Raw genomic sequence first — 112,488 nt, forward strand, 5'->3', positions numbered from 1 at the left:
CAACCGCATCATCACCAATCTGGGCGTGCTCGACGTGGTGCCCGGCGGCCTTGCCATCGTCGAATGCGCCACCGGCGTCACCGAAGCCGACCTGCGCGCAGCCACCGAGGCCACCATCGTCAACTGACAACCCGCCGCAACCCACTCCACACTCCCCCATTTTCTGCCTGAAAATATCCTCGGGGGGTCCGGGGGGCAGACAGCCCCCCGGCTCCGACAAATACAAGCGCGAAAGCAAACACATGCCCGCAGCCCCCGCCGACAGCGCGCTTTACCGCAGCCTTTTTGGCGATGACGCCACGGCGCGGCTGTTCTCTGACGCGGCAGAAATCCGTGCCATGCTGCTGGTCGAGGGGGCGCTGGCCCGGGTGCAGGGCGCGCTGGGGCTGATACCCGCCGATGCGGCGGCTTTCATCGACCGCGCCAGCCGCGAGGTCATGATCGACCCGGCCGGGCTGGCGGCGGAGACCCGCAGCAACGGCGTGCCGGTTCCAGCGCTGGTCGATGCCTTCCGAAAGGCGATGGAGGCCCCGGCCCATGCGCAATACCTGCATTGGGGCGCGACCAGCCAGGACATCATGGATACTGGGCTGACCCTGCGGCTGAAGCAGGTGATTACTATGTGGGATCAGCGGCTTGGTGATCTGCTGGCAAACTTGGGCAACCTGGCGCGGGCCCATGCCGACCTGCCGATGGCGGCGCGGACCTATGGGCAGGTGGCCACGCCGACCAGTTTCGGCGCGGTGGTGGCGGGCTGGGGGCAACCCTTGATCCGGCACCGGGCGCGGCTGGCGGCGCTTGCGCCGCAAATCCTGATCGTGTCGCTGGGCGGGGCGGCGGGCACGCTGGCGGCTATGGGGCCGCAGGGGCCGCAGGTGCGGGCGGATCTGGCCCGGGCGCTGAACCTGGGCGATCCGGGGCAAAGCTGGCATGCCGAGCGTGACGGGATGGCGGGGTTTGCCGGCTGGATGGCGGGTGTGACCGCCACGCTGGGCAAGATGGCGGAGGATCTGATCCTGCTTGCGCAATCGGGCATCGGCGAGGTGGCGCTGGCGGGTGCCGGGGCCTCGTCCACCATGCCGCAAAAGCAGAATCCGGTGGCCCCCTCGGTGCTGGTGGCGCTGGCGCGGCAGTCGGCGGGGTTGGCCGCGATCATGCAGGGGGCCGCGCTGCACCGGCAGAACCGCGATGGCGCGGCCTGGTTCACCGAATGGCTGACCCTGCCACAGATGTGCATCTCGACCGGGGCGGCGCTGGCGCTGGCGGTTGATCTGGTGCCGCGCATCGTGCCGCAGCCTGCGCGGATGCTGGCCGGCGTGGAAGATGGCCTTGGCCTGATCCATGCCGAGGCGCTGAGCTTTGCATTGGCCGGGCATATGCCGCGCCCCGAGGCGCAGGCCGCCGTCAAGGCCTTGTGCCGCGAGGCGATGGCCACCGGCCAGCCCCTGCCCGCATTGGCCGGGCGTGATTTCCCGGGCCAGGACTGGGGGGCTATCCTGTCGGCCGAAGCACAATTGGGCGAGGCCCCGGCGCAGGCGCGGACCTTTGCGGCGGTGGCGCTGGGGGATTGACCGGCGCGCGTTCCGCCGCCAAGCCTTGCGTCCGCGAGCCACAGGAGTTTCCGATGACCGCCTATGTTTTTCCACCGCCTGCGCCACCCAGCGCGCCAGTTGCCGGGGCGGATACAAGGTTTCCGCTGCGCCGCGTCTATTGCATCGGGCGCAACTATGCAGCCCATGCCATTGAAATGGGCCATGATCCTGACCGCGAGCCGCCGTTCTTCTTTCAGAAAAACCCCGACAATCTGGATTTCAGCGGCGGTTTCCCCTACCCCGCCGAAACTGCCGATGTGCATCATGAGGTGGAACTGGCGGTCGCCCTTGGCGCGGGAGGCCGCAACATTTCCGAGACTGACGCGTTGGCCCATGTCTGGGGTTACGCCGTGGCGCTGGACATGACGCGGCGCGATCTGCAGGCTGCGGCCAAGGCGGCGGGCCGCCCCTGGGAAATCGGCAAGGCGTTTGAACATTCGGCCCCGATGGGGCAGCTGCATCCGGTGACGGCAGTCGGCCATCCGGCACAGGGGGCCATCCGCCTGACGGTGAATGGTGTCATCCGGCAAAGCGGCGACCTGAACCAGATGATCTGGAAACTGCCGGAAATCATTGCCCATCTGTCGCGTTTTTTCGTGCTTGCGGCGGGTGACGTGATCTTGACCGGGACGCCTTCGGGGGTGGGGCCGGTGCAGCGCGGCGATGTGATGGAGGCTGCGATTGACGGCCTGGCCCCGTTGACAGTCACCGTGGTGTGACGCGGCTCGGCTTTACATCCCGGCAAAGGCAGGCCTCTATGCCGCCACAACACAGCGGAACGGAGCAAGCATGAGTGACGCGGCAATCGGCCTGATCGGCCTTGGCACCATGGGGGCGATGCTGGCCCTGAACATCGCCGAAAAGGGCTTCCCCATCGCGGTCTGGAACCGCACCACCGCCGTGACGCGGCAATTTGCAGCCGGTGCGGGCGATCTGGCCGCACGCATCACGCCCACCGAAAGCCTTGAGGCCTTGGTGGCCGCCATCACCCCGCCGCGCGCGATCATCCTGATGGTGCCAGCAGGGCCCGCGGTGGACGAGCAGATTGCCGCGCTGCGCCCGCTGCTGGGCCCGGATGACATGATCATCGACGCGGGCAATGCGAATTTCCACGACACAAACCGCCGTGCGGCGGATGCGGCTGCCGCGGGCGTGCCGTTCCTCGGCATCGGCGTGTCGGGTGGCGAAGAAGGCGCGCGGCACGGGCCGTCGATCATGGGCGGCGGGCCGATAGCGGCCTGGGACCGGGTGGCCCCGATCCTGACCGCGATTGCGGCGAAACATGAAGGCGAGGCCTGCGCCACCTGGATGGGCGAGGCCGGTGCGGGGCATTTCGTCAAGGCGGTGCACAACGGCATCGAATATGCCGACATGCAGATGATCGCCGAGATCTACGGCGTGATGCGCGACGGCATGGGCATGGATGCCGCAGCCATCGGCGAGGTGTTCCGGGGCTGGAACGCGGGTGTGCTGAAATCCTACCTGATCGAGATTTCCGCCGCCGTTTCCGTCGCAACCGACCCGGTGACAGGCAGCCCGATGCTGGATGTGATCCTTGACCGCGCGGGCCAGAAGGGCACCGGGAGCTGGACGGTGATCGAGGCGCAGCATCTGGGGGCCGCCATTCCGGCCATCGAGGCGGCGGTCATGGCGCGCAACCTTTCGGCCCGGCTGGAGGAACGGCTGGCGGGCGAGGCGGTGTTCGGCGCAGCCCCGCGCGCCCTGCCCGGGTCACTGTCGCTGGATGTGCTGGAACAGGCGCTGATTGCCGGAAAGATCCTGTGCTATGCGCAGGGTTTCGCGCTGATTTCCGCCGCATCGGCCAGTTTCGGCTGGGCTTTGCCCTTGCCCGCGATTGCCCGGGTGTGGCGCGAGGGTTGTATCATCCGGTCCGCCATGCTGGACGACATGGCCAATGCGCTGACCGACGCGCCCGACCGCAACCTTATGCTGGCGCCGTTCTTTGCCGAGAAGCTGGCATCGGCCCAGACCGGCCTGCGCGACACGGTGGCCGAATGCGCGCGGGCCGGTCTGCCGGTGCCTGCGCTGGCCTCGGGCCTTGCGTGGTTCGACATGATGCGCACGGGGCGTTCCACCGCCAACATGATCCAGGCGCAGCGCGATTTCTTTGGCGCGCACGGGTTTGAACGCGTGGATGGCGGCGCGGGCAAACACGGCCCCTGGGGCGCGCATGGCTGAACCGCTGGCGCGGTCTCAGCCGCTCTGGTTAGCGCCCAGCAATTCATTCAGCGTCAGCGCCATCACCTTGGCGCTGTCCAGCATGTCCTGCACGCCCACCCATTCATCCGGCTGGTGCGCCAGATGCAGCAGGCCCGGGCCATAGGCGATGCAGTTTTTCAGCTTGCCGATCCGGTCGATGTGTTTCTGGTCGTAGGTGCCGGGTGACACCACATAATCGGCCTGCCGCGCCAGCACCTTCTCAATCGCCGCCGCCACCGTGCGCACAACCGGGGCGTCACGGTCGGTCATCACCGGATGCACCTCGAACAGATCGCGGATCTCATAGCGGAAGGTCGGGCGCGTGGCCTTGACCCGTTCCATCAGCGCGGTCAATTCGGCCTTTACCGCCGCCAGATCCTCCTCGATCAGAAAGCGCCGGTCCAGGATGATGCGGCAGCGGTCAGCCACGCAGGGCGCGGGCAGGCCGGTATAGCCGGGCTCGGGCTCTGGCTCGCCCCCGTGGATAGAATTGATGTTCAGGGTGGATTGCCGCGCGCCTTCGGGCGTCACCGGCATGGCGGATTGCCGGCCCGCCAGCAGCGGGTAAAGCGTGGTCTCGATCTCTGCCAGCACTGCGCCCATGTGCCGGATGGCAGAATCACCAAGGAAGGGCATCGAGCCATGTGCAATGCGGCCCAACGTTTCCACCTCGGCCCACCAGACACCGCGATGACCTAGGCAGATGCGGTCCTTGTGCAAGGGTTCGGGGATGATGGCATGGGTGACATGGGCGAAATGGCCCTGTTCCGCCAGATAGGCCACGCCGCCATAACCGCCCGATTCCTCGTCCGCCGTGGCAGAAATCTCGATGCTGCCGCGGTAATCCGGGCAGGTGGCGATGAAGGCCTCGGCCGCGATGATGCTGGCGGCCAGCCCGCCCTTCATGTCGCAGGAACCCCGGCCATAGATGCGGTCGCCGTCCAGTTCGCCGCCAAAGGGGTCGCGCGTCCAGCCATGGCCAACCTCGACCACGTCATGATGGCTGTTGAAATGCACACAGTCGCCGGGGGCAGAGCCGTAGTGCCGCGCCACAAGGTTCCAGCGCGGATGCGCGTCGCTGTCGCCGGGGGCCCCATGGGCGCGGATCAGGTCCACCGCGAAGCCAGCCGCCACCAGTCGCGCCGCCAGATAATCGCAAATCTGGCGATAATTCAGCCCCGGCGGGTTCAGCGTGGGAATGCGGATCAAGCCCTGCGCCAACCCGATCAGGTCGGCGCGGCGCGCATCAACGGCGGTGCAAAGCATCTGGTCATCCATGGCGACATGGTGCCGGGCGGGCAACGGCAGGGCAAGCCGGATTTGGGATGTCCGGTTTTCTGATGACGCCGGGGATGTAATTTGCCATTACTTTACCCAGATCACTGCAATGACATTCCACCGGAGGGCATGATGGCCGATTTTGACGCACAGATCCGCGAAAGCCAGGATCAGGTGGCCCGCGCACAGGCAAAGATTTCCGACATCACCGGCCGCATAGAGACGGCCCGCGCCAAGCTGGACGCAGGCGAGGTGGCGATAGACATCGAAAATGCCACGCTGGACGATGTGCACAAGCACACCGATCTGATGAACGCCAACATCGCCGAACTCATCATGGGGCTGGATGATGTGACGGCGGGATTCTCGAAAGATTTCGACGAGATGCGCTCGAAGACCGGGATGGAAAGCTTCATCGGCATCTTTTCGGCGGGCAAGTCGGAATCGATGCGGCAGGAACGGCTGCGCACCGCCAGCATCGACGACAAGTTGCAGGATCTGATCGCCAAATCCGACGTGATCGTGAAACTGCTGCAAGGCCAGCTTGACCTGCTGAACACCCAGAAAGCCAAGGTCGAGGCCAACCTGACCGGCACGCTGGACGAACGCGAGGCCACCGTTGCGGCGCTGGAGGCTGTGCGCGGTGAAATTCTGGCGATGGACCCCAAGATCATCGAGCTTGAGGGCAAGATCTCGGTCGAGCAGGATGCTGCGGCGCGCACCCGGCTGGAAACCGAACTGGCTGGCATGAACACCCGCTACAACGCGCTGGTGCAGGACGAACAGGTGAAACTGGCCAAATCGCAGACGCTGGAACGCTATATCGAAAAGGGCAAGACCTGGGTCGACAGCCTGCAAAATCAGGCGGCCACCCAGATGGTGCTGATCAACAAGTTGCAGACGGATACCAAGCAGCGGGTGGTGCTGTATGATGCGCTGACCAGCAGCCTGAAAACCGCCCAGCAGCAGGATGTGGCCCACCGCATCAACGAGATCGGCGTGAAGACGGACCAGGAGGCGCAGGCGGCCATGGCAGCCATCGGTTCCGCCACCAATGACCGGATGGCCGACATGCTGGAAAGCCACGAGGATCACATGGTTTTCGCCCGCAAGGTGCTGGAACAAAAGGCCAAGGCGGATGAGCGTTTCGCCCGCCGCTTTGCCGCGATTGTCGAAAAGCATGACAAGAACCTGTATGGCGATCCGTAAGTGACGACGACGAGCCTCACCGACGACCACGCCCAGCTTTACGATACCGCCGTGGCGCGGCGCTATTTCGCCAAGTTCGACCGGATCACCGGCCATCTGGCCCGCGTGGCGGCTGATCTGGAAAGCGAGGGCCGCCTGAGCCGGGTCGAAGCGCGGATGCTGGGGCAGTATCTGGCGGCGTTGGCGGCCAGCTTTCGCGCGCTCAGCCACAAATACCTGATGACCGGGCGGGTGGAAGGCCCCCTGCCCGGGCGGCTGACCTTTGACCGACACGAGTCGGGCTTTCCGGTGGCGCAGGAACTGATGGTCATGGCCAATGACGCGCAGCAGGCGGCCAAACATCTGTCCGGCATGGCCTCGGCGGCGGATCTGAAAGACCGCATGGTGCGGCAGATCGTAGGCGACATGACCATCCCCACCAAGCTGCAATTCGCCCTGTCACAACGGCTGTATTACGAGGCGCTGGCGGCGGGCGGTCTGTTCTGGGCGCGCAATGACCCCGACGCGCAATGGTTGGCCGAGGCGGATGGCCGCCGCCGCTATCTGGTGCACTGGGCCGTCTATGACAGCCAGGTGAACCTGCCCGTGGTCTATCTGATGGAGCTGGAGGATTCCGGCCGCAAGCCCCTGCCCACCGATGACCGCCGCTGGCCGGGCGTGCAGGCGCATCTGATGGCGCAATCGCTTGGCGGGCTGAAATTGCTGACCATCGCCACCGGCTTTGACACCGATTTTGCCGACTTGCACCCCAAACGCCTGCGCCGCATCCACCTTGGCCCGATGTATTCGCACAGCTTTACCCTGCAATCGGGCCCGATTTCCGACGTGCTGGCCGATGCGCGGGCCGAGGCGGGCATGGATTGGGCACTGGTGTGGACGATCGAGGATCTGGTGGCGGACCGGGTGGAACAGGTGAAGGAAGGCTGGTTCGGCACGGTAGAGCGGCAGATCTTCGCGCTAGACCCCTTTGCCGGGCGGGGGGCCGACACCGGTGCCAGCAAGACCGAACGCATGATCATCCTGCCCGAACGCCCGTTTCAGGTGCTGGCGGAAAAGAACCCGCCCGGCTTTGCCGATGTGCGCAAATTCGTGGTGGGCGGCGGCGGGCGCGTCATAAGTTACAGATAGGGGGCGGGGATGACCACACGCGACACGATGGAACTGCGCGAAGACAGTATCCGCACCCATTACGCGGCGGCCCTGGCCCTGTTGACCGGGTTCGACCACGCGCCCCGGCTGGGCAAGGCTGCGGCCCCGAGCGCCGAAGTCTCGGCGGGGCTTGGCACCCGCCGCGCCTTCCGGTCCACCACGCCCGGCCTTGTCACCCGCCCCACGGCCCGGCCCGGCGGCGTCCGGCTGGTGGAACGGGTGGAGGGCGCGGGCGACGGGTTGATCTCGCCCGTGCAGGCGCAGGTGCTGCATGCCCTGCGCCGCGCCGTGGCGATTGCGCTGGCGATGGGCGAGGGCCTTGCCGACCAGACCGGCCTTGTGGAGTTGAAGAAAGCCAATCTCGAGGCGCGGCTGGCCGATGCCAAACGCGCCGAATTCACCGAACTGCTGGCGGCCGAGGCGCTGGTGGTGCTGCATGTCTTTGCCAATGCCACCGCCTTTTTGCTTGCCCCCCACCTGGGCGAGGTGACGGTAGAGGTGGGCACGGTGGACGAGGTGCTGACCGACAATGCCGCCCTTGGCCTGCAAGGCGCGCTGTGGGAACTGGATCAGGACATCGGCCTTCTGGCGACGGACGAGACGCGGCTGGTGGCCACGGTCGCGGGCTTTGCCGAGGCGCTGATGGCCAAGGTGGCGGCACGCGCCGCGACCGCCCCGCGCCTTGCCGCCTTCGCCGATGCCAGCTGGCGGGTCGAGGCGGACGGCCTGACCCTGGCCGGTTTCACCCCGGCGTTGAAGGCCAAGGGCACCACCCTGACCATGGCCTTCAAGAAACCGCAGGAGGTGATCGGCAACCACATCGCCAAATATCAGGCGCTGCGTCTGGCGAAAATGCTGATGGCCTATGATTTTACCCGGCGGCTGAACCCCTTTGCCGAAATGGGTGGCTTCATCTTCACCTTTATGGGCGATGGCAAACCGGGCACGGGCAAGACCACGCTGATACAGATGATGGCGGGGCTGTTGAACGATTACTGTCAGGTGGCGGGCTTTCCCTTCCGCTATCAGAATTTCTCGATCGACCAGATCGACAGCTATCAGGGCAAATCCGGGCAGAACGCGCAGGCCTTCATCCAGAACGTGCTGGACCCGGCGGTGATCGGCTTTGGCACCATAGACGACATTGATCAGGTGGCGGGCAAGCGCGGCGACCGGCAATCCTCGGCGGGCCAGCAAGAGGTGACGGCGGTGTTCATGCAGGCCTTTGCCGGGGCCAATACCGTGGTGCGGGGCAATTGCACCTTTGGCATGTTTTCGAACTACCCCGAGAATGTGGACGATGCCCTGCGCCAGCGCGCCGGTGCGCGGTTTCTGGTGGACGGGCCGATCTCGCGCGAGGATTACATCGACATTCTGGCGCTTCTGCTGGGCAAGAACCACGCAATCCCCTTGGGCGACCACGATCTTTTCGCCGCGCAGGAAATCCGCCGCGCCGTGGCCGCCAGCTTTGCATCGCACGGGCGGCCCAAGGAAGACGGCCTGATCCGCGTCTGGGATCAGGTGGCCCGCGACCTCGGCCCGCTGGATACCATCGCCAAGCTGGGCACCTATCTGAAGGCGATCCAGGCTGCGGATGAGCGGTTTACCGGCCGCGCGATCAAGAACATCACCGACGCGGTGAAGGTGCGGGCGATGGATTTCGAACTGCCCGATGAATGGATGGCTGAGCCCGACCTGTTCCTGTTCAAACCCTATGACGAGAAACTCGCCATGATCCGCGGGCTGGCGCAGCCGATCACCGTGGAGATGGTGGTGCAGGAAATCAACCGCTACGCGGACAGCGAGTTCCGCTATGCCGACAAGTCGGACGAGGTGGCGATCGAGGGGCTGGTGCGGGACATGGGGCGGATGGAGGAAGCGCGGCGGCGGTATGGGGAGGGGCGGGGGTGAGTGAAACGCTTGCCAACTTGACAAATACAATCACAGCGATTGCTGCCATTGGTGGCGTTGTGGTCGCTTGTCGGGGCTTGCGGACTTGGAAACACCAAATCCTTTGGCAGCAAGGCAGGGGGTTGGCAGTCTCACTGGTAATTTCAGCAAATAAAATCAGGCTCAAGGCCTTAACTGTCCAAAGCGAGTTTGCCTTTCATTATGACGAAGCGCGGCCTCTGCAAGAAAGCCAGTTCAACAAATTGGCTACCGATGTGCGAGCGTTTGTAGCTGATTTGGATAGTCTTGTTGATGAACTGGAAGGATTGTCGGTCGAGGCAAAGCTTATGTGGGACGTTTCATTCGACGAAGTGATTTCGGTTTTCAGAGATAGTGCCCACTCAATAAGGGGATATGTCTTTGGGGGTATAGGTTCCATTAGTCCAATCACGGATAGCTTTCAAAGAGATCAAGCAAGAGGCACGATGAACATGTTTCGTGATGATATTTATGGTCAGTCGAGCATATTTAAAAATATGAAAGGCGCAATTGAGAGTATCGAGCACATCATCAAAGAAAAGTTGCCGAGGTAGCTGATGAAACGCCTCATCACCGCCGGCCTCATGTTCGGCAACCTCATCGAAATCTCCTCCCCCGCCCTTGTCGAGCGTTACAACCGCGCGCTGAAGCATCTGACGGGCAAGACCACCGCCCTTTCCGATTTCCACATCGACATTTCCGGCTATTCCCCGGAGATCGGTGATGAATTCGGCGATGACCATTACCTGAACCCCAACGGCTGCAACCGCCAATTCATCCTGCTGACCACCGCGCAGAAAACCGCGCCGCTGCTCAATATCAAATTCTCCACCTCGCGCGGTATCCTCAGGCAATTCATCGAGGCCAACGAGGCGCAGTTGTTTGCCCTGACGGCCCGCGATGCCGTGGCGGGGGAACTGGCCAATTCGGTCTATGAGGTGTCCACCCCCGCGCGGCTGTTCGACATCCGCAAGATCACCATCGAGGCCGATACCATCGGCAGCCACGTCCGCGATGCCAGAAAGCTGGGCAGCCTGATCGACCGTTTCCGCAATGAACCCGACGGTTGGCGCGACGATCTGCTGATTGCCGACATGATCGGGCTGGCCAAGAAAACCGGCGACATCACCCGCGTGCCAATCGCCCTGCCGGTGATGAACTTCGAACAGGCGAATTTCTGGACCTCGCATTTCGGCGGGTTCTACATCTTCCGCGATGTGGCCTTTCCCGGCGTCATCACCACCTTGCCCAAGGCGGGGCTTGGTGCATTGCCGGTGTCGCCGCTGATGGACCTGCGGCAGCGCAACGAGATTGCCGACTGGCTGGCCCGCAACAATCTGGTGGAGCCCGTGGTGCAGGCGCGCGGGCTGGATGCGGGCGCGCTGTTGCGGCAGAAGATGGATTTCATTCTGGTCGATGCCGCCGATGCGCTGAACCTTGAACTGGGGCAGGCCACCCGCGCCGACCTGCGCAAGATCGCGCAGCGGCTGGGCTCGGCCCTGCCGCAGGAGTTTCTGGGGCTGGCGGCGCTGCTGCGCTGGGTCGAGGGCGGGGGCGAATGGCCGCGCATCACATCGGAACATCCGGCCTATTTCTACACCCTGCGCGCCCGCGGCCACCGTGACCGCGATCTGGTGAACATGCTGCTGGCCGAACTGGCCCCGCTGGACGTGCGACAGATGTATATCGTGCACAAGGAACTGTTCTACGCCACCTATGCCACATGGTCCGACCGCAAGCGCGGCTATGTGGCCGATTTTCTGGAACGCGAATACAAGGTAGACAAGGCGGGTGCCCGCGCCACGCTGTTCGGGCCGGAACCGGGAATGGATGACGCCGCCCCGCCGCCAGACACGGTGGCGCCGGTGGGGCCATGGGGCAGCATCCGCAGGGGGGCACGATGATATTGGGGTTCTTGCGCCTGATGCTGTTCGGCTTTGTGGGGCTGACGGTTCTGTATCTGCTGCTGTCGGTCTATTCCCGGTCAGTCCGCCGCGAATGGCTGGAGAAACGGTTCGACGCGGGGGGTGTGCCCGGCGACCGCGATACCTATATCCGTGACGGGATGCGGGCCTATGAACGGGGCCTGCGCAAGAAACTGCTCTGGCTGGTTTACATCATCCCCGCCGTGGTCTTTACCGTGGTGTTCTGGTCACTGAATTTCTCGTGAGGGCGCGATGCGTTATGTGAAATGGGGTCTGATCACCCTTGCGGTGCTGCTGGTCGGCAGCTTTCTGCACTATACCCTGCCGCAGCATGACATCGTGCGCATCGTGGGGGCCAACACGCAGCGGATGGATCTGGGCGAGAATGCGTGGTTCTTTGCAGCACCCGATGCGGGAACGGCGGTATCCACCGGCGGCAACCGCGATGTGAAATTCATCGAGACCATCCGCCAGAACGGCCGCCCGATGGTTTACCGCAACGAGGATACAAGCTGGGGCTGGCCGCCCTATTTCAAGGTGAACAGCTTTGACATCCAGGCGCAGGCCGCCGACCTGACCTCGACCGAGGCGGCGCCGCGCTGGGTTGTCATAACGCATTACGGCTGGCGCAACCAGTTGTTCACGATTTTCCCGAATGCGGTGCGGCTGCGTGCGGTTGAGAGCCCGGATGTCACGATCATCCCGTGGTTCAACATTTTCTTCTTTGTGTTCTGGGGCTTCATCCTGCTGCTGATGCGCCGGATGTGGTTGCAGTTCCGCGAACGCACCATCGACCCGGCGCTGGAGGATGTGGGCGACGCATGGGATGTGGTGGATGCCCGCGCCGATGCGGCAGGCGCGCGGGCGCGTGGCACCTGGGGGCGGTTCACCGGCTGGCTGGGCACCTGGCGCGGCAAGCCCCGGCGCTAGCACGTATTGCCGATGGCGAGGCGGGGGTTTCACACCCCCGCACCCCCGTGGGATACTTGTGTCTGGAAAGAGGGCAAGAACCCGGGTTTCAGGTTCAGGCCGCGTCAAATCCATCCAGCGGCATGGCCTGCACCTGCCGCAGCAATGCGATGAAGCCCGCCACCTGATGCGCCGCCGTGGCCCGGCCCTTTTCGGCGGTGCCAGCCGCCGCATTGCCCACCACGCCTGCCGGGTTCAGGTCTGACGCGATCCAGCCATAGCTGACCGGCCCAATGGGGGAAATCGGCGCAGTCTCGGCGGATGAGGCGAAGTTCCGAGCGGCCGTCATGTCCACTGTCTCGGGCCGGAAATGCAGCATCAGCGACGTTTCCATGTCACCGCCATGGATGCCAAAAGCCATTTCATGCGGCGTGTGAAGCCCCTCGGGCACACCAAAGCTGGTCCATTGGCATTTCACCGCCAGCATGCCCGCCCGCACCCGCAATTCGCGCGACAGGATCGAACACAGGTCCAGATTGCCGCCATGGCTGTTCACGATCACGATCTTGCGCAGACCCGCGCGGGCAACCGACAGGCCGATTTCCACCCAGGCCGCCAGTGCGGTTTCCGCGGCCAAAGTCAGCGTGCCGGGGGCCCAGAGGTGTTCGTTCGATTTGCCCACCGCCTGCACCGGCAGGATGCGGATATCCAGATCTTCCGGGCAATCGGCGCGCAGCCGCGCCAACATGCCCTCGGCGATCAGCGTATCGGTGCCCAACGGCAGATGCGGGCCGTGCTGCTCGATGGCCGCGGTGGGCAGGATGGCAATGGTGCGCATGGGATCAAGGCCCGCAAATTCGTTGGCGCGGTAATCGGCCCAGTCAAACCGCCTCATCCGGCCCCCCGCAGCAGGTGATCCATCTTGGCCGCCACCCGTTCCAGATGGCGACGGCGGCTGGCATCGGTGGAACTGTCCATCAGGTAATGCGCGGCAAACGCCACTCGCCTGCCGCGCGGCAGCAAAAACCCCACACCCCGCAGCAGGGTGCGCCTGCCCGGGGCCCCGACCAAAGCGGTCAGCCACCAGCTTGCGCCGCAGGTGGTGAATACGCCCAGCCGTTTGATGTGGTGCAGGCCGGGGCGGATCACCCTGCTGGTCGCATCCGGCATCAGAAAGGCCACATCGGGCAGCAACACCCGGTCCAGCCAGCCTTTCAGCATGGCAGGCAGGCCATACCACCAGGTCGGATAGACAAAGATCAGCGTGTCGCACCAGGCGATGTCAGCCACATCCTGCGCCACCGGGGCCTGATTGGCGGGGCAATCGAGATAGCCCGCAAGTTCCGCATCGGTCAGCACCGGGGAAAAGCCGCGCGCGTAAAGGTCGGACAACCGGGTTTCGGCCCCGGCCGCCGCCAGTTTCGCCAGCACCACGTCGCGCACGGCGGCATTGAAACTGCCCGGCCGTGGGTGACAATAGACAATCAGCGCGCGGATCATGCGGCGCACCTTTTGCTGGCGGCGCTGGCCTTCGGGGCGAATATTCTTGCCAGGATGACACCAGGGGCCATGGCACCCTTTGCCCCTTCCTTCTGGCGCAAGTATCCCCGGGGGGTGAATGGCCGCAAAGCGGACCGAGGGGGGCAGACACCCCGCCCTTCCTTGCCGCCGCTCATCCCGCCACCTGCATGCGCGCATAGGCATAGACGCCTGCGAAATCGAAATCCGGATCATCCCAGGCGATCATCTTGCCGGGGTTCAACAGGCCCTTGGGATCGGCCTCGCGCTTGAAGGCCAATTGCCGGTCATCGACCGTCTGCCGCCCGCCTTCCTCCAACGTATAGCGGTGCGGGTTGAAGATCATGCAGCCCAGTTCCTCATGGATCTTCACGATCTCGTCCAGCCGCGCCTCGGTGGTGAAGCGCACGAGGCTGAGGCCCGCGAACATGGTCTGGCCGCCTTCCTGCATCACCTCCAGATGCTGCATGACTTCACCCGGGGGAAAGGCGGCGCGCACCGCCTCGACCCGCGCCAGATGGTCGGGGGCGGCGTAGCGCACTTGCAGATAGGTGATCTGCGCGTCCACCTTCAGCGCGCGCAGGGTTGTGTGGTTCCAACCGTATTCGAACACCGGGCCGGGTTCGCGCTGCCAGTCGGGCCAGTCGGTGCGCCAGATGATGCGGGCATCCGGGCGGCGGGCGGTGAACGTCAGAAACCCGTCCATCGCATGCGGGGCGATCATCAGCGCCAGCAGGTGCTGGCCGGGCTGCATGTAGGGGGCGACGCGCTGGAAATAGTCTTGCGCGATAGGGGCTTCGAACACGGTGATCAGCTTTTTCAGGATGCCCGGTTCATTGCCCAGATCGGCGGCGAATTGCGCCGCCTCGCGGAAGGTCTGGGTTGTCACGAACAGTTCCACCCAGTCATAGGCCGGGGCCAGCGGCATTTCGATCTCGGTGATGATGCCGTTTGTGCCATAGGCGTGGCTGACGCGGTGCAACTCCTCGCCGGTGAATTCCAGCACGCGCGGTTCGGCCTCCATCGTGACCACGCGCAGGCGGATGATGTTGCCCAGGTCGCGCAACGCGCCCCAGGTGCACGAACCCACACCGCCCGAGCCGCCGGCGATGAAACCGCCGATGGTGGCCGTGGCCCAAGTGCTGGAAAACATGCGGATTTCCTGGCCGGAATGCGCCTTGCAAGCCGCGTCCAGATCCTTCAGCAGGCAGCCGGGCTGCACGATAACCCGGCCGGGATGCACCCCGACCACCGCCGCCATGTTCTTCATGTGCAATATGCAGCCGCCCACCAGCGGCATGGCCTGCCCGTAATTGCCGGTGCCCGCGCCGCGCGTGGTGACAGGCACATCATGGGCATAGCAGGCGCGCAGAACCTCGATCACCTCGGCCTCATTCCGGGGGGCCACCACGAAATCGGCGGTGATATGGTCAAGGCGGGCTTTCAGCACCGGCGAATACCAGAAGAAATCGCGCGACTTGGCCCGCACCGACACCGGGTTTTCATCCAGTTCCAGATGCGACAGGGCGGCCTTGGCAGCGGCGATGTTCATGGGTTCTCCATCAGTGGGTCAAGGTCGGCATAGTCGGGCAAGACACGGGCAATCTGCCGCCCGGCGCGGATCACGATCCGGTCGGCTTGCGGGCGGGCAAAAAGCTCGGTCCAGCTGCGCGCCTTGCAGATCACCAGATCGGCGGGGGCACCGGGGGTGAGTGAGGGTGCGGAAAACCCACAGGCGCGGGCGGGGTTGGAAAGGAAGGCCTGCACCCAGTCGCTGCCCGAGTGATCCAGATGCCCGATGCGGGTCGCCTCGCGCATCACCTCGATCATGTCCATGTCGCCGTAAGCATAGAACGGATCGCGGGTGTTGTCGGATGCGAAAGAGACGTTGATGCCGCGCGCCTTCATTTCATGCACCAGCGTGATGCCGCGCCAGCGCGGGGTGCGGCCCGCCCGCCGGTCTTGCAGGTAAAGGTTGCACAGCGGCAGGCTGACCACATGCAGGCCCGCCCTTGCCACAATGTCCAGCGTGTGCAGCGCGGTGGCTTCCGCCATCACCGCCACCGAACAGCAGTGGCCCACCACCACCGGGGCGGAAAAACCGGTCTCCAGCACCGCTTCGGCGATCAGGCGCAGCGTGTTGGATCCCGCGTCGCCGGTTTCGTCCACATGGAAATCGGCACTCAGGCCAAGGCTGGCGGCCAGCCGCAGGAAGGCGCGGATGCGCTCGGCGATGTCGGGCAGCGGATATGTCACCATGCCCAGCACGCCACCATGCGCCGCCACAATATCCGCCGTCTGCCGGAACGGACCATCGGTCGAGAAATCTTCGGCCCCGATCAGGCAGGCGGCTTGCAGGGTGATGCGCCCTGCCCATTCCGCCCGCATGTCGGCAAAGACCGCAAAGCTGATGGCATCCTGCGGCGGGATAGCGTCCAGATGCGTGCGGATGGCGCCTGTGCCGTGGGCATAGGCCGCTTGCAGCGAAAACTGCATGCGGGCGCGCACATCATCCGCAGTCCATCGGGCGGCACGGTCTGCGCCCGCCGCCGTCAGCGCGCCCATGAAGGTGCCGTCGGGGTTCGGGCTGCGCGGCCAGATATGGCCCTTGTCCAGATGGGTATGCATGTCGATGAAGGCGGGAAAGACCATCGCGCCCTTCATGTCCACTGCCGGGGCGTCGCCCGTGCCGATCAGCCCGGCGTCCAGCGTCAGGCTGCTGCGCATCAGGTCGCCCGGCTGGCCCAACAGGCAGGCGGGCACAGTCACATTCTCCAGCCGCAGGGGGCGCACGTCGGGCAGCGTCATGAAATCCATCAGGTTTCCCGTTTCAAGGCGCTCTCGTGCCATTTGCGCAGCAGCATGTGCGACAAGAATGACAGGCCCGCAAAGATCACCACCCCGGTCAGCGCGATCAACAGCAGCGCGGCAAACATGCGCGGGATGTTCAGCCGGTATCCGGCCTCAAGAATGCGGAACGCAAGGCCCGATCCGATGCCCCCCGTCCCCGCCACATATTCCGCCACCACCGCGCCAATCAGAGACAGGCCCCCTGCAATGCGCAGCCCCCCCAGAAAATACGGCAACGCCGAAGGCAGTTGCAGATAGCGCAGCCGTTGCCAGCGCGTTGCACGGTAGATGCGCATCAGGTCGGTCAGGTTGTGGTCGGCCGATTTCAGCCCCAGCGTGGTGTTGGCCAGAATGGGAAAGAACGCCACGATCCAGGCGCACAGCAACAGCCCCGCCAGCCGGTTGTCGACATAGATGAAGATCAGCGGCGCGATGCTGACCACAGGCGTCACCTGCAAGATCACCGCATAGGGGTAGAACGACATCTCCGCCCAGCGGCTTTGCGTGAACAGCACCGCAAGCCCCACCCCGCCGATCACTGCCACGGCCAGCGCCATCAGCGTGATCTGCAACGTCACCAGCAGCGCGTCGAACAGGATGGCCCAATCCTTGACCAGCGTTTGCAGCACCAGACCGGGGCCGGGCAGGATGTAGTGCGGAATGTCATTCCAGACCACCACCCGGTCCCATGCCAGCACCCCCAGCGCCAGCACCAGCACCGGCAGCAGCCATTTCGCCACGCCCTCGATGCGCTTCATGCGGGCGCGGCGGGCCTCTTCTGCGTCAAACAGCGCGTCGGGGGCGGGCGGGATATGCCGGTCGGCCAAAGTCATGCGGCCACGCCTATCGCTTCGACCAAAGCGTCGGATGCGTCACGGCACAGCGCCGCATATTCGGGCGAGGTGCGAAAGATCATGTCGCGCGGATAGGGCGCGGGCACGGCCAGTTCGCGGATCACCCGGCCCGGGCGCGCGGCCATCACCACCACCCGGTCCGACAGGAACACCGATTCAAACACCGAATGGGTCACGAAGATCACCGTGCAGCCGATCTTGGCCTTCAGCGCCAGAAGATCATTGTTCAGCTTTTGCCGCGTGATCTCGTCAAGTGCTGCAAAGGGTTCGTCCATCAGGATCAGCCGGGGGTTCGTGACCAGCGCGCGGGCAATGGACACGCGCATTTTCATGCCGCCCGACAATTCGCGCGGATAGGCGTTGTGGAAATTCTCCAGCCCCACAAGTGCCAGTGCCCCGGCGATCCGGTCACGGACCGAGGCAAAGCTTTGCCCCCGCAGGCGGAATGGCAGCCAGACATTCTGCGCCACCGTGGCCCAAGGCATCAGCGTGGGTTCCTGAAACACCACGCCCAGATCACCCGCCTGCACCGCGCCGTTCCACACGATCCGCCCCGCAGTGGGCGGCATCAGACCCGAAATCAGCCGCAGCGCGGTGGATTTGCCGCAGCCCGACGGCCCCAGCAGCGAGATGAAATCACCCTCATGCACCGCGAGGTTCATCTTGCGCAACGCCACGACCGCGCCGTTGAACGACTTGTCCACGCCCTGCATCTCCAGCACCAGCGGGCGCTGGCCGGGGGGCAGGATGGGGCGGGGGTCGGTCATCGGTGTTCTTTCGCAACTGGGCCGGGATCGCAGGATGGCCGGGGCGCGTGGCCCCGCGCCTTCCCTGTCAGGGTTTCAGATCCAGCCCCACACCTTTGCCGACAAAGGCGGTGGTGTAGGATGCCTTGTAGTCGATGGCCCCGTCAATCACCCCCGCCTCGACCATCTTGTCAAAGAAATCCTGCACCTTGGCATCGGTGATCACGCCGATACCCATGGTTTCGGCATCGCCCGAATCCACGATGCCCGCCTCCAGCATCTTCTTGATGCCGAAGTCGATCTGCTCATCGGTCATGTCGGGGTTGTCGGCCTTGATCATCGCATTGGCGGCAGAGTTGTCGCCGTAGAGATAGTTATACCAGCCCTTGATCGACCCTTCGACGAAACATGTCACCTGTTCGGGCTTGGTCGCCACGGTATCGGCCATCGTCTCGATCAGGGTGGAATAGGTGGAATAGCCCGCATCGGCGATCAGCCAGACATCGGGCACAAAGCCGCCTTCCTTTTCCACCATCAGCGGTTCGGACGACAGATACCCTTGCATCCCCGAGTTTTCATCGGCGATGAACGGCGCCGCGTTGAACGTATAGGGCTGGCGCTGCTCCTCGGTGAATCCATAGGCCTTGATCATCCACTGGTAAAAGCTGGCATAGCCCGCGTCGCCGATCAGCAGGGTGGGCAGGTTCTTCAGATCCTCAAACGACTGCGCCTTGCCCGGATGCGACAGGATCACCTGCGGTTCCTTCTGGAAACTGGCCCCGACGACCACCACCGGAATGCCCTCGGCCACGGCGCTGAAGGCCTCCAGCAGGTTGCCGCCCATGTTGTAGTCGATCCTGCCCGCCAGCATCAGCGCACGGTTGTTCACCTGCGGTCCGCCGGTCTGGATCGTCACATCCAGGCCGCAGGCGGCATAGGTGCCGTCGGCGACCGCCTGATAAAACCCGCCATGTTCAGCCTGCGCCAGCCAGTTCGTGCCAAACACGACCGGCACGTTCTGGGCAAAGACGGGGCTGGCAAGGGTGGTGGCGGCAAGGGCGAAGGTGGCAACGTGGCAGAGCAGGGCCTTGGGCAGCGGCATGGGGGGAACCTCCGGGTGGGAATGTTGATTCTTGTTGCCTCAAGCCTAGGACAGGGCCGCGGCGCGACGAGGGTCAGGCAGGGCAAAGCTGTGAAAATAGCGGCATCCGGGGCGCTATCCCGTGCAGAACCGCCCGGAACTGCCCGATTATTGGGCGACGGCCCTTGCCTTGTTCCGCGATGCTGACCAGCCTGCACCAGATGTCACAGGATGCCCCGATGCGAATCCTTGCCCCCGCCCATATCCGCCCACCCTTCGCCCGCTATGCCCATGGGGTCGAGGTGCCGCCCGGCGCGCGTCTGGTCGTCACTTCGGGGCAGTTGGGCATCGCAGCGGATGATACGGTGCCAGAGGGCGCCGCTGCGCAGGCCGCGCTGTGCTTTGCCAATTGCGCGGCGATCCTGGCCGAGGCGGGGATGGGGCCGGCAGATGTGATCCGCATCAACGCCTTTGTCACCGACCGCAGCCATATGGCGGCCTATATGGCCGCGCGGGATCGGTGGCTTTCCGGTGTCACGCGCCTGCCGGCTTCAACGCTGGTGATCGTATCCGGCTTTACCCGGGCAGAGTTTCTGGTGGAAGTCGAGGTGACGGCGGCTGCGGTCTGATACAAAAAAACCTGCGGCAATATTGATTTAGCCAGACATCTTGTAAGAAATCCGCCAGATGTTTGACCGAACCCGGCCCCTTTGCCACGCGTCAATAGCCCGTCATCTCCAGATACCCCCGCCCAGCATGTGTGCCGCTGATGGTGATCGGGCCTTCCCAATAGGGCACCAGCGTATCCATCCAGGCCTGTTCGTTCAGCGGCGTAGTGGTCACATCCAGCCCCATGGCGGGCAGTTCCACCCGCCATACCACCGGCACGTCGCGCCCGGCCACAGGCACCTCGCGCAGCGGCGTCACCCTCAGCGCGCCCGGTGGCATGGGGCGTGGCGTGCCATCGGCGGCGATCCATGTGGCGCTGGTATACCCCTCGCCCGTATCACGCAGGCGAAAGCCCATCAGCCGCGCGCCATCGTCGAACATCAGGCTGAACCAATCCCACCCGGTCTGATCCGCCGCCAGCGGCTGTGACGACCATTCCCTGTCCAGCCAGGCCTTGCCCGTGACCGGGATCACCCGGCCCTGATCGGTGATGCTGCCCGTCACCTGATAGAACGGCTGCGAATAGTAGTAACTCGCCTGTCCCGCCGCCGATTTCACCGAATAGCCCTGATCACCCTGCGCCACCAAGGGCCCGGTCGCCTGCAAGGCCAGATCATAGGCGAAATCCGTGCCCGAGGCCGTCACCTGGATGGCATCCAGCGCATCGGCACCACCTGCCGCGCGGCTGACCATCTGCCAGTTGTCAATCCATGCCTCAAACGGTGCGGCTACCACGCCCGCCTGCCCGATGCCGCCGCGCCCCAGGCGTTCGGCAACATGATGCGCGTCGGGCGTGGTAAGCGCCGCATGGCCAAGCCACAGTTGCGGGCTTTCCCAGCCGGTGCCCGCCTCGGGCGCCAGGGCCGAGCGGAACAGCGTCCATTGCGCGCCATAGTCGGTGCCATCCGGGCCGGTCAGCGTGGCGGTCAGATACCACCATTCGATGCGGTATTCAGGATGCGCACCGTGGTCTTGCGGAAAGGCAAGGGGCTGGCCGGGCTGCGGCACGGCAAACCCCTGGGCATCGGCTCCAAGGCCCGCAAAGCCCTGCGCCCCCGCAGGCGCGGCCAACAGCACAGCCGCCAGAAATGCCTTAACGTTCATGGGCAAACACCCGCAGCAGATCACCGGGCGACAGAAGCGCCAGACGGCGCACCGGCACTGCCGCCGCCACCCCCGCTGCCAGCAGGGCCAGCCCCCCCAGACGCAGCCAGTCACCCGGAAACACATACATCGGCAGCCGCCAGCCAAAGGCCGCCACATTCACCACCGCCAGCAGCACCCAGGCCAGCGCCAGCCCCAGCGGCAGCGCCGCCAGCATCACCACCGCCGCCAGCAGCAGCGTGCGCAGCAGGTCCAGCCCCGCCAGCCGCGCCTTGGTCAGCCCCATTGCCCATACCGGGGCCAGCTGCGGCAGGCGCATGGCCGACAGCGTCATCAGGCTGGCAAACATCGCCAGCCCCGCAACCCCCAGCGTCAATACGTTCAGTGCCGCCGTCACGGCAAAGGTCCGCTCGAAAATCTGCAGCGAAAACGCCTTTATCGCCGCCTGATCGGCCAGATTTTCCGGCGGCAGGTCAAAGGCCGCGCGCATTTCTTCCGCCAGCGCCGCCGCCCTGTCGGGGGCCACGCGGATCGCATAGCGCAGGCGCGGTGTTGCGGGAAACAGCGCCAGCAGCCGGTCGGTGGACAGGATCACCTGCGCCACCGGGTTGCCATAGTCGGAATAGACCCCCGCCACCGGCAGCGCCCCCCCGCCCGGCAGGGCCACGGCATCACCGAGGCCCAGCCCCTCGCGACGCGCCAGTTGCTCGTTCACCAGCAGCGCCTGCCCTGACGCCATCCGGTCCCACACATCCGGCGCAGCTTGCAGCAGGGGCCAGTTGTCGCGGTAGGTGGCATGATCGGCCATGCCATAGATCTCGGCAGGCTGGCCGCGAATGTCAGCCTCGGCGTTGAAGATCGGCAGCACGGCATCGGCGCGCGTTTCAAGCCAGACCAGCATCTGCGCGGCCTCGTCCTCGGTCCGCGCGGTCAGGTAAAGCTCCGACGCCAGCCGCTGATCCAGCCATCCGGTAAAGGTCAGCCGAAAGCTGGACACCATCGTGCCCACCCCCACATTCGCCGCCAGCGCCAGCAAAAGCGCCATCAGGCTCAACGACAGGCCGGGCAGTTGCTGGCGGGTATCGGCCCAGAACCATTGCGCCAGCACCCCCCGGGCCATCCGCTGCCCCAGCGCCATCAGCCCTGACAGTGCCGCAGGCAGCAGCAGCGCCGCGCCCAGCAACAGCCCCGCCAGCGCGCCAAAACCCGCCCACAGGCCCTGCCCCGCGCCGATAAGCCCGCCTGCCCCCGCCAGCAGCCCCAGCGCCACCCCGGTCTGCCAGCGCAGCGCGCGTTCTGACGCACGCGCCCAGGCGCGCGGCTGCGCCGGGGCCAAGAGCGGCAGATGCCAGACGCGCCACAGGCTTTGCGCGGCAGAAACCAGCGTGCCCGCCACCGCAATGCCCAAGCCCGTCGCCCACCAGCCCGGCCGCAGGGCCAGCGTGCCCGGCACCTCGGCGCCGTAAAGTCCGCTCAGCGTGGCGGCCACATCGGGCAGCAGCGCCGCCGCCACCCCATAGCCCATGGCCACCCCCGCCACACCGGCCACCAGCGCCAGCAACAGCAGTTCGGCCAGCAAAAGCCCGGTCAGCATCGCCGCCGACAGCCCCAGCGCGCGCAGGGTGCGGAACACCGGGCGGCGCTGTTCAAACGCAAGGCCAATGGCCGAATGCACGATGAACAACCCTACGGCAAAGGCCAGAAACCCGAAGGCCGTCAGGTTCAAATGGAAACTGTCGGTCAGCCGGGCCAGATCGGATGCGCCCTCGGGTTGGCGCAGGGTCAGGCCCGGGGGCAGATCGCGCAACGGCGCATCGGGCCAGACCAGCATATGTGAAATCTCGCCCGGCCGGTCCAGCAGCCGCTGCGCCTGCCCGATGTCCACCAGCGCCGTGCCGGGTGGCAGGCTGTCGGCCACGCGCAAAGGCGGCAGACCGGCCTCGGCAAGCCCTGCGGCTGTTTCAGCGGACACATACATCACCCCCGGCGCGGTGATGAAAGGCAGCAGCCCGTCGCCCTGCCCGAATTCCACTTGCTGCGCGGCGGGCGGCAGGGTCAGCGGGTCAATGCCGATCAGCCGAAGGCTGCTGCCCGGCACCGCCAGCCGCCCCTCCAGCACCGGTGAGATCAGCCAGCCCGCGCGCCGCAGCGCCACATAGGCATCTTGCGCCACAGGCCCGTCGCCCACGATGCGCGCCAGCCCGTCCTGCCCCAGCACCGAAGCCGCGCGGTCATAACTTGCCCGCGCCTCGGCGTTGATCGCCTGCACGCCCGACCACAGCGCCGTGGCCAGCGACAGGCCCAGCAGCAGCATCGCCAGTTGCATCGGCCTGCGCCACCAGTGCGACAGCAGCGCGGAAAGGCCCGCCGCGATCATCCTGCGACCCGCCCGTGGCTCAGATGCAGCCTTGCATCCAGACGCGCCGCCAGCCGCGCCGAGTGCGTGACCATCAGCAGCCCCGCCCCGGTCTGCGCCACCAGCCGCAGCAAAAGCGCCATCACCGCATCGCCCGTCGCCTCGTCCAGGTTGCCCGTGGGTTCATCCGCCAGCACCAGACGGGGTTTTGCCGCCAGCGTGCGCCCGATCGCCACGCGCTGTTGCTGGCCGCCCGACAATTGCTCGGGGTAGCGGGCCAGCAGCCCCTCCAGCCCCAGCGCCCCTGCAAGTTCCGCCATCCAAGCCGCATCAAACCGACCCGCAAGCCGCGCCTGAAAGGCAAGGTTCGCCGCCACATCCAGCGAAGGGATCAGGTTGAACTGCTGAAACACCAGCCCCACCGTGCCCCGCCGCAGCGCCGCGCGCGCCGCATCACCCGCTTGCGCAATATCCTGCTCGGCCAGCAAGATCTGTCCCGCATCAACCGAATCCAGCCCCGCCACCAGATGCAACAATGTGCTTTTGCCCGACCCGGATTCGCCCGTCAGCGCCAGGGAGCGCCCGGCGTCCAGCACCATGTCGATGCCATGCAGCACCTTCAGCGGCCCCTCGGACGTGGGGTAGGATTTTTCAACGCCGGTCAGGGTCAGCAGCATGGGCACCTCTTTGACCCGATAGCTAGCACGCGGGGCCACGGGTGAAAGCCCCTGCGGCCCCCTGCCCCATTACACGCCGATATTGTCGATCAGCCGCACGCCATCCAGTTCCGCCGCCGCCAGCAGGCGCGCGGGCTGGTCCAGCCGCTCCAGCGGCTCCAGCAGGGCGGCGCTGCGCAATTCGATGTAATCGACCGCCGAAAAGCCCGCCGCCAGCACCTCGACCACCGCGCCCTGCAAGGCCGCAGCCACCGGCACCCCGCCACGCAAAGCCTCGGCCGCGCACTGCATCGCCGCGTGCAGCGCGGGGGCCTGCGCCCGCGCCACCGATGACAGCCGCACATTGCGCGAGCTCATCGCCAGACCGTCAGCCTCGCGGACCGTTTCGCAGCCCATGATCTCGATGGGGATGTTCAGATCACGCACCAGACGGCGCACCACCTGCAATTGCTGCCAGTCTTTCTCGCCAAAATAGGCGCGGTCAGCCTCTGTCATGCCGAAAAGCTTGGCCACCACCGTGGCCACCCCGTCAAAATGCCCGGGCCTGTGCGCGCCCTCCAGCGGGGCCGACACGCCCGAAACGCTGACCGTGCTGGCAAAACCGGGCGGATACACCTCGTCCGGCGGCGGGGCAAAGATCACATCCACCGCCACAGTGGCCAGCAAGGCCGCGTCAGCAGCCTCGGTGCGCGGATATTTCGCCAGATCGCCGGGGTTGTTGAACTGTTTGGGGTTCACGAAAATCGTCACGATCACCCGGTCGCAGCCCGATTTGGCCGCACGGGCAAGGCTCAGATGCCCGGCATGCAGCGCGCCCATCGTGGGCACCACGCCGATGGTCTGGCCCCCCGCGCGCCATGACCGCACCACCGTGCGCAGATCGGCGAGTGAGCGCAGGATGACCGGAGTCACTTTGCCGCCTTGGGCAGCGTATCGGGAAACACATGCTCCGGCCCCGGAAAGCGGCGGGCGCGCACATCGGCGGCATAGGCGGCAATCGCCTGATCCGCGGCGTGGCCCAACTCGCCATAGCGTTTCACGAATTTGGGTCGGAAATCGGTGAACAGGCCCAGCATGTCATCGACCACCAGTATCTGCCCGTCACAATCCACCGAGGCCCCGATGCCGATGGTGGGAATGGCGATGTCAGCGGTGATGCGCCGCGCCAGACCGTCGGGCACCTTTTCCAGCACCACCGAGAATGCGCCCGCTGCCGCCACCGCCTGCGCATCCAGCGCCACGCGGGCCGCATCCGCATCACGCCCCTGCACCTTGTAGCCGCCAAGCGTGTTCACCGCCTGCGGGGTCAGCCCCACATGGGCCATCACCGGCACGCCGCGCGCCACCAGAAAGGCGATGGTTTCGGCCATGTGCTGCCCGCCTTCCAGCTTTACCGCCGCGGCCCCGGTTTCACCCAGCACGCGCGATGCGTTGCGAAAGGCCTGCGCCGGGCTTTCCTCATAGCTGCCGAAGGGCATGTCGATGACCAGCATCGCCTTTGAAATGCCCCGCGCCACCGCGCGCCCGTGCAAAATCATCATCTCCAGCGTCACGCCAAGGGTGGATGGCAAGCCATGCAGCACCATGCCCAGACTGTCGCCCACCAGTGCGATGTCGCAATGCGCATCGACCAGACGGGCCACGGGTGTGGTATAGGCGGTCAGGCAGACCAGCGGCTCGCCCCCCTTGCGCGCCAGTATGTCGGCGGGCAGCACGGGGCGGACGGGGGTGTTGGCGCTCATCGCTCTTGCTCTCCCTCAAGAGGGTCGGATGGGGCGCTGTATATCCGCCGGGGCAATGCTGCACCAGCAGAAATGCCGGATGGGGCCGGGCTGGCACCACAGACTCATTGACCGCATGCCCCTTGCGCGAAACAAAGACCCATCAACTTTTTCAGCAGGACCAGCCCGATGACCCTGATCGCCCGCCTGAACCGCGACGACATTAGTCCGGAAACCGAACGCCCCGACCCTGCCAAGGTCGTGCATGGCGACCCGGAGCACACCACCTGGAATCTGGAGGATCGTGACGGGCTTTATTGCGGCATGTGGCAATCCACGCCGGGCGCGTGGCGGGTGGATTATGCCGAATGGGAATATGTCTATATCCATTCCGGCCATTCGGTGCTGACCGCCGAGGACGGCACCCAGACCGTGCTGCGCGCCGGTGACAGCTATGTCATCCGCCCCGGCTACAAGGGCGTATGGGAGGTGATCGAGACGACGCTGAAGGATTACGTCATCCTCTAGCGCGCTTTGCCTTGCCCCGCCCTGCTGGCTTTGCGCCAAGGGCGGGGAAAAGACTGTGGGGCGCCTGCGCGGCTGTCACCCCTTGGCGGGCACGGCATAGCCATTGGCGTCATCCACCATCGGGCCTTCCAGCGCGATGGATTCGGCCTTGGTCCGCACCTTGACCTGCGCGCCCATCGGCACGCGGCTGTAAAGGTCGATGGCATCCTGGTTGAACAGCCGGATGCAGCCCGCGATGGTGGCCTTGCCCACCGCCGACAGTTCCTGCGTGCCGTGGATGCGGTAAAAGGTGTCGCGCCCGCCCTGATACAGATACAGCGCCCGTGCGCCCATCGGGTTGGGCGGCCCGCCCGGCAGGCCCTTGGCATAGGGGCCGTATTCCTTGGGGTTGGTGCGCAGCATGTTGGCGGTGGGCGTCCAGCTGGGCCATTCCGCCTTGCGCCGGATCGTGGCGGAACCGGCAAAGTTTCGCCCCTCGGTGCCAACGGCCACGCCATAGCGATAGGCCAGTTGCGGCCCGGTCACGAGGTAAAGGTAACGCGCATAGGGGTCGATCACGATGGTGCCCACAGGCTCTGGCCCGGTATAGGCCACCTGCACCCTGCGGTTGCGTTCCGTCAGATAACCCGTCGGAACTGCGGCCATGGCAAAACCGCCATCGGTGGCGGCGGCATAGCGCCGGGCCACCTCGGGCGACAGGTTCGAGCCCGCCACACATCCCGCCAGAACCACACCACAGGCCATCATCACAATGACCCGCTTCAATTTGCTGCCAAGCCTCATCCCGCCACCCCATTTTGCTGTGGCGTTCCGCAGGGCCGCGAAACGCCTTGCAAAAAGACTAACAGAAATCAGCCCGCTGCGGCAACATCCAGCTCGGCAGGCAGAACGACCGGGGCAGGACCGGGCGTAATCATGCCGAATTCATTGTCATGGAACGGCCCCTCAATGGCCAGCGACTCTTCCTGGCTGCGCACCTTCACCTGCGTGCCCAGCGCCACGCGGTTGTAAAGGTCGATGGCATCCTGATTGAACAGCCGGATGCAGCCTGCCGATGTGGCCCGCCCGATCGAGGAATTCTCGATGGTGCCGTGGATGCGGAAATAGGTATCGCGGCTGCCACGATACAGATACAGCGCCCGCGCGCCCAGCGGGTTCGACAACCCGCCCGGAAGACCACCGGCATATTCTGCGTAAAGTTCCGGCTGGGTGCGGATCATGTTGGCGGTGGGCGTCCAGCCCGGCCATTCCGCCTTGCGCCCGATGGTGCCGCTGCCGCGGAAGGCCAGCCCCTCGCGCCCCACGGCAATGGCGTAGCGCATGGCACGGCCACCCTCCATCACATAGTAAAGCCGCCGGGCAAAGGTATCGACAACAATGGTGCCGGGTGCATCGGGGCCGAAATAATCAACCTCGGTGCGCGGCGTGTTGCCTTGCAGGAACTGCATCTCCACCGGCGCGATATAGAACTCGCCATCCTGAAAACCCGGGTAGTCCGGGTGGACCGGTGGCAATTCGGGTTCGGGTGGCGGGGCCGCACAAGCCGCCAGAAACAGCAGGGCAATCACGGCGGCAAAACGGCTGAGACTCAGAGGCACGGCAGAACCCACGCTTATGTTCGATTCCTGCAACAAGCGCCCGCATCCCCCCCGAGGTCAAGCCTTTCTGCCCTTTTCAGAACAGAAAACCCCCGGGGCGTGGCACCCGGGGGTCAGGTTCCGCAACGGAACTTTTGCTAAGGCGCAGCTCTGTTTCGCTTACTGCATCGCGCCGATGGACCAGAACAGGGTTTCGCCCGAGCTGTCATCCACACCGTCATTGTCGGTCACGACCCAGCCGGTGCCGGCCGCATCGATGGCAAAGCCTTCGATCTTGTCCATGGCATAACCATTCAGCACCATCAGGTCGGGCAGGAAGTCACGCACCAGTTCCTTGGTCACGACCGGCAGCGCACCGCCCAGTTCGGCGGGCACCATCTGGCTTGCGGCCACACGATACAGTTTCTTGTTGACGGCCTTGTCGGCAATCTGGTTGTCACGCTCGACGATATAGACCCAGTCACCGTGCAGGGTGATTTCCGACAGGCCCATCCAGGCGCCTTCAGCCGGGGCGTCCAGCGGGTAATGCACGGCACCCCAGGTTTCTTCGGCGGTGTTGTAGGCAAGCAGTTTCACCATGCCCTTGGGATCGTCTTTCCACTCGCGCTGCACGGCCATCCACAGCCAGTCACCGGCCACAGTGATGCCTTCGAAGCCAAAGCGGATCTCGTTGGCCAGCAGGTCGGCGGGCAGGGCGATTTCCTGCTTGATCTCGCCCTTGTCGTTCACGTGGTAGATCGCATGCGGGATCAGCCGGTCGCTGCGCCCTTCGGAGGCCAGCCAGAACCCGCCCTCGCCGTCCAGCGCGATGCCTTCGATGTCCAGCTTCTGTGCGGCGTCGCCGCCGCGCGTCACGGTCATCGCTGCGGTGATCTTGGCCGGGGTCTGCGTGGCGTCGATGGTGTAGATGGTCGGCGCGGCACCCAGCACCGAGTCGTTCACGGCGTAAAGCTTGCCCGCCTCGGTCGCATCAGCCACCATGCCCGACAGCGCCACCCAGCCGATCAGCGGGTCAGAGCCTTCGGAGGTGATCATCGGATAGGCCACCGGCGCTTCGGCATATTCGTAGATCATGACATGGGCCGGGGCCAGACCGTCTTCGCGCAGGTCAACCTCGTTGGCCGAGGCCAGCAGGTTGCGCTCGGGAATGGCCACCATGCCTTCGGGCGACACGCCCGAGGGAAGCAGCTGCTTCAGCACCGGGTTCGCCGGGTCGGTCATGTCATAGACGCCGATGATCGAGCCACGCTCCGACGCGACGAAGGCCATCGGCACGCCGCCGAATGTGGCGGTTTCGACCGATTCCAGTTCCACGCCTTTGGTGTGCGAGCGGTGATCGGGGTAGTGGCCAATCGCGGCAATGGCGCGTTCCAGCGAGTTGCCCGAATCCCAGACAAGCGTGCCATCCTTGTGGAAGATCGACCAGGTGCGCGTGCCGCCGTTCCAGTCGCCTTCGTTGGTCATGGCGAAATGGTCGTTGTCCAGCCAGTCGATGCCATCGGGTTCACGCGGCACGGCGTCTTTGCTGCTGGTGAAATCCAGTTTGCCGTCGCGCTTGGTGTCGATGCCGTCCAGCGCCACTTCGCCCGCGTTGAAATGGCTGGCCACTGCACCATCAGCGCCGATCACAACGATATGGTTGTTTTCCTGCATCGTGACGACAATTTCGCCCGCTGCGTTGATGGCCACATATTCCGGTTCCGGATCTTCGGGAACGATGGTCGCAAGGCCGGTCATGTCGATCTTCAGCAGGTTGGCGCAATCCACCGCACCATCAACGACGGGCAGTTTCACCACATAGCCTGCGGGCATCTGGGGCGGACCGCCGTCACCCAGTTCCTCGTCACGCTCGTTTTCCACGGCAATGGCCAGGAACGACCCATCGGGTGCCTTGGCAACCGAATCCGGCTGGCCGCCAATGTCGCATTCCGCCACAATCGCCTTGGTGGCCATGTCGATGCTGACAACCTTGCCCGACGGCGCGGTGTAGCTTTCCGAGGTGTTCACGCCGGTAAAGATCATGCCGCCGATGATCTGCGCGGTGGTCGGCTCGCCGCCCACTTCGATGTTGCCCAGCGCCTTCGGGGCGCGCGGGTCGGTGATGTCGATCAGGCCGATCACGCCCAGCGGGCTGTCGGTATAGACCAGCGTCATGCCATCTTCCGACGCCGCGATGATCTCGGCGGAAGTGGCCCGCGCGCGGTCTTCGCCTTCGGCCATGTTGGTGGGCGTGGCAAAGCTTGCGATGCGGTTGAAGGTCATGTCGGCCATGGCGGGCATGGCCGCTCCCAGGGCCAGAACCGAAGTAAGACCGGCGAGCTTGACGGAGGCGCGTGTAACGGCCATGGACTCATTCCTTTTGCTGTCAATGTTGGTTGCGAGGTTTGGAGGCTGCCCGTGACAGACAGGTGATGCATTTGCGACTGTTTTGCGAAAGCCCCGGCCGCGTTCCGGCGGGCAGACCGCGCGGCAGCCCCAAATCAAGAAATGTCCGCGTAGCCGGAACCGGCACGCGACTGGCGCGTTGCAATGTCAGGCGGTCGAGGATTGCCGGCCAAGCGGGCCTTCGCCCGCATCATGGCAAGAGCTTAGGTGGAGACGATCTTGGAAATCACAGTCGCGGCGATCATTGTCATTCTTCTGGTGGGTGCCGTTGCGGGCTGGCTTGCGGGCCTGATCGTCAAGGGCTTCGGCTTTGGCCTGTTGGGCAACATCGTGGTGGGTATCGTTGGTGCGTTTCTGGCCGGGCTTATCCTGCCCGCCATCGGCATCAGCATCGGCGGCGGCATCGTGGGGTCGATCATCCATGCCACCATCGGCGCCGTGATCCTGCTGCTGCTGATCCGTGTGATCAAGCGCGCCTGAGCCAACGGCAGCCTCAAGACGACCGGGACAACCGGGCCAAGAAAAAAGGCGCGCCGTCGTGGCGCGCCTTTCTCATGCCGACCCGGGCCCATGTCACCCCGGGCCCATGTCACCCCTGGCCCATGTCACCCCGGGTTGTCGTCAGCCCACCACGTTGAATTCCGGCCCATAGGGATAGCCGGTGATGTTCTCGGCCCCGTCCTCGGTGATGACCAGGATGTCATGCTCGCGGTAGCCCCCGGCCCCCGGCTGCCCCTCGGGGATGGTCAGCATCGGCTCCATCGAGATCACCATGCCCGGTTCCAGCACCGTCTCGATATCCTCACGCAGTTCCAGCCCCGCCTCGCGCCCGTAGTAGTGGCTGAGGATGCCGAAGGAATGGCCATAGCCGAAGGTGCGATATTGCAGCAGGCCCTGCGATTCCAGATGCGCGTTGATCTGGGCCGTCACCCCGGCGCAGGACACGCCGGGTTTCAGCAGGCTCATGCCATATTCATGCGCCGCCACATTCGCCTGCCAATAGCCAAGGCTGGCCGCATCCACCTCGGCCGCGAACATCGTGCGCTCCAGCGCCGTGTAATACCCCGAGATCATGGGAAAACAGTTCAGGCTCAGGATATCGCCGCGCAGCAGGTTGCGCGCCGTCACCGGGTTGTGCGCCCCGTCGGTGTTCAGGCCCGACTGAAACCAGACCCAGGTATCGCGGTATTCGGCATCGGGAAAACGCCTGGCAATCTCCATCTCCATCGCGTCACGGCCTGCCATGGCAATGTCGATCTCGCGCGCGCCCAGCTTCACCGCAGCGCGAATGGCATGACCGCCCGCATCGGCCACCTCGGCCCCCGCACGGATCAGCGCAATCTCGGCATCCGATTTCGTCATGCGCTGCTGCATGGTGGCGGGGGCGATATCCATGCCCCGCTTGACCTTCAGGAACGCGTTCAGCTTTTCCGCCTGCACCATGGTCAGGTGGTCAGCCTCCACCCCCACTGCCTTGCCCGTGCCGGTCACGGATGCCACCACCCGCCAGAAATTGTCGCGCTGCCAGTCGGTGTAGGTGATGTTGTCGCCATGGCTGCGCCGCCACGGCTGGCCCGCATCAATGCCCGCGCTGACAGTGACACAATCGGTTGCCGTCACCACCAGCGCATAGGGCCGCCCGAAAGAGCAATAGAGGAACCCGGAATAATAGGCGACATTGTGCATGGATGTCAGCACGATGGCATCAAGGCCGTGCAATTCCAGAATGTCGCGCAGCCCCTCCAGCCGGGTCGCGTATTCTTCGTCGGCAAAGGGCAGCGCGGCCTTGGCGCCGTTGTGAAAGCGGTAATGTTCGGGGCGGTTCGTCATGGCAGACCTCAAATAGGCGGGTCTCATGCCCGAGACCCCGCAAGATCCCGGCGTGCAGGACGACAGTGGCTTGCACCACAGGCATGCGGGGCACGAGCCCCCTGCAACGACGCCATCGTCACCGCCCACGCTTCTTTTCCACCGAATCCTGCAAGGCTGCAAGCCCCGGCACATCTTGAAACGGCGGTTGCAACCGGCCTGCGGCCCGGCGGCTGCGGCCGATGTGCCGCAGGGGGTGATCGAGGATTATGGCGGCTGTCCTGCCGGTCGCAATGCTATCTGGTGCGGATGACGCCCGATGATCGGGCCGCCGTCACCCTTTGCCTGCGCAGCCAGCCGCCCCTGCCCGGCACGGGGCAATGCCGCCGGGTGGCAGGCATCACATGCTTGCCGCCACGCCAAACCCATCGGGAATGGTGTCGCGGCCGTCCAGCGCCAGATCGGCCATCACCTCGCCCACCTTGGGGGCCATGCCGAAACCGATCTTGAACCCGCCATTGGCGATGAAGTGCCCCGGCCGCCCCGGCCATGGCCCCAGCATCGGCGCGCGGCTGTTGGCGCGAGGGCGCAGCCCGGCCCAGCGTTCGACCACCGCAGCCCCCGCCAGAACCGGGCAGGCCGCAACGGCCCGCGCCAGCAGCGCGTCAAGCTCGGCATCGGTGGCGGCAGGTTCGTCCCACACCCGTTCACTGGTTGATCCCACCGCCACGGTGCCATCCCCATGCGGCACGATGTGCAGCCCGTCCACAAACAGTTGCGGCAGGTCCGCCGCGTCATGACGCAGCGCCAGCGCCTGCCCCTTCACCGCGCCGCCAACCACGCGCCCCGTCGCCGCCGACAGCGCCGCCAGACCTGCCACGCCGGTGGCCCAGACCACCGGCCCAGCCTCGGGTGCTTCACCAGAAATTACCTCGCCGCCGCGCGCACGGATCGCCGCCACCAGTGCCGCACAGCCCATGCGCGGATGCACCCGCGCCGTCAGCGTGTCGTGCACCACCCAGCCCGAGGGGCTGTGCGGCACCCACCCGTCCGCAGCCCGCTCCACCCGCCATTCCGCGCGGCCCTGCCACAGCGCCGCTGCGCCTTCGGCCCGCACCTGCGCCGCCTCCACCGCCCGCGCATCGGCCAGCGGCTGCAGCCGCCCGGTGCGCGCATAACCCGCAGGCAGGCCCGATGCCGTCTCGACGCCCGCCCACCAGCCTTCGGCCATCAACAGGCTTTCCAGTTGAAACGCCTTCTTCGGGTTCCAGTTTTCCGGCACATGCGGGGCCAGCGCCCCCACGATCCCGCCCGAGGCCCCCGCACCCACATGCGCAGCCTCGATCACCCGCACACGCGCGCCGCGCAAAGCGCAGGCCCAGGCCACCGAAAGGCCGAAAATCCCCGCCCCCCGCACCGTCAGATCCGGCATTGCCATTGCCCGCGCCCTTGCCCATTGTCGCCCCGAAACCCAAGGCCCAACCCGAGGCTTACGCGAAATGCCCGACCCCGGCCAGCCCGCCCCCCCTGCCCCCTTATCAGCCGTTCTTCAGCCCGCCGATCTGGATTGGCGCGATGGCGTCATTCCCGTCTCCACCCGGTTCGACGACCCCTATTTCTCGATAGCCAACGGGCTGGAGGAAACCCGCCACGTCTTCCTGCTTGGCAACGGCCTGCCCGCGCGTTTCCGCCCCGGTTTCCACATCGCCGAACTGGGGTTCGGCACCGGGCTGAACATGCTGGCGGCCCTGCTGGCGTGGCGGGCCGCGGGCATTCCCGGCCCACTGCGCTACACCTCGTTCGAGGCCTATCCGATGACCGCGCCCGACATCGCCCGCGCCCTGCAGGCCTTCCCCGAGGCCAGTGCCATCGCGGCCCCCTTCCTTGCGCAATGGGCGCAGGGCAACACGACCCTCACCTTCGACGGGATCGACGCGGAAATCATCACCGGTGACGCCCGCGCCACCCTGCCCGCCTGGGGCGGCAAGGCCGATGCCTGGTTCCTTGACGGCTTTTCCCCCGCCAAGAACCCCGAACTGTGGTCCGACACGCTGATGCAGGCGGTTGCCGCCCATACCGCGCCGCAGGGCACTTTCGCCACCTATACCGCCGCCGGCCATGTCCGCCGGGCCTTGCAGGCGGCGGGCTTTCAGGTAGAGCGTAGGCCCGGCCATGGCAGCAAACGCCACATGACGGCCGGATGGATCGCCTGAGATGCCGATACAGAACAACCGCCTCGGCATCGCGCTGATGATCGCCACCGTGCTGGCCTATACCGTGCAGGATGGTTTCACCCGCCACCTTGCGGGCGAATACAATGTGCTGATGGTGGTGATGATCCGCTACTGGTTCTTCGCCGCCTTCGTGCTGCTGCTGGCCTCGCGCCGGCCCGAGGGGTTCCGCGCCGCCGTCACCACGCGCCGCCCGCTGCTGCACCTGTCGCGTTCGCTGCTGCACACGGGCGAGATCTGCGTGATCGTCGCCAGTTTCACCCTGATCGGGCTGATCAACACGCATGCGGTTTTCGCCGTCTGCCCGCTGATCATCGCCGCCCTGTCCGGCCCCGTGCTGCGCGAAAAGGTGGGGCTGGCCCGCTGGATCGCCATTGCCGTGGGCTTTGCGGGGATCATGGTGATCCTGCAACCGGGGTCCGATCTCTTCAACCTGCTGTCGATCCTGCCGCTGGCCTCTGCCGCCATGTTCGCGCTTTACAGCCTGCTGACCCGGCTGGCCACGCAGGCGGAACCCGGCTTCATCGCGTTCTTCTGGTCGGGCATCCTCGGCGCCGTGCTGATGACGCTGGCCGGGGCGTGGTTCTGGGAACCGATGACGGCGCAGGACTGGGGCTGGACGGCGCTGAACGGCGGCCTTGCCATCCTGTCGAACTGGCTGATGATCCGCTGCTATGCCGTGGCCGAGGCAAGTGCCGTGCAGCCCTTCGCCTATCTGCAACTGGTGTTCATCGCCATCATGGGCACGCTGGTGTTCGATGAAACGCTGACCACGGCCACCGTCATCGGTGCGGCGATCGTCACAGGGGCGGGGCTGTTCACCCTGCTGGCCACCCGCCGCAAACCCGCAGAGATCGCGGTATGACCGAACAGAACACCCGCCTCGGCATCGGGCTGATGGTTGTCACCACGCTGATCTTCGCCTTGCAGGATGGCATCTCGCGCCATCTGGCGGGCGAATACAACGTGATGATGGTGGTGATGATCCGCTACTGGTTCTTCGCCGCCTTTGTCATCGCCATCGCCGCGCGCACGGCGGGCGGGCTCCGCGCCGCCGTGAAGTCGCGCTTTCCCTGGCTGCAAACCGCGCGCGGCCTGCTGCTGGCGTTTGAGGTCTGCGTGATGGTGCTGGGTTTCGTGAACCTGGGGCTGGTGGAAAGCCACGCCGTGTTCACCTGCTATCCGCTGCTGGTCGCGGCCCTCTCCGGCCCTGTGCTGGGCGAAAAGGTGGGCTGGCGGCGCTGGACGGCCATCGGCATCGGCTTTGTCGGCGTGCTGATCATCCTGCAACCGGGGGTCAAGGTGTTCTCGCCCTGGGCGCTGGTGCCGCTGCTGGCGGCTTTCATGTTCGCGCTTTACGGCCTTCTGACCCGCTATGTCGCGCGCGGCGATGCCGCCGCTGTCAGCTTCTTCTGGACCGGCACGGTGGGCGCGGTCGCCATGACCGCCACCGGCCTGTGGTTCTGGGAACCGATGACGGCCCCCGACTGGGGCTGGATGGCGGCACTGTGCTGCACCGCCTGTCTTGGCCACTGGTGCCTGATCCGGTCGTATGAGGTGGCCGAGGCCAGCGCCGTGCAACCCTTCGCCTACCTGCAACTGGTCTTTGCCAGCGCGCTTGGCATCACCGTGTTCGGCGAGGCGCTGGAAACCAATGTAGCTATCGGCGCAGGCGTGGTGGTCTGCGCGGGCCTGTTCACGCTGTGGCGGCAGAGGGTCAAGGCGAAGGGCTGAAATACCCCTTCCCCCACATTTTCTGTCTGCAAATATCCCGGGGTCCGGGGCAGAGCCCCGGTGGCCTTCCAAGAGCGCCAGCATCGGCGTGGTGACGCCCCGCCTAGCCCTTCAATTCATCCGTGATGCGCACCGGCCCGGCCCGGCCCGCCAGTTTCGCGCGGTAGATCACCAGCGATTCCGCCACCCGCATCACATAGGTGCGGGTTTCGGCAAAGGGGATGGTTTCCACCCAGTCCACCACATCGACATCGGCCCGGCGCGGGTCGCCGAATTCGGTGATCCAGTTGCGCGGCCGCCCCGGCCCGGCGTTGTAGCCCGAGGCCACCAGCGCGATCGACGGGCCGAATTCCTCGACCAGCTGCGCCAGATAGGCTGTGCCCATCCGCACGTTATAGCCGGGGTCCGAGGTCAGCTTGCTGGCCACATAATCGGTGCCCACCCGTGTCGCCATCATCTGCGCGGTGCCCGGCATCACCTGCATCAGCCCGCGCGCACCGGCGGGGCTGACCACCACGGGGTTGAACTCGCTTTCCCGCCGCGCGATGGCCAGTGCCAATGCGCGCGTGACCGGAAGGCCATCCTCGGGCACCAGACCCGTGACCGGGAAATAGGCGCGCGGCAGGATCACCCCGCGTTCCGCCCCCTGCTTGCCCAAGAGCACAGCCACATGCGGCTCGTCCATGGCCAGCACCAGATCGGCCAGCTGGTCCAGCTCCGGCCCGGTCAGCCCCTCGGCCAGATGCAGGATGAACCGTTTCGCCTGATCCGCATCGCCCGCCCGCAGCAGCAGCCGCGCCGCTGCCAGCACCGAGGAATTGGCAAAGCCGGCGGTGCGCCAGTCTGCGGGCCGCTCTTCTGACAACAGCCGGATATCAAGGGTCTGCCCCAGCTTTTCCGCCGCCAGCAGGCCGTAATAGGCCGTCTGGTGCATTGCCGCCTCTTCATAGGCGGCGCGGGCGGCATCTGGCTTGGCCATCGCCTCCAGTGCGCGGCCCTCCCAGTAGAACGCGCGCGACAGGCTGATCGCCGTGCCGACCCCCGTGGCCAGATAGCGGAAATGCGCCAGCGCGGTTTCGGGCTGGTTTAGATGGCGCAGGGCGATGAAACCCGACAGGAACTCCAGATCGGCAAAATCGCCACCCGATGTCACCCAATGCCGCGAGGCCACCTTGTAGGCCAGTTCGGCCTGCCCCCGCTCCAGCAGCCAGCGGGTCACGCGGGCGCGGCGCGGGGCCCATTCGCCCGGGTCGCCCAAGGCGGCCGGATTGGTGCTGCGCTCCAGTATCAGGGCCGCCGCATCCTCCATCCGGCCCTTGCGCACGCGCCAGACGAACCGCTCATAGGCCAGCCCCGGATCACCGGCCAGCGCGGGGGGCACGGCGGCGACCAGCGCATCGACCCCGTTGCTTTCTGCCCGCAGCGCCATGCGCGCGGCGGCCAGCGCCTGCCAGCCCGGGCTGACGCGCGCCAGCATGCGCCGCGCCTCGGCCTCGCGGCCTTCGCCGTCCCACAGCAGATGGTCCAGCCGCGCCTCGTGCATGCGCGCCAGCGCCTGCGGCTGAAAGGCCAGCAGGCGCGCCTCATCCTCGGCGGTGAAGGGCAGGGCAAGCCAGGCGCGCTGCGCCTCGGTCCGGGCATCGGCATCTCGCCCTGCAGCGGCCAGCGCCTGCACCAGCGCGATCGAGCCTTCGGCTGTCGCCGGGTGGCGCCTGCCGAAATAGCCGATGATCCGCGCGGGGGTGTTCGACCGCGCCACCGCCTCTTCGCCCCTCTGGCGCAGCAGGGGCAGGCCCGGCCAGTCGCCACGGCGCGCAAGAAACGCCTCATACTCCCCCAGCAGCCCCTGCCCCGCGCGCAGCCGGTGCCATTCCACGATGTCACGGCCCAGTGGCCCGGCACCGGCGGCGGCGGCCTGCGCCCCTTGCCAGTCGCGCGCCGCAACCCGGGCCAGCGCGCTGCGCAGCGCGGCGGTTTCATCGGCGCGGGCGGGCACGACAGGGGCCAACAGCAGCAGCGCAACCGCCAGAACGGTTGTCAGCCGCATTAGGCGCAGGCAGGTGCGGTGCAGGGTCTGGATCACATTTTGCATAGCCCGATTCTGCCCCAGCCTACGCCGCACCGCAACACACAAGCGCGCCAGCCGGCGGAAAGGCCGCATCCGGCGGCGCAGGCGGCAGCGATGCTTGGCAAGCCCCGCAGGGGGCGCTAGGAAGGCCTCTGTTTGCAACAGGGCGACTCAGCGCCCAGAGCCATGGAGAAGCGTGTCATGATCAAAGGGTCCATTCCCGCCCTCGTGACGCCGTTCAAGGACGGCGCACTGGATCTGGACACGCTGAAGAAGCTGGTCGAATGGCATGTGGCCGAAGGATCGGCGGGGCTGGTACCGGTGGGAACCACGGGCGAAAGCCCGACCCTGAGCCATGAAGAGCATGAGACGGTGATCGAGGAGGTGGTGAAAGCCGCTGCAGGCCGCATTCCGGTGATCGCCGGGGCCGGTTCGAACAACACCGCCGAGGGTATCCGCCTGATCCGCCACGCCGAAGCCGTGGGTGCCGATGCGGCGCTGGTGGTGACGCCCTATTATAACAAGCCCACACAGGCGGGGCTGATTGCACATTACACCGCGCTGCATGATTGCTGCAACCTGCCGATCATCATCTACAACATCCCGGGCCGTTCGGTGGTGGACATGTCACCCGAGACCATGGGCCAGTTGGCGAAACTGCCGCGCATCGTGGGGGTGAAGGACGCCACCGGCAAGATCGAGCGGGTCAGCCAGCAGCGCCATACCTGCGGGCCGGATTTCATCCAGCTGTCGGGCGAGGATGCCACGGCGCTGGGGTTCAACGCGCATGGCGGCACGGGCTGCATTTCCGTCACCGCCAATGTGGCCCCGCGCCTGTGCGCCGCGTTCCAGAACGCCACGCTTGCGGGCGACTATGCGCTGGCGCTGGAGTATCAGGACCGGCTGATGCCGCTGCACGAGGCGATCTTCATCGAGCCGGGGCTGGCGGGGGCGAAATACGGCCTGTCGCAACTGGGCCTGTGTTCGCCCGAAGTGCGCCTGCCGCTGGTCGGCCTGACCGACGGCACCAAGGCACGCATCGACGCGGCCATGCGCCATGCCGGCCTGGTGAACTGAACGCCCAAAGCCCGCACGGGCCTTTTCGCTGCAACATCATCGGAAAGGCCCGATATCCGGGAAAGGCGGCACATGGACAATCTGCGCGGTAGCCTTTTCATGGTGGCGGCGATGCTGGGCTTCGCCATCGAGGACATGCTGCTGAAGCGTGTCGCAGGGTCCGGCATGCCGGTGGGGCAGATCCTCATCATCTTTGGCGCGGGCGGGATGCTGCTGTTCATGGCGCTGACCCGCGCACAGGGGCAGCGCATCTGGCACCCGGCGGTGGTGCAGCCCCGGATGCTGCTGAAAGCGGCGTTCGAGGTGATGGGGCGGCTGTTCTACACCCTCGCGCTGGCCTTTACTGCGCTGTCCAGCGCCAGCGCGATCCTGCAAGCCACACCGCTGGTCGTGGTGGCCGGGGCCGCGCTGATATTCGGCGAAAAGGTGGGCTGGCGGCGCTGGTCGGCGATCCTGATCGGGCTGCTGGGGGTGCTGGTGATCCTGCGTCCGGGGCTGGAGGGGTTTACCATGGCATCGCTGCTGGCGGTGGCCGGGCTGATCGGCTTTGCGGGCCGCGATCTGGCGACGCGGGCCGCGCCCAAGGTGCTGAGCAATTTCCAGTTGGGCATCTACGGCTTTGCCGCGATGGTGCCGACCGGGGCCGGGTTGCTGCTGTGGCAGGGCGGTGCGGTGGCGGTTGACATGGCGCGGGGCGGGCAACTGGCGGCGGCCACGGTCATCGGAGTAGCCGCCTATTGGGCGCTGACCGTGGCGATGCGCACGGGCGAGGTCAGCGTGGTCACGCCGTTCCGCTATACCCGGCTGGTGTTCGCGCTGATCCTGGGCGCGGTGGTATTCGCCGAACGCCCCGATGCGATGACGCTGCTGGGCTCGGCCATCGTGGTGGCGGCGGGCATCTATACCCTCTTGCGGTCACGCCGCGCCGCCCGCCTCTGACACTGGACTTTGCCCGCCCCCACCCTTATCTGACACCGATCATGGTTGAAAAATCCGATCCCAATTCGAAACTCATCGCCGAAAACCGCCGCGCGCGCTTCGATTACCACATCGAGGATGACATTGAGGCCGGCATCATGCTGTTCGGGTCCGAGGTGAAATCGCTGCGCATCGGCGGGTCGAACATCGCCGAAAGCTATGCAAGCGTCGAGGGTGGCGAATTGTGGCTGATCAACGGCTATGTCGCCCCCTATACCCGCGCCAAGACCTTTCCGCATGAGGAACGCCGCCGCCGCAAGCTGCTGGTCAGCCGCAAGGAACTGTCGCGCCTCTGGAACGCCACCGCGCGCGAGGGCATGACCATCGTGCCGCTGAAGATGTATTTCAACGACCGTGGCATCGTGAAGATCAAGCTGGGCATCGCCAAGGGCAAGAACAAGGCCGACAAGCGCGAGACCGAGGCCAAGCGCGACTGGAACCGCGAAAAGGGCCGCCTTCTGAAGCAGAACGCGCAATAATCTTTCGGCTGTGATGGCCGCGACGCCCTGCGGTCTTGCCTGTAACGCGGCGCGCGATTAAGCCGAAGCAAACGCCGCGAGGAGCCGGGCCATGACCTCCGCATTCACCGACGATCCGAAAACGCTGGTCTCGACCGGCTGGCTGGCCGCGCATCTGCGCGACCCCGATCTGCGGGTGCTGGATGCCTCGTGGTATCTGCCCGCCGCCGGGCGCGATGCAAAGGCCGAATATGCCACGGCACATATCCCCGGCGCGCGGTTCTTCGACATCGACGAGATTTCCGATCACCGTTCCACCCTGCCCCACATGGCCCCGCCGCCCGAAAAATTCATCAGCCGGATGCGGGCGATGGGCGTGGGCGACGGGCATCAGGTGGTGGTGTATGACGGGTCGGGGCTTTTTTCCGCAGCCCGGGTGTGGTGGACCTTCCGGCTGATGGGCAAGCTGGATGTGGCCGTGCTGGACGGCGGTTTTCCGAAATGGCAGGCCGAGGGGCATCCGGTGGAGGATATGCCCCCCGTGCTGCGCGACCGCCACATCACCGTGCAGCGCCTGGCCGGGCTGGTGAAGGACGTGACGCAGGTGGCCCATGCCAGCAAGCTGGGCGAGGCCGAAATCATCGACGCCCGCCCTGCGGCCCGGTTCAGGGGCGAGGCGCCCGAACCCCGCGCGGGCCTGCGGTCCGGCCATATTCCGGGCGCGAGGAACGTGCCCTATGCCAGCCTGCTGCATGCCGACGGCACGATGAAGGCACCCGACGCGCTGCGCGCCGTATTTATTGAGGCCGGCGTGGATCTGGCGAAACCGGCCATCACCACCTGCGGGTCGGGCGTGTCGGCGGCGATCCTGTCGCTGGCGCTGGAGCGTATCGGCCACCGCAACCATGCGCTTTATGACGGGTCATGGGCCGAATGGGGCATGTATGACGATCTGAAGGTTGCAAAAGGATAAGACGATGCTGACCGAGCTCAAGGCGCAACCCGCCGACAAGATCCTGCAACTGATCCAGATGTTCAAGGATGACCCCCGCCCGGTGAAAATCGACCTGGGCGTGGGCGTCTACAAGGATGCCACCGGCCTGACCCCGGTGATGCGGGCGGTGAAGGCGGCGGAAAAGACGCTGTGGGAAACCCAGACTACCAAGACCTATACCGGGCTTGCGGGCGACCCGGCCTTCGCCACCGCCATGGCGGGGATGATACTGGCAGGGGCCGTGGCCGATGACCGCATCGCCGCCGTGGCGACGCCGGGCGGAACCGGGGCGATCCGGCAGGCGCTGGAACTGGTGCGCATGGCCGCACCGCAGGCGACCGTCTGGCTGTCGAACCCCACCTGGCCGAACCACCCGTCGATCATCCGCTATCTGGGCATTCCCATGCGCGAATACCGCTATTTCGACGCGGAATCCGGCGCGGTGGATTTTGACGGCATGATGGCCGATCTTGATGCGGTGAAGCCCGGCGATGTGGTGCTGCTGCACGGTTGCTGCCACAACCCCACCGGGGCCAACCTGAACATGGTGGAATGGGCGGCGGTGGCGGCCCTGCTGAACCGCCGGCACGCGGTGCCGCTGGTCGATCTGGCCTATCAGGGCTTCGGCGACGGGCTGGAGGAGGATGCAGCCCCCACCCGGCTGATCGCGCGGGAATGCCCCGAGGTGCTGATCGCGGCAAGCTGCTCGAAAAACTTCGGCATCTACCGCGAACGCACGGGCATTCTGATGACCATCGGCGATGCGGGGCTGCGGGCGGTGACGCAGGGCAACCTCGCCTTTCTGAACCGGCAGAATTACTCGTTCCCGCCCGACCATGGCGCGCGGCTGGTCACGATGATCCTTGAGAATGCTGCCCTGACCGCGCTGTGGAAATCCGAGCTGGAGGAGGTGCGGCTGAACATGCTGACCCTGCGGCAGGCGCTGGCCGATGCGCTGCGGGCCGAGACGGGATCGGACCGCTTCGGTTTCGTGGGCGCGCATCGGGGCATGTTCTCGCGCCTGGGTATCACGGCGGATCAGGTGGAACGGCTGAGGGTGGAACATGGCATCTACATGGTGGGCGACAGCCGCCTGAACATCGCGGGGCTGAACGCGCAGACCGTGCCGGTGCTGGCAAAAGCGGTGGCGCAGGTCATCCGCTGACACCCATCCGCTGCAATGGCAAAGCCCGGGCAGGTTTTGCCCGGGCTTTTTGCTGACCGGCGAGTTTCAAGACAACCGGCAACCCGCACAACAAACAGGCCCGGATGCCTGCGCATCCGGGCCCGAGTTTTGCACGGCGGGGGGAGGACCCGCCATGCTGCCGGGCCGGGGCAACACACCCGGCCCGGGCCGAGATCACATGTTGTAGGCGCGCTCGCCGTGTTCGGCCACGTCCAGGCCTTCGCGTTCCACGTCTTCCTTCACCCGCAGGCCCATCACGGCCTTGACCACCATGAACAGGATATACGAGCCGATACCCGAGAAGCAGACCGTGAACAGAACCGCTTTCAGCTGTGCCATGAACATGAAGCCGAAGTCATAGTCAGCCACCAGCAGCGAACCCGGCTGGGTCAGGTAGTCGGGGATGCCCGCACCACCCAGCGCCGGGTTGACCAGGATACCCGTGCCCAAGGCGCCGATGATGCCCGCAAGGCCGTGGATGCCGAACACGTCGAGGCTGTCGTCCAGTTTCAGCGCGTTCTTCACATAGCCCACGAAGAAGAAGCAGGCGACACCGGCAATCAGACCCAGCACGATGGAACCCATCGGCCCGGCGAAACCGGCGGCCGGAGTGACGGCAACCAGACCCGACACAACGCCCGACACCAGACCCAGCAGCGAGGGGTGGCCTTTCATCAGCCATTCCGCCAGCATCCAGGCCAGACCTGCCGCCGCGGTGGCGACAAAGGTGTTCACGATGGCCAGCGAGGCGATAGAGTTCGATTCAAGGTTGGACCCGGCGTTGAAGCCGAACCAGCCGACCCACAGCAGCGCCGCGCCGATCATCGTCATCACCAGCGAATGCGGTGCCATGGATTCCTTGCCATAGCCCACGCGCTTGCCCAGCATGATGCAACCCACCAGACCAGCCATACCGGCGTTGATGTGCACAACTGTGCCACCGGCAAAGTCCAGCGCGCCCCAGTTCCAGATCAGGCCATTGGCGGCCAGATTGGCGGCAGCCGCCTCGGCACCTGCCGCGTCACCCGCAGCTTCGGCAATCAGCAAGGCTGTCTGCTGTTCGGCCAGGAAGTCCGGGCCGCCCCACCACCAGACCATATGGGCCATCGGGAAGTAGATGAACGTCACCCAGAGGATCACGAACACCATCAACGAGCTGAATTTCATCCGCTCGGCAAAGGCGCCGACGATCAGCGCCGGGGTAATGCAGGCGAATGTCATCTGGAAGGCGATGAACGTGTATTCCGGCAGCCAGATGCCGTTGGTGAAGGTGGCAACCGTTGTGGTCGCATCGACGCCCGCGAGGAACATTTTCGACAGGCCACCCACATAGGTATCCATCGACCCGCCATAGCTGAACGCCAGCGAATAGCCGTATGTCACCCAGATCACGCAGACCAGGCAGACGATCATGAACACCTGGGTCAGCATCGACAGCATGTTCTTGGTGCGGCAGAGGCCGCCGTAGAACAGCGCAAGGCCCGGCACGGTCATCAGCAGCACCAACACGGTGGAGATGCTCATCCAGGCCACATCGCCCTTGTCCACGACCTTTTCATAGACATAGGGGGCCAGCGCCGCCGCTTCGGTCGTGGCCTCGGCCGTTGCTTCCTGCGCCCAGGCTGGCAAGCTGGCAAAAGCCGAGGCTCCCAGCGCCATCAGGCCAGAATATTTCAGCAATTTCATCATTTTCCCGGTTTCCCCTTCCCGTCCGCGTCAGAGCGCGTCGTCATTGATTTCGCCCGTGCGCACGCGGACAGCGTGTTCAACGTCGAGCACGAAGATCTTGCCGTCGCCGATCTTGTCGGTCTTGGCGGTGGTGCGGATGGTTTCGACCACCGGCTCGGCCAGACTGTCGCTGACCACGATCTCCAGCCGGACTTTCGGCACAAAGTTCACGGCATATTCGGCGCCGCGGTAGATTTCCGTATGGCCGGACTGCGAGCCGAAGCCCTTGATCTCGGTCACCATCATGCCGCGCACGCCGATGGTGGTCAGCGCCTCGCGGACCTCCTCCAGCTTGAACGGCTTGATTGCTGCAATGATGAGTTTCACATCGACCCCCTTCGTTTTGGCAGGCGGCCCGAGCTGGGGCCCACGCGGAACAGAAGGCGGCTTTCGGCGGCGCAGCACAAGAATTGGGCAGGTGGATTCCCGCCAATCCATCACTAAGTTGCACATTTTTTGCACTAGTTTTTGCTTTTGATGCTTTTTTAGGCTGATTGTGGACTCGAATCGGCCCACCACCCGCTCCACATTCGCGGCGCATCGCGCTACACTGCGGCAAAACAGGTCGCAGAAAACAGGCGGGCAGTCGGAAATGAACGGAACAGGCAAGGGGCGCGGGCCGCTGGTGGCGGATCGCCGTCACCGGGCACCGCAAAAGGGTGGTAACGGCACGGGCGGCCCCAAGGGCGGCAAGCCCGCGCCCCGCCGCGCGGCCCCCCGCAAACCCGCCCCCCGGCGCAACCCGGTGGCGGCGCTGTTCATCGGGCTGTTCCGCCTGATCTGGCGCATCATCTGGGGGGTTGGCTGGCGCATCGCCTTTGTGCTGGCGCTGGTGGTCGGGGCGTCCACGCTCTATTTCGCCATGCAGCTTCCCGCTGTCACCGACCTGCTTGACGGTCGCGCGCGCGGGTCTGTCACGCTGCTGGACCGCGACGGCAAGGTGTTTGCGTGGCGGGGAGAGACGTTCGGCGGGCAGATCACGTCTGATTCGGTATCGGAACACCTTCGCAACGCGGTGATCGCCACCGAAGACAAACGCTTTTACCGCCATCTGGGCATCAGCCCGCGCGGCATTGCATCTGCCGTTCGCATCAACCTGTCCGAGGGACGCGGCCCGCTGGAGGGCAACGGCGGCTCGACCATCACGCAGCAGGTGGCCAAGCTGCTGTGTCTGGGAGTTGCCTATGATGTGACCCAGTGGGAATCGGAGGCGGCCTATGAGGCCGACTGCCGGCAGGGCGGCATCTGGCGCAAGGTCAAGGAAGTGCCCTTCGCGCTGGCGATGGAGTTCAAGTATTCCAAGGCCGACATCCTGACGATCTATTTCAACCGCGCCTATCTGGGTGCGGGCGCGCGCGGTTTCGAGGCGGCGTCGCAGAGGTATTTCGGTAAATCCGCCAATGTGGTGGGCCCGGCCGAGGGGGCAATGCTGGCGGGCCTGCTGAAGGCGCCGTCCTATTACGCGCCCACCGGCAATCTGCAACGCGCGACTGACCGCGCGAATGTGATCGTCGGGCTGATGGAGGATCAGGGCTATCTGACCATGGCCGAGGCCGAACAGGCCCGCCGCAACCCGGCGCAACTGTCAGAAGCGGCGCAAAGCCGGTCGGGCGGGTTCTTTGCCGATTGGGTGATGGAACAGGGCCCGGCCTTTCTGACCAAGGAAACCACCGAGGATGTGATCATCCGCAGCACGCTGGACCAGCGGCTGCAACGCGCCGCCGAATCGGCGCTGGCCGATGTGTTCGCCACAAAGGTCAAGGAAGGCTCAAAGGCGCAAGCCGCCGTGGTGGTGATGTCGGCGGATGGCGCGGTGCGCGCCATGGTCGGCGGTCGCAACATCGAGGCGGCGGGTTCCTTCAACCGCGCCACGCAGGCGTTGCGGCAGACGGGATCGGCCTTCAAGCCCTTCATCTATGCCGCGGCGCTGGATGTGGGCTACAGCCCCGCCGATTTCGTGGATGACAGCCCGCTGACGCTGAACATCCCCGGCTCCGGCCCCTGGACGCCCTCGAATTACGACAAGAAATTCCGCGGCATCGTCACCTTGACCGATGCGCTGAAACAATCGCTGAACATCCCGGCGGTGAAAGTGTCCGAAGGCGTGGGCAGCGAACTGGTGCGCAAGGTGGCCACGGATTTCGGCATCGCCAATGATCTGGCTGCGGGGCCCGCGCTGGCGCTGGGGGCATCGGAATCAACGCTGATCGAGATGACGGGGGCCTATGCGGGCATCCTGAACGGCGGCTCGTCCGTGAAACCCTATGGTCTGGTGGAACTGAAGCTGCAAGGCGATGACACCCCGCTGATCGGGCAGGAGGGCGGCATCGGCGAGCGGGTGATTTCCGAAGAGGCGGCGCAACTGCTGACCTACATGATGATTCAGGTGATCGATTCCGGCACCGGCACCCGCGCGCAGCTTCCGGGGCGCGAGGCGGCGGGCAAGACCGGCACCACACAGGCCGCACGCGATGCGTGGTTCGTGGGGTTCACCGCCGATTATGTGGCGGGCGTCTGGATGGGCTATGACGACAACACCCCCCTGACCGGCGTGACCGGCGGCGGGTTGCCCGCGCAGATCTGGCAAGAGGTGATGATCCGCGTGCATGAGGGCCTGCCCGCCCGCCCGCTGCCCAAGATCGTGCCCGAACCGCGCCGCCCGCCGGTGGTGGAAAGCGCCCCGCAGCAAGACAGCCAGGATCCGCAACTGACCCGCCAGCGCGAGCGGGTGGACCCGGTGGAACAGATCCTGCGCGACGTGCTGGGTCTGGGTAACTGACCGCAGCCCGCTGCCCCGGACGCACCGGCAGAATGCAGAACGCCCCACAACTGCGGGGCGTTCGATTTGGCTGGCAGCGGTCAGGTGTTGCGGTCATTCCGCACGGCCTGGCCCTTTCAGGCGGTTTTCAGATCCGCGATCAGCGCGTTGATGTCGCCATTGCGGCGGTCCAGTAGCGCGCCAACCTCGGTGCGTTCGGACGCCAGCATGTTCACGCCCTCGATGATGATGTTGAAGAACAGATCCTTGCCGGATTTGTCCGCCACATGCCAGCGCAGGTCGAAAGGCGATTCGCCACGCAGATAGGCTACCGAGATAACCTCGAAATAGCTTTTCAGCGGGCGCGCATCCGTCACCTCGATCGTGCCGCCAATGAACTCGCGGAAGCGGCGGCCATATTTGCGGCTGATGTAGCCTTGATAGGCCTGCGTAAACTCGCGCATCTGGCCTGCGCTGGCCGAGCGCGCTGCCACGCCCAGCGCCGAACGGGCGATGGTCGGCACATCGGCATAGCGCGAAAAGATGCGTTCGAAATCGCCGAACATCGCCTGTTCCGACTTGCCGGAGCTGATCGTGGCATTCACCTCGCCGATGGCCTTGTTGACCAGCGCGCGGGCATCATCCACCGTCAGGGCCTGAGCCTGCCAAGGCATCGCCACGGCGGCGGCGGTCATGACAAGCCCGGTGCCAAAGGCGCGGCGGGTCATCACGGCGGGGAAGAACATGTCATTCGGCATAGGGATCCTCGTAGGGGTCAAGGAAAGCATCGTCGGCACCGCCGGTCTGGCCCAGTTCGAACCGCCGGTTCTGCAGATAGAGCAGGCGGGCCTGCGCATAGCTGTCCGCACTCTCATATAGGATCGAATCGACCGTATCGGAATAGCGGCTGCGATCACCAAGTGTTGAGGCCACCGAGGCCACGGTGCCCACATGGCTTTCAGGCGAAGGCAGCGCAAGGCGGACAGGGTTGGTCACGATGTCCACCACCGTGCCCGTGGCATCGCGCGCGGTTGACGGGCCAAAGCCCGGCAGTTCCACATAATTGCCCTCGCCCGCGCCCCAGACATGCAGCGTCTCGCCGAAATCGGTCTTGATGCCATTCAGCCCGATCAGTTTCGACGGGTCGAACAGTCCGCCAATGCCCACGGTCGAGTTGATGGCGAAACGCCACGTGTTCTGGATGGCGTGGTGCGGACGGCCCTGCAACAGGTTGTTCAGCACATCGCCCGGCAGGTCCAGGTTGTTGGCCACGTTTGACAGGCCGGTCTGCACCGGCTCGGGCACGACACCGCCATAGACGGTCGAGGCGGGCCGCAACAACGCGCGGTCAAGTCCGCGGTTGAACTCATGCACCTGGCGGTTCGTCACCTCGTTGGGGTCATTGATCCCCTCGGGTGCCGGGGCGGTGCAGCCGGCCAGCACAAGCGCGGTCACAGCGGCGCAGAGCAGGGGGGACGCATGCATTTTCGGGGCTTCCGCAAAAAACAATGGAAATTCCAAGGCCATCTTCCTACTGTCCGCTGAACTCAGCCGCTAACCATAGTCTTTTGAATTGGATGACAAGCCTTAAGCAGCCTTGAAGGTGAACACAACGGCCAAGCGTGGCAGGTGGGTGACGCAGGAAGAATCTTGCCGAAACGCCTCTGGTGCCGGAATGTCCACCCTGTCAGGACCATTGTTCAGGGCCATACACCGCAAGGAATACTGCAAGATGACAGCGATGGACTTCGCCAGAGGCCGATCAGAGCTTGCCGCCGCACGCCGGCTGTCACGCGGGCTGTTTCTGATTGTTTTCCTGTTCAGCATATTCGTGAACCTGCTGATGCTGACCGGCCCGCTTTACATGTTGCAAATCTATGACCGGGTGCTGGGCAGCCGGTCCGAGGAAACGCTGGTGGCGCTGTCGATCCTGGCGACCTTCATGTTTCTGTCCATGGGTGTGCTGGACCATGCCCGCAGCCGGATCATGGCGCGGGTGGGCGCGCGGTTTCAGGACAATCTCGACCGCCGGGTGTTCGAGGCCTCGGTGCGGCGTCTGGCGCTGGCGCCGGGCGACCAGGCCGCGATCGCGGCGCAGCGCGATCTGGAGGCGGTGCAGCGGCTGTGGTCGTCACCCGTTTTCATCGCATTGTTCGACATTCCCTGGACACCGCTTTTCGCGGCCGCGATCTTCGTGTTCCACCCCTATATGGGCTGGCTGGCCATCGTCGGCGGCGGGGTGCTGATCGTTGTCACGGTGCTGAACCAGATTGTCACGCAAAGCCCGATGCACCGCGCCAACGTCGCGGGCATCCAGGCCGAACGAATCGCCGAGAACCTGAAAAGCGAATCCGAGGTGGTGCAGGCGCTTGGCATGTCTGGCGCGGGCTTTACCCGCTGGCAAAAGGCGCGCGGGGCAGCACTGGAGGCCGCCATCAGCGCCGCCGACAAGACCGGCGTGTTTACCACACTGTCGCGCACCCTGCGCCTGTTCCTGCAATCGGCGATGCTGGGGCTTGGTGCCTGGCTGGTGCTTCAGGGCGAAATCAGCCCCGGCGCAATGATCGCAGGGTCCATCCTGATGGGCCGCGCGCTTGCCCCGGTGGAAATGGCCGTGGGCCAATGGGCCGTTGTGCAGCGCGCGCAGGAAGGCTGGAGCCGGCTGGCTGACCTGTTCACCCGCCAGCCTGCCGAACCACACCGCACCGAACTGCCCCGCCCCCGCGCGATCATCGAGGCGCAGAACCTGACACTGGTGCCCCCGGGCGAGTCGCAGGCCGTGCTGCGGGTGGTGAACTTCCGTCTTGAACCCGGGCAGGCGCTGGGGGTGATCGGGCCGTCAGGCTCTGGCAAATCCTCGCTGGCGCGGGCGCTCATCGGCGTGTGGCGGCCCGCAGGCGGCAAGGTCCGGCTGGATGGGGCCACGCTCGACCAGTATGATCCCGACACGCTGGGCAGCTATATCGGCTATCTGCCGCAGCGCGTGATGCTGTTCGAAGGCACGATTGCCGAAAACATCGCGCGCCTGCAAACGAACCCTGACGGCGCGAAAGTGGTGGAGGCCGCCAAGAAGGCCGCCGCGCATGACATGATCGTGAAACTGCCCGATGGCTATGACACCCGGGTGGCGGCGCTTGGCGGGCGGCTGTCGGGCGGGCAGATTCAGCGTATCGGGCTGGCGCGGGCCATGTATGGCGACCCGGTGGTTCTGGTGCTGGACGAGCCGAACTCCAACCTCGACAACGAAGGGTCGGTGGCGCTGAACCTCGCGATCCGCGCGATGAAGGATGCAGGCGGATCGGTCCTGATCATGGCGCACCGCCCCGCGGCCATCCAGGAATGCGACCTGTTGATGGTGCTGGAAGAAGGCACCCGCCGCGCCTTTGGCCCGCGCGACCAGGTGCTGCGCGACATGGTGAAAAACCATACAGAGATTGTGAAAAGTGCCGGCCCCGGAGGTGTAACATGACCAAACCAAACCGCAACTGGTCGGCCACCCGCCCCATTGTGAACGGCATGCTGATGCTGGTGCTTCTGGTCGGCGGTTTCGGCACATGGAGCCTGATGTCGCAGATCGCCGGGGCCATCGTCACCTCGGGCCAGATCGAGGTGGAACAGAACCGCCAGATCGTGCAGCACCCGGATGGCGGCGTGGTTGAATCCATCAGCGTGGCCGAAGGCGACACGGTTCAGGCCGGCGACCTGCTGCTCAGGCTTGACGGGGCGATGATGCGGTCGGAATACGCCATTGTCGAAGGCCAGCTTTTTGAGATTTCGGCACGGCGAGGGCGGCTGGAGGCCGAACTTTCCGACGCCGACGAGGTGGTGTTTTCCGACGAGCTGGTGGCCATTGCCAAAACCCGCCCCGATGTGGCCGAACTGATGGACGGCCAGTTGCGCCTGTTCGAATCGCGGCGCAACACGCTGGCGCAGCAGGTTGACCAGATGTCCAAACGGCGCGGCCAGATTGCCAGCCAGATCGAGGGCGTCGATGCGCAAAGTGCCGCCCTTGAGACGCAGCTGGAGCTGATACAGCAGGAACTGGACGACCAGCAAAGCCTGCTGGACCGGGGCCTTGCCCAAGCCAGCCGCGTGCTGGCCCTGCAACGCGAAGAGGCCCGGCTGCGGGGGACGGTGGGCGAACTGACCGCCAGCCGCGCCCAGGCCGAGGGCCGCATCACCGAAACCGACATCGAAATCCTGCGCCTCGGGTCCGGGCGGCGTGAAGAGGCGATCACCCAGCTGCGCGATTTCGGCTATCGCGAGCTGGAACTGGTGGAACGCCGCCGTGCGCTGGCCGAACGCATCGACCGGCTGGATATCCGCGCCCCCGTGTCGGGTATCGTGCTGGGCATGCAGGTGACGGCGCCGCGTTCGGTGCTGCGCCCTGCCGACCCGGTGCTGTATCTGATCCCGCAGGACCGCCCGCTGGTCATCGCCTCGCAGGTGCCGCCGATCCACATCGACCAGGTGCATCCCGGTCAGGCGGTGAAACTGGTGTTCTCGGCCTTTTCCGCGCGCACCACGCCCGAATTGAACGGCCGCGTGGCCGTGGTCTCCGCCGATGCGCTGACCGACCAGAGGTCGCAGATGTCGTATTACCGGGCCGAAATCGTGCTGGAACCCGGCGAGATCGAAAAGCTGGAGGGTCTGACACTGATCCCCGGCATGCCGGTGGAGGCCTTCATCCGCACCGAAGACCGCAGCCCGATGACCTATCTGATCAAACCCTTCACCGACTACTTCACCCGCGCCTTCCGCGAGACATGACCGGGGCCTGCCGTCTGTTGGCGGCGGGCCGATGCCATCGGCCTTCAGTCTGGCAGAGCCCCCCCTGCCCGCAGGATAACGAAACCCGCGCACCACGCCAGCATCCGCTTGCCGCCCCGCCGCACTGCGGCTAGCCTCCGCGCGAACAGCGCCTCCCGCGCCCAGCCAACGGAGCCTCCCCATGAACGCCATCGAAGCCCGCCTTGCCGAACTGGGTGTCACCCTGCCCGACGCCCCCGCCCCGGCGGCCAATTATGTGCCCTTCGTGATCACCGGCAATCTGGTGCATGTCTCCGGCCAGATCAGCCAGGGGCCGGACGGCATGATCAAGGGACGTCTGGGGGCCGACATGGATGTGGCAGCGGGGGCCGAGGCCGCCAAACGCTGCGCCATCAGCCTGCTGGCGCAGTTGCGCAAGGCCTGCGACGGCGATCTGACCCGGCTGGTGCGGGTGGTGAAACTGGTGGGTTTCGTCAATTCCACCGCCGACTTCACCGACCAGCCCAAGGTGATCAACGGCGCATCCGATTTCATGGTTGCCGCTTTGGGTGACGCGGGCCGCCATGCGCGCTCTGCCGTATCCGCCGCCAGCCTTCCTTTCGGCGTGGCCGTCGAAATCGAAGGCATCTTCGAGATCCGCTAAGATGCACGCCCCCCTTCCCCCCGTATTCCGCACCACGCCCGTGGCGCATCGCGCCCTGCATGACCGCTCCGCAGGACGCCCCGAAAACTCCCGCGCTGCCGTGCTGGCGGCGGTCGAGGCGGGCTATGCCATTGAAATCGACCTGCAACGCTCGGCCGACGGGCAGGCCATGGTGTTTCACGACTACGACCTGAACCGGCTGACCACAGCCACCGGCCCGCTGGCAATCCGCACCGCCGCCGAACTTGCCACGATCCGCCTGACCGATGCGCAGGATGGCATCCCCACCCTGCCTCAGATCCTCAGCGTCATCGCGGGCCGCGTGCCGCTGCTGATCGAGATCAAGGATCAGGATGGCGCGATGGGCCCCGATGTCGGCCCGCTGGAAAGCGCCACCGCACAGGCGCTGACCGGCTACGAAGGCCCCGTGGCCGTCATGTCCTTCAACCCGCACAGCATGGCCGCCATGGCCCGCCTTGCCCCCCATATCCCGCGCGGCCTGACCACCTCGGCCTTCGACCCCGCCGCCTGGGGCCCACTGCCTGCCCATGTCTGCGACCAGTTGCGCGACATCCCCGATTACGACCGCGTGGGGGCCAGCTTCATCAGCCACGAATGGGGCGACCTGGCCCGCCCCCGTGTGGCCGCCATGAAATCCGCCGGTGCCGCGATCCTGTGCTGGACGATCCGCTCCCCCACCGCCGAAGCCACCGCCCGGGCCATCGCCGACAACATCACCTTCGAACATTACGCCGCAGCGCTTCCGGCTTGACCCGGCGGCGTGTCACACCAGTTTTCCCCCTGACTCAGACATTCACCCATTTTCTGTCTCCAAATATCCACGGGGGGTCCGGGGGGCAGTCAGCCCCCCGGCTCTGCCCGCAAGACAGGCGCAGCCGCCCATGACCGCCCTCACCCTGACCGCCCACACCAGCCTCGCCGACATCCCGGCAGCCGAATGGGATGCCGTGGCCTGCCCCGAGGCCGCGTCAGGCCGCCCCATCGACCCCTTCACCACCCACCGTTTTCTGGCGGCGCTTGACCGCTCCGGCTCCACCGGCGCGGGCAGCGGCTGGCAACCCCGCCCGCTGACTGTCACCCAGGGGGGCCGCCTCATCGCCGCCGCCCCGCTTTATGCCAAGGGCCACAGCCAGGGCGAATACATCTTTGACCACAGCTGGGCCGATGCCTGGCAACGCGCCGGGGGCCGCTATTACCCCAAACTGCAAATCGCCGTCCCCTTCACCCCCGCCACCGGCCGCCGCCTGCTGACTGCCCCGGGGTTCGAGGATACGGGCAGCGCCGCGCTGATCGACGGCGCGGTGCAGATCGCCGCGCAGAACCGCCTGTCATCCCTGCACATCACCTTCTGCACGGCGGCTGAGGCGCAGGCGGGTGAAGACATGGGCCTTCTGCACCGCATCACCCAGCAGTTCCATTGGGAAAACCGGGGCTATGCCTGCTTCGCCGATTTTCTGGCCGACCTCAGTTCGCGCAAGCGCAAGACCATCCGCAAGGAACGCGAAACGGCGGCGGCATTCGGCGGCACGATCCGCTGCCTGACCGGCGACCAGATCGAGCCACAGCATTGGGATGCCTTCTGGCAGTTCTATCAGGACACCGGATCACGCAAATGGGGCACGCCCTACCTGACCCGGCGCGCCTTCCACGAATTCCACGCCACAATGCGCGACGACATCCTCTTGGTGCTGGCCGAACGCGACGGCAGGCCGGTGGCGGGCGCGCTGAATTTCATCGGGCGCGACACGCTGTTCGGCCGCTACTGGGGCTGCGTGGAAGATCACCCCTGCCTGCATTTCGAGCTGTGCTATTACCGCGCGATCGACTGGGCCATCACCCACGGCCTGCACCGGGTAGAGGCGGGCGCGCAGGGCGAACACAAGCTGGCGCGCGGCTATCTGCCGACCCCGGTGCATTCGCTGCACTGGATCGCCGACGCCGGTTTCCGCGAGGCCGTGGCGCAATACCTGCGCGCCGAACGCCGCGCGGTGGATGAAGAGATCGAGGTGCTGACCGCCTATGGCCCGTTCCGCCGCGTCCACACCGAAGATTGAGCGGACAGCGGCCCAGGCTGCCGCCGCGCAGGTCAGGACACAAGACAAACCGGCACCCCCCATGGCATGCTTTCCAAAACGGAGCTTTCGATGGAATCCCTGACACTGTATACCAACCCGCAGTCGCGCGGCCGCATTGCCCGCTGGATGCTGGAAGAGCTGGGCCAGCCCTATGACACGGTGATCCTGGGCTATGGCCCCGACATGCAGGCCGAAAGTTACCGCACGCTGAACCCGATGGCCAAGGTGCCCACCGTCACCCACGGCACCCGCACCATCACCGAATGCGCCGCCATCTGCACCTATCTGGCCGATGCCTTTCCCGAGGCCCGGCTGATGCCCGATGACCGCGCCGCCTTTTACCGCTGGATGTTCTATGCGGCAGGCCCGCTGGAGGCCGCCGTGACAAACAAGGCGCTGGGTGTCACCGTGCCGCCGGAAAAATCCGGCTTCGTGGGCTATGGCAGCTTTGACCGGGTGGTGGCCACGCTGGAACAGGCCGTCTCTGCCAGCCCCTATCTGGCGGGCGACACATTCTCGGCGGTCGATGTCTATGCCGGATCACAGATCGGCTGGGGCCTGCAATTCGGCACGCTGCCCGCCCTGCCCGGCTTCACCGCATATTGGGACCGGATCAAGACCCGCCCCGCGCTGGCCCGCGCCAATGCCGCCGATGACGCGCTGATCGCAAAAGGATAGAAACGTGCCCAAGACACCCGCACTTGACGACCGCAGCCTGCTGGCCCCGCTGCTGGCAAGCGGCTGGACGCTGGACGCCGACCGCGACGCGATCACCAGGGTTTTCACCTTCGGCAATTTCGTCGATGCCTTCGGCTTCATGACCCGCGCCGCGCTCTGGGCGGAAAAATGGGGCCACCACCCGGAATGGAGCAACGTTTACAAGACCGTGGCCGTCACCCTGACCACACATGACGCAGGCGGGCTGACCGAACTGGATGTGAAACTGGCCACGAAGATGGATGCGCTGGCCACGCCCTGACGCCCGCGCTTTCATCTTGGTCGAAACAGCCTCGCCGAAGGCCACCGGCACAGGCCATAGGCGCGGAAAGCCGAACAGCTTGCGCAACACCGGCCCAAAAATCCTTCGAAGGATTTTTCAAAAGTTTTCGAAAACTCTTGTCGGCACCACGCCCGCCAAGGCCGGGCCTTGGGCAGAAGGGGGCCAACCCGGCCCCCCCCCGGCGGTTCAGATCGCCGCCAGCATCGCCTCGCCGCCCGAAACTTCGCACACACCCGGGCTTTCTTCCAGATGCAGCACCGTCACCACGCCGTCTTGCGCCTGCAGCGCATAGCGCTTCGACCGCGCGAGCAACCCCACCGGCGGCGCGTCAAAGGCCAGACCCATCGCGCCGGTCATCTCGCTGGCGGCATCGGCCAGCATGGTGATGCCAGCCGCCGTGGCCCCGGTAGCCTCGCCCCAGGCCTTCATCACGAACGGGTCGTTCACCGATACGCAGATCACCTCATCCACACCCTTTGCGTCAAATCCCGCCTTGGTGCGGATGAAGCTGGGCACATGGGCCGAGGAACAGGTGGGTGTAAAGGCCCCCGGAACGGCAAAGATCACCACATTGCGGCCCTTCGCACGCTCGGTCAGGCTGACCTGCTGCGGCCCGTCGGCCCCCATCATCACCAGCGTCGCCTCGGGCAGTCTGTCGCCTACAGAAATCGTCATCCGGTCAGTCCTCGCGCGTTGCGTTTCCATTGGCCCAAGTTATAGGGTCCGCCGGTAGGACGGGCCAGTGCAAAGCAAGACGGGCCAGCGCAAGACAGGCCAGTGCAAGGCAAGACGGGCCAGCGCAAGGCAAGACAGGCCAGTGCAAGGCGGCCTGCACAAACGGGGGACAGGGCAAGATGACGCATATCGTGGTGATCGGGGCCGGGCAGGCCGGGGCGGCGCTGGTGGCAAAGCTGCGCAGCGCCGGTCACAGCGGCGCCATCACCCTGATCGGGGCAGAAACCGCCCCGCCCTACCAGCGCCCGCCTTTGTCCAAGGCCTATCTGATGGGCGAGATGGAGCAAGAGCGGCTTTACCTGCGCAATGCCGAATTCTATGCCGACAATTCCATCACCCTGCGGCTGGGTGCGCCCGTGACGGCGATTGACGCCGCGGCGAAAACCGTGACGTTTGGCGCGGATACGCTGGCCTATGACCAGCTTGCGCTGACGACAGGCTCGGTGCCGCGCCGCCTGCCTGCGGCCATCGGCGGCGATCTGGCGGGCATCTATACCGTGCGCGGTCTGGCCGATGTGGATGCCATGCGCGGCGAATGCGTGGCGGGCCGTCGCGTGGTGATCATCGGCGGCGGCTATATCGGGCTGGAGGCGGCGGCGGTCGCCTCGAAACTGGGCCTGCATGTGACCGTGGTGGAAATGGCCCCGCGCATCCTGCAACGCGTGGCGGCCCCCGAAACATCCGACTATTTCCGCGCCTTGCACATGGCGCATGGCGTGACGATCATCGAGGGGGTGGGCCTTGACCGCCTGCTGGGAGACGGGCGTGTGAACGCCGCGCGGCTGACCGACGGGCGCGAGCTGCCCTGCGATTTCGTCATCGCTGGCGTGGGCATCCTTCCTGCCACCGCGCTGGCGGAACTGGCGGGCGTCACGCTGGACAACGGCATTGCCACCGATGCCCATGGCCGCACGTCAGACCCGGCAATCTGGGCTGCGGGCGACTGCGCATCCTTCCCTTGGCGGGGTGGGCGGCTGCGGCTGGAATCGGTGCAGAACGCCATTGATCAGGCGGAAACGGTGGCCGAAAACATGCTGGGCGCGGGCAGGGATTATGTGCCGATGCCGTGGTTCTGGTCGGATCAATACGACACGAAACTGCAAATCGCCGGGCTGAACACCGGCTATGACCGCATCGTGACCCGGGGGCCCGAGGGCGAAAGCGTATCGTTCTGGTATTTCAGGGGCGACGCGCTGCTGGCCGTCGATGCGATGAACGATCCGCGCGCCTATATGGTGGGCAAGCGCCTGCTGGAAATGGGCCGGACGGTGGACCCGGCGGCCATCGCAGACCCCGCTACCGCGCTGAAATCCCTGCTGAAGTGATGCGGATCATCGGGGGCAGCCATCGCGGCACGCATCTGGCCCCGGTGGGTGCGGGCGATCCGGCCGCACATCTGCGCCCCACATCCGACCGGGTGCGCGAGGCGATCTTCAACCTGCTGATAAACGGCGGCTATGGCAACCCGATCAGCGGGGCGCGGGTGCTGGACCTTTTCGCAGGCACCGGCGCGCTGGGGCTGGAGGCGCTGAGCCGGGGTGCCGCCCATGCCACATTCGTCGATGACGGTGCCGCCGCCCGCGCCCTGCTGCGCCGCAATATCGAGATCCTGCGCCGCGCCACCGATACCGCGCTGGTCCGCGCCGATGCCACGCGCCTGCCGCCCTGTGCCGCCCCCTTCACGCTGGTGTTTCTTGACCCGCCCTATGGGCGCGCTCTGGGCGAGGCCGCGCTTGCCAGCGCCCGCGCGCAGGGCTGGCTGGCCCCCGATGCGATGGTAGTGTGGGAGGAATCGTCCCCGCCTGCCCCGCCTGCGGGCTTTGACCAACTCGACCAGCGCCGCTATGGCGATACCATCGTCACGATCCTGCGCGCGCCCGGCGACACCGCGCCCGGGGCCGCGCCATGATCCTGCCGCCGCGGGCCGTGATCTTTGACTGCGACGGCGTTCTGGTGGACAGTGAGCCGCCCACATTCGTGCTGTTGCAGGAAAACCTTGCGCAGCATGGCCTGCCGCTGACCCATGCGCAGATGGACGACCTGTTTCTGGGCGGCACGATGCGGGGCCTTTACGACAAGGCTTTGGCGCTGGGGGCTGAACTGCCCGCCACCTGGGTCGATGATTTCTATGCGCTGCTCTATGCCCGGCTGGCCAAGGGTGTTGCGCTGATCCCCGGCATTGAAACCGTGCTGGACGCGCTGGATGCCGCCCGCATCCCCTATGCCGTCGGATCAAACGGGTCGGATGAAAAGATGCGGATCTCGCTTGGTCAACACCCAGCCCTGCTGGCGCGGCTGCACGGCCGCCTGTTTTCCGGCCAGACGCTCGGCACGCCCAAACCCCACCCCGGCCTTTACCTGCATTGCGCCCGCGCGCTGCACGTCGGCCCGCAGGATTGTGTGGTGATCGAGGACAGCCCCACCGGGGCCAAGGCCGCCGCCAATGCCGGAATGCGTTGTTTCGGCTATGCGGCCACTGGCGACGGCGCGCGACTGGCGGCCGAAGGTGCGACGGTCTTTCATGACATGGCCCGTCTGCCCGCCCTGCTGGGCCTTTGACACCGGCATTGCGCCAGGCCACGGCGGCAGATCAACCCCGCGCCCGGCGCAAATGCCCTTCTGGCCCTCGCCCCGGCCATGGGTTAAAGCAGGCGCGCAACTTCGGCATAAGGGCAGCGCCATGGCACGGATTCTGATTACCTCCGCCATTCCCTACATCAACGGCATCAAGCATCTGGGCAATCTTGTGGGCAGCCAGTTGCCTGCCGATCTTTACGCCCGCTACTGCCGGGGCCGGGGGCATGAGGTGATGTTCCTTTGCGCCACCGACGAACACGGCACGCCGGCCGAGCTGGCCGCCGCCAAGGCAGGGCAACCGGTAGACCAGTTCTGCGCCGAGATGCACGCCGTGCAAAAGGGCATTGCCGAGGGGTTCCGCCTGTCCTTCGACCATTTCGGCCGGTCTTCCAGCCAGCGCAACCACCGGCTGACGCAGCATTTCGCGGGCGCGCTGGCGGCCAATGGGTTCATCGAGGAAGTCTCGGAAAAGCAGGTGTTTTCCGTCACCGACAACCGCTTTCTGCCCGACCGCTACATCACCGGCACCTGCCCGAACTGCGGCTACGAATCCGCGCGCGGCGACCAGTGCGAGAATTGCACCAAACAGCTTGACCCTACCGACCTGATCAACCCGCGCTCGGCCATTTCAGGCTCCACTGATCTGGAGGTGCGCGAAACCACGCATCTTTACCTGCGGCAGCGGTCCCTGCGTGACGAGATCGCCGCCTGGATCGACAGCAAGACCGACTGGCCGGTGCTGACCACCTCGATCGCGAAGAAATGGCTGAACGACGGCGACGGTTTGCAGGACCGGGGCATCACCCGTGACCTGTTCTGGGGCGTGCCGGTGAAAAAGGGCGACCAGCCCTGGCCGGGAATGGAAGGCAAGGTGTTCTACGTCTGGTTCGATGCGCCCATCGAATACATCGCTTGTGCTGCCGAATGGGCCGATGCCCATGGTCTGGGCGAGGCCGCGTGGGAACGCTGGTGGCGCACCGACAAGGGTGCCGATGACGTGCGCTATGTGCAGTTCATGGGCAAGGACAACGTGCCCTTTCACACCCTGTCTTTCCCCGCCACCATCATGGGCTCGCGCGAACCGTGGAAGCTGGTGGATTACATCAAGTCGTTCAACTACCTGAACTACGATGGCGGGCAGTTTTCCACGTCGCAGGGGCGTGGCGTGTTCATGGATCAGGCGCTGTCGATCCTGCCCGCCGATTACTGGCGCTGGTGGCTGCTGTCGCATGCGCCGGAAAACAGCGACAGCGAGTTTACATGGGAGAATTTCCAGACTTCGGTGAACAAGGATCTGGCGGATGTGCTGGGCAACCTTGTCAGCCGCGTCACGAAATTCGCCAAGTCCAAGCTGGGCGATACCGTGCCCGCCGGTGGCAGCATGGGCGCGCGCGAGGCGCAGCTGATGGCCGATCTGGCCACCGGGCTGGCGGCCTACGAGGCCTGTATGGAAGCGATGGAGGTGCGCAAGGCTGCGGCGGAACTGCGCGCGCTGTGGGTGCTGGGCAACGAATACCTGCAATCGGCGGCGCCATGGACCGTGGTGAAAACCGACCCCGATCAGGCCGCGGCGATGATCCGGCTGGCGCTGAACCTGATCCGGGTGTTTGCCGTGCTGTCCCGCCCGTTCATTCCCGATGCAGCGGCCGTGATGATGGCGGCCATGCGGTCGGATGACTGGTCCTGGCCGACCGATCTGGCGGCGGCGATGCAGGCCCTGCCCGCCGGCCACGGGTTCGACGTGCCGGAAAACCTGTTCCGCAAGATCACGGACGAGGAGCGCGCCGACTGGCAACAGCGATTTTCAGGCGTGCGGGCCTGACGGTCAGCCGCAACCGGCGGTCATTCCGCCGGTTGCGCAGCCGCCGACGGCAGCCCCATGTCTGACAGCACCAGCGTCACGCCCCGGCGTTTCGCGCTTTCCTCGACCGCCACACGCATGGCGGCGTTGCGGATCAACAGGCGCTTGAAACGCACCTCGTCCAGCGCCAGCAGCGTGCCGTGGGTGATGGCCGTGATCTGCGCGCGCCGGGTCTTGCGCATCAGGATGGCCAGTTGCCCGAACATCTCGCCCCGGCCCAGCAGCAGCTTCTGGCCCGCAACCTCTGATTCCACCGCGCCAGAGGCGATGAAGAACACGTTGCGCGGCACCTCGCCCCGGCGCAGCAGCACATCGCCGGGCTGCACATAAAGCGTGGTCAGGGCCTGCGCCAACTGGCGGCGCTGGCCTTCCTCCATATCCTCGAACAGCGGGAACTGGCGCACAAGCTCGGATTTCTGCACCGCAAGGTCCAACTTCGGCCGCCGGTCCACCCGGGCGCGTTCGGCTGCAATGCGCTGGCGCAGGGTGTGGTGCAGTTCCTCGCCGATCAGCCCGTCACCATAAAGCACTTCATATTCATGTTCCTCCAGACGCAGGGCGGTGCGGCGGATGAAGCGGCGCTCCATCTCATCGGAATAGCCGGGGTATTGCAGGCGCAACCCTTCGAGCGCGGTGTCGATCTCTTCCTCGCGGCGCTTCAGCAGCTCGTGCAGCAGGTCGGCCACCCGGCGGCCATGGATGCGGCGGATCTTGGTGTCGATATAGGCGTGCAGGTCGCGCAGGATCAGCGCCGTGGCCAGCAGCATCTCGAACCGGTCGGCGGTGGCTTGCCCCAGCGGGCCCGACAGCTTCAGCCTGTTGTGCATCAGCACCGCCAGCCGGTGCGTGCGACCATAGCCCATGGCCTGCCGCCCGGCCAGACGGTAGCCGCCCCGGCCCCCGGTGCGGGTGCGTTCAATCAGCCGGTCCACGTTGGACAGCATCTGCTCCACCAGCCGCCCGGAAATCAACTGGTCGCGGAACCCTTCCAGGATCATGTCGCGCTCGCGTCCCGCCAGTGCCACAAGGCCAAGGGTGATCCGGTCGCGGTCATGGATTTCCTCGGCGCTTTCGGCGCGGTTGACGGCCAGTTCCAGCCGCTCGCCAAAGCGTTTCGCCTCGGCGCGGATGATCTCGCGGTCAAGCTCGTGGTCGCGCACGGTTTCGGCCACCTCTTCACGCACATTCTGCAATGCGACGGCGATCACCTGGTTGGACAGCGCCAGATCCAGCGGGGCCAGCCGCGCAAGGCCCAGCCGCCGGATGATCCAGCGCAGGGTGGTGCCCTGTGCCAGAAGTGTGAACAGGGTGAACCCCGTGGCCAGAATGCCGATCTCACGCTTGATCTGCGGGGGCACCAGCGGGTTTTCCGTCACGGCCAGCGCCAGTGCCAGCGTCACCGCACCCCGCAGCCCGCCCCAGAGAATCGCCACCCGGTAGGGCGTTTCCACCCGCGGCGACAGGTTCGCCCGCGTCAGCAGCGGCAGCATGCCAAACAGCATCACCGCGCGCGAAGCGGTGGCAGCCAGGATCACCACCAGCACCAGAAACACATCCCACAACCGCGCGTCGCCCAGCAGACGCGGGATCAGCAGCGCGGCAAGGATAAAGATCAGCGAACCCGCCCAATGCGCCAGCAGATCCCACACATCCTTCAGGTAATTCCATGTGGCGGGGGAAAGCCGGGCAGGCCCGGTCAGGTTCAGCGTCAGCCCAGCCACAAGCACCGCGATGACGCCGGATGCGTTCAGCCCGCGTTCGGCCAGCATATAGGTCAGGAAGGGCATGGCAATGCTGATGGAAATCTGCGCCAGCGGATGCCCGGGCAGCAGCGTCATCGCGGCAAGGCCCACCCGGCCCATCACCCAACCCACCGCAAGCCCGCCAAGGATCAGCAGCGGAAAATCCACCAGCGCGTCGCGGAAGGTCGGGTTGGGCACCCCGGCCATCACGAAGGTCAGGAAAAACCCGAACAGCGCGATGGCCGCGGCATCGTTCAGAAGGGACTCGCCCTCGACAATCCGGCCCAGCCGCTGCGGGGCGGCGATGTTGCGGAAAATGCTGACCACCGCCGAAGGATCAGTCGTCGAAACAATGGCCCCCAGCAACAGGCAAGCCATAAGTGACATGCTGCTGAAGGGCTGCAAGGCCAGCCCGATGAACAGCGTGGCCATCAGCACCGCCACCACCGCCATCAACAGAATGGGCACCCAGTCATCCGCCATCCGGCGCAGGTTCAGCCCCAGCGCCACCTGAAACAGCAGCGTGGGCAGGAACACATACAGAAACACTGACGACCGGATCGGCAATGAAAGGATCGCCTGCACCCCGGGGTCGAACTGCTGGCTCAGACCGCTGGCCTGCAGATACAGCGCAGCCGACCCCAGAAGAGCCCCGACCAGCGCCAGCACAACGGAATACGGCAGGCGCAGGCGCGTTGCCAGCGGCTCACACAGTGCGATGACGATGAACAGGCTGGCAATGACGCCGACAAGCAGGATGACATTCATGGGTTTCTGATACGGCAGGACCGGGGCGCAGGAAAACCCGTGGCCGCACAATTCATTGTCATGCGTTGAAACAGCCTGTTACCCCGGCGTCATTCCGCCGGGATGCCCGGTCTTGCAGCCTCGTCCAGTTCGCGCGACAGGCGGGCCTCTTCCTCGGCCTTGGGTTTCGACAGGCCCGCCAGCAACAGATAGGCCACCGGCGTGATGTAAAGCGTGGACAGCGTGGCAAAGCCAAGCCCCCCCACGATCACATAGCCCAGCGCCTCGCGCGCCTCGGCCCCCGCGCCCACCGAGAATATCAGCGGCACACCGCCCAGCACGGTTGACAGCATGGTCATCATCACCGGACGCAAGCGGATGGTTGACGCCTCATAGATCGCGCGGCGCACGGAATGGCCCTGATCGCGCAGGCTGTTGGCAAATTCCACGATCAGGATGCCGTTCTTGGCCATGATCCCCACCATCAGCACCAGCCCGATCTGGCTGTAGACATTGATACTGCCCCCGGTCAGCAGCAAGGCGAAGATCGCACAGGCCAGCCCCAAGGGCACCGTGGCCATGACGATGATGGCCGACACGAAACTTTCAAACTGCGCAGCCAGCACCAGAAACACCACCAGAATGGCAAAGCCGAAGGTGATCATCAGGCCGGACGCCGTTTCATCCAGCGTGGCCGCCTCGGACAAGGGCACCACGCGGCTGTTTTCCGGCAGGATTTCGGCGGCAATGTCCTGCAACTGCGCATAGGCGTCGCCCAGTGCCATTTCGGGCGTCAGGCTGGCCGACACCTCGACCGCGCGCATCTGCGCCTCGCGGCCCAGATCGGGGGCCACGGCGCGTTCCTCCAGCGTCACGAAGGTGGACACCGGCACCATCTGCCCGTCGCCGCTTTGCACGAAGATGCGTTCCAGATCGCCGGGATCATTCACCGGGTCGTTGGTGGAAATCATCTGGATGTCATAGCTGGCATCGTCGATGAACACCGTGCCGATGGTGCGCCCGTCCAGCACGGCCTGCAACGCCTGCCCCAGCCCGTCGATGTCTATACCCAGATCAGACGCACGCTCACGGTCCACCTCGACGAAAAGCTGCGGCTGGGTGGTCTCATAATTGATCGACACGCGGCCAAAGGCGGGGTTTTCCTCCAGCCGGTCGGCGATGGCGCGGGCCTGCCCCGCCAGATCCTCATAGCTGGAGCCGGTGATGGCCACGCGCAGCCCCTGGCCCCCGCCCCGGATGCCCAGCGAATTGCCCTGCATCGCCGTGGCGCGCACGCCGATCACCTGCCCGATGGCGCGGTTGATATCGGTGACGATATCCTGCTGGCTGCGTTCCCGCTCGCCCCAGGGGGCCAGCGACATCACCACAAAACCGCTGTTGCCAGAACCGGTGCCCGCGATGGCAAAGATGTTCGTCACTTCGCCCGAGGTGCGGAACGGCTCCAGCAGCGCCTCGATCTCGCGCATCTTGCCCGCCGTGTAATCCAGCGACACGCCCTGCGGGGCCGATACCCGCACCATGGCCTGCGCGCGATCCTCGGCCGGTGTCACCTCTTGCCTTATGCCGCCCGCCACCAGCACGGCGGTGGCAGCGAACAGCACCGACACCAGCACCGCGATCAGCGGCGCGGCCAGCACCACCCGCAGGCTGGCCGCGTAAACCCGCGCCAGCCGGTTGCCCAGCCAGATCATCGGGCCGCGCGCGGTGCCCTCGGGCTTTGGCGGTTTCAGCAGGCGGCTGGCCATCACCGGGCACAATGTCAGCGCCACGACCGAGGACAGCAACACCGACATGGCCAGTGTGAACCCGAACTCGCGGAACAGCCCGCCGGTCTGCCCCGGCAGGAACGACAGCGGCACGAACACCGCCGCCAGCGTGGCCGTGGTGGTCACGACGGCAAAGAACACCTCCTGCGTGCCCAGCACCGCCGCCGCCCGCGCCCCCATGCCCTGCGACCGGCGGCGCACGATGTTTTCCAGAACCACGATGGCATCATCCACCACCAGCCCGGTGGCCAACAGCAGCGCCAGCAGCGTCAGGATATTGACCGAGAACCCCGCCAGATAGATCGCCGCCACCGTCCCGATCAGCGACACCGGCAGCGTCACCGTGGGGATCAGCGTGGCCCAGATGTCGCGCAGGAACACATAGATGATCGCCACCACGATGATGATGGCCAGCACCAGCGTCAGCACGACCTCGTGAATTGCGCCATTGATGAACACCGCATCATCGCTGGACACGAAAATGCTGACATCTTCGGGCAGGATGGTCTGCAATTGAGCCACCGCCTCGGTCACGGCGGCCGAGATTTCCAGCGTGTTGCTTTGCGCCTGCCGGATGATGCCCAGCCCCAGCCCGGTTTCGCCATTGGCGCGCAGCACGCTTTCTCCGGTTGCGGGCCCCAGCGTGACCGTGGCCACGTCGCCAAGGCTCACCCCGTCGCCGATCACCAGTTCCTCGAACCGTTCCGGCGTGTTGACCGTCGCGGTGGTGCGCACCACAAGGCTTTGGGTCGGCGCGTTCAGTGACCCCGCAGGCGCGTCGAACGACACATCGGCCAGCGCATCGCGCACATCGGCCAGTGTCAGGCCCCGGCTGGCCAGTTGCATCTGGTCCACATCGACGCGGAACACCTCGTCGCGGGTGCCATAGATTTGCAGATCGGCCACGCCCGGCACGGAAATCAGCCGCTCCTCGACCACATCCTGCACCAGCGTGGTCAGATCCTGCGCGCTGCGGGTGGCAGATGTGACAGAGATTCGCATCACCGCCTCGGCATTGGCATCGGCCTTGACCACGCGGGGGTCGTCAGCATCATCGGGCAACTGGTTGGAAATGCGTGAGATCGCGTCGGATATATCCGCCGCCGCCACGTTCAGGTCGGTGTTGTCGCCAAACTCCACCGTGACCCGGCTGCGGCCAAAGTTGGAGCGTGATGAAATGGCCTGCACCCCGGCCACCCGGCCAGCGGCACCCTCGATCCGGGCCGTGATCTCGCGGTCCACCGTTTCGGGCGAGGCGCCGGTGAAATTGGTGGTCACGGTGACAACGGGCCGGTCCACATCGGGCAGTTCGCGCACTTCGACGCCCAAGAGGCCCGCAAGGCCCGCAATCACCACCAGCGCATTCAGCACAAAGGCCAGGATCGGCCTGCGCACGAACAGCGCCGTGCCCGAAAGTTTCGCATCCTTGCCGGGTGTCGCGATAACGCTCATGTTCTGCCCCTCAGCCTTCGGTGGATACCGGCAGAACCGCCGGGGTAATCTGTTCCGGGTTTTCGGCCACACGGGGGGCCAGATCCATGCCGGGGCGCAGCGATTGCACGCCTTCGGTCACGACAAGATCGCCTTCGGCCAGTTCGCCCGCCACAAGCACGCTGTCGCTGTTGCGCTGCATGATCCGCACCGCCGCACGTTGCGCCTTGCCCTCGCGCACCACCCAGACGAACGACCCGTCGCTGTTCCACTGGATCGCCAGCGGGTCCACCGCCGGGAAGCTGTCACCGGCAAAGGACAGGGATATGTTGAAGGCCATGCCCGCGCGCAGCATGTCGTCGCTGTTTTCCAGCACGGCCTGCATCAGCAGCGTGCGGCTGGCCGGATCGACCCGGCTGTCGATGGCGCTGATCCGCCCGTCCAGCACCATCTGCGGGTTTGCCAGCGGGGTGGCGGTCAGCGCGCTGCCTTCGGTGATGCGGCCCACGAAACGCTCGGGCACGCGGAATTCCACCAGCACGCGTGACCGGTCGTCGATCTGGGCAAAGGCATTCTGCGGTGAGACCTGATCACCCGGTTCGGCTGACAGGATACCCACCCAGCCTGCAATGGGGGCAATGATCCGACGGCGTTCCAGCTCCAGCTCTGCCTCGCGCAGCGCCAGTGCGGCGGTTTGCAGCGTCAGCCGCGCGTCAGAGCGTTGCAGTTCGGTGACAGCGCCGGAATTGCCCAACGCCTCCAGCCGGTTCATCGCGGCTTCGGCATCGGCCAGTTGCAGTTGCGCGCGGTCGCGGGCGATGCGCTGCACCTCGTCGCGCAGCGTGGCCAGCACCACGCCCTGTTCGACATAGGCACCAGAGGTGACATTCACCGTGTCCAGCACTCCCGTTACCTCGGGCACCAGCGTGACGGAACGGTAGGGCTGGCCATCGCCGATGGCCGCGACCTGATCGTTCATCGCGCGCAATTCGGCAGGCCGGGCCATCACCGCCACGGGGCCTGCGGGCGGCCCACCCGGTCGGCCGCCGCCTGCACCTTGACCACCGCGCGGCGGCTGGCCCGCTACGGCCTGCCCGCCTGCGGTTGCACCCTCTTCTGCAGGGGCGGCGATCCCCAGCGCATCCAACACGCCATAGCGCGCCAGCAAGGGCAGCGCCGAAGGAATGTAGTTGATCCAGATCGCCAGTGCCCCGGCAAGGATGCCAAGCGCCAGCACGGTCTGCGTCATGATCTTCATCATGGGATCAAAATCCCTTTCCTGTCGGGCTGCGCGTTCATGCGTTGCGGAGGGTGGCAGAGGTTTGAAGCGGTCAATCGGAACTAGCCCATTCTGCCTGATTGCACAGGCCTGTCCAACCGGTCGGGTGAACAAACCTCAGTGACCGCGGCGCGGCACCGCACCAATAACGCTGCAAGTGCAAAGTTCCGTCGCGGCGGGCGGAAAGTGATCTGCTGGCGGACGGCAATCCATTGGCGAACGGCAATCTACTGGCAGTCCGGCTTCAGTTCCCGCCCAGCAGACGGCCCAGCGCATTCGCCGCCTCTTCCTCCAGCCGGCGTCTGGCGGCATCTTCCAGGCTTTCGCCCTCACCCGCCACGATGCCCAGCTCTTCCTGCGCCTTTTGCGCCAGCCTTGCCTTGGCCTCGGCCTCCAGTTCCTTGGCCTTGGCGCGGGCCTGTGCCTCCAGCTTGGCCCTTTCCTCGGCCAGCTGCTCGTCCAGAATGGATTGCAGATCCAGTTTGAAGCGGGGCGCGGCCCAGCTGCCACTGATCAGCACCGGCACTTTCACACCGCCGCTGCCATCCGCACCGGCCAGCGCGGTAGGCACGATGCGGTAATCCAGCGTCTGTGCGCCGATGCCCACGCGGCCCGATCCGGTGGCTGTCAGCAGGGGGGCGGCAAAGACCAGATCGTCATTGGCCAGCACGCCGTCTTTCAGGGTGAAGCTGGCGGTGATGCGATCAAAGATGGTGCTGGCCCCCTCACCCACATAGCCCGCATCCAGCGTGCGCAGCATGCCCACCAGATCCAGCCCCCGGATCTCGCCCTTGCCGAACGACAGGCTGCCCCCGCCCGACAGGCTGTTCATGATCGCATCCATGCTGTTGCCGACGCCCAGGAATTTCACCCGCAGGTCGCCCGCCCCGATCAGCCGGTCATAGCCCGCCATATCGGCCAGCAGGGGCTGCATGGCCAGCCCCGCCACCGCCAGATCGCCTCCCACCGACAGGCCGCCCCGCCCGTTGGCCACCAGTTGCCCGCTGACCGTGCCGCCATAGGCCGCAATCTCGCGCAGATCGAACACGGCGCGGGCGCGGTCTACCGTCGCCAGAATGCGGCTGCGGCCCAGTTGGGCCACGCCCAGATCAACGCTGTCGGCACTCAGCGCCACGGCGGCATCCATGGTGCCCAGCGCGCTGGCGTCGATGGGGTCGCGCGACCAGCCGGTGTTGCTGGCATCCCCGCCACCTGATCCGCCCGCACCCATGGCCGAAAGATCCAGCGCCCCGGCGGCAATCTGCGCGCTCAGCTTGGGCCTCTCGCCCGCCGTGGTCAGATCGGCGTCGCCGGTCAGCCGGTTGCCGTCAAGGCTCACCGTGCCACCGCGCAGATGCACCGAGCCTGCGGCCGTCAGCGTCACGTCGCCCTCCACCGCCACATTATCGCGCCCCAGACCCAGCGGCAGGCCGGGGGGCGCCTGCCCCGCCAGTGCCATCACCGCCGCCAGATCGCCCAAGGCCGCATCCACCCGGCCTTCGGCAGCCATCGGGGCGGTGCCAAACCGCCCGGCAAAGCTGACAGTCGCCCCACCCGTGCCAAGGTTCAGATCAACCGGCACAACCCGGCCTTCAAGAAACGGAGCAAAGGCACCGATCCGCCCGGCGGCGGTAAAGGCCTGTCCGTTCATCACCGCCGCCAGTGTCACATCCGCAGGCCCGTCAAAGGCCGGTATCGCCGCCTCGACCGCCAGCGCCGTCAGGGTGACGCGGCTGCCCGCCGCATGATCGATATAGGTGACGGTGCCATCGGTGATCACGCCCCGGTCAAGGGTAAAGGGTGTGCCTGCCCCCGGTGTCTGTGCTGCCTCGGCGGCCTCTGCCGTGGGCAATTCCCAGTTGCCCAGACCATCCGCGCCCATTTCCAGCAGGATCTGCGGGCTTTCCGCCTCGATGCGGGTGATCTTCACCTCGCCCGCGATCAGCGCCGCCATGTCGATGCCGATCGTCAGCGCGCGGGCTTGCAGCATCGGGCCTTCATCCGACCAATCCGCGTTGGCGATGGTCACGGGCCCGGTCTTAACCCCCAGTTGCGGCCAGAACGACGGGCTGACCCCACCTTCCAGCGTCAGCGCGCGGCCTGTGGTTTTCTGGAACTGGTCGGCGGCCAGCACGGCCACCCTTTCACCGGGGATCAGCAAGACCCCCACGACCACAAGGGCCAACAGCCCGAACACGACCCCGATCAGGCGAAAGATCCAGCGCATCAGGCCCCCCCTGCGTTTGCAAACGCAGCGTAACCCGCCGCGCCCCGTTGCGGCAAGCGCGGCGCGGGCCGGTTGCGCATCAACCCGCCGAACGTGTTACAACCCCGCGTGAGCGGTCAGTTCGCCACCACCGGGCGCGACCGCATGCGCGCCACCGTCTCACGCTCGGCCCGTTTGCAGACCTGCGGCGGCAGGCCACGGTCGATCAGGGCCATATCCTCCAGCACCATGTCGCCCATCCGGGTGAAGGCCACATCCAGCGCACCTGCCCGGTGCGCCGACAGCAGGAACCCCGGCAAGCTGCGCACCGGATGATCCGCCGCCAGCGGTTCCTCGGGGAAGACATCGCTGGCGGCATTGATATGGCCCGATGCCACCGCCGCCATCAGCGCCGGGAAATCCACCACATCGGCGCGGCTGAGCAGGATGAAACTGGCCCCCGGTTTCATCGCGGCAAAGGACTCGGCCCCCAGAAACGCCCGGTTTTCCGATGTGACAGCGGCGGTGACGAACACCACATCGCTGTTGGCCAGAACCTCGGCCAGCGTGGCGGGCGTGGCGGCCTGCGCCCGGATTTGCGAGGGCGCAAGCCACGGGTCGAATACCCTAAGCTGTGGCTGGAACCCCGCCAGCACCCGCGCCAACGCCCGGCCCAGATCGCCAAGCCCGATGATGCCGATCGCCGCCCCGGTCAGCAGCCGCGCACCCGCATTGCCCGCCCCGCCCCATTTCTCGCGCCCTGCACGGAAATCGGCATCGGCGGTGTGGATGCCCCGCGCCAGCGCCAGCGCGAAACCAAGGCCGATTTCCGCGACCGGCTGGGCAAAGACCGCGCCGGTGGTGACAACATGGATGCCGCGCGCAAAGGCCGCGTCATAGGGCATGTTGTTCAGCAGGTTCGATTCCACGTTGAAGATGCAGCGCAAGGATTCCAGCCGCGCCAGTGTCGCCTCGTCCAGCGGCGGCTGGCCAATGATGTGGCGCACCTCGGCCAGGGTGCCATCGGGCAGGCCCGGCAATGCGGCATCCGTGGTCTCGACGATGTGGTAACGGTCGTGCAGCACGGCCCGGGCGGCGGGCGCAAAGATCAGATCCAGACTGCGCGGCAAGGGGCAGGACAGGACAAGCGGGCGGGTGTCTGCGGGCATGGCGATCCTTCGGGCGGCGGATGACGCCCGAGCCTAGGCGGGCGGGCACGACCGCGGCAAGCCCCTTGTGACCTGCGCGCAAGGCAGGATCCTGCTGGTCGGGCTGCCGCAGGGGCCTTGACCGGCATAGGGAAGCTGTGCGTTCGCGGCTGGCTGGCGTGACCCGCCGCGCCCGCTCGTCACATGGCCGGGGGCGGCCGCAATAGCCGCACGGGGCCGCCTTCGGTCAGCACAGCGTCAAGCCGCTGGTCGGTCGCGTCAATCGGCACTTCGGCCACCTCTTGCGCGGCAAAGGCAAAGCCCACCGCCACCACATCATGCCGGGCGCGCAGCCCTTGCAACGTGCGGTCATAGAACCCGCCGCCGTAGCCCAGCCGGAACCCCCGCGCATCAAAGGCCAGCAGCGGCACGATCAGCACCGCAGGCTCCAGCCAGGCACCCTCGGCCGGGATCAGCGCGCCGAACTCGCCTGGCACCAGCGCACAGCCCGGCGTCCATTCCCGAAACCGCAGCGGCTGGGCCGCGCCCATGATCACCGGCACGCAGACCGGTCCGTCATGCGCGGCCATCGCGGGCAGCGGATCAATCTCGGTCCGCATCGGCATGTAGCCCGCCAGCACCTTGCCCGCATGGGGGCTGAGGGCATCGGCCAGCAATTCCGCCGCTTGCCCCTGCCCCGCCGCAAAAGCCGCCTTGCGGGTGGCAAAGGCGGTCTTGCGGGCGGCGGCCTTCACCTCGGCCATGGTCACAGCAGCACCAGCGTGGCAAGGCCCAGAAAGGCGAAAAACCCGATTACATCGGTCAGCGTGGTCACGAATGTGCCCGAGGCCAGCGCCGGATCGAAGCGCAGTTTGTTCAGCAACAGCGGCACCAGAATGCCCCCCAGCGCCGCGACCAGCAGGTTGATGACCAGCGCCGATGCCAGCACCAAACCAAGGCCCGCCGATCCATAGCCCAGCCAGCCGATCAGCCCCATGATCACCGCAAAGGCCGCGCCGTTGATCAGCCCCACCGCCGCCTCGCGCCGCACCACCCGGGGCGCGTTGGCCGATGTCAGATCCTTGGTTGCCAGCGCGCGCACCGCCACGGTCAGGCTTTGCGTGCCCGCATTGCCGCCCATCGAGGCGACAATCGGCATCAGCGCGGCAAGCGCCACGATCACCGAAATCGTCGCCTCGAACTGCGCGATGACCAGCGCGGCCATGTTGGCCGTCAGCAGGTTGACGAACAGCCATGGAAACCGCTGCTTCACGGTTTCCAGAATGCCGTCGGAAATGGCGCTTTCATCACCCACGCCGGCCAGTCGCAGAATGTCTTCCTCATGCTCCTCGTCCAGCACGTTCATCGCGTCGTCGATGGTGATGACGCCCACCAGCCTGTCGGTCGCATCGACCACCGGGCAGGAAATCAGGTGATACTGGTTGAAGATATAGGCCACATCAGCCTCGGGATCCGTCGCCTTGATGGTGCGGAAACTGTCTTCGGCGATGTCGCGCAGCGCCGTAGCACGCGGCGATGACAGCATGCGCCCCAGCGTCACATAGCCCTGCGGTTTCATCCGGGGGTCAACCAGAATCACATGGTAGAACTGGTCGGGCAGATGTTCGGCCTTGCGCAGGAAATCTATCGCCTCGCCCACCGTCCAGTGCAGGGGGGCCACCACCACCTCGCGCTGCATAAGTCGGCCTGCGGAATATTCCGGATAGGCCATCGCCTGTTCGACCGCCACCCGGTCGGCGCTTTCCAGCGCGCCCAGGATGATGGCCTGCTGCGGTTCGTCCAGATCCTCCAGAATGTCCACCACATCGTCGGTGTCCAGTTCGCGCACCGCGTCGGTCAGCACATGGCGCGGCAGGAATTCGATCACCTCCTCGCGGATGGCATCGCTGATTTCCGACAGGATTTCGCCGTCGATCTCGCCCGACCACAGGCCCAGCAGGTCACGCCGCTCGGCCGGGCCGATCTGCTCCAGCAGGTCGGCGATGTCGGCGGCATGCAGCGGCTCCAGAAAGCCGGACAAGGCGGCGGTATCGCGCGACTCCACCGCATCAAGGATGGCATCGACCAGAGCTGCCGTCAGGCCCTGAAAATCACCGTCGCGGCCCTGCGGCCCTGCCTCGTTTTCCGCCATGCCGCCTCCGTTTTCATTAGGTGGACCTTACCGGAAGGTGTTTCAAAGAAACAGGGCCAAGCGGCAAATTTACCCAAGGGGCAAAAGGCCCTAGGCTGGCGAGCGGAAATGGGAATAGGGGGCGTCATGGCCGATCTGGTGCTGGGGCAGGTGATTTCCTTCACCGCCGATCCGTTTGAGGTTGAGGGTGCGGCACGGGTGGAAAGCCACGGCGGCGTGCTGATCGACGCCGGGCGCATCGTGGCGGTGGGCGATGGCGCGGCCCTGCGCGCGGCCAACCCACAGGCGCGGGTAACGGATTACGACCGGGCGCTGATCTCGGCCGGGTTTGTCGATGCCCATGTGCATTACCCGCAGACGGCAATCATCGCATCCTGGGGCAAGCGGCTGATCGACTGGCTGAACAGCTATACCTTCCCCGAAGAGATGCGGTTTGCCGATCCGACCTATGCCGCCGAGGTGGCGGGGCGCTATTTCGACCTGACGCTGGCCAATGGCACCACCACGGTATGCTCTTACGCCACGATCCACCCCGAAAGCGTGGATGCGTTCTTTGACGCAGCACAGGCACGCGGGCTGCGCGCCTATGCAGGCAAGACCTGCATGGACCGCAACGCACCCGACGGGCTGCGCGACACGGTGCAATCGGCCTATGACGACAGCAAGCGCCTGCTGCAAAAGTGGCATGGGGTGGACCGGCTGAATTATGTGATCACGCCGCGATTTTCGCCGACTTCCACGCCCGAACAACTGGCGGCGATGGGGGCCTTGTGGCGCGAACATCCAGATTGCCTGATGCAGACACATCTTTCGGAACAACTGGATGAGATCGAGTGGGTGAAGGGCCTGTTCCCGCAGTCGCGCGATTATCTGGACACCTATGAATCGCAAGGCCTGCTGCGCGAGGGCGCGGTCTACGGCCATGCCATCCACCTGACAGAACGTGAGCGTGACCGGCTGACCGAGGCGGGGGCCAGTCTGGTGCATTGCCCCACGTCAAACACCTTCATCGGGTCGGGCCTGTTCGATCTGGCGGGGCTGAAGGCGCGGGGCCTGCGCATCGGGCTGGCAACCGATACCGGCGGCGGGTCGTCGTTTTCGATGCTGCGCACCATGGCGGCGGCCTATGAGATCGGCCAGCTGCGCGGCACCCCGCTGCACCCGTCGCAATTGTGGTGGCTGGCCACCGTGGGCTCGGCGCAGGCGCTGCATGCCGAACGCCACATCGGCAACATCGCCCCGGGGATGGAGGCCGATCTGGTGGTGATCGACCTCGCATCCACCCCCGCCATCACGCAGGCCACGCAGCGGGCCGGGGATTTGTGGCAGGCGCTGTTCCCCACGATCATGATGGGCGATGACCGGGCGATACGAGCGGTATGGGTGGGCGGCCGGCCTGTCACCGGCAACGCGGCGTCCTGAGCAAGCCGGGCCGTCGCTAACCCCGTCCGGTGCGCGCAGGGCGGGTGAATGGCCGCAGACAATACTGTTGCGCCGGCACCCGGTGGATGCCAGCCTGCGCTGACAACCCTGCGGTGGTCACTCCTCGGTCGTCATTTCCCAGCCGTCGGGGAAGAATTCGGCATCCAGCACCGCTTCGGTGGCGATCTTTTCCTGTTCCCAGATGCTGTCCGGCGTCACGGGAATCGGGCCGATGCTGGCCACGATCAGGCCTTCCTCTTCATCCCGTTCGGTCTTGAAGCCCTTGGCTTTCAACGCCTTTTCTACAGCGGCCCAGTCGGGGTCGATGTTTTCGGCGTAGAACTGGTAATAGACCACCGCCGATTTCGGCAGGCTTACCTCACCTGCCATTTCCGCGAAGGTCTCGAATGTCTCGGCGCGTTGCGCTTTCCAGTCATGTGACATGATGCCCCCTGTGTTCCATCAAAGCCGCAGCGGGTCGTGCGCCACGCCCCCCTTCTGTTGCCCGAAACCCGGGGCACGGCGCAAGGGCCAAAGCGCCCAGGGGCGACACCTCAGCCCATCAGCGCCCGCGCCAGCAGGTTCTGCCGTTCGACCACGGCGGGCAGGTCTATCGTCACCATCTGCCCACCCTCGACCACCATGCGGCCTTCGACGATCAGGTCGCGCACCCGGGTCGGCCCCGCCAGCAGCAGCGCCGCCGGATCCCATGACCCCGCCGATTCCACGCCCGACACATCCCAGATCGCGATATCGGCCCGCATGCCAACCGCCAGCGCCCCGCAATCATCGCGCCCCAACACTTGCGCGCCGCCCAGCGTGGCAATCTCCAGCGCCTCGCGCGCGCTCATCGCATCGGCCCCCCGGCTGACGCGCTGCAACAGCATCGCCTGCCGCGCCTCGGCCACCAGATTGCCCGCGTCATTGCTGGCCGATCCGTCCACCCCCAGCCCCACCTTCACGCCCGCATCGCGCATGGCCCGCACCGGTGCGATGCCCGACCCCAGCCGGCAGTTGGAACAGGGGCAATGCGCCACCCCGGTGCCGGAACGCGCGAACAGGCTCATCTCGCCCGCATCCAGCTTCACGCAATGCGCGTGCCAGACATCGGGGCCGGTCCAGCCCAGATCCTCGGCATATTGCCCTGGGCGGCAGCCGAATTTTTCCATGGAATAGGCGATATCCTCGTCATTTTCGGCCAGATGGGTGTGCAGCATCACGCGCTTGTCACGCGCCAGCAAGGCCGCCTCGCGCATCAGATCACGGCTGACGGAAAACGGCGAACAGGGGGCCAGCCCGACACGGCACATCGCCCCGGAGTTCGGGTTGTGAAAGGAATCCACCACACGGATGCAATCCTCAAGGATGGAATGTTCGGATTCGACAAGGCTGTCGGGCGGCAACCCGCCTGCACTTTCACCGATGCTCATCGCGCCGCGCGTAGGGTGAAACCGCAGGCCCACCTCTTGCGCCGCTGCGATCGTGTCATCCAGCCGCGCACCGTTGGGGTATAGATACAGATGGTCCGAGGTCAGCGTGCAGCCCGACAGCGCCAGTTCCGCAAGCCCAACCTGCGCCGAGGTGAACACTTCCTCCGGGCCAAAGCGCGCCCAGATCGGATACAGCGTTTTCAGCCAGCCGAAGAGCAGCGCATCCTGCCCACCCGGCACAGCCCGCGTCAGGGTCTGGTAAAGATGGTGATGTGTGTTGACCAGACCGGGGGTGACGACGCAGCCCCGCGCCTCGATCACCCGCGCGGGACCGCGCCCGGCGGGCTCCAGCCCCTGCCCCACCGCCACGATCACACCGTCGCGGATCAGCACATCGCCGCCCGCAATTTCGCGCCGCGTGGCATCCATCGTCACAAGGGCATCGGCCCCCCGGATCAGAATTTCTGACATGACATTCCCGTCTTTCCGCCCCTTCGGTGAACGGGATCGCACGGCGACAGAAGGGGATGAAGGACTCGGCGCGCGGGAACAGGTCTAGCGGCAGAGCCGGGTTGCTGGCAAGTCCGGCTTTCGTGTTGGCACCAGCCCCGACAGGTCTGCATATCCGTCAATGTCGGAGGCCTCCGGCGGGGATATTTTTGGACAGAAAATGCGTATGGGATTGATCCCGCCGGAGGCTGGAAGCCCCGGCGAGCGCCACAGGTGCCAATCAGGCAGGGGCCGCGCGGCGCAGGTTACAGCACCGGCAAAAAGCCGCTTGCTGTCAGGCGTTCAGCAGGGCCAGCGCCTGGGCATGCACCTGCGCATTTGCAGCGGCGATCACCTGGCCACCCTCGGGGCAGGGATTGCCTTGCCAGTCGGTCACGATGCCGCCCGCCGCCGTGATCACCGCAATGGGTGCCTGAATGTCATAGGCCTGAAGGCCCGCCTCGATCACCAGATCCACCTGCCCCGCCGCGACCAGGGCATAGCCGTAGCAATCCATGCCATAGCGCACCAGCCGCGCCGCGCCGGCCACGCGGCGGAAGGCGGCGCCTTCGGCGGCTGTGCCGACTTCGGGAAAGGTGCTGAGAAGGATCGCCTCGGCCAGGGGCCGGGGCGGGCGGCAGCGCAACGCGCCCGATCCATGCGGACCAGATATCGCCGCCCTGCCAAAGCCGCCTGCAAAGCGTTCACCGATATAGGGCTGGTCGATCAGGCCATAGACCGGCCCAGTCGCATCGCGGACCGAGATCAGCACACCCCAGGTGGGTGTGCCCGCCAGATAACCCCTTGTGCCGTCGATCGGATCAAGCACCCAGGTCAGGCCCGATGTGCCCGCCTGCGCGCCATATTCCTCGCCCAGAATGCCATCCTGCGGGCGGCGGCTGGCCAGAATGGCGCGCATCCGTTCCTCGGCCAACCGGTCGGCCACCGTCACCGGGTCGAACCGGTCGGCCTCCTTGTTGTCCGCGGTCAGCCCCGGGCTGCGGAAATGCAGCAGCGTCGCCACCCGTGCCGCATCGGCCAGTTCCGCCGCCGTGGCGATGATGTCGTCGGCCTCTTGCGCGTTCATCTGACGTCTCCGCCTTGCCTGCCCGGAGCGTGTTGCCCCGTGTGCCCGCGTTATTCGCTGGACAATGGCAGGTCAAGCGGGGCGTTCGGCTAGGCCGCGTCGCTGAGCACCCGGGCCAGATCGAACAGGCGACGGCGCTGCGCCTCGGGGATCGCGTAATACGAGCGCACCAGTTCCAGCGCCTCTTTATCCGCCATCATGTCGCCTTCGACAGCACGCGGGGCCTCATCTGCACCTTCCAGACCTTCGAAGAAAAAGCTGATCGCCACACCCAGCGCCTCGGCCACATCCCACAGCCGCGAGGCGCTGACCCGGTTCATCCCGGTCTCATATTTCTGAATTTGCTGGAATTTGATGCCAACGCGATCAGCCAGCTGTTGTTGGGTCATGCCCACCATCCAGCGCCGATGGCGAATGCGTTTGCCCACATGGGCGTCTACGGGATGTTTCATTCCAGTCTCCGGTTTCATTTTGCGTTCCCCTGCCTTTCTATAAGCAAGTTTCGTGCCAAACCGTGCCAGTGGCCGCATATGTCAGGAATATCGCCTTCGGACCCGGCGACCTGTCTTTTTAGATATGTCCAATTATACAAGTGGAGAAGAGTTTGGGGCGAGTCGGTGTCATTCGCGTGTCAGGCGCGCAGAATTTCGTGAACTCTCCTTTAGCGAGTTTCGCAATATGCATTGCAATTTGCGTGCAATCTGAGGGCGATCTTTGCATTTCGCAAATCACCCTGCGGGGTCTGTCCGGCAGCAAAGGCGAAACACGCAGCGGATGATGATGTTTGATCCGCGCCCCGTGGTGAATTAAGTTTCTGAAACATGTGGGTGCGCGGCGGAACCACAGTTTTCCATGCGCCCGCTTGCTGCTGCCGCCCCTGCCGGAGAAACCGATGCGCGCCTTCCGCCTTGCCGCCCCTGCCACCCCGCCGCAGATCGAAACCCTGCCCACCCCGGAACCGGGGCCGGGCGAGGTGCGGCTGCGCATTGCCGCCTGCGGGTTGAATTTCGCCGATCTGTTGATGATCGAGGGGAAGTATCAGGAGCGCCCGCCCCTGCCGATGACGCTGGGGCTGGAACTGGCGGGCACGGTGACGGCGCTGGGGCCGGGTGTCATCAGCCCGGCCATCGGCACGCGGGTGGCGGTGTTTGCCGGGCAGGGCGGGCTGGCCGAGGAGGGCTGCTTTCCCGCCAGCCGTTGCCTGCCGCTGCCCGATGCCATGAGTTTCCCCGAGGCAGCCGGGTTTCAGATCGCCTATGGCACCAGCCATCTGGCGCTGGACCACCGCGCGCGGCTGCAACCCGGCGAAACCCTGCTGGTGCTGGGGGCGGCGGGCGGCGTGGGCCTGACGGCGGTGGAGATCGGCAAGCGGATGGGCGCGCGGGTAATCGCCTGCGCACGCGGGGCCGAAAGACTGGCCGTGGCCGCAGCCGCCGGGGCCGATGTGCTGATTGACAGCGGCACCACCGATCTGCGCGCGGAACTGAAGGCTCTGGGCGGGGTGGATGTGGTCTATGATCCGGTGGGGGGCGATGATTTCATGGCCGCCCTGCGCGCCACCCGCCCCGAGGGGCGGCTTTTGACCATCGGCTTTGCGGGCGGCAGCGTGCCGCAGATTCCGGCCAACCTGCTGCTGGTCAAGAACCTGACGGTGATCGGGCTTTATTGGGGGGGCTATGCCGGTTTCCGCCCCGAAGTGTTGACGGACAGCCTGGCCACCCTGCTGGGCTGGTATGCCGAGGGCAGGCTGAAACCCCATGTCAGCCATGTGATGCCACTGGTTCAGGTGGCCGATGCGCTGGCCCTGCTGCGCGACCGCAAGGCCACGGGCAAGGTCGTGGTCAGTATGATGTGACCGGATCGGGCTTGGCCCGCAGCGCCAGCGGCAAGGGCACGGCCACAAGCCGGTCGTCCTTGCCGGTATGCGCCGCATAGGCCCGCCGGATCAGCGCCGCCATCGCCGCCACCGATGGCCCATGCGCGGGTTGCGCCACATAAAGCCCCACCTTCAATTGCCCCAGTTCGGGCAGGGCGCCGCCATGGGCCACCCTTTCCACATGCGGCGGCTCTGACCCCGCCAGCACGGTATGCACCGCCAGATCGGCGCTGAGGCCCGCCTCGATGGTGCGGGAATTGTCGCCCTCGATGGCCATGGTCCAGGGAATGCCCGCCCGGTCCAGCGCCGCCTGCACGCCTTGGCGGAACCCGCAGTTGTTCTCGAACGCCAACCGCAGGGGGCGGGTTTTCCAGGCCACGCCACCGGGCGCGCCCACCCAGATCAGCGGCTGTTCGGCAATCACCTCGCCGCCCTGATCAAGCTCATCCTCGGTGGTCAGGATGATGTCGCATTCGCCGCGCGAAAACTGCGCCTTCAGCACCCGGGTAAAGGACGACAGCAGCGTGACCTTCACCTTGGGATAATCGCGCGCGAAGGTCTGCAACACATGCGGGATCACCGGATAGACAATGTCATGCGGCACGCCCAGCACCACCTCGCCACCGTCATAGGCGTCATGGGTCATGCGGCCCAGCACCTCGTCATTCAGCGCCAGCATGCGCCGCGCATAGCCCAGCAACTGCTCACCCGCCACCGTCAGCGCGATCTTGCGCGCCGAACGGTCCAGCAATTCGACCCCCAGCATCCCTTCCAGCCGCTTGATCTGCATCGACACGGCCGATTGCGTCAGATTCAGGAACCCCGCAGCACGGGTGACGCCACCCGCATCGGCAATCGCCACGAAAGAGCGCAGCGAGGTCAGGTCGAGGTTCCGGGCCATATCACAATCCTTGATGTTTCACGTCAAAACCATTCATTTCTAAAATGTCACTGATTCGGGCATAAGGATCAAGTGATTTGATGGTGCCACCCCGCCGCATCGCGAAAACTGATGAAACCAGCTTCCATCCTGAAAGGACAAACCATGTTCGCCTCGCTTCACACCGCATCGCTGACGCTCCGCAGCATGCCGAAGGGCGGCACCCTTGCGCGCATCGCCGCCACGCTGCAGCTGGGGCTGATCGCCCGCCGCCAGCGCGCCCATCTGGGCCGGCTGGACGATCACGCGCTGGCCGATATCGGCCTGACGCGCGCCGATGCGCTGGCCGAGGCTGCCCGCCCGGTCTGGGATGTGCCCGCGTCTTGGCGCTGCTGAGGGCGGAACCGGCGCAACGCGCGCATCTGCCGCGTGTATTTTGCGACGCCGCATGACGGAAATCCTTGAAACCCCGGTCAGACTTCCCAATATTGATGCCAAGTGAAGATCCCTCCGGGGGTCTTCCCCCGCAACAGTAATCGGAGGCTTCACATGGCTGACTACCAGACGATCCGCACGGTCGGCGCTGGCGCCCGCACCGCAGCGATAGACGAAGGGCTGCGCGCCCATATGAACAAGGTCTACGGCCTGATGTCCGTGGGCATGCTGCTGACCGGCGGCGTGGCCTGGGGCGTCGGCACGACCGACATTCTGATGCAGGCGCTGCGCAGCCCCGAAGGCGGCATGACCATTCTGGGCTGGGCCGTGATGTTTGCCCCGCTGGTCATGGTCTTTGCCTTCGGCGCAATGATCAACCGCCTGTCGGTAGCCGCAGCGCAGCTGTTCTTCTATGCCTATGCCGCCGTGATGGGCCTGTCGCTGGCCTGGATCTTCCAGGTGTTCACCGGCGTGTCGATCGCGCAGACCTTCCTTGTCACCTCGATCGCCTTTGCCGGCCTGTCGCTCTATGGCTATACCACCAAAAAGGATCTGTCGGGCTTCGGCACGTTCCTGATGATGGGCGTGATCGGCCTGATCGTGGCCTCGGTGGTCAACATTTTCCTCGCCTCCTCGGCGCTGATGTTCGCCATCTCGGTGCTGGGTGTGCTGATCTTTGCCGGTCTGACCGCCTATGACACGCAGAACATCAAGAACACCTATCTGCAGCATGCGCAGATGGGCGACCAGGAATGGTTGGGCAAGGCCGCCATCATGGGCGCGCTGCAACTCTACCTCGACTTCATCAACCTGTTCATGTTCCTGCTGCAATTCATGGGCAACCGCGAGTAACCGCAGGTCGGTCAGTTGAACCCGAGGGGCCGGTGGAAACACCGGCCCTTTTTCATTGGCAGGTCAGCCCTGATCGTGTTGGCGCGTGGTTTGGTCCGGCAGCCTGGCCAGAAACGCCCGCACATCGGCCAGTGACCGCAGATGCACCACCCGCAGCTCGGGCGGGGCGCCCTGCACCAGCCGAGCGATGCGCGCCCGCGACGAATGCCGCGTGGCCCAGATGAAGCGCCAGAACCCCGGCAGGTTACGCAGACGCTCGGGGCAGGCGGAGGGCAGGTCGGGGCGGCTTTTGCCCAGGCCCGTCAGCGTGCGCCGCGTGACGCGCCACAGCCGCAGCGCCACCGGCACATCGACCCAGATCAGCAGATCGGCCCGCGCCACGCGGTTGGCATAGCTGCGTGAATGGCCGCCCTCGAATATCCATTCCTCCCGCGCCTCGACCTCGGCACAAAGGCGGTCTTTCTGCGCCGCTGTCCGCTCCACCCAGCCGGGTTGCCAATGGATATGATCCATATGCACCACCGGCAGCCCCGTGCGTGCGCCCAGCGCCCGCGCCAGCGTGCTTTTGCCCGACCCGGGCTGCCCCACGATCATCACCCGCCGCATCGCCCCGCCCTACAGATTGCATTCCATCCTGACCGCGGGAAAGCCGATGCCCGGGCGCAGCGGCACTTCAACCGGCCCCAGCACGCGAAACCCCAGTGCGGCATAGAACGGCACGGCGGTGCGGGTGGACAGGCAATCCAGCCGCCGCATGCCCGCCGCCCGGGCCTGATCCAGCACCCGCGCCATCAGCCCGCGCCCGATGCCCTGCCGCACCTGTTCCGCATCCGTCACCACATGGCGCACATGGCCCAGCTGCGGCACAGCCGCGCCGCCCCCCGGCGCATCGGGCGTCCAGCCCCCGGCACCCACCACGGCACCGCCCAGCAACGCCAGCCAATAGCTGCCCGAAACCACCAGTTCAGGCCGCGCGCGCGAAATCAGCGGCAGCGCCGTGACCAGCACCGAAGCCGGGTAATCAGCCTTCAGCAAGCGCGGATAGCTGCGCGCCAGCAGCGCATCCACCGCCGCCAGATCGCCGCGCCCCGCCACACGGAATGTCACGGCATCCATCACCAGCCCACCCCCCCGGAAATGAAAAAGCCGCGCCCAGACGGCGCGGCCATGTCACACAACGGATCGGCAGATCTTACTTGATCTTGCCTTCCTTGTATTCCACATGCTCGCGCTTCACGGGGTCGTATTTCTTGACCACCATCTTGTCGGTCATGGTGCGGGCATTCTTCTTGGTCACATAGAAGTGCCCGGTGCCCGCCGTCGAGTTCAGACGGATCTTGATCGTCGCCGGTTTCGCCATAGTCGTCGTCTCCTTCAGCCCGGCACGCCACGCGGCTCCGGTGAAATCATGAAGCCCGCCTTTTACCCGGCAAGAGGCCAGAGTCAACAGCCAAACGCCCCTGCCGCGCCCGAAAATCCAGCGTGGCGCGCAGATCGGCCCCGCAGGCATCGCAGGCCTTGCCCCATCGCACCTGCTGCATTCTTGCTGGCCCAAATATCCTCCCCGAAGGGCTCCCCGGCCTCCGCCTTCACGGACGGAAGTGGGAAATGTGCGGATGGCCTGTAAGCCGGATTTTGTCCAAGGGTTGCCCCTCTGGATGACCATTCCTCTGCCCGCGCGATTGCCCGCGCGATCTAGCTGCCAACCCGGGCCTCTGGGCTGAAGCATCCCTGCGGCGGTATCCCCCGGCTAGCGCCGTCGGACCAGACCCGCGCGAGGCCCCTATTCGGCATTGCTCCGGGTGGGGCTTGCCTTGCCGTCCCGGTTGCCCGGTCCGCGGTGGGCTCTTACCCCGCCGTTTCACCATCACCCCGATGTGCCAAAGGCGAACCTTCGCACCTCTCGGGGCAGACTCTTCTCTGTGGCGCTTTCCCTCGGGTTGCCCCGGCCGGGCGTTACCCGGCACCCTTGCCTCATGGAGTCCGGACTTTCCTCGCATCTTGCGACACGCGGTCATCCAGCCATCCGCACGAGGGGGCGCTTACGCCCCTGCCCCGGCCCCGTCAATCGCAAAGCGTTGCGCCAGATCGGCGGCCATCGCGGCATCCACCCCGTCCAGCGGCCCGCGCGCCCAGGGGCGAAACCGCAGGCGGAAGGCCGACAGCAGCACGGCACCCTCTGCCGCAGGATAGCCGAAGCGGCGGGCATTGGCGGCAAAATCACCTGGCCTGCCCGCATCAGCCGCCCGCGGCCAGACCGCCAGCCCGGCCAGCGCCAGCCTGCGCCAGTCAAAACGCGGGCCAGGGTCGGTCTTTCGGGCAGGGGCCATGTCGGAATGGGCAATGACGCCCTGCGGCGGAATGGCCCGGCGCGCCATCACATCGGCCAACAATCGCTCCAGCGCCGCCATCTGCGGCGCGGCAAAGGGTTGCCGCCCGTTGTTCGCCAGTTCGATCCCGATGGAGCGTGAGTTCACATCGCCCTGCCCGCCCCATTCGCCCGCCCCGGCATGCCAGGCGCGCAGGTCTTCGGGCACCAGCGCCAGCACCTCGCCATGCTCGGCAATCAGGTAGTGCGCCGACACTTCGGCCGCAGGGTCGCACAGCCGTTCGCGCGCCGCGTCAAAGCTGGCCATCGCGGTGTAGTGGATCACGATGAGAGAGGGCCGCAACCCATCCCGGCGCGGCCCGCAGTTTGGCGATCTGGTCAGAGCGGCCCCTGTCAGTTCAGCGCCGTGCGGAACGGGCGCGGATCCCAGCCACAGGCATAGCCGTCACCATCCGGGTCCAGCCCCTTGCGGTCACGCTCCGGCCCGCCATTGGCCAGAAACGCCTCTTGCGCCAGATCGGGCGAGGCATAGCGCGCGCAGGCGGCACCGGGGTTTGTCATGCGCAGCGAGGAACGGCGATAGGTGGGCGTGCCCGGCGCATGGCTGGTGGACAGCGCGAATTGCACGATGTTCGGGGCCTCGCCGCCCTGCCGCTGCGGCACGGCGGTGGGTTGCACCACCTGATACTGCGCGCGGTTCTGCTCGATCCGGGCGCGGTCGCTTTCGATGGTCTCGCGCGCGGCCACGGCGTTGAAATCATTCTCGTCGGAAATGCCGTTGCTGGCCCCGGCCACTTCGCCCGATTCCTGCCGGATGCCTGCCGGCGCATCGCCACGCGGGCGCACGCCGCTTTGCGGAGCCACCGGCTGCACAGCGACGGGGGCAACAGCGGCAGGCTGCACCGCCAGCGGCGGGGGGGAACCCGCCACAGCACCACCCTCGGCCGCCGTGATCGCCGCATCCAGCCGCTCGGTTGAAAACACCGGGTTGCCAGGCACGACGCTGCCCGCAGGCGGCAACGCCGCAGGAGAGGACGCGCGCGGGGCCATGCCCGCCAACTGCGCGTCACGTTCGCGGATATAGGTCGAATAATCCTGAAAGCCGACGCCGCTGTCGGGCACCGCAGGCTGGCAGGCCGCAAGGCCAAGGGCTGCCAAGATGACGAAAGGCGCGCGCATGTCTCGAATCCCGTTTCAAGCTACAGTGGGGGCGCTTACCACCATTTCGCGGGCTTGGAAACAAAGCCCGCCGCGCGTTCCAGCACATAGGCGTGATTCAGGAGCCCCGCCTCATCCCAGGGCCGTCCGATCAGTTGCAGCCCCAGCGGCAGACCATCGGCATCCAGCCCCACCGGCACCGCGATGCCCGGCAGGCCCGCAAGGTTCACCGTCACGGTGAACACGTCGTTCAGATACATCTCCACCGGGCTGGCATTGGCCATCTCGCCCAGACCAAAGGCGGCTGACGGGGTGGCGGGCGTCAGGATCGCATCGACACCGGCGGCAAAGGCCTGCTCGAAATCGCGCTTGATCAGCGCCCGCACCTTGCGCGCACGGTTGTAATAGGCGTCATAGAACCCCGCTGACAGCACATAGGTGCCGATCATCACGCGGCGCTGCACCTCGGCCCCGAACCCTTCGGCGCGGGTCTTTTCATACATTTCGGTGATGCCATCGCCCTGCGCCAGTTTCGCGCGGTGGCCATAGCGCACTCCGTCATACCGCGCGAGGTTGGATGACGCCTCGGCAGGCGCGATGACATAATAGGTGGGCAGCGCGTATTTGGTATGCGGCAGCGAGATGTCGACGATTTCGGCCCCGGCATCCTTCAGCATGGCGCAGCCATCGGCCCACAGCTTGTCGATCGCGGCGGGCATGCCGTCCATCCGGTATTCGCGCGGGATGCCGATCTTCTTGCCACGGATGTCACCGGTCAGCGCCGCCTCGAAATCCGGCACGGCCAGATCGGCGGATGTGCTGTCTTTCGCGTCATGCCCGGCCATCGCGCCCAGCATGATTGCCGCATCGCGCACGGTCTTGGTCATCGGCCCCGCCTGATCAAGCGATGAGGCAAAGGCCACGATGCCCCAGCGGCTGACGCGGCCATAGGTGGGCTTGATCCCCACGATGCCGGTGAAGGCCGCAGGCTGACGGATCGAGCCGCCGGTATCGGTGCCTGTCGCGGCAAGGCACAGGTCCGCCGCCACCGCTGCCGCCGATCCGCCGGACGAGCCGCCGGGCGTCAGCTCGCGGTCATCCGATTTCCACGGGTTCACCGCCGGTCCATAGCACGAGGATTCGTTGCTGGACCCCATGGCGAATTCGTCCATGTTCAGCTTGCCCAGCATCACCGCGCCCGCATCGAACAGCTTGGCCGTGACGGTGGATTCGTATTCGGGCCGGAAGCCCCGCAGGATGTTTGACGCGGCCTGCGACGGCACGCCCTTTGTGCAGAACAGATCCTTGATGCCCAGCGGGATGCCGTTCAGATCCGGCGCATCCGCCCCCCGCCGCGCATCGGCGGCGCGGGCCTGATCCAGCGCAATCTCGGGCGTCTTGTGGACGAAGGCGTTCAGCCCGTCGCCCGCATCCATCGCGGTCAGGCAGGCCATGGTCAGATCGACCGCCGACAATTCACCCTTGCGCAGCGCGTCGCGGGCGGCGGCGATGGTCAGTGCGTTCGCTTCGGTCATTCCACCACCTTCGGCACGGCAAAGAACCCCTCACGCGCATCGGGCGCATTGGCCAGCACGGCGGCCTGGATGTTGCCATCGGTGACAACATCATTGCGGCGGGCCAGCCGCATCGGCGTGACCGAGGTCATCGGTTCCACCCCGGTCACATCCACCTCGTTCAACTGCTCCATGAAGCCGATGATGCCCGACAGATCCTGCGCCAAAGCGGCCAGATCGGTTTCCTCTACCCTGATGCGGGCGAGTTTGGCCACCTTGCGGGCGGTATCGGTATCGATGGGCATGAAGACGCTCCGGTTTTGCTTGGCCCGGTTTAGCGGGGCATGGGGCGGCGTGCAAGGCGGGGGGTGGCCCTGCGGGCCGGGGCGGGGTCAGCCGCCCTGCCCCACTTCGGGCATCCGGTGTCGCCGGTAGACCTCGATCATCCAGCCCAGCATAACCCCGTTCAACACATGCCACAGGAAATGCGTGCCAACAGGCAGCGCGTCACACCAAGGCCCGTCCAGCGTGCGCAGCGTCAGCGACACCATCAGCACCCCCGCCCCCAGCGCCAGCCCCCGCGCCGTGGCGGGTGCGCTGGCCCGCAGCAGCGCGGCATAGATGAGGATCAACAGCGGCACCGGCGCATAGCCCGCCGATGATCCGATACCCGGTATCAGCCCGAACAGCGGCACCAAGGCTGCGGAATAGGGGATGAACGCCACCACCGCCACCCCGGCCTGCCAGGGCTTCATCCCCAGCATGTCGCGGCTGGCGGCAAAGACATAAAGCAATATGAACCCCAGGATCGGCGTCACATCCAGAATGCCGGTCAGCCGGTTGGCATGGGTGTGAAACAGATATGACCCGACCCCGATCGCCGCCAGCACGACCACCATGGCGCGGCCCAGCGGCAGCCCGCGCACCCGGGGCCACATGACAAGCGCCGCCAGCAGGAACGCCAGATTCGTCACCGCGTTCACCGGCTCGGCCCAATACGCCGGCCCCATCCGCTCGCAATAGCCATCGACCTGTTCGAACACCGCCATTTCCTTTGCGCCGTTTTCGCCTAGAACCGACCTAGCACCACTCGGAGAACTTCCCATGAAAATCATCTGGCTTGGCCATTCCGGCTTTCGCATCGAGATCGAGAACGCCGTGCTGCTGATCGACCCCTGGCTGACCGGCAACCCGATGTTCCCCGAAGCCCGCAGGGCCGAGGCGCTGGACGGTGCCACCCACATTCTGCTGACCCATGGCCATGGCGACCATGCCGCCAATGCGCTTGCCATCGCCAAGGAACGCGGCCTGCAAATCGCCTGTATCCACGAGATCGCCGATTGGTGGGGCAGCACCGAGGGCGTGCAGACGCTGGGCTTTGGCAAGGGCGGCACCATCAACCTGAACGGCGCGGCGGTGACGATGGTGAATGCCGTGCATTCCTCCAGCATCGACTTTGGCGGGGGCGCGCCCGCCGTCGCGGGGTCCGAGGCTGGGTTCATGATCGCGGGCGAGGGTCACACGATCTATGTCTCGGGCGATACCGACATCATGGCCGACATGGGCTGGATGGCCGAATACCACCAGCCCGACATCGGCATCCTGTGTGCCGGCGGGCATTACACGATGGACATGAAGCGCGCGGCCTTTGCGGCGCGGAAGTATTTCAACTTCCGCACCGTGATTCCCTGCCATTATCGCACCTTCCCGCTGCTGGAGCAGAACGCCGACGCCTTGCGCGCGGGCCTGCCCCCCGGTGTGCGGGTGATCGAACCCGAGGTGCTGGAGCCGATCACTTTCTGAAGGCCGGGTCGGCGCGCGGCCCGCCATCGCGCTGCCAGACCTGATCGGCCCGCCGCGCGGGCAGGTCGGGCAGGCCGATGTCGCGGCGCAGATGGTCGGGCAGATGATGCAGGTCGGGCAGCCGTGGCCGCAGCATCTGCCCCGCCAGCGCGGCCGCGACGCGCCAGATCCCGAAACGCGCGATCAGGGCCTCGACAGCCTCGGCCGGGCGCAGGGTGTCGTCGTTCAATGTCAGTGTCATGTCAGCACTTGCCCCGCGCCGGTGGCGGCGGGTTCCCTTCGGTCGGTATGGGGTGGGGCGCGACAGCTGCAAGACGCGGTGCCTGCGATGCCGTGCCGGTGGCGTTGGGGGTCTGGGGAAAGCCGGTCAGCGGACCGGCGGTTCGATCAGGCGCTCGCGGGGTTCAGCGTGACGCTGGCCCGGGGCGCAGGCGATCAGCCGTGCAGTTCGCCGGAATATCCGCGCGAGCCTCGGCGGCGGGCCGCAGCGCCAAAAGCGAAGGCTGTCGAGATACGGGTCATGCGTCGCCTCCTGCTGCTGCGGGTCCGGTGCGACGATTAACCACAGGCAGCGCAACCGGCAAAATGATTCGCGCCGCAGCCGTCACCGCCGCCCCCGGCCTGTGGCATCACGGGCACAGATCAGGCCCCGCCGCGCCGCTGGGCAAAGAAATCACGCAGCAGTGCCGCCGCCTCGGCCCCGCCGATCCCGTCATAGACCTCGGGCACATGATGGCACTGGGGATGCGAAAACACCCGCGCGCCCTGCGCCACGCCTCCCGATTTCGGGTCTGCCGCACCATAATAAAGCCGCGCCACCCGTGCCGCCGCGATGGCCGCAGCACACATCGGGCAGGGTTCCAGCGTCACATACAGGTCATGGCCGGTCAGCCGTTCCGACCCCAGGGCCACACAGGCCGCACGGATCACCAGCATTTCGGCATGGGCCGTGGGGTCGTTCAGCGCCCGTGTGCGGTTGCCGTCACGCGCCACAACCCTGCCATCGGGCGACACGACCACTGCCCCCACCGGCACCTCGCCCCGGGCCGCTGCCGCGCGCGCCTCGTCCAGCGCGATGTCCATGAAGCTGCGAAACGGGCTCATGCCCCCGTGATGCCTGCCAACCCCTCGAAATTCAAGCCGCCTTGCCCTTTCACACTGGTGCAAATATCCTCCGGGGGTCCGGGGGTGGAAAACCCCCGGCGGCCTCCGCCCCTGCGGAACGCCAGCCAGCCGGGGAATCCGCATGACCGAACCGAAGAAACCTGCGGCCCCCGCAGCCACCAACGCGCCCGAGGGCGAGCGCATCGCCAAGGTGCTGTCGCGCGCCGGTGTCGCCTCGCGGCGCGAGGCGGAACGGATGATCGAACTGGGCCAGGTCGCCGTCAACGGCAAGCTGATTGACAGCCCGGCGCTGAACGTCACCGCGAAAGACCGCATAACCGTGGATGGCAAGCCCCTGGCCGCTGCCGAACCGGCGCGGCTGTGGCTCTATTACAAGCCCGAGGGACTGGTGACATCCGCATCCGACGAAAAGGGCCGCGACACGGTGTTCGACCATCTGCCCGAGGATTTGCCCAGGGTGATGTCCGTCGGGCGGCTTGACCTGAATTCCGAGGGCCTGCTGCTGCTGACCAACGACGGCGAGTTGAAGCGCAAGCTGGAACTGCCCTCGACCGGCTGGCTGCGCAAATACCGCGTGCGGATCAAGGGCAACCCGACCGACCCCGATTTGGAACCCCTGCGCCGCGGCATCACGGTGGAGGGCGAGACGTTCCAGCCGATGATCGTGATCCTAGACCGGATTCAGGGCGCGAATGCCTGGCTGACCGTGGGCCTGCGCGAAGGCAAGAACCGCGAGATCCGTCGCGCCATCGCCGCCATCGGGCTGACGGTGAACCGGCTGATCCGCATCAGCTATGGCCCGTTCCGGCTGGGCGAATTGCAGCCCGGCGAGGTGGAAGAGGTGAAGCCACGCGTTCTGCGCGACCAGTTGGGCCTTGATCCGCGCAGCGAAGAAGATGAAAAACCCGCCCGCAAGGTGGTGCGCAGCCGCCCCGACGCTGCGGGCAAAGCAGCGAAACCGGGCGCGGCCCCGGCGGCAAAACCCGCCGCCCGTGCAGGCTGGGCTACCGCCGCGCCCGCCAAGCCCGGGGGCATCCCGCCCAAGGCCAAATCCTTTGTCGGCCGGTCGCCCAAACCCAAACTTCCCGCCACGGCCCCGGATGCCGCCGAAACCCCTGCCTTCCGCCGCAAACCCGTGGCGGCAAAGAGCCAGACCGGCGCGCGCGGCATGGCCCCGGCAAAATCCGCCACCAAGCCCCCGGGCAAGCCCAAACCCCGCGGCTGACATCCGCGCGTGGCAACAGAAGGGGGGAAGAAGCGGTGCGAATTCCCCTACTGGCCACTGGCAGGAAAAAGCCCCATGCTTTATAGCATGCTGCAACCGCGGCAGGCCAAGGGGGCGCGCATGGCTGGCAAATCCGTTCAATCCCTGGCGTTTTTTCTGTTGCTGGCGCTGACGATCTATGTCGCCACACTCGGGGGCGCATGATGGCCGAACGGTTTGGCGGAAAATACAGCCCCGGCGGCGCGAAACCGGGCAATACCCCGCCCGGCCCGCCGCGCAATGCCTATGACGGCAAGCGCCGATCAGGCGCTGGCGGCAAGTCTAACATGCTGTTCGTGGTGCCTGCGGTCTTCCTGTTCAGCGCCTTTGGCGGCGATCCGCAGGATCTGGTGCTGGGCCTTTCGGCCTTTGGCCTGATGGAACTGGGCGCATGGCTGACGCGCGAAGGCATTATCGCGCAGGATGCCTATGACGCGCGCAACGTCGCCCGCCGCCCGGCCATTCCACGCAAGTTGTTCGGCGCTGTGCTGACCGGGCTGGGGCTGGCCGCAGGCGGCTATGCCGGGGATGGCGGGCTGGTCTATCCGCTGCTGTTCGGCGTGATCGGTGCGGGTCTGCATCTGCTGGCTTTCGGCCCCGATCCCTTGCGTGACAAGGGGATGGAGGGGGTGGACAGTTTCCAGACCGACCGCGTGGCGCGGGCGGTGGACGAGGGTGAAAAGCATCTGGCCGCGATGAAGGATGCCATTTTGCGCGCGGGCGACCGCCAGTTGGAGGCGCGGGTGGACCGGTTCGTGACCGCCGCCCGAGCGCTGTTCCGCAGCGTGGAAAGCGACCCCGGCGATCTGACGGCGGCGCGCAAGTATCTGGGCGTCTACCTTATGGGTGCCCGTGACGCGACGGTGAAATTCGCCGATCTTTACGCCCAGAACCGCGACCCCTCGGCCCGCGCCGCCTATGACGCGCTGCTGACCGATCTGGAAACCAATTTCGCCGCGCGCTCCACAGCGCTGCTGTCGAACAACCGCACCGATCTGGATATTGAAATCGACGTGCTGCGCGAACGCCTGCAGCGCGAGGCCCCCCGCACCGCCACCCCCGAGTGAGCGCCCCCGAGTGAGAGTGACACCATGACCGACACAACCCGCAATGCCGCCACCCAGACGCTTGCCGAAGTGCAGGCCGTGACCGCCGTGGTTCTGCCCGAACCGGGGCGCGAGATCGTGCCGCTGGCCGCCGCCCCCGCCCCGCAGGCCGAAGCGATCCGCAAGCGCATGGCCGAACTGGACATGACCAACACCCAGTCGATCATCAACTTCGGCTCGGCGGCACAGGCCGAATTGCAGGTGATCAGCCAGGAAATGCTGGCCGATGTGAAGAACAAGGATGTGGGGCCCGCGGGCGACAGCCTGCGCCAGATCGTGACCACGATCCGCGGCTTTTCCGTCAGCGAGCTGGACGTGCGCCGCAAGAAAAGCTGGTGGGAACGGCTGACCGGCGGGGCCGCACCCTTTGCCAAATTCGTGGCGAGATTCGAGGATGTGCAGGGCCAGATCGACAAGATCACCGAAAGCCTGCTGAGCCACGAGCACAAGCTGCTGAAGGACATCAAGTCGCTGGATGTGCTTTACGCCAAGACGCTGGATTTCTACAACGAGCTGGCGCTGTATATCGCGGCGGGCGAGGCCAAGCTGGCCGAACTTGATGCCACCACGATCCCCGCGAAAGAAGCCGAGGTTGCGGCGACGCCCGAGGCCGATCAGGTGATGAAGGCGCAGGAATTGCGCGACCTGCGCGCCGCACGCGATGATCTGGAACGCCGGGTGCACGACCTGAAGCTGACGCGACAGGTAACGATGCAATCGCTGCCTTCGATCCGGCTGGTGCAGGAAAACGACAAGAGCCTTGTCACCAAGATCAACTCCACCTTGGTCAACACCGTGCCGCTGTGGGAAACCCAGCTGGCGCAGGCGGTGACGATCCAGCGGAGCCGCGAGGCGGCCGAGGCCATTCGCGGCGCGAATGACCTGACCAATGAATTGCTGACCGCCAATGCCGAAAACCTGCAACAGGCGAACCGCGTGGTGCGCACCGAAATGGAACGCGGCGTTTTCGACATCGAGGCGGTGAAAAAGGCCAATGCCACGCTGGTGGCCACCATCAACGAATCCTTGCAGATCGCGGACGAGGGCAAGGCCAAACGCGCCGCCGCAGAAGTGGAACTGCAAAAGATGGAGGCCGAATTGCGCGACACGCTGGCCTCGGCCAAGGCGCGCAAGACCGGGCTGGGCGACGGCACCGGCACCTCTGTTCCGGCCTGAACGCCATGACCCGCGCGGGGTATCGCATCCCCTCTCGTGCCACCGCTGCAGCCCTGCTGTGCGTGGCCCTGGCTGCCTGCGAGGCGCCCGTGCCCGTCAGCGCGCCGCTGGTGCGCCCCCCGGTGAAACCGGCACCCCCCGCGCCACCGCCGCCGCCCTCGGCGGCATCCGAGGCGGCGCGGGCCTACTACGCCGCCGTGCAGGCGCAACTGTTGGGCCAGGGCCTGCTGCGCACCGATGGTGGCGGGCCTGACACGCCCTATACCGACCGGATGCTGGCGGAAAACTTCTTGCAGGTGGCGCTGTTTGACGAATACCGCCGCGGCCCCGACGGGCTGCAATCGGGCGTCACCGAAAGCCGCCTGCGCCGCTGGGCCGGGCCGGTGCGGGTGGGCCTGCGCTTTGGCGCCTCGGTGCCCGCCGACCGGCAGGCCACCGACCGGGCGCGCGTCGCATCCTATCTGGCGCGGCTGTCGCAGATCACCGGGCATCCGATCGCATTGTCGGACAGTTCGCCGAACTTTTTCCTCAGCATCGTGAACGAGGATGAACGCCGCGCGCTGGGGCCACAGGTGACAGCCGCCCTGCGCAACATCGCCCCTGCCGACGTGGCCGGCATTACCGACATGCCACGTTCCACTTACTGCCTGGTCTACGCGATGTCAGAGGCGGGCAGCGGCACCTACAACCGGGCCTATGCGGTGGTGCGGGCCGAACACCCCGACCTTTTGCGCCTGTCCTGCCTGCACGAGGAACTGGCGCAGGGGCTGGGGCTGGCCAACGACAGCCCGCGCGCCCGCCCCTCGATCTTCAACGACGACGAGGAATTCGCCCTGTTGACCACGCAGGACGAACTCATGCTGAAAATGCTGTATGACCCCCGCCTGCGCCCCGGCATGACGTTGGAGGAGGCGCGGCCGGTTGTGGTGGAGATGGCGCGCGAACTGCTGGGTGGTGAAAGTTGAACGATGCCGGATATTTTCAAGCCGGATACATTTGACTTCTTTGCGAGATATTTTCTTGCAGGGTTCATTCTGGCTTCTGTCCGTGCCCGCTATGTGATTGGAGAAAAGCCGCGATCCAGCGATGTGATCTATGAGGCGGTCATCCTGAGCCTGCTCAACCAGTTGATCTTTCAAAGTATCAGCGCTGGAACGCAGTGGTTCAGGCCAGCATTGATCGGCAGCCCTGTGGCTGATTGGCTATATCAGTCGGGCGAGCATTTCGCTTTTCAACTGGAGATATTGCTTCTGCCTGCCGTCCTTGGCCTGCTTTCCGGGCTCATCCTAAGGATGGAATGGAACACACCGATACTCACCCGTCTTGCGATGCCGATCATCCATCCGACTGTACGTGCCTATGACTATGCGTTCGGAGACATCACGACGGACCGTTTCGTGATCATCACCTACGCTGACGGTACCATGATCTACGGTTATTTCGGAGAGAATTCTCTGGCTTCTTCCGCGTCTGATCGTGGCGATATCTACATCGAACGGCTATATGATGTGTATGAGGGTGTGTGGACGCCGACCGTGCCACCGAAATCGGCGCTTCTGTTGCTCAAGGACTTGCGTTCGATCGAGTTTATCGAACCTGAAAGGGAGACCGACGATGGCACCTAAACTGCTCAATGACGGCTACAAGCCCGCACCCCGGCCTGGTCAGCACCCCAGTGATTCGATCCAGAACGGCTATCAGCCGACCAAAGGAGGTGGTCGCCCCTCTTTGGCTCCACCACCCCCGCCACGCAACACCGGCAGTTCCATCGTCAAGCCCAAGGAATAAGTCATGGTCTTCGATTTCCTCAAAGGCGAATTCATTGATGTCATCTCGTGGCTGGATGACACGCGCGACACGATGGTGTGGCGGTTCGAACGGCGCGGCAATGCCATCAAATACGGGGCCAAGCTGACGGTGCGCGAGGGCCAGTCGGCGGTGTTCATCCACGAGGGGCAGCTTGCCGATGTGTTCGGGCCGGGGCTTTACGAGCTTGAAACCAACAACATGCCGGTCATGACGACCTTGCAGCACTGGGATCACCTGTTCCAGTCGCCGTTCCAGTCCGAGGTGTATTTCGTCAACACTACCCGTTTCAATGATCTGAAATGGGGCACGAAAAACCCGATCATGTGCCGCGACCCCGAATTCGGGCCGGTGCGGCTGCGGGCCTTCGGCACCTATTCCATGCGGGTCAGCGATCCGGGCCGGTTCATGCAGGAAATCGTCGGCACGGATGGCGAGTTCACGGCGGATGAGGTCAGCACCCAGATCCGCAACATCATCGTGCAGGAGCTGAGCCGGGTTCTGGCATCCTCGGGCATTCCGGTGCTGGACATGGCGGCGAACACCGGCGATCTGGGCAAGCTGATCACCACGGCCATTGCCCCAAAGATCACCGAATACGGGCTGGTTCTGCCGGAATTCTACATCGAAAACATCAGCCTGCCGGAAGAGGTGGAAAAGGCGCTGGACAAGCGCACTTCGGTGGGCATCGCGGGCGATCTGGCGAAATACACCCAGTTCAGCGCGGCCGAGGCTTTGGCCAACCCACAGTCCGCGGCCGGATCCGCGATGGCCACCGGGCTGGGCGCCGCGATGGGGCTGGGAATGGCGCAGCAGATGCAGCCGGGGCCATGGGGGGCAGCGCCCGCCGCCGCCCCTCCACCGCCGCCCCAGCCAGAGACCCAGTGGCACATTGCCGAGGGCGGGGCCACCAAGGGCCCATTCCCGCAATCGGCACTGGCACAGCAGGCCGCCAGCGGTGCCATCACCCGCGCCACGCTGGTCTGGACCGCCGGGCAGGACGGATGGAAACCTGCGGGCGAGGTGGCGGCGCTGGCTGCCCTCTTTGCGCTGATGCCCCCGCCCCCACCGCCCGGGGTTTGACGTGGCCAAGGACGAACACCGCTGGCCCTGCGCAAGCTGCGGGGCCGACTTGCGGTTCGCGCCGGGGCAGACGGAACTGCGCTGCGACCATTGCGGCCATGTGCAGGCCATCCCCGATGCGCCCCACCAGCGCACCCGCGCGTTGGGCGAACTCGACCTCAACCGCGCGCTGGCCGATGACCTGCCGCCCGCCGCGATGGAGGATGTGCGCACCACGCCCTGCCCGTCCTGCGGGGCACTGGTGGAATTCACCGGGGCCAGCCATGCCACTGAATGCCCATTCTGCGCCACGCCGGTGGTGGTGGGCACCGGCGAGACACGGCTGATAAAGCCGCAGGCGCTGATCCCTTTCGTGCTGGACGAACGGCAGGCCCGCGACGCGATGACGAAATGGCTGGGCAGGCTGTGGTTCGCCCCCAACGGCTTGCAGGAATATGCGCGCAAGGGTCGCGCTCTGGCCGGGCTTTATGTGCCTTACTGGACGTTTGATGCCGCAACGCGCAGCCGCTATGCCGGGGCGCGGGGGGATTACTATTACACCACCCGCACCGTGACCGTGCAGGTCAACGGCAAGTCGGAACAGCGCCAGGAACAGGTGCGCCACACCCGCTGGACCCGCGCCTCGGGCTGGGTATCGCGCAGTTTCGACGATGTGCTGGTGCTGGCCAGCCAGTCGCTGCCCCGCCGCTATACCGAAGCGCTGGAGCCCTGGGATCTGGGCGCGCTTGCCGCCTACCGCCCCGATTACCTGGCAGGCTTCACCGCCGAAGGTTACACCGTGGGCCTGTCTGACGGCTGGCTGCATGGGCAAGAGATCATGGCGGGTGTCATCCACGGCGACGTGCGCCGCGACATTGGTGGCGATGAACAGCGGGTAGACCGGGTGGATACCGATTATTCGGCGGAAACCTTCAAGCACATCCTGCTGCCGGTCTGGATGGCGGCCTACAAATACAACGGCAAGACCTATCGCTTTGTCGTCAACGGCCAGTCGGGCAAGGTGCAGGGTGAACGGCCCTGGTCCTGGTGGAAGATGGCGCTGGCGGTGGTGCTGGCGGCGATTGTCATTGGTGTCGGGGTGTATATCGCGCAGCAGAGCTGATACGCGGGCGGCAGCCCGAACCGTTCACGCGGGTTCGCCGCCCTGTCGGCGCTGCAACACCGCTGCCATATGCTGCATGCGCAGGGCAAATTCCGTCTCGAAGTCATGGGCGCTGGCATAGGCCCAGGCCCTTTGCCCCGCGGCCAGCACCCGGTCCGGTGCTGCCGCCAGCGCCGCCACCTGCGCCGCCAGCGCGCCGATATCGCCCAAAGGCACCGCCCACCCGGCACCGCTGGCCTGCATCAGCGCCTGCCACATCGCATTGTCATAGCCCGCCACCGGCAGGCCGCAGCCCATGCTTTCCAGATAGGTGCAAGACGGGTCGGCCTGCCGGTGGCAGGACAGGAACAGATCGGCCCTGGTGCGCAGGTGCGGCACCAGCACGGTGTCAAAATCCACCGGATCATGCAGCCGCACCCGGCCCGCCAGCAAAGGTTCGGCCATGCCTGCGGCAATCACCGGCGCAAGGCTGCCCGTGCCAAAGATGTCCAGCGTGAAATCCACCCCCCTTGTTGCCAGCGCCCGGGCCACCGGCAACAGATCCTGCGCGCCCTTCATCGGCTCCAGCCGCCCCGAATGCACCAGCCGCAGCGCCGCACCCGCCTGCAACCGCGCGGCGCGCGCCTGCATCTCGGCCCCGGTGGCCAGCATCCCCGCCCCGATGCGGCTGTCCAGATACAGCAGCGTATCGGCGTTCAGCCCGCGATAGGCCTCGAAGGCCGGAAAGCCATTGGCCTGCACCGCATCGGCCCGGCGAAAGGCGCGGCGGCGCTGGCGTTCTTGCCGCAGCGTCCACAGCGCCGACCAGCCCTTGCGCAACACCCCGCGCGAGGCATCCAGCCCGACGATCTGCAACCGCGTCTGCAACGTGTATTCGATGGTATAGACCAGGGCCGCCCCGGCCGTCGCGCAGGCCTGCGGCAAATCCCACACGCCGGGCATATCGGCGGATGCGGCCACCACCGCCCGCCCCGCCAGCAGATCATCCGGCAGGGGCGCGCCCTGCGGCAACAGGATCAGATCAAACCCCAGGTCGGACTGCGCATATTCCGCGCCAAAGGGCATGCCCTGCGTCCCGCGCCACAGCACAACCGCCGCCTTTCCGCCCGTCAGCCCGGCCCACAGCGCCGCCTGCCGTCGCATGCCATCGGTGAATTTCACATCCAGCGTCAGGCGGCCCTGCCCATGATCCACCACCGGCGCGGGGGCGATCAGCAACAGCCCCGGCCCTGATCCTGTGCCCTTGTCCATCCGCAGCCCCTGCACCACCCTGCCGCGACCCGATCACCCCGGCGCGGCGCTGACAATCCCCTATCGCCCATCCCCTACCACGATGCCGGGGCAATTTCATGGCACAGGCCAGACCAATCGCGCCACACTCCACCGTTGACTCCGCGTCCCACGCACCCGATAGAACCGCATCCCGCCGGAGGCCCCGATGACCGATCTAAGCCGCGTCCTTGACCATGCGCATATCGCCGAACTGCCAAACCCCTATTTCGGCAAGGTGCGCGACTGCTATGATCTGCCACCCGATGCGGATCACCCCCAGGGGCGGCGCATCCTGATCTCATCCGACCGGATTTCGGCCTTTGACCGCATCCTTGCCGCCATCCCCTTCAAGGGCCAGGTGCTGACACAGACCGCGCGCTACTGGTTCGACCTGACCGCCGACATCTGCCCCAATCACGTGCTGGCCTACCCCGACCCGAATGTGGTGATCGGCCAGCGCCTTACCATCCTGCCGGTGGAAATCGTGGTGCGCGGCTATCTGGCGGGCAGCACCGGAACTTCCATTCTGACGCTTTACAAGCAAGGCCAGCGGCAGATGTATGGGCATGTCCTGCCCGACGGGCTGGCCGACAACCAGGCGCTGCCCGCGCCGATCATCACCCCAACCTCCAAAGCCTTTGACGGCGGGCATGACGAGCCGCTGACCGCCGCCGACATCATGGCGCAGGGTCTGTTGACCCCAGCGCAATGGGATGAGGTGTCGGTCAAGGCCTTGGCGCTGTTCGCGCGCGGGCAACAGGTGGCGGCGGAACGCGGGCTGATCCTGGTCGATACCAAATACGAATTCGGCATCGATGCGGCGGGGACGATCCTGCTGGCTGACGAGATCCACACGCCCGACAGTTCACGCTACTGGCGGGCCGATGGTTACGCTCAGGCGCTGGCAGATGGCACGCGCCCGCCCAGTTTCGACAAGGATGTCATCCGCTCCTGGGTCACGGCACGCTGCGACCCCTATAGCGACCCGATCCCCGCCATTCCCGCTGCGATGATCCTGGCCACCGCGCAGGTCTATGTCGACGCGTTTCAGGCCATCACCGGCCAGCCCTTCGCGCCCGACACATCGGGCGCCACGCCGCTGGACCGCATCCGAACGAATCTGGCCCCGTATTTCAGCGTCTGACGCAGGATCGCACCGTTATGTTTGCGCTAACAGCGCGCGCTCCGCTATAACCGGCAAAACTTTGGGAAGGTGACACGAATGATTCTCAGCTGCGGCGAAGCCCTGATCGACATGTTGCCCCGCACCAGCCAACAAGGCGAACCCGCCTTCGCCCCCTATGCCGGCGGCGCCGTGTTCAACACCGCCATTGCTTTGGGCCGTCTGGGCGCGCCTTCGGCCTTCTTCTCGGGGCTTTCCACCGACATGCTGGGTGAAATTCTGGTAGAGACGCTGGAGGCATCGCAGGTCGATACCGGCTATTGCGCCCGTTCCGCGCGCCCCACCACCGTGGCCTTTGTGAAACTGGTGAACGGTCAGGCCACCTATGCGTTTTATGACGAAAACACCGCTGGCCGTCTGCTGGCCGTATCCGATCTGCCCACCCTGCCCGCGAGCGTCGGCACGCTGTTCTTCGGGGGTATTTCCCTGGTCAACGACCCCGCCGCCAGCACCTATGAGGCGCTGATGGCACGCGAGGCCCCTGCGCGTGTGACGATGATCGACCCCAACATCCGCCCCGGTTTCATCACCGATGAGCCGGGCTATCGTGCCCGCATCGCGCGGATGCTGGCGCTGGCCGACATTGTCAAACTCAGCGACGAAGACCTGCACTGGCTGGAGGGTGAGGGCGACCTGACCGCGCTGGCACGAGCCATCCTTGCGCGTGGGCCGAAACTGGTGCTGATCACCGAAGGGGCCAAAGGCGCACGCGCCGTCACCGCCACGCAGGACCGTTTTGTTGCCGCCACCAAAGTGACCGTGGCCGATACCGTGGGCGCGGGCGACACGTTCAACGCCGGTGCGCTGGCCGCCCTGCATCAGGCCGGGGCGCTGACCAAAACCGCACTGGCCGCCCTGCCTGACGATGTGCTGGACGCCGCCCTCAGCCTTGGAACCCGCGCCGCAGCCATCACCGTCAGCCGTCCCGGGGCCAACCCGCCCTGGGCGCATGAATTGTGAGGGCGCTGATCCAGCGCGTGACTGACGCCGCGGTGCGCGTAGATGGCGCGGTGGTGGGCCAGATCGGCCCGGGCCTGCTGATACTTGTCTGCGCCATGCAGGGCGACACGGATGCCGAGGCCGATGCGCTGGTCGCCAAGATCACCAAGCTGCGCATCTTCAAGGATGAGGCGGGCAAGATGAACCGCAGCTTGCGCGACACCGGCGGGGCGGCGCTGATCGTCAGCCAGTTCACGCTGGCTGCCGATACCTCACGCGGCAACCGCCCGGGCTTTTCTACCGCCGCCCCGCCGGACGAAGGCAAACGCCTTTACGATCATTTCACCGTGCGGATGCAGGCCGAAGGCATCACCACCGCCAACGGCCGGTTCGGGGCCGACATGGCCGTCAGCCTGACCAATGACGGGCCGGTGACGATCTGGCTGGAAACCTGATCCCGCCGGATCTGCCGCACACAGGCGCCTTCCCGCAAACCTGCCTTCATTTTCTGTCTGAAAGTATCCTCGGGGGGTGAGGCGCGCGGCGCCGAGGGGGGCGGAAAGCCCCCCTGAATTTTCGCAGAAAATTCGCCCGTCTCAGGCCGCCCATTCCCAGGGACGGGTGAATTCGCCCAGCACCTTCTGCACGGCGGCATCTTCCACCCCCGGCGCGCGGGCAATCCGGGCCACCAGCCCGCGCTTCTTGTCTTCCACTACCTCCGCCACATGCAGGGGCAATCCCGCCTCCTTCAGCGCGGCATCGTAGACCCGGCTGATCGCCTTCCGCCTCAGGTCGGGCTTGAACACCTTGCCCACGGCGGTTTTCGGCAATTCGTCCAGCACCTCGATGTATTTCGGCACCGCCGCGCGTTCGTGGATGTGGTCGCGGGCATAGTCCAGCAGTTCGGCCTGGCTGACCGACGCCCCCTTCACCAGTTCCACATAGGCGCAGGGCAATTCGCCTGCATGGGCGTCGGGCTGGCCAATGGCCCCCACGAACGACACCGCATCATGGCCCATCAGCGCCTCTTCGATCTCGGCCGGGTCGATGTTGTGCCCGCCCCGGATGATCAGATCCTTGGCCCGGCCGGTGATGTAAAGATAGCCGTCCGCATCCATCCGCCCCAGATCGCCGGTGCGCAGATAACGGCCTTCGGCGAACAGGCCGCGGTTCTTGTCCACCTCGGTATAGGTCGAGCCTTCGAACACGCCGGGGTTTGATACGCAGATCTCGCCCACCTCGTCCACGCCGCATTCACGCGTAACCGCCCCTTGGGCATCGGAATGCAGGATCCGCACATGGGTATGCGGGAAGGGCAACCCGACCGAACCGATCTTCTTGGCCCCGTCCGGCGGGTTCACCGACACCAGACAGGTGCATTCGGTCAGACCGTAGCCTTCGATGATCTGCACGCCCGTCGCCTTTTCAAAACGGTTGAACAGTTCGATCGGCAGCGGGGCAGAGCCCGAAAACGCGCCGCGCAGGCTGGACACATCGGCATTGACCGGGCGCTGCATCAGCGCTGCCAGCGCCGTGGGCACGGTGATCATGTAGCTGACCTTCCAGCGTTCGATCAGCTTCCAGAAATTGTCGAACACGCCCTCGCCGCGGTATCCCGCCGGGGTGGGGAACACCGCATGCGCGCCCGAAGCGATCATCGACATCAGGATCGGATAGGCCGCGAACACATGGAACAGCGGCAGCGGGCAGATGACCACATCGGTTTCGCGGAACAGCAGTTTCGCGCCCAGCCAGCCGTTATAGACCATGCCGGAAACCTTGTGCTGCGCCACCTTGGGCATGCCCGTGGTGCCACCGGTGTGGAAATAGGCTGCCACCCTGTCGGCCTGCGTGTCGGTGAACGTCAGCCGGTCGGCAGGTTGCTTTTTCATCTCGGCGGCAAAGGATTTCACGTTGGCCGTGTGGCTGACCGGGTTTTTCGGGCGCACCAGCGGCACGATCCAGCTTTTCGGCGGGGTGAGGTAGCGGTTCAGGTCCACCTCCAGCACGGTTTTCACGCCCGGCGCATGTTTGACCGCCTCGGCCACCTTCTGCGCCACATCGGTTTTCGGGAAGGCGCGCAGCGTGACCACGACCTTGGCCTTGGTCTCGCGTAGGATCGCGCTGATCTGGTCAGCCTCCAGCAGCGGGTTGATCGGGTTCACGATGCCCGCCACCGACCCGCCCAGCAGGGTCACGGCGGTTTCCAGGGAATTGGGCAGCACATAGGCCACCACGTCGGTTTCCGAAATACCCAGTGACCGGAACATGTTGGCCGCCTGTGTCACCTGCGCGTGCAACTGCGCCCATGTCAGCGTGCAGGCCTTGTCACCAGGCCCCGAGAGCAGTTGAAACGAAATCGCAGGCCGTGCCCCGTGCCGGTCTTTCGTGCGCGTCACAAAGCCATACATCGTGCGGGCCACGTCAAGGTCGCGCCACGCGCCCTCATCCTCGATGGCCTTCAGATCGGCGCGGGATGCAAATGTTCCCATGGTGTCCTCCTCCCCTGCATCCCGGTTCGTCCGGGACATTTAGCTGCCGGAAAAGATGCGGGGTTTTGCCCCCTGTCGCAAGACAAACCACCCCGCGCAACGCAACGTCAGAGATCAGACCATGCCATCGGTGAATTGCAGCCGCGCCAGCCGCGCGTAAAGCCCGCCCTCGGCCACAAGCGCATCATGCGTGCCGGTGGCGACGATCCGGCCCTTGTCGAACACCACGATGCGGTCGGCCTTTTTCACCGTGGCCAGCCGGTGCGCCACAACCAGCGTGGTGCGGCCCTGCGCCAGCCGTTCCACCGCCGCCTGCACCGCACGTTCCGATTCCGCATCCAGCGCGCTTGTCGCCTCGTCCAGCAGCAAGATCCGGGCATCGCGCAGGATCGCACGGGCCAGCGCGATGCGCTGCTTCTGCCCGCCCGACAGCATGACGCCGCGTTCGCCCACATAGGTGTCATAGCCCTGCGGGAGCGCGGTCAGGAAATCATGCGCCGCCGCCGCCTCTGCCGCCGCCGTGACTTCGGCATCGGTGGCACCGGGGCGGCCAAAGCGGATGTTTTCACGCGCAGACGTGGCAAAGATCACCGGATCCTGCGGCACCAGCGCCACCGCCGCGCGGAAATCGGCGCGGGTCATGCTGCGCAGGTCCACCCCGTCAATGGTCACGGCCCCGCCCTGCGGGTCGTAGAAGCGCAGCAACAGTTGCAGCACCGTGGTCTTGCCCGCGCCCGACGGCCCCACCAGCGCCACGGTCTCGCCGGGCTGCACCAGCAGGTCAATCCCGTCCAGCGCCGACACCTCGGGCCGGGCGGGGTAGCGGAACCGCACACCCTGAAACGCGATCTCGCCCCGCACCGGGCGCGGCAGGGCCACGGGTGCCACAGGGTCAAGCACCGGATCGTCGGCATGCAACAACTCGCCAAGGCGTTCGGTGGCCCCTGCCGCGCGCTGCAACTCGCCCCAGATTTCCGACAGCGCCCCCACCGACCCCGCCACCATCACGGCATAGATCAGGAACTGGATCAACTCTCCGGGGCTCATCACCCCTGCCCGCACGTCGCGCGCGCCAATCCACAGCACGCCCACGATGCCGGTGAACACCAGAAAGATCACGATCACCGTCATCACCGCCCGGGTGCCGATGCGGGTCTTGGCCGATTGGAACGACCGTTCGGTCATCACCGCAAAAGCGCTGCGCGACTGCGGCTCATGCGTGAAGGCCTGCACCGTCTGCACCGACAAGAGCGCCTCGGAAGCGTTGCCCGACGATTGCGCGATCCAGTCCTGATTTTCGCGCGAAAGGTTGCGCAGCCGCCGCCCCAGCACGATGATCGGCACCACCACGGCAGGCACGATCAGCAGCACCAGCCCCGACAGCTTGGCCGAGGTGAAGAAAAGCAGCACCAGCCCGCCGAACAATATCAGCACGTTGCGCAAGGCGACCGAGACTGACGACCCGATGACCGACAGGATCAGCGTGGTGTCGGTGGTCAGGCGGCTAAGCACCTCACCAGTCAGGATGCGTTCAAAAAACGCGGGGCTCATGCCCATCATCCGGTTGAACAGTGCCAGCCTTATGTCGGCCACCACCCGCTCGCCCAGCCGGGTCACAAGGTAATAGCGCAGGCCGGTGCCCGCAGCCAGCAGGGCTGCGACGGCAAGGGCGGCGGCAAAATACTGGTCCAGCAGCGTGGCATTGTTGGCGGCGAAACCGTCGATCACCCGCCGCACCGCCAGCGGCAGCACAAGGCTGACAGCGGCGGTCAGCACCAATGCTGCCAGCGCGGCCAGCGTCACCCCGCGATAGGGTGCCATGAACGGCAACAGGCCACGCAGCGCCCCCACCCGTTTTGATGGCGCGCGTTCCGTCTCATCCTGCCCAGCCATCGGCCTCTCCCTGTTCCACGCTATCGGGTTTAGGCGCTGGGGCAGCAGGGGGCAAGCGGCGCGTTTGACGCGCCCCGGCACCTTTGGCCAGGTCTGGCCCCTGTCCCGCCCGCAAGCCGCTTTCCCTTGGCCCAAAGCTGTGCAACTTTCGGCGGCGGAGGTGGCCATGCCTGTGACGCTGTATGTCTTTGACGCCTATGGCACGCTGTTCGACGTGGCCGGTGCCGCGCGGGCTGCTGCCGAACCCGGTAGCGCGCTGGCGGCGCTCTGGCCCCGGCTGGCCGAGGACTGGCGCCGCAAACAGCTGGAATACACCTGGCTGCGCCGCATCATGGGCCAGCATGCCGATTTCGCCTCCGTCACCGCCGATGCGCTGGACTGGGCGATGGAGGCTGCGGGTCTGCCCGACCCCACCCTGCGCGCGCGCCTACTGGCGCTGTATCAGACGCTACCCGCCTACCCCGAGGTTCCGGCCACACTGGCCGCCCTGCGGGCACGGGGCCTGCGCACGGCGATCCTGTCAAACGGCACGCCGGGCATGCTTGCCGCCGCAACCGCCTCGGCCGGCATCGAAGGGCTGCTGGATGACGTGCTGTCGGTCGAGGCGATCGGCGCCTACAAGCCCGATCCGCAGGTTTATGCGTTGGTGGGCCAGCGGTTCGGCGTAGCACCCGATCAGGTGCGGTTCGTGTCGTCGAATGGCTGGGATGTTGCCGGGGCCGGTGCCTTTGGCTTTCGCACGGTCTGGGTGAACCGCGCGGGCCAGCCGGTGGACCGGCTGCCGCACCGGCCTGACCTTGCGCTGCCCGACCTTTCAACCCTTCCCGATCTTTCAGGACAGGCATGACCCCGCAGTTTTTCACCACCCCCGACGGCACCCGGCTGGCCTATGCCGACGAGGGCCAGGGCACACCGCTGCTGTGCCTTGCCGGCCTGACCCGCACCATGGGCGATTTCGCCTACATGGCGCCGCATCTGCCGCCCTGCCGCCTGATCCGCATGGATTACCGGGGGCGCGGGGCGTCACAATGGACCGGGGCCGCCAGTTACACCGTGCCGCAAGAGGCGCAGGATGCGCTGGCGTTGCTGGATCATCTGGGCATCGCGCAGGCGGCGGTTCTGGGCACCTCACGCGGGGGGCTGATCGGCATGATGCTGGCCGCCGTGGCCCGGCCCCGCCTGCTGGGCCTGTGCCTGAACGACATCGGCCCGGTGATCGAGCGGCAGGGGCTGGAGCGGATTTTCGACTATGTGGGCCGCAACCCTGCGTCAAAGACCCATGCAGCACTGGCCGCCGCCCTGCCCCGCAACATGCCTGGCTTTGCCAATGTGCCGCCAGACCGCTGGATGGCCGAGGCCGTGCTGCATTACACCGCCACCGGCTCCGGGCTGGCCATCACCTATGACCCCACGCTGCGCGAGGCGTTCCTGGCTGGCTTTCAAGCGCAAACGCCCGATTTCTGGCCGCTGTTCGACGCCTGCGCAGGCCTGCCGCTGGCATTGATCCGGGGGGCCAATTCCGACCTCCTGTCAGAGGAAACGGCCGCCGAAATGCGCCGCCGCCGCCCTGACATGACAATTGCCGAGGTGCCCGACCGCGCGCATATCCCGTTTCTGGACGAGCCGGAAAGCCTGACCGCGCTGCATGCCTTCCTGCAAGCCGTTGATTCGAAGGACACCACATGACCAGCATCGCCATGATCGAAGCAGCGGCTCAACGGCTGGCAGGCCGGGCGCGGCGCACACCGCTGCTGGCCTCGCCCTTTCTGGATGAGATCGCGGGCCGCCGGGTTCTGGTCAAGGCCGAATGCCTGCAACATACCGGATCGTTCAAGTTTCGCGGCGCGTGGTCTGCCGTGTCGGCGCTTGACGCTGACATGCGGGCGCGCGGCGTCATCGCCTTTTCCTCGGGCAACCATGCGCAGGGCGTGGCGCTGGCCGCCGCACAGCACGGCACCAGCGCCGTGATCGTCATGCCCGCCGACGCGCCCGCGCTGAAGATCGCCAACACCCGTGCGCTGGGGGCCGAAGTGGTGCTGTATGACCGCGCCCGCGAAAACCGCGATGCCATTGGCGCGGCGCTGGCCGCCGAACGCGGGCTGACGCTGATACGGCCATATGATGATCCGCAGGTGATTGCCGGGCAGGGGACAATGGGGCTGGAGATCGCCGAACAGGCCGCCGAGGCGGGCGTCACAAAGGCCGATGTGATCGTGTGTTGTGGTGGCGGCGGGCTGACCTCGGGCACCGCCCTGGCGCTGGAGGCCCGCGCCCCCGGCCTGCGCGTGCGCACGGCAGAACCCGCAGGCTTTGACGATGCCGCGCGGTCGGTGGCGGCGGGGTCGATCCAGCGCAATGCCGCGCTTTCAGGCTCGATCTGCGATGCCATCGTGACGCCGGAACCGGGGCAGCTTACCTTTCCGATCCTGCGGCGGCTGTGCGGCCCGGGACTGTCGGTGACGGATGACGAGGCGCTGGCGGCCATGGCACTGGCCTTTCTGCGGCTGAAACTGGTGCTGGAACCGGGCGGGGCTGTGGCGCTGGCGGCGGCCCTGTTCCGACGCGACCAGATCGCGGGCGATGCGGTGATCGTCACCGCCTCGGGCGGGAATGTCGGGGCCGAGGTGTTCGGGCAGGCGCTGGCACGGTTTGCGGCCTGAACGGGTTTGTGATTTTGCAATGTTTGCGGCGATTTTTCAGGCCACGTGTTTTCTGAACATAGCCTCACAAACCACGATGAACGCAGCCGTTCTGCCAAAGCTGATGCCGGGGAAGCTTGGCTTCTTTCAACATTCTTGTCTGGAAATGCGACTCTCCGCTTTTGGTGAGCGACAACTGTGCAGGCAAGGCCACCCGCCTGCCCACACCGGCCAAAACCCGGCCTTTCCCTTGCCCATAACCCGCCCTAGTATCACCTCGCCCGCATCCCGGGCCGGATGCCGCCATGCGTAACCCCCGCCTTGCCCTGACCTTCATCCTGACCACTGTGACGCTGGACGCCATCGGCATCGGGCTGATCTTTCCGGTGATGCCCGACCTGATCGAGGAAGTGACCGGCGGATCGCTGGCCCAGGCCGCCGTCTGGGGCGGGTTTCTGGCCACATCCTTTGCGGTCATGCAATTCCTGTTCGGCCCGCTGATGGGCAGCCTGTCCGACCGTTACGGCCGCCGCCCGATCCTGCTGATCTCGCTGGCGGTGATGGCGGTCGACTATCTGGTGATGGCCGTGGCCCCCACCATCGGGCTGTTGCTGCTGGCGCGCATCGTGGCGGGCATCACCTCGGCCACATTCTCCACCGCCACCGCCTTCATCGCCGACATCACCCCGCCCGAGGACAGGGGCCGCCGCTTTGGCCTGATCGGCGCGGGGTTCGGCATCGGGTTCGTGCTGGGGCCACTGATCGGCGGGCTGTTGGCGGGCATCGATACCCGCGCGCCGTTCTACGCCGCCGCCGCGATGGCCGGGGCCAACCTGATCTTCGGCGCGCTGATCCTGCCCGAAACCGTCACCGATGCCACGCGCCGCCCCTTCGCGCTGGCCCGTGCCAACCCGCTGGGCGCCCTGCGGGCCGTCGGCCGCCTGCCGGGGCTGGGCAGGCCGCTGGCGGTGTTTCTGCTGCTTTCCATCGCGATGAATGTCTATCCGGCGATCTGGGCGTATTACGGGCAGGCGCGTTTTGGCTGGGATACCGGCATGATCGGCTTTTCGCTGGGCGTCTATGGCATCAGCTTCGCGCTGGGGCAGGCACTGCTGGTCGGCCCGCTGATCCGCCGCTTTGGCGAACACCGCGCCGCGCGTTATGGCATGTGGGTGGATATCACCACACTCGCCGCGCTGGGGCTGATCACCTCGGGCACCGGGGCGCTGCTGCTGACACCGATCACCGCACTGGGCGGCGTGGTGACCCCCGCGTTGCAAGCCATCCTGTCGCGCCAGACACCCGAGAATGCCCAAGGTGAATTGCAGGGCGTGCTGGCCAGCCTTGCCGCCATCGCCATGATCACGGCCCCCCTGATCATGACTAACACCTTCAGCCTGTTCACCGGCCCTTCCGCGCCGGTCTTTGCCCCCGGCGCGCCGTTCCTGCTGGCGTCGGCCCTGATGGTCGCTGCCATGCTGCTGCATGTCGCAGGCCCGCGCGATTCCAGACCACACTCCCCCACACACTGACTCTGCGACATTTTCTGTCGATAAGTATCCCACGGGGGTCCGGGGGTGTGAAACCCCCGGCTCTGCCGGCAACAGAGGGCCCGCCCATGCGCCTGAAAGACCTCGAAATTTTCACCGTCGCCCCACCTTCGCCCGGCTGGGGGGGCCGCTACTGGACCTTTGTGAAGCTGACGACGGATGACGGCATCACCGGCTATGGCGAATGCTATGCCTCCACCGTCGGGCCAAAGGCGATGAATGCGGTGATCGAGGATGTGTTCACCCGCCACATGCAGGGCCAAAGCCCGGAAAACATCGAATGGATGTTCCGCCGCGCCTATTCCGCTGGTTTCACCCAGCGGCCAGACCCTACGGTGATGGGCGCGTTTTCGGGGTTGGAGATTGCCTGCTGGGACATTCTGGGCAAGGCGAGGGGCCGCCCCGTCTGGGCGCTGCTGGGCGGCATGGTGAATGAACGCATCCGGTCCTACACCTATCTTTACCCTGCGCCGGGCGAATATTCCCCCGACTTCTGGCATTCGCCCGACATGGCGGCCGAAGCGGCGCTGCGCTTTGTCGATCTGGGCTTCACGGCGGTGAAGTTTGATCCTGCCGGGCCCTATACGATCCGGGGCGGGCATGAACCGGCGCTGTCCGATATCAGCCGCTCCGCCGCCTTCTGCAAGGCGATCCGCGAGGCGGTGGGCGACCGGGCGGATTTGCTGTTCGGCACGCATGGCCAGTTCACCACGCCGGGCGCGATCCGCATGGGCCATGCGATCGACCCCTATGGCCCGCTGTGGTATGAAGAACCGATCCCGCCAGACAATCTGGCCGAATTCGCCGTGGTCGCGGCGGCGGTGAAAACCCCGCTGGCCACGGGTGAGCGGTTGACCACCAAGGCCGAATTCGGCGCATTGCTGCGGCTGGGCGGGGTGAAGATCCTGCAACCGGCACTGGGCCGCGTAGGTGGCATCTGGGAGGCCAAGAAAATCGCCGCCATGGCCGAGGTGTTCAACGCCGAAATGGCCCCGCATCTGTATGCCGGGCCGGTGGAATGGGCCGCCAACATCCATTTCGCCGCCTCGATCCCCAACATCCTGATGGCCGAAACGATTGAGACCGGCGGGTCGTTCCACCAGCAACTGATCGGTCACACGATCACCTGGGAAGATGGTTATATCCTGCCGCCCACCGCCCCCGGCCTTGGCATCGCCTTTGACGAGGATGTGGCCCGCGCGCATCCCTATACCGGCGACCGCCTGCATCTGGAGATGCAGGAAGCGCCCTGCGACTATCGCCACGGCAACCGCTTTGAGGGCGGGGCACCGACCAGCACGCTATAGCCAGCCAGTGCCGTTGGCCCCGTCCGGCTTTGGGATGGGGCCTGCTTTCTGCCGTCAAGTGAATGATGCGATGCATCCGCCGTTGCAGTCGGCAGAGTTCGGCGGTTGGTCAGATCGACTTGCCACGCTCCGATCCGCGACAGGCCGGACAATGCGGCCTGCGACCATGCAATCGCTGTGTTGAATCCTGCCCCTGCAGAAAACACGATGTCACAGGGCAACCCACGCCCTGAATTGCGGGTGCAACGGATTTTCAGGATCGGTTTGTATCGGGGTATTTTATGGTGCCCGGAGACGGATTTGAACCGCCGACACGCGAATTTTCAATCCGCTGCTCTACCAACTGAGCTATCCGGGCACACAAGCGAACGGCGATCCGTTCTCGTGGAGCGGTATTATGCGAGGGCGCAGGGGCTGTCCAGAGGGGGCGGGAAAAAATCTGCGTGCCGGGCGGTGTTGGGCAGTCAGTGGTGTGAGGGCCTGTCGCGCAGGTCTGTGTCTTCGTCGCAGGCGTCAGGGTCCACCGGTTCGGCGGGGATGGCGTAACTGCCGGTCAGCCAGCGGCCCAGATCGACATCGGCGCAGCGGCGTGAGCAAAAGGGGCGATACTTCGGATCGGCGTCCTTGGCGCAGATCGGACAGGTCACTTCCGCAGCCCCGAAAGCACTTCGGCCAGCGGCAGCCGGTCACGCTTGCGCACCAGTTCGTAAAGGCCCAGCGGCGTCCACCCGGCAAGGCTGGTTTCCGCCGCCTCGCCCTTGAAGGCGGCGCGCAGCACCTGTTCCAGTGTCGCGCGGTCGCGTTTCGGCATCGGGGCGAAATCCACCACCACCTGCCCGCCAAAGCCGCGCAGCCTGAGCTGGCGCGGCAGGTCGCGGGCGGCGGCGACATTGGCCTTCATCCCGGCGGCGGGCGACGTGTCTGGCCCGGTGTTCACATCAACGGCCACCAGCGCGCGGGTGGGTTCGATCATCATGTGGCCGCCGCCCGGCAGTGGCACATGCGGCGTCAGCAGCGCGTCGATCATCTCCAGCACGCCATGGTCGGCAAAGGCCGTGGGCCCTTCGGCCACCTCATCCGGGGCCGGGTCTGACCAGTCGCGCCACGCCGTTTCCTGCGCGCCCGCGCCATCGACCAGCAGTTCCGGCCCGCCGCTGGTATCGGCCAGCACCGCCACCGCCAGATCGCGCATCGCGCGGATATCGTCGGCAATCTCATCCTCATCCGCCGCTTCGGCGGCAGAGCGGATGATCAGCCCCATATCGGCGGGAGAGCCTGCCATGGCATCAGCTGCCAGCGCCTCCAACGCGTCGCGGGTATCTTCCTCGCGGATGCGGCGTGACACGTTCAGCCCGGGCGCCCCGGGCGTGACTATGGCCAGACGGCTTTTGAACAGCAACCGACTGGTCACGGGCACGGCCTTGCCCGGCTCGGCAGCGCCCGTCACCTGCACCAGCACGCTTTGCCCCGGTGCTAGCCCCGACACCTGGCGCAGAAAGCCTGACCCTTCGGGCAGTTTCACGAAAACCCCGCCCTGCCCCTTCATCTGCCGGTCCACCACCGCGCGGTAGATGGCACCCGGCACCGGCGCTTCGCTTGCAGGGTCGATCAGCAGATCCTGCAACTGCCCGTCCACGATCAGCGCGGCAGCATCCTGCCCCCGCACCTGACCCAGCGCCACAACCCGGCCTATCATGCGTCTCTCCGATACACATTGTAGCCCGCCGTCGCCAGCAGGGCCGCAGTTTCGGCCAGGGGCAGGCCCACGATGCCGGTGAACGAG

At 65.9% G+C, this 112,488-nt stretch carries 106 protein-coding genes, 1 tRNA gene, 1 other RNA gene and 1 pseudogene (1 of these 109 only partly in view); 55 read left to right on the forward strand and 54 right to left on the reverse strand.

From position 1 onward, the window contains the following. From GEU84_RS16420 to gndA, 4 genes and pseudogenes are all read left to right on the forward strand, one after another. Window positions 1-127: pseudogene (locus GEU84_RS16420) on the forward strand (succinyl-CoA--3-ketoacid-CoA transferase); the annotation flags it as partial. Window positions 128-242: 115 nt separating this feature from the next. Further along, window positions 243-1,571: a class-II fumarase/aspartase family protein gene (locus GEU84_RS16425; RefSeq protein ID WP_152828098.1), complete on the forward strand. Its 1,329-nt coding sequence runs from the start codon at window positions 243-245 to the stop codon at window positions 1,569-1,571. 53 nt (window positions 1,572-1,624) lie between these two features. Then, window positions 1,625-2,311 carry a fumarylacetoacetate hydrolase family protein gene (locus tag GEU84_RS16430; protein ID WP_152828100.1) on the forward strand — a complete coding sequence of 229 codons (687 nt, stop codon included), beginning with the start codon at window positions 1,625-1,627 and terminating at the stop codon, window positions 2,309-2,311. 70 nt (window positions 2,312-2,381) lie between these two features. Next, window positions 2,382-3,791: an NADP-dependent phosphogluconate dehydrogenase gene (gndA, locus tag GEU84_RS16435; RefSeq protein WP_152828102.1), complete on the forward strand. Its 1,410-nt coding sequence runs from the start codon at window positions 2,382-2,384 to the stop codon at window positions 3,789-3,791. Between the two features lie 15 nt (window positions 3,792-3,806). Here gndA and GEU84_RS16440 read toward each other — a convergent pair whose 3' ends face one another. Next, complete coding sequence (locus tag GEU84_RS16440; RefSeq protein WP_152828104.1) at window positions 3,807-5,090, reverse strand: acetylornithine deacetylase/succinyl-diaminopimelate desuccinylase family protein; 1,284 nt, start codon at window positions 5,088-5,090, stop codon at window positions 3,807-3,809. A gap of 132 nt (window positions 5,091-5,222) precedes the next feature. On the opposite strand from GEU84_RS16440, the gene GEU84_RS16445 reads away from it, so the two are divergent. Genes GEU84_RS16445 through GEU84_RS16475 form a run of 7 tightly spaced genes read left to right on the forward strand, consistent with a single transcriptional unit; the run spans window position 5,223 to window position 12,232 of the window. Continuing rightward, complete coding sequence (locus tag GEU84_RS16445) at window positions 5,223-6,299, forward strand: hypothetical protein (protein WP_152828106.1); 1,077 nt, start codon at window positions 5,223-5,225, stop codon at window positions 6,297-6,299. Further along, window positions 6,300-7,427: a hypothetical protein gene (locus tag GEU84_RS16450; protein ID WP_174539932.1), complete on the forward strand. Its 1,128-nt coding sequence runs from the start codon at window positions 6,300-6,302 to the stop codon at window positions 7,425-7,427. Between the two features lie 9 nt (window positions 7,428-7,436). Then, on the forward strand, window positions 7,437-9,359 hold the full coding sequence (locus GEU84_RS16455; protein ID WP_152828108.1) for an AAA family ATPase: 1,923 nt from the start codon (window positions 7,437-7,439) through the stop codon (window positions 9,357-9,359). Beyond that, on the forward strand, window positions 9,356-9,931 hold the full coding sequence (locus GEU84_RS16460) for a hypothetical protein (RefSeq protein ID WP_152828110.1): 576 nt from the start codon (window positions 9,356-9,358) through the stop codon (window positions 9,929-9,931). The genes GEU84_RS16455 and GEU84_RS16460 overlap by 4 nt, the downstream gene beginning before the upstream one ends. Before the next feature lie 3 nt (window positions 9,932-9,934). Further along, window positions 9,935-11,281, forward strand: coding sequence for a DUF6638 family protein (locus tag GEU84_RS16465; RefSeq protein WP_152828112.1), 1,347 nt, complete (start codon window positions 9,935-9,937; stop codon window positions 11,279-11,281). After that, window positions 11,278-11,547: a hypothetical protein gene (locus tag GEU84_RS16470; protein WP_152828114.1), complete on the forward strand. Its 270-nt coding sequence runs from the start codon at window positions 11,278-11,280 to the stop codon at window positions 11,545-11,547. Before GEU84_RS16465 ends, GEU84_RS16470 begins: the two co-directional genes overlap by 4 nt. A 7-nt stretch (window positions 11,548-11,554) precedes the next feature. Further along, window positions 11,555-12,232 (forward strand): DUF1523 family protein, encoded by a 678-nt coding sequence (locus tag GEU84_RS16475; RefSeq protein ID WP_152828117.1) that lies wholly within the window; start codon window positions 11,555-11,557, stop codon window positions 12,230-12,232. Window positions 12,233-12,326: 94 nt separating this feature from the next. On the opposite strand, the gene GEU84_RS16480 is transcribed toward GEU84_RS16475, so the two are convergent. The 7 genes from GEU84_RS16480 to GEU84_RS16510 form a co-directional block, all read right to left on the reverse strand. After that, window positions 12,327-13,106: a creatininase family protein gene (locus GEU84_RS16480; protein WP_152828119.1), complete on the reverse strand. Its 780-nt coding sequence runs from the start codon at window positions 13,104-13,106 to the stop codon at window positions 12,327-12,329. Next, entirely contained in the window at window positions 13,103-13,711 is a 609-nt protein-coding gene (locus GEU84_RS16485) for an NAD(P)H-dependent oxidoreductase (protein ID WP_152828121.1), read from the reverse strand. The genes GEU84_RS16480 and GEU84_RS16485 overlap by 4 nt, the downstream gene beginning before the upstream one ends. Before the next feature lie 172 nt (window positions 13,712-13,883). After that, window positions 13,884-15,281: an FAD-binding oxidoreductase gene (locus tag GEU84_RS16490; RefSeq protein WP_152828123.1), complete on the reverse strand. Its 1,398-nt coding sequence runs from the start codon at window positions 15,279-15,281 to the stop codon at window positions 13,884-13,886. Continuing rightward, window positions 15,278-16,546 carry a cytosine deaminase gene (locus GEU84_RS16495; protein WP_152828126.1) on the reverse strand — a complete coding sequence of 423 codons (1,269 nt, stop codon included), beginning with the start codon at window positions 16,544-16,546 and terminating at the stop codon, window positions 15,278-15,280. Before GEU84_RS16495 ends, GEU84_RS16490 begins: the two co-directional genes overlap by 4 nt. Beyond that, window positions 16,546-17,412, reverse strand: coding sequence for an ABC transporter permease (locus GEU84_RS16500; RefSeq protein ID WP_152828128.1), 867 nt, complete (start codon window positions 17,410-17,412; stop codon window positions 16,546-16,548). The genes GEU84_RS16495 and GEU84_RS16500 overlap by 1 nt, the downstream gene beginning before the upstream one ends. Beyond that, a complete protein-coding gene (locus tag GEU84_RS16505; RefSeq protein ID WP_241427741.1) occupies window positions 17,409-18,200 on the reverse strand; it encodes an ABC transporter ATP-binding protein in 792 nt (263 codons plus the stop codon). Before GEU84_RS16505 ends, GEU84_RS16500 begins: the two co-directional genes overlap by 4 nt. A gap of 67 nt (window positions 18,201-18,267) precedes the next feature. Continuing rightward, complete coding sequence (locus tag GEU84_RS16510) at window positions 18,268-19,281, reverse strand: ABC transporter substrate-binding protein (protein WP_152828130.1); 1,014 nt, start codon at window positions 19,279-19,281, stop codon at window positions 18,268-18,270. Window positions 19,282-19,499: 218 nt separating this feature from the next. Between GEU84_RS16510 and GEU84_RS16515 the strand changes: the two genes are divergently transcribed. After that, entirely contained in the window at window positions 19,500-19,889 is a 390-nt protein-coding gene (locus tag GEU84_RS16515; RefSeq protein ID WP_152828132.1) for a RidA family protein, read from the forward strand. 91 nt (window positions 19,890-19,980) lie between these two features. Here the strand turns inward: GEU84_RS16515 and GEU84_RS16520 are convergent, their stop codons facing one another. The 5 genes from GEU84_RS16520 to panB form a co-directional block, all read right to left on the reverse strand. Next, entirely contained in the window at window positions 19,981-21,033 is a 1,053-nt protein-coding gene (locus GEU84_RS16520) for a lipocalin-like domain-containing protein (RefSeq protein WP_152828134.1), read from the reverse strand. Continuing rightward, a complete protein-coding gene (locus GEU84_RS16525; RefSeq protein ID WP_174539945.1) occupies window positions 21,023-23,407 on the reverse strand; it encodes an FtsX-like permease family protein in 2,385 nt (794 codons plus the stop codon). Before GEU84_RS16525 ends, GEU84_RS16520 begins: the two co-directional genes overlap by 11 nt. Further along, a complete protein-coding gene (locus tag GEU84_RS16530) occupies window positions 23,407-24,066 on the reverse strand; it encodes an ABC transporter ATP-binding protein (RefSeq protein ID WP_152828138.1) in 660 nt (219 codons plus the stop codon). Before GEU84_RS16530 ends, GEU84_RS16525 begins: the two co-directional genes overlap by 1 nt. A gap of 69 nt (window positions 24,067-24,135) precedes the next feature. Next, window positions 24,136-24,978, reverse strand: coding sequence for a pantoate--beta-alanine ligase (panC, locus tag GEU84_RS16535; RefSeq protein WP_174539933.1), 843 nt, complete (start codon window positions 24,976-24,978; stop codon window positions 24,136-24,138). Further along, a complete protein-coding gene (gene panB, locus GEU84_RS16540; protein WP_152828140.1) occupies window positions 24,975-25,808 on the reverse strand; it encodes a 3-methyl-2-oxobutanoate hydroxymethyltransferase in 834 nt (277 codons plus the stop codon). The genes panC and panB overlap by 4 nt, the downstream gene beginning before the upstream one ends. 168 nt (window positions 25,809-25,976) lie before the next feature. Here panB and GEU84_RS16545 point away from each other — a divergent pair, with 168 nt between their 5' ends. Continuing rightward, on the forward strand, window positions 25,977-26,315 hold the full coding sequence (locus GEU84_RS16545) for a cupin domain-containing protein (protein WP_152828142.1): 339 nt from the start codon (window positions 25,977-25,979) through the stop codon (window positions 26,313-26,315). 75 nt (window positions 26,316-26,390) lie between these two features. Here GEU84_RS16545 and GEU84_RS16550 read toward each other — a convergent pair whose 3' ends face one another. From GEU84_RS16550 to GEU84_RS16560, 3 genes are all read right to left on the reverse strand, one after another. Continuing rightward, window positions 26,391-27,062 (reverse strand): L,D-transpeptidase, encoded by a 672-nt coding sequence (locus GEU84_RS16550; protein WP_241427742.1) that lies wholly within the window; start codon window positions 27,060-27,062, stop codon window positions 26,391-26,393. A 104-nt stretch (window positions 27,063-27,166) separates the two neighbouring features. Continuing rightward, window positions 27,167-27,913: a L,D-transpeptidase family protein gene (locus GEU84_RS16555; protein WP_174539934.1), complete on the reverse strand. Its 747-nt coding sequence runs from the start codon at window positions 27,911-27,913 to the stop codon at window positions 27,167-27,169. Window positions 27,914-28,072: 159 nt separating this feature from the next. After that, window positions 28,073-30,259, reverse strand: a complete 2,187-nt coding sequence (locus GEU84_RS16560) for an esterase-like activity of phytase family protein (protein ID WP_152828146.1) — start codon at window positions 30,257-30,259, stop codon at window positions 28,073-28,075. A gap of 264 nt (window positions 30,260-30,523) precedes the next feature. Here GEU84_RS16560 and GEU84_RS16565 point away from each other — a divergent pair, with 264 nt between their 5' ends. Beyond that, complete coding sequence (locus GEU84_RS16565; RefSeq protein ID WP_174539946.1) at window positions 30,524-30,778, forward strand: GlsB/YeaQ/YmgE family stress response membrane protein; 255 nt, start codon at window positions 30,524-30,526, stop codon at window positions 30,776-30,778. 141 nt (window positions 30,779-30,919) lie between these two features. Here the strand turns inward: GEU84_RS16565 and GEU84_RS16570 are convergent, their stop codons facing one another. Beyond that, window positions 30,920-32,128, reverse strand: a complete 1,209-nt coding sequence (locus GEU84_RS16570) for an aminopeptidase P family protein (RefSeq protein ID WP_152828150.1) — start codon at window positions 32,126-32,128, stop codon at window positions 30,920-30,922. A gap of 379 nt (window positions 32,129-32,507) precedes the next feature. Then, entirely contained in the window at window positions 32,508-33,545 is a 1,038-nt protein-coding gene (locus GEU84_RS16575) for an NAD(P)/FAD-dependent oxidoreductase (protein WP_152828152.1), read from the reverse strand. 61 nt (window positions 33,546-33,606) lie between these two features. Between GEU84_RS16575 and mnmC2 the strand changes: the two genes are divergently transcribed. From mnmC2 to GEU84_RS16590, 3 genes are read left to right on the forward strand one after another with little or no spacing between them, the layout of a single operon-like run. After that, on the forward strand, window positions 33,607-34,320 hold the full coding sequence (gene mnmC2 / locus GEU84_RS16580) for a tRNA (5-methylaminomethyl-2-thiouridine)(34)-methyltransferase MnmC2 (protein ID WP_152828154.1): 714 nt from the start codon (window positions 33,607-33,609) through the stop codon (window positions 34,318-34,320). 1 nt (window position 34,321) lies between these two features. Beyond that, window positions 34,322-35,203, forward strand: a complete 882-nt coding sequence (locus GEU84_RS16585) for a DMT family transporter (protein WP_152828156.1) — start codon at window positions 34,322-34,324, stop codon at window positions 35,201-35,203. Further along, window positions 35,200-36,072, forward strand: coding sequence for a DMT family transporter (locus tag GEU84_RS16590; protein WP_152828158.1), 873 nt, complete (start codon window positions 35,200-35,202; stop codon window positions 36,070-36,072). The genes GEU84_RS16585 and GEU84_RS16590 overlap by 4 nt, the downstream gene beginning before the upstream one ends. 103 nt (window positions 36,073-36,175) lie before the next feature. Here GEU84_RS16590 and GEU84_RS16595 read toward each other — a convergent pair whose 3' ends face one another. Next, window positions 36,176-38,164 (reverse strand): lytic transglycosylase domain-containing protein, encoded by a 1,989-nt coding sequence (locus tag GEU84_RS16595; protein ID WP_420899286.1) that lies wholly within the window; start codon window positions 38,162-38,164, stop codon window positions 36,176-36,178. A 177-nt stretch (window positions 38,165-38,341) separates the two neighbouring features. Here GEU84_RS16595 and dapA point away from each other — a divergent pair, with 177 nt between their 5' ends. The 5 genes from dapA (at window position 38,342) to GEU84_RS16620 (ending at window position 42,812) form a co-directional block, all read left to right on the forward strand. Next, a complete protein-coding gene (gene dapA / locus GEU84_RS16600) occupies window positions 38,342-39,217 on the forward strand; it encodes a 4-hydroxy-tetrahydrodipicolinate synthase (protein ID WP_152828162.1) in 876 nt (291 codons plus the stop codon). A gap of 72 nt (window positions 39,218-39,289) precedes the next feature. Further along, a complete protein-coding gene (locus GEU84_RS16605; protein ID WP_152828164.1) occupies window positions 39,290-40,156 on the forward strand; it encodes a DMT family transporter in 867 nt (288 codons plus the stop codon). 41 nt (window positions 40,157-40,197) lie between these two features. Next, the gene (gene smpB / locus GEU84_RS16610; RefSeq protein ID WP_152828166.1) at window positions 40,198-40,674 is read left to right on the forward strand and encodes an SsrA-binding protein SmpB; all 477 of its coding nucleotides are present in this window, start codon (window positions 40,198-40,200) and stop codon (window positions 40,672-40,674) included. Window positions 40,675-40,765: 91 nt separating this feature from the next. Next, a complete protein-coding gene (gene sseA, locus GEU84_RS16615; RefSeq protein ID WP_152828169.1) occupies window positions 40,766-41,626 on the forward strand; it encodes a 3-mercaptopyruvate sulfurtransferase in 861 nt (286 codons plus the stop codon). Window positions 41,627-41,630: 4 nt separating this feature from the next. Beyond that, window positions 41,631-42,812 (forward strand): amino acid aminotransferase, encoded by a 1,182-nt coding sequence (locus GEU84_RS16620; protein ID WP_152828171.1) that lies wholly within the window; start codon window positions 41,631-41,633, stop codon window positions 42,810-42,812. Window positions 42,813-43,007: 195 nt separating this feature from the next. Here the strand turns inward: GEU84_RS16620 and GEU84_RS16625 are convergent, their stop codons facing one another. Beyond that, window positions 43,008-44,522: an ammonium transporter gene (locus GEU84_RS16625; RefSeq protein ID WP_217438601.1), complete on the reverse strand. Its 1,515-nt coding sequence runs from the start codon at window positions 44,520-44,522 to the stop codon at window positions 43,008-43,010. A gap of 27 nt (window positions 44,523-44,549) precedes the next feature. Continuing rightward, a complete protein-coding gene (locus GEU84_RS16630) occupies window positions 44,550-44,888 on the reverse strand; it encodes a P-II family nitrogen regulator (protein WP_174539936.1) in 339 nt (112 codons plus the stop codon). Between the two features lie 265 nt (window positions 44,889-45,153). Here GEU84_RS16630 and GEU84_RS16635 point away from each other — a divergent pair, with 265 nt between their 5' ends. Further along, window positions 45,154-47,340, forward strand: a complete 2,187-nt coding sequence (locus GEU84_RS16635; RefSeq protein WP_152828173.1) for a transglycosylase domain-containing protein — start codon at window positions 45,154-45,156, stop codon at window positions 47,338-47,340. A gap of 116 nt (window positions 47,341-47,456) precedes the next feature. Here GEU84_RS16635 and GEU84_RS16640 read toward each other — a convergent pair whose 3' ends face one another. Both GEU84_RS16640 and GEU84_RS16645 read right to left on the reverse strand, forming a co-directional pair. Next, window positions 47,457-48,077 (reverse strand): MlaC/ttg2D family ABC transporter substrate-binding protein, encoded by a 621-nt coding sequence (locus GEU84_RS16640; protein ID WP_152828175.1) that lies wholly within the window; start codon window positions 48,075-48,077, stop codon window positions 47,457-47,459. Beyond that, the gene (locus GEU84_RS16645) at window positions 48,067-48,804 is read right to left on the reverse strand and encodes an MlaA family lipoprotein (RefSeq protein ID WP_152828177.1); all 738 of its coding nucleotides are present in this window, start codon (window positions 48,802-48,804) and stop codon (window positions 48,067-48,069) included. The genes GEU84_RS16640 and GEU84_RS16645 overlap by 11 nt, the downstream gene beginning before the upstream one ends. A 247-nt stretch (window positions 48,805-49,051) precedes the next feature. On the opposite strand from GEU84_RS16645, the gene GEU84_RS16650 reads away from it, so the two are divergent. The 7 genes from GEU84_RS16650 (at window position 49,052) to GEU84_RS16680 (ending at window position 55,807) form a co-directional block, all read left to right on the forward strand. Beyond that, the gene (locus GEU84_RS16650; protein WP_152828179.1) at window positions 49,052-50,788 is read left to right on the forward strand and encodes a type I secretion system permease/ATPase; all 1,737 of its coding nucleotides are present in this window, start codon (window positions 49,052-49,054) and stop codon (window positions 50,786-50,788) included. Beyond that, a complete protein-coding gene (locus GEU84_RS16655) occupies window positions 50,785-52,089 on the forward strand; it encodes an HlyD family type I secretion periplasmic adaptor subunit (protein ID WP_152828181.1) in 1,305 nt (434 codons plus the stop codon). The genes GEU84_RS16650 and GEU84_RS16655 overlap by 4 nt, the downstream gene beginning before the upstream one ends. A 181-nt stretch (window positions 52,090-52,270) precedes the next feature. Further along, a complete protein-coding gene (locus GEU84_RS16660; RefSeq protein ID WP_152828183.1) occupies window positions 52,271-52,732 on the forward strand; it encodes a RidA family protein in 462 nt (153 codons plus the stop codon). Window position 52,733: 1 nt separating this feature from the next. After that, the gene (locus tag GEU84_RS16665) at window positions 52,734-53,504 is read left to right on the forward strand and encodes a glycerophosphodiester phosphodiesterase family protein (RefSeq protein WP_152828185.1); all 771 of its coding nucleotides are present in this window, start codon (window positions 52,734-52,736) and stop codon (window positions 53,502-53,504) included. Window positions 53,505-53,634: 130 nt separating this feature from the next. Next, window positions 53,635-54,807: a GNAT family N-acetyltransferase gene (locus GEU84_RS16670; protein WP_152828188.1), complete on the forward strand. Its 1,173-nt coding sequence runs from the start codon at window positions 53,635-53,637 to the stop codon at window positions 54,805-54,807. Between the two features lie 90 nt (window positions 54,808-54,897). Next, window positions 54,898-55,506: a glutathione S-transferase family protein gene (locus GEU84_RS16675; protein WP_152828190.1), complete on the forward strand. Its 609-nt coding sequence runs from the start codon at window positions 54,898-54,900 to the stop codon at window positions 55,504-55,506. Between the two features lie 4 nt (window positions 55,507-55,510). Next, the gene (locus tag GEU84_RS16680; protein WP_174539937.1) at window positions 55,511-55,807 is read left to right on the forward strand and encodes a 4a-hydroxytetrahydrobiopterin dehydratase; all 297 of its coding nucleotides are present in this window, start codon (window positions 55,511-55,513) and stop codon (window positions 55,805-55,807) included. Window positions 55,808-56,014: 207 nt separating this feature from the next. On the opposite strand, the gene GEU84_RS16685 is transcribed toward GEU84_RS16680, so the two are convergent. Beyond that, window positions 56,015-56,503, reverse strand: coding sequence for a peroxiredoxin (locus GEU84_RS16685; RefSeq protein ID WP_152828192.1), 489 nt, complete (start codon window positions 56,501-56,503; stop codon window positions 56,015-56,017). 179 nt (window positions 56,504-56,682) lie between these two features. Here GEU84_RS16685 and GEU84_RS16690 point away from each other — a divergent pair, with 179 nt between their 5' ends. From GEU84_RS16690 to metG, 4 genes are all read left to right on the forward strand, one after another. Beyond that, window positions 56,683-57,888 (forward strand): NAD(P)/FAD-dependent oxidoreductase, encoded by a 1,206-nt coding sequence (locus GEU84_RS16690; protein ID WP_152828193.1) that lies wholly within the window; start codon window positions 56,683-56,685, stop codon window positions 57,886-57,888. After that, window positions 57,888-58,472, forward strand: coding sequence for a 16S rRNA (guanine(966)-N(2))-methyltransferase RsmD (rsmD, locus tag GEU84_RS16695; protein ID WP_152828195.1), 585 nt, complete (start codon window positions 57,888-57,890; stop codon window positions 58,470-58,472). The genes GEU84_RS16690 and rsmD overlap by 1 nt, the downstream gene beginning before the upstream one ends. Beyond that, complete coding sequence (locus tag GEU84_RS16700) at window positions 58,469-59,122, forward strand: HAD family hydrolase (RefSeq protein ID WP_152828197.1); 654 nt, start codon at window positions 58,469-58,471, stop codon at window positions 59,120-59,122. The genes rsmD and GEU84_RS16700 overlap by 4 nt, the downstream gene beginning before the upstream one ends. Before the next feature lie 121 nt (window positions 59,123-59,243). Continuing rightward, window positions 59,244-60,962 (forward strand): methionine--tRNA ligase, encoded by a 1,719-nt coding sequence (metG, locus tag GEU84_RS16705; RefSeq protein WP_152828199.1) that lies wholly within the window; start codon window positions 59,244-59,246, stop codon window positions 60,960-60,962. Between the two features lie 20 nt (window positions 60,963-60,982). On the opposite strand, the gene GEU84_RS16710 is transcribed toward metG, so the two are convergent. From GEU84_RS16710 to mgtE, 7 genes are all read right to left on the reverse strand, one after another. Then, the gene (locus GEU84_RS16710; protein WP_152828201.1) at window positions 60,983-63,511 is read right to left on the reverse strand and encodes a cation:proton antiporter; all 2,529 of its coding nucleotides are present in this window, start codon (window positions 63,509-63,511) and stop codon (window positions 60,983-60,985) included. A gap of 89 nt (window positions 63,512-63,600) precedes the next feature. Next, window positions 63,601-66,729 carry an efflux RND transporter permease subunit gene (locus GEU84_RS16715; protein ID WP_152828203.1) on the reverse strand — a complete coding sequence of 1,043 codons (3,129 nt, stop codon included), beginning with the start codon at window positions 66,727-66,729 and terminating at the stop codon, window positions 63,601-63,603. 10 nt (window positions 66,730-66,739) lie between these two features. After that, on the reverse strand, window positions 66,740-67,969 hold the full coding sequence (locus tag GEU84_RS16720; protein ID WP_174539938.1) for an efflux RND transporter periplasmic adaptor subunit: 1,230 nt from the start codon (window positions 67,967-67,969) through the stop codon (window positions 66,740-66,742). A gap of 262 nt (window positions 67,970-68,231) precedes the next feature. Beyond that, window positions 68,232-70,214 carry an AsmA family protein gene (locus tag GEU84_RS16725; RefSeq protein WP_152828205.1) on the reverse strand — a complete coding sequence of 661 codons (1,983 nt, stop codon included), beginning with the start codon at window positions 70,212-70,214 and terminating at the stop codon, window positions 68,232-68,234. 116 nt (window positions 70,215-70,330) lie between these two features. Continuing rightward, on the reverse strand, window positions 70,331-71,362 hold the full coding sequence (locus GEU84_RS16730) for a hydroxyacid dehydrogenase (protein WP_152828207.1): 1,032 nt from the start codon (window positions 71,360-71,362) through the stop codon (window positions 70,331-70,333). A 179-nt stretch (window positions 71,363-71,541) separates the two neighbouring features. Then, the gene (locus GEU84_RS16735; RefSeq protein WP_174539939.1) at window positions 71,542-72,111 is read right to left on the reverse strand and encodes a 5-formyltetrahydrofolate cyclo-ligase; all 570 of its coding nucleotides are present in this window, start codon (window positions 72,109-72,111) and stop codon (window positions 71,542-71,544) included. Further along, on the reverse strand, window positions 72,108-73,493 hold the full coding sequence (mgtE, locus tag GEU84_RS16740; RefSeq protein WP_152828211.1) for a magnesium transporter: 1,386 nt from the start codon (window positions 73,491-73,493) through the stop codon (window positions 72,108-72,110). The genes GEU84_RS16735 and mgtE overlap by 4 nt, the downstream gene beginning before the upstream one ends. 126 nt (window positions 73,494-73,619) lie before the next feature. On the opposite strand from mgtE, the gene guaD reads away from it, so the two are divergent. Next, entirely contained in the window at window positions 73,620-74,915 is a 1,296-nt protein-coding gene (gene guaD / locus GEU84_RS16745) for a guanine deaminase (RefSeq protein WP_152828213.1), read from the forward strand. 117 nt (window positions 74,916-75,032) lie between these two features. Here guaD and GEU84_RS16750 read toward each other — a convergent pair whose 3' ends face one another. The 4 genes from GEU84_RS16750 to GEU84_RS16765 all read right to left on the reverse strand — a co-directional run bounded on the left by GEU84_RS16750 (window position 75,033) and on the right by GEU84_RS16765 (window position 78,373). After that, window positions 75,033-75,359 carry a hypothetical protein gene (locus GEU84_RS16750; protein ID WP_152828215.1) on the reverse strand — a complete coding sequence of 109 codons (327 nt, stop codon included), beginning with the start codon at window positions 75,357-75,359 and terminating at the stop codon, window positions 75,033-75,035. Window positions 75,360-75,469: 110 nt separating this feature from the next. Further along, complete coding sequence (locus GEU84_RS16755; RefSeq protein WP_152828217.1) at window positions 75,470-76,816, reverse strand: 8-oxoguanine deaminase; 1,347 nt, start codon at window positions 76,814-76,816, stop codon at window positions 75,470-75,472. 313 nt (window positions 76,817-77,129) lie between these two features. After that, complete coding sequence (locus tag GEU84_RS16760) at window positions 77,130-77,921, reverse strand: inositol monophosphatase family protein (RefSeq protein WP_152828218.1); 792 nt, start codon at window positions 77,919-77,921, stop codon at window positions 77,130-77,132. A gap of 89 nt (window positions 77,922-78,010) precedes the next feature. Beyond that, window positions 78,011-78,373, reverse strand: coding sequence for a helix-turn-helix domain-containing protein (locus GEU84_RS16765; protein WP_152828220.1), 363 nt, complete (start codon window positions 78,371-78,373; stop codon window positions 78,011-78,013). Between the two features lie 440 nt (window positions 78,374-78,813). Between GEU84_RS16765 and GEU84_RS16770 the strand changes: the two genes are divergently transcribed. Continuing rightward, window positions 78,814-79,776 carry an NADPH:quinone oxidoreductase family protein gene (locus GEU84_RS16770; RefSeq protein ID WP_152828222.1) on the forward strand — a complete coding sequence of 321 codons (963 nt, stop codon included), beginning with the start codon at window positions 78,814-78,816 and terminating at the stop codon, window positions 79,774-79,776. Here GEU84_RS16770 and GEU84_RS16775 read toward each other — a convergent pair. Beyond that, complete coding sequence (locus tag GEU84_RS16775; protein ID WP_152828224.1) at window positions 79,763-80,698, reverse strand: LysR family transcriptional regulator; 936 nt, start codon at window positions 80,696-80,698, stop codon at window positions 79,763-79,765. The two genes, GEU84_RS16770 and GEU84_RS16775, sit on opposite strands and share 14 nt — an antisense overlap. A gap of 144 nt (window positions 80,699-80,842) precedes the next feature. Between GEU84_RS16775 and GEU84_RS16780 the strand changes: the two genes are divergently transcribed. Further along, window positions 80,843-81,073 carry a DUF1127 domain-containing protein gene (locus GEU84_RS16780; protein ID WP_152828226.1) on the forward strand — a complete coding sequence of 77 codons (231 nt, stop codon included), beginning with the start codon at window positions 80,843-80,845 and terminating at the stop codon, window positions 81,071-81,073. A 153-nt stretch (window positions 81,074-81,226) separates the two neighbouring features. After that, on the forward strand, window positions 81,227-81,964 hold the full coding sequence (locus GEU84_RS16785; protein WP_152828228.1) for a Bax inhibitor-1/YccA family protein: 738 nt from the start codon (window positions 81,227-81,229) through the stop codon (window positions 81,962-81,964). 63 nt (window positions 81,965-82,027) lie between these two features. On the opposite strand, the gene GEU84_RS16790 is transcribed toward GEU84_RS16785, so the two are convergent. The 9 genes from GEU84_RS16790 to GEU84_RS16830 all read right to left on the reverse strand — a co-directional run bounded on the left by GEU84_RS16790 (window position 82,028) and on the right by GEU84_RS16830 (window position 88,014). After that, window positions 82,028-82,570: an AAA family ATPase gene (locus tag GEU84_RS16790; protein WP_152828229.1), complete on the reverse strand. Its 543-nt coding sequence runs from the start codon at window positions 82,568-82,570 to the stop codon at window positions 82,028-82,030. 9 nt (window positions 82,571-82,579) lie between these two features. Then, window positions 82,580-83,080 carry a GNAT family N-acetyltransferase gene (locus GEU84_RS16795; protein WP_152828230.1) on the reverse strand — a complete coding sequence of 167 codons (501 nt, stop codon included), beginning with the start codon at window positions 83,078-83,080 and terminating at the stop codon, window positions 82,580-82,582. A 76-nt stretch (window positions 83,081-83,156) separates the two neighbouring features. Continuing rightward, window positions 83,157-83,324: a 50S ribosomal protein L33 gene (gene rpmG, locus GEU84_RS16800; RefSeq protein WP_152828231.1), complete on the reverse strand. Its 168-nt coding sequence runs from the start codon at window positions 83,322-83,324 to the stop codon at window positions 83,157-83,159. A 248-nt stretch (window positions 83,325-83,572) separates the two neighbouring features. Next, window positions 83,573-83,994: RNase P RNA component class A (gene rnpB, locus GEU84_RS16805), an RNA gene on the reverse strand. Between the two features lie 12 nt (window positions 83,995-84,006). Further along, complete coding sequence (locus tag GEU84_RS16810) at window positions 84,007-84,675, reverse strand: N-acetylmuramoyl-L-alanine amidase (protein ID WP_152828232.1); 669 nt, start codon at window positions 84,673-84,675, stop codon at window positions 84,007-84,009. Between the two features lie 11 nt (window positions 84,676-84,686). Continuing rightward, window positions 84,687-85,472 carry a PAT1 family protein gene (locus GEU84_RS16815; RefSeq protein ID WP_152828233.1) on the reverse strand — a complete coding sequence of 262 codons (786 nt, stop codon included), beginning with the start codon at window positions 85,470-85,472 and terminating at the stop codon, window positions 84,687-84,689. A 35-nt stretch (window positions 85,473-85,507) separates the two neighbouring features. Beyond that, complete coding sequence (gene gatA / locus GEU84_RS16820) at window positions 85,508-86,986, reverse strand: Asp-tRNA(Asn)/Glu-tRNA(Gln) amidotransferase subunit GatA (protein WP_152828234.1); 1,479 nt, start codon at window positions 86,984-86,986, stop codon at window positions 85,508-85,510. Next, entirely contained in the window at window positions 86,983-87,270 is a 288-nt protein-coding gene (gatC, locus tag GEU84_RS16825) for an Asp-tRNA(Asn)/Glu-tRNA(Gln) amidotransferase subunit GatC (RefSeq protein ID WP_152828235.1), read from the reverse strand. Before gatC ends, gatA begins: the two co-directional genes overlap by 4 nt. Window positions 87,271-87,357: 87 nt before the next feature. Next, complete coding sequence (locus GEU84_RS16830; RefSeq protein WP_152828236.1) at window positions 87,358-88,014, reverse strand: hypothetical protein; 657 nt, start codon at window positions 88,012-88,014, stop codon at window positions 87,358-87,360. Window positions 88,015-88,069: 55 nt separating this feature from the next. Here GEU84_RS16830 and GEU84_RS16835 point away from each other — a divergent pair, with 55 nt between their 5' ends. Further along, window positions 88,070-88,768, forward strand: a complete 699-nt coding sequence (locus GEU84_RS16835; RefSeq protein ID WP_152828237.1) for a metal-dependent hydrolase — start codon at window positions 88,070-88,072, stop codon at window positions 88,766-88,768. Here GEU84_RS16835 and GEU84_RS16840 read toward each other — a convergent pair. Both GEU84_RS16840 and GEU84_RS16845 read right to left on the reverse strand, forming a co-directional pair. After that, window positions 88,758-89,009, reverse strand: a complete 252-nt coding sequence (locus GEU84_RS16840; protein ID WP_152828238.1) for a hypothetical protein — start codon at window positions 89,007-89,009, stop codon at window positions 88,758-88,760. The two genes, GEU84_RS16835 and GEU84_RS16840, sit on opposite strands and share 11 nt — an antisense overlap. A gap of 401 nt (window positions 89,010-89,410) precedes the next feature. Next, window positions 89,411-89,872 (reverse strand): nucleoside deaminase, encoded by a 462-nt coding sequence (locus GEU84_RS16845; RefSeq protein WP_152828239.1) that lies wholly within the window; start codon window positions 89,870-89,872, stop codon window positions 89,411-89,413. A gap of 142 nt (window positions 89,873-90,014) precedes the next feature. Between GEU84_RS16845 and GEU84_RS16850 the strand changes: the two genes are divergently transcribed. The 8 genes from GEU84_RS16850 (at window position 90,015) to GEU84_RS16880 (ending at window position 97,430) form a co-directional block, all read left to right on the forward strand. Continuing rightward, entirely contained in the window at window positions 90,015-91,118 is a 1,104-nt protein-coding gene (locus tag GEU84_RS16850) for a pseudouridine synthase (RefSeq protein WP_152828240.1), read from the forward strand. A 75-nt stretch (window positions 91,119-91,193) separates the two neighbouring features. Next, entirely contained in the window at window positions 91,194-91,322 is a 129-nt protein-coding gene (locus GEU84_RS21380; RefSeq protein WP_277604974.1) for a hypothetical protein, read from the forward strand. Then, window positions 91,322-92,224 (forward strand): 5-bromo-4-chloroindolyl phosphate hydrolysis family protein, encoded by a 903-nt coding sequence (locus GEU84_RS16855; protein ID WP_152828241.1) that lies wholly within the window; start codon window positions 91,322-91,324, stop codon window positions 92,222-92,224. Before GEU84_RS21380 ends, GEU84_RS16855 begins: the two co-directional genes overlap by 1 nt. A 24-nt stretch (window positions 92,225-92,248) precedes the next feature. Beyond that, window positions 92,249-93,439: a toxic anion resistance protein gene (locus tag GEU84_RS16860; RefSeq protein WP_152828242.1), complete on the forward strand. Its 1,191-nt coding sequence runs from the start codon at window positions 92,249-92,251 to the stop codon at window positions 93,437-93,439. A 5-nt stretch (window positions 93,440-93,444) separates the two neighbouring features. Beyond that, window positions 93,445-94,404: a DUF2927 domain-containing protein gene (locus GEU84_RS16865; protein WP_152828243.1), complete on the forward strand. Its 960-nt coding sequence runs from the start codon at window positions 93,445-93,447 to the stop codon at window positions 94,402-94,404. 3 nt (window positions 94,405-94,407) lie between these two features. After that, window positions 94,408-95,064 (forward strand): DUF6338 family protein, encoded by a 657-nt coding sequence (locus GEU84_RS16870; RefSeq protein WP_152828244.1) that lies wholly within the window; start codon window positions 94,408-94,410, stop codon window positions 95,062-95,064. A 166-nt stretch (window positions 95,065-95,230) separates the two neighbouring features. Beyond that, window positions 95,231-96,328: an SPFH domain-containing protein gene (locus GEU84_RS16875; RefSeq protein WP_152828245.1), complete on the forward strand. Its 1,098-nt coding sequence runs from the start codon at window positions 95,231-95,233 to the stop codon at window positions 96,326-96,328. Window position 96,329: 1 nt separating this feature from the next. Continuing rightward, window positions 96,330-97,430 carry a primosomal protein N' (replication factor Y) - superfamily II helicase gene (locus GEU84_RS16880; protein WP_174539940.1) on the forward strand — a complete coding sequence of 367 codons (1,101 nt, stop codon included), beginning with the start codon at window positions 96,330-96,332 and terminating at the stop codon, window positions 97,428-97,430. A gap of 24 nt (window positions 97,431-97,454) precedes the next feature. Here GEU84_RS16880 and GEU84_RS16885 read toward each other — a convergent pair whose 3' ends face one another. Then, window positions 97,455-98,681, reverse strand: a complete 1,227-nt coding sequence (locus GEU84_RS16885) for a glycosyltransferase (RefSeq protein WP_152828246.1) — start codon at window positions 98,679-98,681, stop codon at window positions 97,455-97,457. Between the two features lie 187 nt (window positions 98,682-98,868). On the opposite strand from GEU84_RS16885, the gene GEU84_RS16890 reads away from it, so the two are divergent. From GEU84_RS16890 to dtd, 3 genes are all read left to right on the forward strand, one after another. After that, entirely contained in the window at window positions 98,869-99,846 is a 978-nt protein-coding gene (locus tag GEU84_RS16890) for a phosphoribosylaminoimidazolesuccinocarboxamide synthase (RefSeq protein ID WP_152828247.1), read from the forward strand. A gap of 78 nt (window positions 99,847-99,924) precedes the next feature. Then, window positions 99,925-100,845: a carbohydrate kinase family protein gene (locus GEU84_RS16895; protein ID WP_152828248.1), complete on the forward strand. Its 921-nt coding sequence runs from the start codon at window positions 99,925-99,927 to the stop codon at window positions 100,843-100,845. Beyond that, window positions 100,842-101,279 carry a D-aminoacyl-tRNA deacylase gene (gene dtd, locus GEU84_RS16900; protein WP_174539941.1) on the forward strand — a complete coding sequence of 146 codons (438 nt, stop codon included), beginning with the start codon at window positions 100,842-100,844 and terminating at the stop codon, window positions 101,277-101,279. Before GEU84_RS16895 ends, dtd begins: the two co-directional genes overlap by 4 nt. Window positions 101,280-101,420: 141 nt before the next feature. Here dtd and GEU84_RS16905 read toward each other — a convergent pair whose 3' ends face one another. Together GEU84_RS16905 and GEU84_RS16910 are read right to left on the reverse strand one after the other, a co-directional pair. Beyond that, the gene (locus tag GEU84_RS16905) at window positions 101,421-103,316 is read right to left on the reverse strand and encodes an acyl-CoA synthetase (protein ID WP_152828249.1); all 1,896 of its coding nucleotides are present in this window, start codon (window positions 103,314-103,316) and stop codon (window positions 101,421-101,423) included. 114 nt (window positions 103,317-103,430) lie between these two features. Then, the gene (locus GEU84_RS16910; protein ID WP_152828250.1) at window positions 103,431-105,209 is read right to left on the reverse strand and encodes an ABC transporter transmembrane domain-containing protein; all 1,779 of its coding nucleotides are present in this window, start codon (window positions 105,207-105,209) and stop codon (window positions 103,431-103,433) included. A gap of 166 nt (window positions 105,210-105,375) precedes the next feature. On the opposite strand from GEU84_RS16910, the gene GEU84_RS16915 reads away from it, so the two are divergent. The 5 genes from GEU84_RS16915 to GEU84_RS16935 all read left to right on the forward strand — a co-directional run bounded on the left by GEU84_RS16915 (window position 105,376) and on the right by GEU84_RS16935 (window position 110,705). Next, window positions 105,376-106,056 (forward strand): haloacid dehalogenase type II, encoded by a 681-nt coding sequence (locus tag GEU84_RS16915; RefSeq protein ID WP_152828251.1) that lies wholly within the window; start codon window positions 105,376-105,378, stop codon window positions 106,054-106,056. Continuing rightward, the gene (locus GEU84_RS16920; RefSeq protein WP_152828252.1) at window positions 106,053-106,895 is read left to right on the forward strand and encodes an alpha/beta fold hydrolase; all 843 of its coding nucleotides are present in this window, start codon (window positions 106,053-106,055) and stop codon (window positions 106,893-106,895) included. Before GEU84_RS16915 ends, GEU84_RS16920 begins: the two co-directional genes overlap by 4 nt. Beyond that, entirely contained in the window at window positions 106,892-107,869 is a 978-nt protein-coding gene (locus GEU84_RS16925; RefSeq protein WP_152828253.1) for a threonine ammonia-lyase, read from the forward strand. Before GEU84_RS16920 ends, GEU84_RS16925 begins: the two co-directional genes overlap by 4 nt. Window positions 107,870-108,153: 284 nt before the next feature. Further along, entirely contained in the window at window positions 108,154-109,380 is a 1,227-nt protein-coding gene (locus tag GEU84_RS16930; protein WP_152828254.1) for a TCR/Tet family MFS transporter, read from the forward strand. An 86-nt stretch (window positions 109,381-109,466) separates the two neighbouring features. After that, window positions 109,467-110,705 carry a mandelate racemase/muconate lactonizing enzyme family protein gene (locus GEU84_RS16935; protein ID WP_152828255.1) on the forward strand — a complete coding sequence of 413 codons (1,239 nt, stop codon included), beginning with the start codon at window positions 109,467-109,469 and terminating at the stop codon, window positions 110,703-110,705. Window positions 110,706-110,987: 282 nt separating this feature from the next. On the opposite strand, the gene GEU84_RS16940 is transcribed toward GEU84_RS16935, so the two are convergent. The 4 genes from GEU84_RS16940 to GEU84_RS16955 all read right to left on the reverse strand — a co-directional run. Beyond that, window positions 110,988-111,063 (reverse strand) — tRNA-Phe (locus GEU84_RS16940). A 106-nt stretch (window positions 111,064-111,169) separates the two neighbouring features. Beyond that, the gene (locus GEU84_RS16945) at window positions 111,170-111,352 is read right to left on the reverse strand and encodes a DNA gyrase inhibitor YacG (protein ID WP_174539942.1); all 183 of its coding nucleotides are present in this window, start codon (window positions 111,350-111,352) and stop codon (window positions 111,170-111,172) included. Next, complete coding sequence (locus tag GEU84_RS16950; RefSeq protein WP_152828256.1) at window positions 111,349-112,401, reverse strand: ribonuclease E/G; 1,053 nt, start codon at window positions 112,399-112,401, stop codon at window positions 111,349-111,351. The genes GEU84_RS16945 and GEU84_RS16950 overlap by 4 nt, the downstream gene beginning before the upstream one ends. Then, window positions 112,398-112,488, reverse strand: the final stretch of a protein-coding gene (locus GEU84_RS16955) for a Maf family protein (RefSeq protein ID WP_152828257.1). Its footprint extends 488 nt past the window's final position; only the last 91 of its 579 coding nucleotides appear in the window; its start codon lies off the right edge, out of view — the gene reads right to left on this strand; it ends in the stop codon at window positions 112,398-112,400. The genes GEU84_RS16950 and GEU84_RS16955 overlap by 4 nt, the downstream gene beginning before the upstream one ends.

Source organism: Fertoeibacter niger (assembly GCF_009380135.2).
GTDB classification, from domain to species: domain Bacteria; phylum Pseudomonadota; class Alphaproteobacteria; order Rhodobacterales; family Rhodobacteraceae; genus Fertoeibacter; species Fertoeibacter niger.

Bases quoted from the DNA above. Each gene is read 5' to 3' on its own strand.
- panB (WP_152828140.1), bottom strand. From the start codon at position 25,808: ATGAGCGCCAACACCCCCGTCCGCCCCGTGCTGCCCGCCGACATACTG.
- GEU84_RS16865 (WP_152828243.1), top strand. From the start codon at position 93,445: ATGACCCGCGCGGGGTATCGCATCCCCTCTCGTGCCACCGCTGCAGCC.
- GEU84_RS16425 (WP_152828098.1), top strand. From the start codon at position 243: ATGCCCGCAGCCCCCGCCGACAGCGCGCTTTACCGCAGCCTTTTTGGC.
- GEU84_RS16685 (WP_152828192.1), bottom strand. From the start codon at position 56,503: ATGACGATTTCTGTAGGCGACAGACTGCCCGAGGCGACGCTGGTGATG.
- GEU84_RS16775 (WP_152828224.1), bottom strand. From the start codon at position 80,698: ATGGCCCGGAACCTCGACCTGACCTCGCTGCGCTCTTTCGTGGCGATT.
- GEU84_RS16655 (WP_152828181.1), top strand. From the start codon at position 50,785: ATGACCAAACCAAACCGCAACTGGTCGGCCACCCGCCCCATTGTGAAC.
- GEU84_RS16465 (WP_152828112.1), top strand. From the start codon at position 9,935: ATGAAACGCCTCATCACCGCCGGCCTCATGTTCGGCAACCTCATCGAA.
- GEU84_RS16765 (WP_152828220.1), bottom strand. From the start codon at position 78,373: ATGAAACATCCCGTAGACGCCCATGTGGGCAAACGCATTCGCCATCGG.
- smpB (WP_152828166.1), top strand. From the start codon at position 40,198: ATGGTTGAAAAATCCGATCCCAATTCGAAACTCATCGCCGAAAACCGC.
- GEU84_RS16515 (WP_152828132.1), top strand. From the start codon at position 19,500: ATGCGAATCCTTGCCCCCGCCCATATCCGCCCACCCTTCGCCCGCTAT.
- GEU84_RS16480 (WP_152828119.1), bottom strand. From the start codon at position 13,106: ATGAGGCGGTTTGACTGGGCCGATTACCGCGCCAACGAATTTGCGGGC.
- GEU84_RS16710 (WP_152828201.1), bottom strand. From the start codon at position 63,511: ATGAATGTCATCCTGCTTGTCGGCGTCATTGCCAGCCTGTTCATCGTC.
- GEU84_RS16855 (WP_152828241.1), top strand. From the start codon at position 91,322: ATGGCCGAACGGTTTGGCGGAAAATACAGCCCCGGCGGCGCGAAACCG.
- GEU84_RS16670 (WP_152828188.1), top strand. From the start codon at position 53,635: ATGACCGCCCTCACCCTGACCGCCCACACCAGCCTCGCCGACATCCCG.
- GEU84_RS16575 (WP_152828152.1), bottom strand. From the start codon at position 33,545: ATGGCAATGCCGGATCTGACGGTGCGGGGGGCGGGGATTTTCGGCCTT.
- GEU84_RS16635 (WP_152828173.1), top strand. From the start codon at position 45,154: ATGAACGGAACAGGCAAGGGGCGCGGGCCGCTGGTGGCGGATCGCCGT.
- GEU84_RS16790 (WP_152828229.1), bottom strand. From the start codon at position 82,570: ATGCGGCGGGTGATGATCGTGGGGCAGCCCGGGTCGGGCAAAAGCACG.
- GEU84_RS16530 (WP_152828138.1), bottom strand. From the start codon at position 24,066: ATGCTGCTGACCCTGACCGGCGTTGAAAAATCCTACCCCACGTCCGAG.
- GEU84_RS16645 (WP_152828177.1), bottom strand. From the start codon at position 48,804: ATGCATGCGTCCCCCCTGCTCTGCGCCGCTGTGACCGCGCTTGTGCTG.
- GEU84_RS16550 (WP_241427742.1), bottom strand. From the start codon at position 27,062: ATGATGGCCTGTGGTGTGGTTCTGGCGGGATGTGTGGCGGGCTCGAAC.
- GEU84_RS16505 (WP_241427741.1), bottom strand. From the start codon at position 18,200: ATGACCGACCCCCGCCCCATCCTGCCCCCCGGCCAGCGCCCGCTGGTG.
- GEU84_RS16590 (WP_152828158.1), top strand. From the start codon at position 35,200: ATGACCGAACAGAACACCCGCCTCGGCATCGGGCTGATGGTTGTCACC.
- GEU84_RS16770 (WP_152828222.1), top strand. From the start codon at position 78,814: ATGCGCGCCTTCCGCCTTGCCGCCCCTGCCACCCCGCCGCAGATCGAA.
- gndA (WP_152828102.1), top strand. From the start codon at position 2,382: ATGAGTGACGCGGCAATCGGCCTGATCGGCCTTGGCACCATGGGGGCG.
- gatC (WP_152828235.1), bottom strand. From the start codon at position 87,270: ATGCCCATCGATACCGATACCGCCCGCAAGGTGGCCAAACTCGCCCGC.
- GEU84_RS16470 (WP_152828114.1), top strand. From the start codon at position 11,278: ATGATATTGGGGTTCTTGCGCCTGATGCTGTTCGGCTTTGTGGGGCTG.
- GEU84_RS16605 (WP_152828164.1), top strand. From the start codon at position 39,290: ATGGACAATCTGCGCGGTAGCCTTTTCATGGTGGCGGCGATGCTGGGC.
- dapA (WP_152828162.1), top strand. From the start codon at position 38,342: ATGATCAAAGGGTCCATTCCCGCCCTCGTGACGCCGTTCAAGGACGGC.
- GEU84_RS16510 (WP_152828130.1), bottom strand. From the start codon at position 19,281: ATGCCGCTGCCCAAGGCCCTGCTCTGCCACGTTGCCACCTTCGCCCTT.
- guaD (WP_152828213.1), top strand. From the start codon at position 73,620: ATGGCCGATCTGGTGCTGGGGCAGGTGATTTCCTTCACCGCCGATCCG.
- GEU84_RS16750 (WP_152828215.1), bottom strand. From the start codon at position 75,359: ATGTCACATGACTGGAAAGCGCAACGCGCCGAGACATTCGAGACCTTC.
- GEU84_RS16640 (WP_152828175.1), bottom strand. From the start codon at position 48,077: ATGCCGAATGACATGTTCTTCCCCGCCGTGATGACCCGCCGCGCCTTT.
- sseA (WP_152828169.1), top strand. From the start codon at position 40,766: ATGACCTCCGCATTCACCGACGATCCGAAAACGCTGGTCTCGACCGGC.
- GEU84_RS16915 (WP_152828251.1), top strand. From the start codon at position 105,376: ATGCCTGTGACGCTGTATGTCTTTGACGCCTATGGCACGCTGTTCGAC.
- rpmG (WP_152828231.1), bottom strand. From the start codon at position 83,324: ATGGCGAAACCGGCGACGATCAAGATCCGTCTGAACTCGACGGCGGGC.
- GEU84_RS16845 (WP_152828239.1), bottom strand. From the start codon at position 89,872: ATGAGCCCGTTTCGCAGCTTCATGGACATCGCGCTGGACGAGGCGCGC.
- GEU84_RS16690 (WP_152828193.1), top strand. From the start codon at position 56,683: ATGACGCATATCGTGGTGATCGGGGCCGGGCAGGCCGGGGCGGCGCTG.
- GEU84_RS16665 (WP_152828185.1), top strand. From the start codon at position 52,734: ATGCACGCCCCCCTTCCCCCCGTATTCCGCACCACGCCCGTGGCGCAT.
- GEU84_RS16815 (WP_152828233.1), bottom strand. From the start codon at position 85,472: ATGCGCGCGCCTTTCGTCATCTTGGCAGCCCTTGGCCTTGCGGCCTGC.
- GEU84_RS16895 (WP_152828248.1), top strand. From the start codon at position 99,925: ATGATTCTCAGCTGCGGCGAAGCCCTGATCGACATGTTGCCCCGCACC.
- GEU84_RS16570 (WP_152828150.1), bottom strand. From the start codon at position 32,128: ATGACGAACCGCCCCGAACATTACCGCTTTCACAACGGCGCCAAGGCC.
- GEU84_RS16445 (WP_152828106.1), top strand. From the start codon at position 5,223: ATGGCCGATTTTGACGCACAGATCCGCGAAAGCCAGGATCAGGTGGCC.
- GEU84_RS16840 (WP_152828238.1), bottom strand. From the start codon at position 89,009: ATGACACTGACATTGAACGACGACACCCTGCGCCCGGCCGAGGCTGTC.
- metG (WP_152828199.1), top strand. From the start codon at position 59,244: ATGGCACGGATTCTGATTACCTCCGCCATTCCCTACATCAACGGCATC.
- GEU84_RS16620 (WP_152828171.1), top strand. From the start codon at position 41,631: ATGCTGACCGAGCTCAAGGCGCAACCCGCCGACAAGATCCTGCAACTG.
- GEU84_RS16875 (WP_152828245.1), top strand. From the start codon at position 95,231: ATGGTCTTCGATTTCCTCAAAGGCGAATTCATTGATGTCATCTCGTGG.
- GEU84_RS16755 (WP_152828217.1), bottom strand. From the start codon at position 76,816: ATGTCAGAAATTCTGATCCGGGGGGCCGATGCCCTTGTGACGATGGAT.
- GEU84_RS16485 (WP_152828121.1), bottom strand. From the start codon at position 13,711: ATGATCCGCGCGCTGATTGTCTATTGTCACCCACGGCCGGGCAGTTTC.
- GEU84_RS16725 (WP_152828205.1), bottom strand. From the start codon at position 70,214: ATGCGCTGGATCTTTCGCCTGATCGGGGTCGTGTTCGGGCTGTTGGCC.
- GEU84_RS16835 (WP_152828237.1), top strand. From the start codon at position 88,070: ATGAAAATCATCTGGCTTGGCCATTCCGGCTTTCGCATCGAGATCGAG.
- GEU84_RS16860 (WP_152828242.1), top strand. From the start codon at position 92,249: ATGACCGACACAACCCGCAATGCCGCCACCCAGACGCTTGCCGAAGTG.
- GEU84_RS16890 (WP_152828247.1), top strand. From the start codon at position 98,869: ATGACCGATCTAAGCCGCGTCCTTGACCATGCGCATATCGCCGAACTG.
- GEU84_RS16925 (WP_152828253.1), top strand. From the start codon at position 106,892: ATGACCAGCATCGCCATGATCGAAGCAGCGGCTCAACGGCTGGCAGGC.
- GEU84_RS16780 (WP_152828226.1), top strand. From the start codon at position 80,843: ATGTTCGCCTCGCTTCACACCGCATCGCTGACGCTCCGCAGCATGCCG.
- GEU84_RS16430 (WP_152828100.1), top strand. From the start codon at position 1,625: ATGACCGCCTATGTTTTTCCACCGCCTGCGCCACCCAGCGCGCCAGTT.
- GEU84_RS16500 (WP_152828128.1), bottom strand. From the start codon at position 17,412: ATGACTTTGGCCGACCGGCATATCCCGCCCGCCCCCGACGCGCTGTTT.
- GEU84_RS16950 (WP_152828256.1), bottom strand. From the start codon at position 112,401: ATGATAGGCCGGGTTGTGGCGCTGGGTCAGGTGCGGGGGCAGGATGCT.
- GEU84_RS16520 (WP_152828134.1), bottom strand. From the start codon at position 21,033: ATGAACGTTAAGGCATTTCTGGCGGCTGTGCTGTTGGCCGCGCCTGCG.
- GEU84_RS16715 (WP_152828203.1), bottom strand. From the start codon at position 66,729: ATGAGCGTTATCGCGACACCCGGCAAGGATGCGAAACTTTCGGGCACG.
- GEU84_RS16905 (WP_152828249.1), bottom strand. From the start codon at position 103,316: ATGGGAACATTTGCATCCCGCGCCGATCTGAAGGCCATCGAGGATGAG.
- GEU84_RS16920 (WP_152828252.1), top strand. From the start codon at position 106,053: ATGACCCCGCAGTTTTTCACCACCCCCGACGGCACCCGGCTGGCCTAT.
- mnmC2 (WP_152828154.1), top strand. From the start codon at position 33,607: ATGCCCGACCCCGGCCAGCCCGCCCCCCCTGCCCCCTTATCAGCCGTT.
- rsmD (WP_152828195.1), top strand. From the start codon at position 57,888: ATGCGGATCATCGGGGGCAGCCATCGCGGCACGCATCTGGCCCCGGTG.
- GEU84_RS16440 (WP_152828104.1), bottom strand. From the start codon at position 5,090: ATGGATGACCAGATGCTTTGCACCGCCGTTGATGCGCGCCGCGCCGAC.
- GEU84_RS16730 (WP_152828207.1), bottom strand. From the start codon at position 71,362: ATGCCCGCAGACACCCGCCCGCTTGTCCTGTCCTGCCCCTTGCCGCGC.
- GEU84_RS16795 (WP_152828230.1), bottom strand. From the start codon at position 83,080: ATGGATGCCGTGACATTCCGTGTGGCGGGGCGCGGCGATCTGGCGGCG.
- GEU84_RS16545 (WP_152828142.1), top strand. From the start codon at position 25,977: ATGACCCTGATCGCCCGCCTGAACCGCGACGACATTAGTCCGGAAACC.
- gatA (WP_152828234.1), bottom strand. From the start codon at position 86,986: ATGACCGAAGCGAACGCACTGACCATCGCCGCCGCCCGCGACGCGCTG.
- GEU84_RS16675 (WP_152828190.1), top strand. From the start codon at position 54,898: ATGGAATCCCTGACACTGTATACCAACCCGCAGTCGCGCGGCCGCATT.
- GEU84_RS16475 (WP_152828117.1), top strand. From the start codon at position 11,555: ATGCGTTATGTGAAATGGGGTCTGATCACCCTTGCGGTGCTGCTGGTC.
- GEU84_RS16785 (WP_152828228.1), top strand. From the start codon at position 81,227: ATGGCTGACTACCAGACGATCCGCACGGTCGGCGCTGGCGCCCGCACC.
- GEU84_RS16760 (WP_152828218.1), bottom strand. From the start codon at position 77,921: ATGAACGCGCAAGAGGCCGACGACATCATCGCCACGGCGGCGGAACTG.
- GEU84_RS16870 (WP_152828244.1), top strand. From the start codon at position 94,408: ATGCCGGATATTTTCAAGCCGGATACATTTGACTTCTTTGCGAGATAT.
- GEU84_RS16910 (WP_152828250.1), bottom strand. From the start codon at position 105,209: ATGGCTGGGCAGGATGAGACGGAACGCGCGCCATCAAAACGGGTGGGG.
- GEU84_RS16660 (WP_152828183.1), top strand. From the start codon at position 52,271: ATGAACGCCATCGAAGCCCGCCTTGCCGAACTGGGTGTCACCCTGCCC.
- GEU84_RS16455 (WP_152828108.1), top strand. From the start codon at position 7,437: ATGACCACACGCGACACGATGGAACTGCGCGAAGACAGTATCCGCACC.
- GEU84_RS16650 (WP_152828179.1), top strand. From the start codon at position 49,052: ATGACAGCGATGGACTTCGCCAGAGGCCGATCAGAGCTTGCCGCCGCA.
- GEU84_RS21380 (WP_277604974.1), top strand. From the start codon at position 91,194: ATGCTTTATAGCATGCTGCAACCGCGGCAGGCCAAGGGGGCGCGCATG.
- GEU84_RS16490 (WP_152828123.1), bottom strand. From the start codon at position 15,281: ATGAACATCGCCGCTGCCAAGGCCGCCCTGTCGCATCTGGAACTGGAT.
- GEU84_RS16585 (WP_152828156.1), top strand. From the start codon at position 34,322: ATGCCGATACAGAACAACCGCCTCGGCATCGCGCTGATGATCGCCACC.
- GEU84_RS16595 (WP_420899286.1), bottom strand. From the start codon at position 38,164: ATGCAAAATGTGATCCAGACCCTGCACCGCACCTGCCTGCGCCTAATG.
- GEU84_RS16935 (WP_152828255.1), top strand. From the start codon at position 109,467: ATGCGCCTGAAAGACCTCGAAATTTTCACCGTCGCCCCACCTTCGCCC.
- GEU84_RS16700 (WP_152828197.1), top strand. From the start codon at position 58,469: ATGATCCTGCCGCCGCGGGCCGTGATCTTTGACTGCGACGGCGTTCTG.
- GEU84_RS16625 (WP_217438601.1), bottom strand. From the start codon at position 44,522: ATGATGAAATTGCTGAAATATTCTGGCCTGATGGCGCTGGGAGCCTCG.
- GEU84_RS16560 (WP_152828146.1), bottom strand. From the start codon at position 30,259: ATGGCCGTTACACGCGCCTCCGTCAAGCTCGCCGGTCTTACTTCGGTT.
- GEU84_RS16930 (WP_152828254.1), top strand. From the start codon at position 108,154: ATGCGTAACCCCCGCCTTGCCCTGACCTTCATCCTGACCACTGTGACG.
- GEU84_RS16495 (WP_152828126.1), bottom strand. From the start codon at position 16,546: ATGGATTTCATGACGCTGCCCGACGTGCGCCCCCTGCGGCTGGAGAAT.
- GEU84_RS16720 (WP_174539938.1), bottom strand. From the start codon at position 67,969: ATGATGAAGATCATGACGCAGACCGTGCTGGCGCTTGGCATCCTTGCC.
- GEU84_RS16830 (WP_152828236.1), bottom strand. From the start codon at position 88,014: ATGGCGGTGTTCGAACAGGTCGATGGCTATTGCGAGCGGATGGGGCCG.
- GEU84_RS16850 (WP_152828240.1), top strand. From the start codon at position 90,015: ATGACCGAACCGAAGAAACCTGCGGCCCCCGCAGCCACCAACGCGCCC.
- GEU84_RS16885 (WP_152828246.1), bottom strand. From the start codon at position 98,681: ATGGACAAGGGCACAGGATCAGGGCCGGGGCTGTTGCTGATCGCCCCC.
- mgtE (WP_152828211.1), bottom strand. From the start codon at position 73,493: ATGGCGGAAAACGAGGCAGGGCCGCAGGGCCGCGACGGTGATTTTCAG.